Origin of the sequence: Pseudokineococcus sp. 1T1Z-3 (assembly GCF_037482365.1) — a bacterium.
In the GTDB taxonomy this organism is placed as follows: domain Bacteria; phylum Actinomycetota; class Actinomycetes; order Actinomycetales; family Quadrisphaeraceae; genus Pseudokineococcus.
Genome location: NZ_JBBHZF010000023.1, coordinates 82,925 through 190,032, shown reverse-complemented (window position 1 = coordinate 190,032; position 107,108 = coordinate 82,925). Strand labels below are relative to the sequence as shown.

At 75.3% G+C, this 107,108-nt stretch carries 102 protein-coding genes, 4 pseudogenes and 1 riboswitch; of the genes and pseudogenes, 59 read left to right on the top strand and 47 right to left on the bottom strand.

Annotation, left to right across the window (positions count from 1 at the left end):
- Nucleotides 1-235 precede the first annotated feature (235 nt).
- The 3 genes from WDV86_RS08335 (at nucleotide 236) to WDV86_RS08325 (ending at nucleotide 3,377) form a co-directional block, all read left to right on the top strand.
- Entirely contained in the window at nucleotides 236-1,285 is a 1,050-nt protein-coding gene (locus WDV86_RS08335; RefSeq protein ID WP_445262987.1) for an ATP-binding cassette domain-containing protein, read from the top strand.
- Nucleotides 1,282-2,121, top strand: a complete 840-nt coding sequence (locus WDV86_RS08330; protein ID WP_339567152.1) for an ABC transporter permease — start codon at nucleotides 1,282-1,284, stop codon at nucleotides 2,119-2,121. Before WDV86_RS08335 ends, WDV86_RS08330 begins: the two co-directional genes overlap by 4 nt.
- 422 nt (nucleotides 2,122-2,543) lie before the next feature.
- Nucleotides 2,544-3,377 (top strand): PhzF family phenazine biosynthesis protein, encoded by an 834-nt coding sequence (locus WDV86_RS08325; RefSeq protein WP_339567151.1) that lies wholly within the window; start codon nucleotides 2,544-2,546, stop codon nucleotides 3,375-3,377.
- Nucleotides 3,378-3,414: 37 nt separating this feature from the next.
- Here the strand turns inward: WDV86_RS08325 and WDV86_RS08320 are convergent, their stop codons facing one another.
- Nucleotides 3,415-3,981 carry a dihydrofolate reductase family protein gene (locus WDV86_RS08320; protein WP_339567150.1) on the bottom strand — a complete coding sequence of 189 codons (567 nt, stop codon included), beginning with the start codon at nucleotides 3,979-3,981 and terminating at the stop codon, nucleotides 3,415-3,417.
- Nucleotides 3,982-4,078: 97 nt separating this feature from the next.
- The gene (locus WDV86_RS08315) at nucleotides 4,079-5,128 is read right to left on the bottom strand and encodes a D-2-hydroxyacid dehydrogenase (protein ID WP_339567149.1); all 1,050 of its coding nucleotides are present in this window, start codon (nucleotides 5,126-5,128) and stop codon (nucleotides 4,079-4,081) included.
- A gap of 280 nt (nucleotides 5,129-5,408) precedes the next feature.
- On the opposite strand from WDV86_RS08315, the gene WDV86_RS08310 reads away from it, so the two are divergent.
- The 3 genes from WDV86_RS08310 (at nucleotide 5,409) to WDV86_RS08300 (ending at nucleotide 7,667) form a co-directional block, all read left to right on the top strand.
- Nucleotides 5,409-6,428 (top strand): NAD(P)-dependent alcohol dehydrogenase, encoded by a 1,020-nt coding sequence (locus WDV86_RS08310; RefSeq protein ID WP_445262996.1) that lies wholly within the window; start codon nucleotides 5,409-5,411, stop codon nucleotides 6,426-6,428.
- Entirely contained in the window at nucleotides 6,425-7,252 is an 828-nt protein-coding gene (locus WDV86_RS08305) for an SDR family NAD(P)-dependent oxidoreductase (RefSeq protein WP_339567147.1), read from the top strand. Before WDV86_RS08310 ends, WDV86_RS08305 begins: the two co-directional genes overlap by 4 nt.
- 154 nt (nucleotides 7,253-7,406) lie before the next feature.
- Nucleotides 7,407-7,667 (top strand): hypothetical protein, encoded by a 261-nt coding sequence (locus WDV86_RS08300; protein WP_339567146.1) that lies wholly within the window; start codon nucleotides 7,407-7,409, stop codon nucleotides 7,665-7,667.
- Between the two features lie 55 nt (nucleotides 7,668-7,722).
- Here the strand turns inward: WDV86_RS08300 and WDV86_RS08295 are convergent, their stop codons facing one another.
- Together WDV86_RS08295 and WDV86_RS08290 are read right to left on the bottom strand one after the other, a co-directional pair.
- Entirely contained in the window at nucleotides 7,723-8,475 is a 753-nt protein-coding gene (locus WDV86_RS08295) for a hypothetical protein (RefSeq protein ID WP_339567145.1), read from the bottom strand.
- Nucleotides 8,465-9,061: a sigma-70 family RNA polymerase sigma factor gene (locus WDV86_RS08290; RefSeq protein WP_339567144.1), complete on the bottom strand. Its 597-nt coding sequence runs from the start codon at nucleotides 9,059-9,061 to the stop codon at nucleotides 8,465-8,467. Before WDV86_RS08290 ends, WDV86_RS08295 begins: the two co-directional genes overlap by 11 nt.
- A gap of 356 nt (nucleotides 9,062-9,417) precedes the next feature.
- Between WDV86_RS08290 and WDV86_RS08285 the strand changes: the two genes are divergently transcribed.
- The gene (locus tag WDV86_RS08285; protein WP_339567143.1) at nucleotides 9,418-10,128 is read left to right on the top strand and encodes a CHRD domain-containing protein; all 711 of its coding nucleotides are present in this window, start codon (nucleotides 9,418-9,420) and stop codon (nucleotides 10,126-10,128) included.
- A gap of 130 nt (nucleotides 10,129-10,258) precedes the next feature.
- On the opposite strand, the gene WDV86_RS08280 is transcribed toward WDV86_RS08285, so the two are convergent.
- A complete protein-coding gene (locus WDV86_RS08280; RefSeq protein WP_339567142.1) occupies nucleotides 10,259-10,828 on the bottom strand; it encodes a CvpA family protein in 570 nt (189 codons plus the stop codon).
- 304 nt (nucleotides 10,829-11,132) lie between these two features.
- Between WDV86_RS08280 and WDV86_RS08275 the strand changes: the two genes are divergently transcribed.
- The 4 genes from WDV86_RS08275 (at nucleotide 11,133) to WDV86_RS08260 (ending at nucleotide 15,106) form a co-directional block, all read left to right on the top strand.
- Nucleotides 11,133-11,327, top strand: coding sequence for a hypothetical protein (locus WDV86_RS08275; RefSeq protein ID WP_339567141.1), 195 nt, complete (start codon nucleotides 11,133-11,135; stop codon nucleotides 11,325-11,327).
- Between the two features lie 95 nt (nucleotides 11,328-11,422).
- Complete coding sequence (locus WDV86_RS08270; protein ID WP_339567140.1) at nucleotides 11,423-12,100, top strand: response regulator transcription factor; 678 nt, start codon at nucleotides 11,423-11,425, stop codon at nucleotides 12,098-12,100.
- A 27-nt stretch (nucleotides 12,101-12,127) separates the two neighbouring features.
- Nucleotides 12,128-13,513 carry a sensor histidine kinase gene (locus WDV86_RS08265; protein WP_339567139.1) on the top strand — a complete coding sequence of 462 codons (1,386 nt, stop codon included), beginning with the start codon at nucleotides 12,128-12,130 and terminating at the stop codon, nucleotides 13,511-13,513.
- A 46-nt stretch (nucleotides 13,514-13,559) separates the two neighbouring features.
- A riboswitch (SAM riboswitch) is annotated at nucleotides 13,560-13,674 on the top strand.
- Between the two features lie 31 nt (nucleotides 13,675-13,705).
- Complete coding sequence (locus WDV86_RS08260; protein WP_339567138.1) at nucleotides 13,706-15,106, top strand: bifunctional o-acetylhomoserine/o-acetylserine sulfhydrylase; 1,401 nt, start codon at nucleotides 13,706-13,708, stop codon at nucleotides 15,104-15,106.
- Between the two features lie 584 nt (nucleotides 15,107-15,690).
- Here the strand turns inward: WDV86_RS08260 and WDV86_RS08255 are convergent.
- On the bottom strand, nucleotides 15,691-16,779 hold the full coding sequence (locus tag WDV86_RS08255) for a transglycosylase family protein (protein ID WP_339567137.1): 1,089 nt from the start codon (nucleotides 16,777-16,779) through the stop codon (nucleotides 15,691-15,693).
- Nucleotides 16,780-16,992: 213 nt separating this feature from the next.
- Between WDV86_RS08255 and WDV86_RS08250 the strand changes: the two genes are divergently transcribed.
- Nucleotides 16,993-17,955: a hypothetical protein gene (locus WDV86_RS08250; protein ID WP_339567136.1), complete on the top strand. Its 963-nt coding sequence runs from the start codon at nucleotides 16,993-16,995 to the stop codon at nucleotides 17,953-17,955.
- A 129-nt stretch (nucleotides 17,956-18,084) separates the two neighbouring features.
- The gene (locus WDV86_RS08245; RefSeq protein WP_339567135.1) at nucleotides 18,085-20,367 is read left to right on the top strand and encodes a putative bifunctional diguanylate cyclase/phosphodiesterase; all 2,283 of its coding nucleotides are present in this window, start codon (nucleotides 18,085-18,087) and stop codon (nucleotides 20,365-20,367) included.
- A gap of 39 nt (nucleotides 20,368-20,406) precedes the next feature.
- Here WDV86_RS08245 and WDV86_RS08240 read toward each other — a convergent pair whose 3' ends face one another.
- The 4 genes from WDV86_RS08240 to WDV86_RS08225 form a co-directional block, all read right to left on the bottom strand.
- A complete protein-coding gene (locus WDV86_RS08240) occupies nucleotides 20,407-21,306 on the bottom strand; it encodes an SDR family oxidoreductase (RefSeq protein WP_339567134.1) in 900 nt (299 codons plus the stop codon).
- Nucleotides 21,306-22,052: an SDR family oxidoreductase gene (locus WDV86_RS08235; protein WP_339567133.1), complete on the bottom strand. Its 747-nt coding sequence runs from the start codon at nucleotides 22,050-22,052 to the stop codon at nucleotides 21,306-21,308. The genes WDV86_RS08240 and WDV86_RS08235 overlap by 1 nt, the downstream gene beginning before the upstream one ends.
- 123 nt (nucleotides 22,053-22,175) lie before the next feature.
- Nucleotides 22,176-23,090, bottom strand: coding sequence for an AraC family transcriptional regulator (locus WDV86_RS08230; RefSeq protein WP_339567132.1), 915 nt, complete (start codon nucleotides 23,088-23,090; stop codon nucleotides 22,176-22,178).
- Between the two features lie 139 nt (nucleotides 23,091-23,229).
- Nucleotides 23,230-23,604, bottom strand: coding sequence for an ArsR/SmtB family transcription factor (locus WDV86_RS08225; RefSeq protein WP_339567131.1), 375 nt, complete (start codon nucleotides 23,602-23,604; stop codon nucleotides 23,230-23,232).
- A 175-nt stretch (nucleotides 23,605-23,779) separates the two neighbouring features.
- On the opposite strand from WDV86_RS08225, the gene WDV86_RS08220 reads away from it, so the two are divergent.
- From WDV86_RS08220 to WDV86_RS08185, 8 genes and pseudogenes are all read left to right on the top strand, one after another.
- Nucleotides 23,780-24,145, top strand: a complete 366-nt coding sequence (locus WDV86_RS08220; RefSeq protein ID WP_339567130.1) for an NADH-quinone oxidoreductase subunit A — start codon at nucleotides 23,780-23,782, stop codon at nucleotides 24,143-24,145.
- Nucleotides 24,136-25,434, top strand: coding sequence for a hypothetical protein (locus WDV86_RS08215; protein ID WP_339567129.1), 1,299 nt, complete (start codon nucleotides 24,136-24,138; stop codon nucleotides 25,432-25,434). Before WDV86_RS08220 ends, WDV86_RS08215 begins: the two co-directional genes overlap by 10 nt.
- The gene (locus WDV86_RS08210; RefSeq protein ID WP_445262995.1) at nucleotides 25,427-26,377 is read left to right on the top strand and encodes an NADH-quinone oxidoreductase subunit H; all 951 of its coding nucleotides are present in this window, start codon (nucleotides 25,427-25,429) and stop codon (nucleotides 26,375-26,377) included. The genes WDV86_RS08215 and WDV86_RS08210 overlap by 8 nt, the downstream gene beginning before the upstream one ends.
- A complete protein-coding gene (locus WDV86_RS08205) occupies nucleotides 26,374-26,997 on the top strand; it encodes an NADH-quinone oxidoreductase subunit J (RefSeq protein ID WP_339567127.1) in 624 nt (207 codons plus the stop codon). Before WDV86_RS08210 ends, WDV86_RS08205 begins: the two co-directional genes overlap by 4 nt.
- Entirely contained in the window at nucleotides 26,994-27,296 is a 303-nt protein-coding gene (locus WDV86_RS08200) for an NADH-quinone oxidoreductase subunit NuoK (RefSeq protein ID WP_339567126.1), read from the top strand. Before WDV86_RS08205 ends, WDV86_RS08200 begins: the two co-directional genes overlap by 4 nt.
- Nucleotides 27,293-29,281: a proton-conducting transporter transmembrane domain-containing protein gene (locus WDV86_RS08195; RefSeq protein WP_339567125.1), complete on the top strand. Its 1,989-nt coding sequence runs from the start codon at nucleotides 27,293-27,295 to the stop codon at nucleotides 29,279-29,281. The genes WDV86_RS08200 and WDV86_RS08195 overlap by 4 nt, the downstream gene beginning before the upstream one ends.
- A gap of 2 nt (nucleotides 29,282-29,283) precedes the next feature.
- Nucleotides 29,284-30,780, top strand: coding sequence for a complex I subunit 4 family protein (locus WDV86_RS08190; protein WP_339567124.1), 1,497 nt, complete (start codon nucleotides 29,284-29,286; stop codon nucleotides 30,778-30,780).
- Between the two features lie 16 nt (nucleotides 30,781-30,796).
- A pseudogene (locus tag WDV86_RS08185) lies at nucleotides 30,797-32,077 on the top strand (NADH-quinone oxidoreductase subunit N); the annotation flags it as partial.
- A 13-nt stretch (nucleotides 32,078-32,090) separates the two neighbouring features.
- Here the strand turns inward: WDV86_RS08185 and WDV86_RS08180 are convergent.
- The 4 genes and pseudogenes from WDV86_RS08180 to WDV86_RS08165 form a co-directional block, all read right to left on the bottom strand.
- Nucleotides 32,091-33,277, bottom strand: a pseudogene (locus WDV86_RS08180) (IS110 family transposase).
- A gap of 536 nt (nucleotides 33,278-33,813) precedes the next feature.
- On the bottom strand, nucleotides 33,814-36,588 hold the full coding sequence (locus tag WDV86_RS08175) for a hypothetical protein (protein WP_339567123.1): 2,775 nt from the start codon (nucleotides 36,586-36,588) through the stop codon (nucleotides 33,814-33,816).
- 129 nt (nucleotides 36,589-36,717) lie between these two features.
- Entirely contained in the window at nucleotides 36,718-37,206 is a 489-nt protein-coding gene (locus tag WDV86_RS08170; protein WP_339567122.1) for a Na+/H+ antiporter NhaC family protein, read from the bottom strand.
- Nucleotides 37,143-38,114, bottom strand: a complete 972-nt coding sequence (locus tag WDV86_RS08165) for a Na+/H+ antiporter NhaC family protein (protein ID WP_339567121.1) — start codon at nucleotides 38,112-38,114, stop codon at nucleotides 37,143-37,145. Before WDV86_RS08165 ends, WDV86_RS08170 begins: the two co-directional genes overlap by 64 nt.
- A 306-nt stretch (nucleotides 38,115-38,420) precedes the next feature.
- Here WDV86_RS08165 and WDV86_RS08160 point away from each other — a divergent pair, with 306 nt between their 5' ends.
- From WDV86_RS08160 to WDV86_RS08150, 3 genes are all read left to right on the top strand, one after another.
- A complete protein-coding gene (locus WDV86_RS08160) occupies nucleotides 38,421-38,801 on the top strand; it encodes a PIN domain-containing protein (RefSeq protein ID WP_339567120.1) in 381 nt (126 codons plus the stop codon).
- Nucleotides 38,802-38,962: 161 nt separating this feature from the next.
- Nucleotides 38,963-39,613: a VOC family protein gene (locus tag WDV86_RS08155; RefSeq protein WP_339567119.1), complete on the top strand. Its 651-nt coding sequence runs from the start codon at nucleotides 38,963-38,965 to the stop codon at nucleotides 39,611-39,613.
- Between the two features lie 106 nt (nucleotides 39,614-39,719).
- Nucleotides 39,720-40,076 (top strand): TfoX/Sxy family protein, encoded by a 357-nt coding sequence (locus tag WDV86_RS08150; RefSeq protein ID WP_339567118.1) that lies wholly within the window; start codon nucleotides 39,720-39,722, stop codon nucleotides 40,074-40,076.
- A gap of 160 nt (nucleotides 40,077-40,236) precedes the next feature.
- Here WDV86_RS08150 and WDV86_RS08145 read toward each other — a convergent pair whose 3' ends face one another.
- Nucleotides 40,237-40,662: a hypothetical protein gene (locus WDV86_RS08145; RefSeq protein ID WP_339567117.1), complete on the bottom strand. Its 426-nt coding sequence runs from the start codon at nucleotides 40,660-40,662 to the stop codon at nucleotides 40,237-40,239.
- Nucleotides 40,663-41,269: 607 nt separating this feature from the next.
- Between WDV86_RS08145 and WDV86_RS08140 the strand changes: the two genes are divergently transcribed.
- Both WDV86_RS08140 and WDV86_RS08135 read left to right on the top strand, forming a co-directional pair.
- The gene (locus tag WDV86_RS08140) at nucleotides 41,270-41,515 is read left to right on the top strand and encodes a hypothetical protein (RefSeq protein ID WP_339567116.1); all 246 of its coding nucleotides are present in this window, start codon (nucleotides 41,270-41,272) and stop codon (nucleotides 41,513-41,515) included.
- Between the two features lie 74 nt (nucleotides 41,516-41,589).
- Nucleotides 41,590-42,123, top strand: coding sequence for a hypothetical protein (locus WDV86_RS08135; RefSeq protein WP_339567115.1), 534 nt, complete (start codon nucleotides 41,590-41,592; stop codon nucleotides 42,121-42,123).
- Nucleotides 42,124-42,728: 605 nt separating this feature from the next.
- Here the strand turns inward: WDV86_RS08135 and WDV86_RS08130 are convergent.
- The 3 genes from WDV86_RS08130 to WDV86_RS08120 all read right to left on the bottom strand — a co-directional run bounded on the left by WDV86_RS08130 (nucleotide 42,729) and on the right by WDV86_RS08120 (nucleotide 44,493).
- Entirely contained in the window at nucleotides 42,729-43,139 is a 411-nt protein-coding gene (locus WDV86_RS08130; RefSeq protein WP_339567114.1) for a type II toxin-antitoxin system VapC family toxin, read from the bottom strand.
- Between the two features lie 19 nt (nucleotides 43,140-43,158).
- Nucleotides 43,159-43,389 (bottom strand): FitA-like ribbon-helix-helix domain-containing protein, encoded by a 231-nt coding sequence (locus WDV86_RS08125; RefSeq protein WP_339567113.1) that lies wholly within the window; start codon nucleotides 43,387-43,389, stop codon nucleotides 43,159-43,161.
- A gap of 225 nt (nucleotides 43,390-43,614) precedes the next feature.
- Nucleotides 43,615-44,493 (bottom strand): nuclease-related domain-containing protein, encoded by an 879-nt coding sequence (locus WDV86_RS08120; RefSeq protein WP_339567112.1) that lies wholly within the window; start codon nucleotides 44,491-44,493, stop codon nucleotides 43,615-43,617.
- A gap of 86 nt (nucleotides 44,494-44,579) precedes the next feature.
- On the opposite strand from WDV86_RS08120, the gene WDV86_RS08115 reads away from it, so the two are divergent.
- The gene (locus WDV86_RS08115) at nucleotides 44,580-44,765 is read left to right on the top strand and encodes a hypothetical protein (protein ID WP_339567111.1); all 186 of its coding nucleotides are present in this window, start codon (nucleotides 44,580-44,582) and stop codon (nucleotides 44,763-44,765) included.
- 120 nt (nucleotides 44,766-44,885) lie between these two features.
- Here WDV86_RS08115 and WDV86_RS08110 read toward each other — a convergent pair whose 3' ends face one another.
- The 3 genes from WDV86_RS08110 to WDV86_RS08100 form a co-directional block, all read right to left on the bottom strand.
- Nucleotides 44,886-45,008 (bottom strand): hypothetical protein, encoded by a 123-nt coding sequence (locus WDV86_RS08110; RefSeq protein ID WP_339567110.1) that lies wholly within the window; start codon nucleotides 45,006-45,008, stop codon nucleotides 44,886-44,888.
- A gap of 89 nt (nucleotides 45,009-45,097) precedes the next feature.
- Nucleotides 45,098-45,793 (bottom strand): response regulator transcription factor, encoded by a 696-nt coding sequence (locus tag WDV86_RS08105; RefSeq protein ID WP_339567109.1) that lies wholly within the window; start codon nucleotides 45,791-45,793, stop codon nucleotides 45,098-45,100.
- Nucleotides 45,790-47,001 (bottom strand): sensor histidine kinase, encoded by a 1,212-nt coding sequence (locus WDV86_RS08100; protein ID WP_339567108.1) that lies wholly within the window; start codon nucleotides 46,999-47,001, stop codon nucleotides 45,790-45,792. Before WDV86_RS08100 ends, WDV86_RS08105 begins: the two co-directional genes overlap by 4 nt.
- Before the next feature lie 153 nt (nucleotides 47,002-47,154).
- Here WDV86_RS08100 and WDV86_RS08095 point away from each other — a divergent pair, with 153 nt between their 5' ends.
- The 9 genes and pseudogenes from WDV86_RS08095 (at nucleotide 47,155) to WDV86_RS08060 (ending at nucleotide 55,231) form a co-directional block, all read left to right on the top strand.
- Nucleotides 47,155-47,964, top strand: coding sequence for an ABC transporter ATP-binding protein (locus WDV86_RS08095; protein WP_339567107.1), 810 nt, complete (start codon nucleotides 47,155-47,157; stop codon nucleotides 47,962-47,964).
- A complete protein-coding gene (locus WDV86_RS08090) occupies nucleotides 47,961-49,466 on the top strand; it encodes a hypothetical protein (RefSeq protein WP_339567106.1) in 1,506 nt (501 codons plus the stop codon). The genes WDV86_RS08095 and WDV86_RS08090 overlap by 4 nt, the downstream gene beginning before the upstream one ends.
- 265 nt (nucleotides 49,467-49,731) lie before the next feature.
- Nucleotides 49,732-50,220, top strand: a pseudogene (locus WDV86_RS08085) (integrase core domain-containing protein); the annotation flags it as partial.
- Between the two features lie 264 nt (nucleotides 50,221-50,484).
- A complete protein-coding gene (locus WDV86_RS08080; RefSeq protein WP_339567105.1) occupies nucleotides 50,485-51,471 on the top strand; it encodes a hypothetical protein in 987 nt (328 codons plus the stop codon).
- 235 nt (nucleotides 51,472-51,706) lie between these two features.
- A complete protein-coding gene (locus WDV86_RS08075; protein ID WP_339567104.1) occupies nucleotides 51,707-51,907 on the top strand; it encodes a hypothetical protein in 201 nt (66 codons plus the stop codon).
- 310 nt (nucleotides 51,908-52,217) lie between these two features.
- The gene (locus tag WDV86_RS08070) at nucleotides 52,218-52,904 is read left to right on the top strand and encodes a hypothetical protein (RefSeq protein WP_339567103.1); all 687 of its coding nucleotides are present in this window, start codon (nucleotides 52,218-52,220) and stop codon (nucleotides 52,902-52,904) included.
- A gap of 178 nt (nucleotides 52,905-53,082) precedes the next feature.
- Nucleotides 53,083-53,700 carry a helix-turn-helix domain-containing protein gene (locus WDV86_RS16255; RefSeq protein ID WP_445262986.1) on the top strand — a complete coding sequence of 206 codons (618 nt, stop codon included), beginning with the start codon at nucleotides 53,083-53,085 and terminating at the stop codon, nucleotides 53,698-53,700.
- An 87-nt stretch (nucleotides 53,701-53,787) separates the two neighbouring features.
- Complete coding sequence (locus tag WDV86_RS08065) at nucleotides 53,788-54,162, top strand: PH domain-containing protein (RefSeq protein ID WP_339567102.1); 375 nt, start codon at nucleotides 53,788-53,790, stop codon at nucleotides 54,160-54,162.
- 115 nt (nucleotides 54,163-54,277) lie between these two features.
- Nucleotides 54,278-55,231, top strand: a complete 954-nt coding sequence (locus WDV86_RS08060) for a nuclease-related domain-containing protein (protein WP_339567101.1) — start codon at nucleotides 54,278-54,280, stop codon at nucleotides 55,229-55,231.
- Nucleotides 55,232-55,955: 724 nt separating this feature from the next.
- Here WDV86_RS08060 and WDV86_RS08055 read toward each other — a convergent pair.
- The 6 genes from WDV86_RS08055 to WDV86_RS08030 all read right to left on the bottom strand — a co-directional run bounded on the left by WDV86_RS08055 (nucleotide 55,956) and on the right by WDV86_RS08030 (nucleotide 62,186).
- On the bottom strand, nucleotides 55,956-56,846 hold the full coding sequence (locus tag WDV86_RS08055) for an ABC transporter ATP-binding protein (RefSeq protein ID WP_339567100.1): 891 nt from the start codon (nucleotides 56,844-56,846) through the stop codon (nucleotides 55,956-55,958).
- Entirely contained in the window at nucleotides 56,843-57,946 is a 1,104-nt protein-coding gene (locus WDV86_RS08050; protein ID WP_339567099.1) for a FecCD family ABC transporter permease, read from the bottom strand. Before WDV86_RS08050 ends, WDV86_RS08055 begins: the two co-directional genes overlap by 4 nt.
- Nucleotides 57,943-59,046 carry a FecCD family ABC transporter permease gene (locus WDV86_RS08045; protein WP_339567098.1) on the bottom strand — a complete coding sequence of 368 codons (1,104 nt, stop codon included), beginning with the start codon at nucleotides 59,044-59,046 and terminating at the stop codon, nucleotides 57,943-57,945. Before WDV86_RS08045 ends, WDV86_RS08050 begins: the two co-directional genes overlap by 4 nt.
- The gene (locus WDV86_RS08040; RefSeq protein WP_339567097.1) at nucleotides 59,039-60,019 is read right to left on the bottom strand and encodes an ABC transporter substrate-binding protein; all 981 of its coding nucleotides are present in this window, start codon (nucleotides 60,017-60,019) and stop codon (nucleotides 59,039-59,041) included. The genes WDV86_RS08045 and WDV86_RS08040 overlap by 8 nt, the downstream gene beginning before the upstream one ends.
- A 1,193-nt stretch (nucleotides 60,020-61,212) precedes the next feature.
- On the bottom strand, nucleotides 61,213-61,836 hold the full coding sequence (locus WDV86_RS08035) for a hypothetical protein (protein WP_339567096.1): 624 nt from the start codon (nucleotides 61,834-61,836) through the stop codon (nucleotides 61,213-61,215).
- A 77-nt stretch (nucleotides 61,837-61,913) separates the two neighbouring features.
- The gene (locus tag WDV86_RS08030) at nucleotides 61,914-62,186 is read right to left on the bottom strand and encodes a hypothetical protein (RefSeq protein ID WP_339567095.1); all 273 of its coding nucleotides are present in this window, start codon (nucleotides 62,184-62,186) and stop codon (nucleotides 61,914-61,916) included.
- 326 nt (nucleotides 62,187-62,512) lie between these two features.
- Between WDV86_RS08030 and WDV86_RS08025 the strand changes: the two genes are divergently transcribed.
- Nucleotides 62,513-63,361 carry an Fpg/Nei family DNA glycosylase gene (locus tag WDV86_RS08025; protein WP_339567094.1) on the top strand — a complete coding sequence of 283 codons (849 nt, stop codon included), beginning with the start codon at nucleotides 62,513-62,515 and terminating at the stop codon, nucleotides 63,359-63,361.
- Between the two features lie 118 nt (nucleotides 63,362-63,479).
- Here WDV86_RS08025 and WDV86_RS08020 read toward each other — a convergent pair whose 3' ends face one another.
- From WDV86_RS08020 to WDV86_RS07950, 15 genes are all read right to left on the bottom strand, one after another.
- Nucleotides 63,480-63,830, bottom strand: a complete 351-nt coding sequence (locus tag WDV86_RS08020; RefSeq protein ID WP_339567093.1) for a cupin domain-containing protein — start codon at nucleotides 63,828-63,830, stop codon at nucleotides 63,480-63,482.
- Between the two features lie 77 nt (nucleotides 63,831-63,907).
- Complete coding sequence (locus tag WDV86_RS08015; protein WP_339567092.1) at nucleotides 63,908-64,825, bottom strand: NAD-dependent epimerase/dehydratase family protein; 918 nt, start codon at nucleotides 64,823-64,825, stop codon at nucleotides 63,908-63,910.
- Between the two features lie 167 nt (nucleotides 64,826-64,992).
- Entirely contained in the window at nucleotides 64,993-65,319 is a 327-nt protein-coding gene (locus tag WDV86_RS08010) for a ferredoxin (RefSeq protein ID WP_339567091.1), read from the bottom strand.
- Nucleotides 65,316-66,551, bottom strand: a complete 1,236-nt coding sequence (locus WDV86_RS08005; RefSeq protein WP_339567090.1) for an NADH-ubiquinone oxidoreductase-F iron-sulfur binding region domain-containing protein — start codon at nucleotides 66,549-66,551, stop codon at nucleotides 65,316-65,318. The genes WDV86_RS08010 and WDV86_RS08005 overlap by 4 nt, the downstream gene beginning before the upstream one ends.
- Nucleotides 66,548-67,153 carry a ferric reductase-like transmembrane domain-containing protein gene (locus tag WDV86_RS08000; RefSeq protein WP_339567089.1) on the bottom strand — a complete coding sequence of 202 codons (606 nt, stop codon included), beginning with the start codon at nucleotides 67,151-67,153 and terminating at the stop codon, nucleotides 66,548-66,550. Before WDV86_RS08000 ends, WDV86_RS08005 begins: the two co-directional genes overlap by 4 nt.
- Nucleotides 67,144-68,313 carry an FAD:protein FMN transferase gene (locus WDV86_RS07995; protein ID WP_339567088.1) on the bottom strand — a complete coding sequence of 390 codons (1,170 nt, stop codon included), beginning with the start codon at nucleotides 68,311-68,313 and terminating at the stop codon, nucleotides 67,144-67,146. Before WDV86_RS07995 ends, WDV86_RS08000 begins: the two co-directional genes overlap by 10 nt.
- On the bottom strand, nucleotides 68,232-68,615 hold the full coding sequence (locus tag WDV86_RS07990) for a hypothetical protein (RefSeq protein ID WP_339567087.1): 384 nt from the start codon (nucleotides 68,613-68,615) through the stop codon (nucleotides 68,232-68,234). Before WDV86_RS07990 ends, WDV86_RS07995 begins: the two co-directional genes overlap by 82 nt.
- A 141-nt stretch (nucleotides 68,616-68,756) precedes the next feature.
- Nucleotides 68,757-69,524 (bottom strand): type I methionyl aminopeptidase, encoded by a 768-nt coding sequence (gene map / locus WDV86_RS07985; RefSeq protein WP_339567086.1) that lies wholly within the window; start codon nucleotides 69,522-69,524, stop codon nucleotides 68,757-68,759.
- Nucleotides 69,525-69,564: 40 nt separating this feature from the next.
- Nucleotides 69,565-69,978 (bottom strand): cupin domain-containing protein, encoded by a 414-nt coding sequence (locus WDV86_RS07980; protein WP_339567085.1) that lies wholly within the window; start codon nucleotides 69,976-69,978, stop codon nucleotides 69,565-69,567.
- Nucleotides 69,979-70,077: 99 nt separating this feature from the next.
- A complete protein-coding gene (locus tag WDV86_RS07975; RefSeq protein WP_339567084.1) occupies nucleotides 70,078-71,523 on the bottom strand; it encodes a HupE/UreJ family protein in 1,446 nt (481 codons plus the stop codon).
- Between the two features lies 1 nt (nucleotide 71,524).
- A complete protein-coding gene (locus WDV86_RS07970; protein WP_339567083.1) occupies nucleotides 71,525-72,682 on the bottom strand; it encodes a DUF3500 domain-containing protein in 1,158 nt (385 codons plus the stop codon).
- A gap of 226 nt (nucleotides 72,683-72,908) precedes the next feature.
- Nucleotides 72,909-75,014 carry an iron ABC transporter permease gene (locus WDV86_RS07965; RefSeq protein ID WP_339567082.1) on the bottom strand — a complete coding sequence of 702 codons (2,106 nt, stop codon included), beginning with the start codon at nucleotides 75,012-75,014 and terminating at the stop codon, nucleotides 72,909-72,911.
- Nucleotides 75,015-75,056: 42 nt separating this feature from the next.
- Entirely contained in the window at nucleotides 75,057-76,088 is a 1,032-nt protein-coding gene (locus tag WDV86_RS07960; RefSeq protein WP_339567081.1) for an iron-siderophore ABC transporter substrate-binding protein, read from the bottom strand.
- A 74-nt stretch (nucleotides 76,089-76,162) separates the two neighbouring features.
- Nucleotides 76,163-76,987: an ABC transporter ATP-binding protein gene (locus WDV86_RS07955; protein WP_339567080.1), complete on the bottom strand. Its 825-nt coding sequence runs from the start codon at nucleotides 76,985-76,987 to the stop codon at nucleotides 76,163-76,165.
- 53 nt (nucleotides 76,988-77,040) lie between these two features.
- Nucleotides 77,041-77,922, bottom strand: a complete 882-nt coding sequence (locus tag WDV86_RS07950; RefSeq protein ID WP_339567079.1) for a DNA/RNA non-specific endonuclease — start codon at nucleotides 77,920-77,922, stop codon at nucleotides 77,041-77,043.
- Between the two features lie 121 nt (nucleotides 77,923-78,043).
- On the opposite strand from WDV86_RS07950, the gene WDV86_RS07945 reads away from it, so the two are divergent.
- The 5 genes from WDV86_RS07945 to WDV86_RS07925 all read left to right on the top strand — a co-directional run bounded on the left by WDV86_RS07945 (nucleotide 78,044) and on the right by WDV86_RS07925 (nucleotide 81,844).
- Nucleotides 78,044-78,631: a hypothetical protein gene (locus WDV86_RS07945; protein ID WP_339567078.1), complete on the top strand. Its 588-nt coding sequence runs from the start codon at nucleotides 78,044-78,046 to the stop codon at nucleotides 78,629-78,631.
- 60 nt (nucleotides 78,632-78,691) lie between these two features.
- The gene (locus tag WDV86_RS07940; protein ID WP_339567077.1) at nucleotides 78,692-79,795 is read left to right on the top strand and encodes a hypothetical protein; all 1,104 of its coding nucleotides are present in this window, start codon (nucleotides 78,692-78,694) and stop codon (nucleotides 79,793-79,795) included.
- Between the two features lie 78 nt (nucleotides 79,796-79,873).
- Nucleotides 79,874-80,002: a hypothetical protein gene (locus tag WDV86_RS07935; RefSeq protein WP_339567076.1), complete on the top strand. Its 129-nt coding sequence runs from the start codon at nucleotides 79,874-79,876 to the stop codon at nucleotides 80,000-80,002.
- Nucleotides 80,003-80,045: 43 nt separating this feature from the next.
- Nucleotides 80,046-80,387: a DUF3140 domain-containing protein gene (locus WDV86_RS07930; RefSeq protein ID WP_339567075.1), complete on the top strand. Its 342-nt coding sequence runs from the start codon at nucleotides 80,046-80,048 to the stop codon at nucleotides 80,385-80,387.
- Nucleotides 80,388-80,590: 203 nt separating this feature from the next.
- Nucleotides 80,591-81,844, top strand: coding sequence for a hypothetical protein (locus WDV86_RS07925; RefSeq protein WP_339567074.1), 1,254 nt, complete (start codon nucleotides 80,591-80,593; stop codon nucleotides 81,842-81,844).
- 42 nt (nucleotides 81,845-81,886) lie between these two features.
- Here the strand turns inward: WDV86_RS07925 and WDV86_RS07920 are convergent, their stop codons facing one another.
- Nucleotides 81,887-82,669, bottom strand: a complete 783-nt coding sequence (locus WDV86_RS07920) for a helix-turn-helix domain-containing protein (RefSeq protein WP_339567073.1) — start codon at nucleotides 82,667-82,669, stop codon at nucleotides 81,887-81,889.
- A gap of 52 nt (nucleotides 82,670-82,721) precedes the next feature.
- Between WDV86_RS07920 and WDV86_RS07915 the strand changes: the two genes are divergently transcribed.
- From WDV86_RS07915 to WDV86_RS07905, 3 genes are all read left to right on the top strand, one after another.
- Nucleotides 82,722-86,345, top strand: coding sequence for a bifunctional proline dehydrogenase/L-glutamate gamma-semialdehyde dehydrogenase (locus WDV86_RS07915; protein ID WP_339567072.1), 3,624 nt, complete (start codon nucleotides 82,722-82,724; stop codon nucleotides 86,343-86,345).
- A gap of 67 nt (nucleotides 86,346-86,412) precedes the next feature.
- Entirely contained in the window at nucleotides 86,413-86,862 is a 450-nt protein-coding gene (locus tag WDV86_RS07910) for a hypothetical protein (protein WP_339567071.1), read from the top strand.
- Between the two features lie 160 nt (nucleotides 86,863-87,022).
- On the top strand, nucleotides 87,023-87,229 hold the full coding sequence (locus WDV86_RS07905) for a PspC domain-containing protein (protein ID WP_339567070.1): 207 nt from the start codon (nucleotides 87,023-87,025) through the stop codon (nucleotides 87,227-87,229).
- A gap of 6 nt (nucleotides 87,230-87,235) precedes the next feature.
- Here WDV86_RS07905 and cls read toward each other — a convergent pair whose 3' ends face one another.
- Entirely contained in the window at nucleotides 87,236-88,732 is a 1,497-nt protein-coding gene (gene cls, locus WDV86_RS07900) for a cardiolipin synthase (RefSeq protein WP_339567069.1), read from the bottom strand.
- Between the two features lie 280 nt (nucleotides 88,733-89,012).
- On the opposite strand from cls, the gene WDV86_RS07895 reads away from it, so the two are divergent.
- Nucleotides 89,013-89,348, top strand: a complete 336-nt coding sequence (locus WDV86_RS07895) for an STAS domain-containing protein (RefSeq protein WP_339567068.1) — start codon at nucleotides 89,013-89,015, stop codon at nucleotides 89,346-89,348.
- A 73-nt stretch (nucleotides 89,349-89,421) separates the two neighbouring features.
- Here the strand turns inward: WDV86_RS07895 and WDV86_RS07890 are convergent, their stop codons facing one another.
- Nucleotides 89,422-91,434 carry an EAL domain-containing protein gene (locus WDV86_RS07890; RefSeq protein WP_339567067.1) on the bottom strand — a complete coding sequence of 671 codons (2,013 nt, stop codon included), beginning with the start codon at nucleotides 91,432-91,434 and terminating at the stop codon, nucleotides 89,422-89,424.
- A gap of 244 nt (nucleotides 91,435-91,678) precedes the next feature.
- Here WDV86_RS07890 and WDV86_RS07885 point away from each other — a divergent pair, with 244 nt between their 5' ends.
- The 9 genes from WDV86_RS07885 (at nucleotide 91,679) to WDV86_RS07845 (ending at nucleotide 101,347) form a co-directional block, all read left to right on the top strand.
- Complete coding sequence (locus WDV86_RS07885; protein ID WP_339567066.1) at nucleotides 91,679-92,893, top strand: YihY/virulence factor BrkB family protein; 1,215 nt, start codon at nucleotides 91,679-91,681, stop codon at nucleotides 92,891-92,893.
- 40 nt (nucleotides 92,894-92,933) lie between these two features.
- The gene (locus tag WDV86_RS07880) at nucleotides 92,934-94,283 is read left to right on the top strand and encodes a DUF2254 domain-containing protein (protein ID WP_339567065.1); all 1,350 of its coding nucleotides are present in this window, start codon (nucleotides 92,934-92,936) and stop codon (nucleotides 94,281-94,283) included.
- A 279-nt stretch (nucleotides 94,284-94,562) separates the two neighbouring features.
- Nucleotides 94,563-94,997 (top strand): ATP-binding protein, encoded by a 435-nt coding sequence (locus tag WDV86_RS07875; protein ID WP_339567064.1) that lies wholly within the window; start codon nucleotides 94,563-94,565, stop codon nucleotides 94,995-94,997.
- Nucleotides 94,998-95,092: 95 nt separating this feature from the next.
- Nucleotides 95,093-97,297 (top strand): S9 family peptidase, encoded by a 2,205-nt coding sequence (locus WDV86_RS07870; RefSeq protein WP_339567063.1) that lies wholly within the window; start codon nucleotides 95,093-95,095, stop codon nucleotides 97,295-97,297.
- Between the two features lie 62 nt (nucleotides 97,298-97,359).
- Nucleotides 97,360-97,770: an ArsR/SmtB family transcription factor gene (locus WDV86_RS07865; protein ID WP_339567062.1), complete on the top strand. Its 411-nt coding sequence runs from the start codon at nucleotides 97,360-97,362 to the stop codon at nucleotides 97,768-97,770.
- On the top strand, nucleotides 97,770-98,711 hold the full coding sequence (locus WDV86_RS07860; protein ID WP_339567061.1) for a cation diffusion facilitator family transporter: 942 nt from the start codon (nucleotides 97,770-97,772) through the stop codon (nucleotides 98,709-98,711). The genes WDV86_RS07865 and WDV86_RS07860 overlap by 1 nt, the downstream gene beginning before the upstream one ends.
- Nucleotides 98,712-98,848: 137 nt before the next feature.
- Nucleotides 98,849-99,607: a MerR family transcriptional regulator gene (locus tag WDV86_RS07855; protein WP_339567060.1), complete on the top strand. Its 759-nt coding sequence runs from the start codon at nucleotides 98,849-98,851 to the stop codon at nucleotides 99,605-99,607.
- A gap of 155 nt (nucleotides 99,608-99,762) precedes the next feature.
- Entirely contained in the window at nucleotides 99,763-100,185 is a 423-nt protein-coding gene (locus tag WDV86_RS07850; protein ID WP_339567059.1) for a DoxX family protein, read from the top strand.
- 61 nt (nucleotides 100,186-100,246) lie between these two features.
- Nucleotides 100,247-101,347, top strand: a complete 1,101-nt coding sequence (locus WDV86_RS07845) for a spore photoproduct lyase family protein (protein WP_339567058.1) — start codon at nucleotides 100,247-100,249, stop codon at nucleotides 101,345-101,347.
- A gap of 119 nt (nucleotides 101,348-101,466) precedes the next feature.
- Here the strand turns inward: WDV86_RS07845 and WDV86_RS07840 are convergent, their stop codons facing one another.
- Nucleotides 101,467-102,018, bottom strand: a complete 552-nt coding sequence (locus WDV86_RS07840; RefSeq protein ID WP_339567057.1) for a TetR/AcrR family transcriptional regulator — start codon at nucleotides 102,016-102,018, stop codon at nucleotides 101,467-101,469.
- Between the two features lie 102 nt (nucleotides 102,019-102,120).
- On the opposite strand from WDV86_RS07840, the gene WDV86_RS07835 reads away from it, so the two are divergent.
- The 3 genes from WDV86_RS07835 (at nucleotide 102,121) to purB (ending at nucleotide 105,987) form a co-directional block, all read left to right on the top strand.
- A complete protein-coding gene (locus WDV86_RS07835) occupies nucleotides 102,121-103,668 on the top strand; it encodes an MFS transporter (protein ID WP_339567056.1) in 1,548 nt (515 codons plus the stop codon).
- Between the two features lie 183 nt (nucleotides 103,669-103,851).
- Nucleotides 103,852-104,508: a vitamin K epoxide reductase family protein gene (locus tag WDV86_RS07830; RefSeq protein WP_339567055.1), complete on the top strand. Its 657-nt coding sequence runs from the start codon at nucleotides 103,852-103,854 to the stop codon at nucleotides 104,506-104,508.
- Nucleotides 104,509-104,556: 48 nt separating this feature from the next.
- Nucleotides 104,557-105,987, top strand: coding sequence for an adenylosuccinate lyase (gene purB / locus WDV86_RS07825; protein WP_445262985.1), 1,431 nt, complete (start codon nucleotides 104,557-104,559; stop codon nucleotides 105,985-105,987).
- Between the two features lie 165 nt (nucleotides 105,988-106,152).
- On the opposite strand, the gene WDV86_RS07820 is transcribed toward purB, so the two are convergent.
- Nucleotides 106,153-106,860 (bottom strand): hypothetical protein, encoded by a 708-nt coding sequence (locus tag WDV86_RS07820; RefSeq protein ID WP_339567053.1) that lies wholly within the window; start codon nucleotides 106,858-106,860, stop codon nucleotides 106,153-106,155.
- Nucleotides 106,861-106,901: 41 nt separating this feature from the next.
- Here WDV86_RS07820 and WDV86_RS07815 point away from each other — a divergent pair.
- Nucleotides 106,902-107,108: pseudogene (locus WDV86_RS07815) on the top strand (hypothetical protein); the annotation flags it as partial.

Sequence of the window (107,108 nt, the reverse complement as noted above, 5' to 3'; positions counted from 1 at the left end):
CCGGCCAGTACTCCATCGCCGGCGGCCCCTACCTGCCGATCCCCGGACAGGCCCACGTCGACAGCGACCCCCATCCCGTCGTCACCTATCAAGGCCCCAACACCCCCGTCGCCGACCTCCACGAGTAGTCCCGCCCCCCGCGACACCGACGAAGGTGGCCGGTGTCGAACCGCCACCTCGGCGAAGCGTCAGACCCGGTCCCCGGACGACGACCGAGGGTCCCGCACGGGGGAAGATGCCGGTCGTGACTTCCGCCCCTCCTGCTGTCCGGCAGGGCACCGAGTCCTCGCGCCGCGGCGACACCGCCCCTGCCGTCGAGGTCGTCGACCTCGTCAAGCGCTACCCCAAGGCGAAGGTCAACGCCGTCGACGGCGTCAGCTTCACCGTCGCGCGTGGGGAGGTCTTCGGCCTGCTCGGGCCCAACGGCGCCGGCAAGACGACGACGATGGGCATCCTCACGACCCGGGTACGGGCGACGAGCGGGACGGCGCGCGTCGGCGGCATCGACATCGGTGCGAACCCCTCGGCGGCACGGGCGCTGCTCGCCGTCGTGCCGCAGCGCATCAACCTCGACCGGTCGCTGACGGCGCGCCAGAACCTGCTCTTCCACGCGGCGTACCACGGGGTCGGGCGGGCCGAGCGCAACCGGCGGGCCGACGAGCTGCTCGACCGCTTCGGCCTCGGCGACCGCGGCAAGGACAAGGTCGACAACTACTCGGGCGGCCAGGCGCAACGGCTCATGGTCGCGCGAGCGCTCATGCACGAGCCGCAGGTGCTCTTCCTCGACGAGCCGAGCACCGGGCTGGACCCGCAGGCGCGCCTCTTCGTCTGGGAGCGGGTGCGTGAGCTGAGTGATCGCGGCACGACCGTCGTCCTCACGACGCACGACATGGACGAGGCCGAGGAGGTCTCCGACCGCGTCGGCATCGTCGACCACGGCAAGGTGCTGGCCCTCGACACGCCCGCGGCGCTCGTCGCCGAGCACGGTGGCGCCGGGAGCATCGACGTCGTCCTCGAACCGGCCGACGGCGAGTCCGCCTCCGACGCCGCCGTCGCCGAGGCGCTCTCGCGGGTGCCGGGGGTACGCGGCGCCGAGCCGCCGGGCGGCGTGCCACCGCAGGGCGAGCGGCGGCTGCGCGTCGACGTCGACGGCGAGCCCGCGGAGCTGCTGGCGCGCGTCGCCGAGGCCGTGACGGGGGCGGGCGCCGTCATCACCGACGTCCGGCTCGGCCGCGCCGACCTGGAGGACGTCTTCATCAGCCTGACCGGGCGGGAGCTGCGATGACCACGACGAGCGAGCCGACGGCCGAGACGACGACCGGTGGCGCAGGCCGCACCGTCAACGGCCGCCCCAGCCAGCTGCGACCGGTGCTGGCCATCCTCGGGCGGGACCTCTTCGTCACCTGGCGCGAGCTGCCCGGCTTCCTCGCCCAGGTGCTGCTGCAGCCCGTCTTCGTGCTCTTCATCTTCGGGCAGGTGCTGGGGTCGCTGGACTTCCTCCAGGGCGACTACGCGCAGCTGCTGTTCCCCGGCGTCGTCGCCCTCACGGCATTCTTGACGGCGCTGCAGAACACCGCGCTGCCGCTCGTCATCGACTTCTCCTTCTCCAAGGAGATCGAGGACAGGCTGCTCGCGCCGACGTCGACCGTCATGGTCGCGCTCGAGAAGATCGCGTTCGCGAGCTTGCGGGCGCTCGTCGCCTCCGCTGCCATGTTCCCGCTCGGCATCTGGATCCTCGGCGAGATCCCCTGGCGCACCGAGGCCTTCCCGCTCGTCGTGCTCTTCGTCGTCCTCGGGGCCGTCACCGGCGGCGCAGCCGGGCTGACGCTCGGGACCCTCGTGCCTGCGCGCAAGATCAACACCGTCTTCGCGCTCGTCCTCACGCCCCTGCTCTTCACCGGTGCGGCGCAGTACCCGTGGGCCTCGCTCGAGGTGCTCCGCTGGTTCCAGGTGCTGACGGCGCTCAACCCGCTGACCTACGTCTCCGAGGGCCTGCGCGGCGCGCTGCTGCCGGACGCCCCGCACATCCCCGTCTGGGTGTGCCTGCTCGTCCTCACCGGCTTCCTCGCCCTCTTCACCGCCACCGGCACCCGCGGCTTCCTCCGGCGGGCGCTCGACTGACGGCGTCGTCCGACGCTCTGCGCACGTCGCGGGGGTGGTGGGGCGCGACGAGGCCACACGTCGGGAGAGGGAGGCGTGGCGAGGTCTTCAGCCTGCGCAGGGCCTCGAAGCTCGACGGGGGCCCCGGCAGGATGGACGACGGGCAGCTGCTGCGCGAGGCGCACCGCCTCGCCGGCCTCCCCGGCGTCATGTCCACGGCCGCCACGACGTCAGCGGCCCGCTCGACGTCGCGTGGCAGCTGGCCAAGGCCTGGCCGGACGGCGAGCTGGTCGTCGTCGACTCCGCGCACTCGGGCGCCGACCTCACGGGCGCCGTCGTCGCCGCCCTCGACCGGTTCGCCCGGTAGTGGTGCGCAGATATGACCGTGCACGGTCATATCTGCGCAGCACTGACCGGTCCGGCCCGGCTGGCACAGTGGCCGCGTGCGCCGCTTCTCCCAGGTCGACGTGTTCACCGACGACGCCGAGGCCGGGTGGGGCAACCCGGTCGCCGTCGTGCACGACGCCGAGGGGCTCGACGACGCCGCGATGGCGCGCTTCGCCGCCTGGACCAACCTCTCCGAGACCACCTTCGTGCTGCCGCCCACCGTCGACGGCGCCGACTACCGGTTGCGGATCTTCACCCCGCAGACGGAGCTGCCCTTCGCCGGGCATCCGACGCTCGGCTCCGCGAGCGCGTGGCTCGCGGCGGGTGGTGTGCCCGCGGGGCAGCACGTCGTGCAGGAGTGCGGCGCCGGGCTCGTCCGGGTGCGCCGGGAGGAGGGCCGGCTCGCCTTCGCCGCCCCGCCGCTGCTGCGCAGCGGACCGGTCGACGCCGACCTGCAGGCGCGGCTGCGGCGCGGGCTCGGGCTGGTCGAGGACGACGTCGTCGACGCCGCGTGGACCGACAACGGGCCCGGCTGGGTCTCGCTGCTGCTGCGGGACGCCGCCACGGTGCTGGCCGCCCGCCCCGACCGGGGCGTCCTGGAGGGGCTGTTCGTCGGTCTCGCCGGGCCCCACCCCGCCGGCTCGGAGGTCGCCCTCGAGGTCCGTGGTCTCGCCCTCGGCGCGGGCGTCGACGAGGACCCCGTCACCGGCAGCCTCAACGCCGCGCTCGCGCAGTGGCTCCAGCCGCTCGGCCACCTGCCGGGGACCTACGTCGCCGCCCAGGGCACGGCGCTCGGGCGGCGCGGGCGCGTCCACGTGCGCCGCGAGGGCGACGACGTCTGGGTCGCCGGGGGCACGCTCGTCGCCGTCCGCGGGACCGTCGACCTCTAGGTGTCCTGCGGGGCGGCGGGGGGCAGGACCGGCGTCCTCAGCGATCGGTTGGCGGCGTGACGTCGTACGTCGTCTGCACCATGCCGCCGCCGAGCACCTCGGTGCGGCGGTGGACCAGGTCGACGTCGGCGGGGAGCGGCCCGAAGAGCGGGGCGCCGGCGCCGATGAGCACGGGCACCCGTGAGAGCACCAGCTCGGTGACGAGGCCGGCGGCGAGACAGCTCTGCACGGCGCGCGGCCCGTCGACGTAGACCCGTCGGGCGCCCGCGCCCGCGAGCGCCGCGACGGCGTCGTCGAGGTCGCCGTGCACGGTGACGCGGGCGTCCTCGCGCTCGCTCATCGCGGAGCTGAGCACGTGCACCGGCTTGTCCTGGTAGGGCCAGGAGTCGTACGGGGCGATGACCTCGTAGGTCCCCCGGCCCATGAGGACGGCGTCCACGCTGCCGACGAAGTCGCGGAAGCCTGCCTCGCCCGCGGCCTCGCCGCGCTCGGTGAGCCAGTCCAGGTCGCCGTCCAGCCGTGCGACGAAGCCGTCGACCGACAGCCCGATGTAGACGCAGCCCTGGATGCCCTCGGGCTCAGCGCCCGACGCGGGGGAGCTCATGGCCCCAGCCTGCCCCGCGACCGGCGCCTCGGCCAGGGCGACGCGCAGGTCGAGGCAGACCCGTCGACGACGAGCCGGCGTCGGCGGGCCCCGCGGGTCAGTAGAACTCGACCGTGTCCACCCGGTTGCGCAGCTCGCGCCCGTCGAGGAGGCGGGAGGCGTTGTCGGCGAACAGGTCCGCGATGCGCTCCATGATCGTCGGGTCGCCCGCGGCGGTGTGGGGGCTGATGAGGACGTCAGGCCGGTCCCACAGCGGGCTGGCCTCGTCGAGCGGCTCGCGGGCGACGACGTCGAGGGCCGCGTAGCCGACCGTGCCGTCGTCCAGGGCCCGCACGAGGGCCTCCTCGTCGACGACGGTGCCGCGGCCGACGTTGACGAAGGTGGCGCCCGGTCGCAGCGCGGCGAAGAAGTCGGCGTCGAGCAGGCCCTTGGTCGCCGGCGTCCCCGGCAGGGTGACCACGACGCCGTCGACGCGCGCGGCCGCGTCGGCCAGCGAGCCCGGGTCGACGATCTCGTCGACGCCCTCGACCGGTCGCCCGTGGCGGCTGGAGCCGATGACCGTCGTCCCGAGCGCTGACAGCACCCGCGCGACCTCTGAGCCGATGCCGCCCAGGCCGACGACGAGGACGGTCTGCGCGGACAGCTGCCCCATGAAGTACGGCGATGGCCAGGTCCGGGCCGCGGAGTCGGCCTGCAGCCGCGGCACCCCCTTGGCGCCGGCCAGCAGGCCCAGCAGCGCGAACTCGGCGAGCGGGGTCCCGTGGATGCCGGCGGACGTCGTGAAGGCGACCCGCTGCAGCTCCTCCTCGGACAGGCGCGCGGCCCGCACCGCCTGCCCGCCGCCGGCCGCGATGGTGTGGACCCAGCGCAGGCCGGGGTTGGCGCGGACCGCCCGTGCGAGCGCGGCGGGGCTCGCGTCGGGGACGCCGAAGAGCGCGTCGGCGCCGTCGAGCAGCTCCTCGAACTCCTCCTGCCGCGCCGGTTCCCGCGACCACGCCGGGTCCCCGCCCTGGTCCCCGGCGTGGCGGACGGGCGGCAGCAGGTCGGGGCCGACGACGAGGTCGACGCGTGGCTCGCGCTCGGTGACGACCGCTCGGCTGCGCTCGTCCAGGGGTGTGGCCACGGCTACGCGCAGGCGCTCGGGCACGTCGTCTCCTCGGTCGGGGGGTGCGGCGGGCGGCCGCGTCGCAGGATGCCGCGGTTCTACCAGGCGCGCCGGCGCCAAGCGGCCGGCGCAGGGCGAGCCCGGGACCTCGGGGCCACGCCCGCCCGCCGGGCCGCTCGTGCCGCTCGGGCTCCGGACGCGGCATCATCGTGCCTGCGGCGTGATGGCGCGCCGCTCGGCGAGCAGGAGGCGACGACGCGTGAGCACCACCGCGGACAGCGACACGGGCACCCGTCAGGACGTCGGCGAGGTCCCGTCCACCATGCGCGCCAGCGTCATGACCGGCGTGCGGCAGGTCGAGGTGCAGGAGCGGCCCGTCCCGACCCCGGGGGACGACGAGGTGCTCGTGCGGGTCGGCTCGGTCGGGGTGTGCGGCAGCGACGTGCACTACTTCACCGCGGGACGCATCGGCGACATGGTCGTGACGGGGCCGCTGGTGCTCGGGCACGAGGTCGGCGGCACGGTCGTCGGCGTGGGCCGGGACGTGCCCGAGAGCCGCCTCGGCCAGCGGGTGGCGGTGGAGCCGCAGAAGCCGTGCCGGCGCTGCCGGCAGTGCCACGCGGGGCGGATGAACCTCTGCCCCCACATGGTCTTCTACGCGACGCCGCCGGTCGACGGCGCCTTCTGCGAGTACGTCACGGCGCCCGCCGACTTCGCCCACCCCGTGCCGGACAGCCTCTCCGACGCGGCGGTCGGTCTGCTGGAGCCGCTCTCGGTCGGCATCTGGGCCATGCACAAGGCTGCGGTGGGCCTCGGGGACCGGGTGCTCGTCGCCGGCGCCGGCCCGATCGGCGCGATGGTCGCCATGGCCGCACGGGCGCGGGGGGCGACCGAGGTGGTCGTCACCGACCTCGTGCAGTCCCGCCGTGAGCGCATCCTCTCCTTCGGTGCGACGCGCGCCCTCGACCCGCGGGAGTCAGCGGCCGAGATCGCGTCGATGGAGGCCGACGCCTTCGTCGACTGCACGGGCGCGACGCCGGCCGTGCTGTCCGGCATCGGGGCGGTGCGCGGGGGCGGCGCCGTCGTCCTCGTCGGGCTCGGGGCCGAGACGATGGACATCCCGGTGCAGCTCGTCGCCACGAGGGAGCTCACGCTCACCGGGGTCTTCCGGTACGTCGACACGTGGCCGCGCGCCATCGAGCTGGCCCGCACGGGCGCCGTCGACCTCGACGGCATGGTCACGGCGCGCTACGACCTCGACTCCGTCGACGAGGCGCTGCTGGCCGACTCCGACCCCCTCAGCATGAAGGCCGTCGTCGACGTCGCGGGCGGGCCGCGGTGAGCGCCTCGCCGACGACCAGCCAGGCGCCGGGGACGACGCCGGGCGGGGTGCTGGAGCGGTTCTCGCTGGCCGGTCGGGTCGCGCTCGTGACCGGTGGCTACCGCGGCCTGGGCCGTGCCTTCGCGCAGGCGCTCGCCGAGGCCGGCGCGGACGTCGCGGTGGCGGCGCGCGACGAGGCCCGCAGCGTCGAGGCCGCCGCGGAGATCGCCGCCTCCACGGGACGCCGGACGCTCGGGCTGCGGATGGACGTGACGTCGCGGCCGGAGGTCGAGGCGGGCCTCGCGCGGGTCGCCGAGGAGCTCGGCGGGCTCCAGGTGCTCGTCAACAACGCGGGCACGTGCATCCACGAGCCGGCCCTGGAGGTCAGCGACGACCACTTCCAGGACGTGCTGCAGACCAACGTCCGCGGGGTCTGGCTGCCCAGCCAGGTCGCCGCGCCGTACCTGGCCCAGCAGGGCGACGGCGGCGTGCGCGGGTGCGTCGTCAACATCGGCTCGATCAGCGCGCACGTCGTCAACCGCCCGCAGATGCAGCCCATCTACAACGCGAGCAAGGCTGCGGTGCACCAGCTCACGAAGTCGCTGGCGGCGGAGTGGGCGCCGCTGGGCATCCGCGTCAACGCCCTGGCGCCCGGCTACGTGAAGACGGAGATGGCCCCGGTGGACGAGCCCCGCTTCCGCCGGATGTGGATCGAGGACGCACCGATGCAGCGCTACGCGACGCCGGAGGAGGTCGCCGCGAGCGTCGTCTACCTCGCCAGCGACGCGTCGTCCTTCTGCACCGGGACGGTGCTCGTGGCCGACGGCGGGTACACCCTGTACTGAGCCGCTCCGCGGCCCCGGGTGCGCGGTCCCGCGTTCGACGACGTCGTCGCACCCGCCGACGGACGGCGTCGCCGCGTCGACGACGAGCGCGGGCCGCCGGACCCACCTCAAGGCGGGCCCTCAGGTGCCGACAGAAGACGTCAGGAGGTGGCCCATGGTGAGCCTGATGATGGTCTTGGGCATCGGCACGGCGGTCTGGCTGGGTCTGGACGCGACGCGCCTGCAGGTGCGTCCTGGCGTGCTGGGCAGCCGGCTCGCGGACCTAGGGGTGGCCGGGTGGGTGGTGTGCTGCCTGCTCCTGTGGGTGGTGACCCTGCCCGTGTACCTCGTCATGCGTCCGCGGTACGTGCGGCTCCACCTCGTCCACGAGCTGATGGAGGGCGTCCCCGCAGGTCCCTGGCCCGAGCAGGCCTAGCCCGCGCCCGGTGGCCGCTCGGGCGACGGCCGCGGGCCCGCTCGGGCACGCAGGCTCAGACCGCCGGCAGGTCGGCGGCCATGACCAGGTCGCCGTCCTCGTCGAGCACCTCGAGCCGGGTCGCGTCCTCACGCAGCACCGGCGCGTTGAGGCGGCACTCGACGATGTCGGCGGCGCCGACGAAGCCTCCTGAGGCGACCGGTTCGCCGGCGGCGTCGAGGACGACGAGCAGGTAGTCCTCGCCGTCGTCGAGCCCGTCGACGTCGACGACCGTCTCCGTGCCCCACGTGTGCGCGACGACGGAGGCGTCGACCGTGACCCCGGGCGGCTCCCCGACGACGTCGACCTGCTCCACCGCGCCCAGCGTCCCCGGCCCGCCCTCCGGCGGTCGGTCGGCCAGGCCGCTGACACCGAGCGCACCGACCGCACCGACGAGGACGCCGGCGGCCGCGGCGGCCAGCGCGGCCTGCGCGGCGGTGCGACGCCGTCGCGGCGCCAGCTCGGTCACCTCGGCGACGCGCTCGGGCCCCACGTCGGTGCGGTCGCCCCCTGGATGCGCCGCGCCGCCCGACGCGCCGATCGTCGCCGCCATGACCCGCTCCCGCAGGGCGGCTGACGGGCGCGCGGACTCCCATCCCTCGCCGCGCGGCGGCAGGGCGGCGAGGACGGCGCGGAACTCCTCCAGCTCGCGCGCGGCCTCGGGGTCGGCGGCCACGAGCGCGTCGACCTCGGCCTGCTCGTGCGGCTCGAGCCCGCCGACGGCCGCACCGGCGACGAGCTCGCCGCGGCGCTGCTCCTCACCGCTCACGGTGGACCTCCTGCGCGTTCCTCCGGCCGGTCGGCCGGCCCTCCATCGTCCCTGCTGCCGGGCCGGTGTGACCACCGAGCTCCAGCTCTCGGCGCAACGCCTTCAGCGCGTAGTGCATCCGGCTGCGCAGCGTCGCGACGGGGACGCCGGTCCGCGCGGAGACCTCCGCGTACCCGGCGCCCGCGAGGTAGACCTCCAGCACGACGGCGCGGTGCTCCTGCGAGAGCGTGCCCAGGGCGTCCAGGACGGCGAGCCGGTCCACCGCCTGCGCGGCGGGGTCGTCACCGCCGGGGCGTTCGCGGCGGTCGTCGTCCTCGGCCGCCAGGACGGGGCGGCGCGTGCGGGCGCGGTGGACGTCGACCACGACGTTGCGGGCGATCGCGAAGAGCCACGTGCGCACCGACCCGCGCCCGGGGCCGTAGCCGTCCCGGGCGCGCCAGGCCCGCACGAAGACCTCCTGGACGGCGTCCTCGCCCGCGCCGCGGTCGCCGATTGCTGCCGTGGCGAAGCCGAGCAGCTCACCGGCGTGGGCGTCGAAGGCGTGCTCGACGTCGAAGCCCTGCTCGACGTCGGCTGCCCGGTCCACGTCGGCTGCCCTGCCGGCGCCCGTCGGCTCGGTCCCGCGGGGGCCGGGGACGTCGCGCGAGCCGGACGCAGCCACCGCACCTCCGCCCCCCAGCACCAGCACCTCCGCCGCGTCGCCTGCCGGCGCCCCGGCCACCGGGTGGTGGGCTCCGGGGCGGGCACCCGCCGTCGACGTGCGCGGGCACCGTACGCACCGCAGGGGGCTACGTCGGCGTCGGGGACACCGTTCACCGCCTGCCGTGTGACGAGCGTCACACGCGTTGGGCCGCTCCGTCGTTGAACGGCGGCAGAGGTGGCGACGTACCCCCTCGTGACCGGCGGTCGTCACGGCCGCGCCCTGCCCGAGGAAGGTCCTCCATGAGTCGTCTGACCGCCCGCACCGGCGCCGGCATCGGCGCCCTCGCCCTGGCCGCAGCGTTCACGGCCACCGCCGCCGCTCCGGCGTCGGCCACCCAGGTCTCCGAGCCCGACAGCTTCACCAGCGCCTTCACGGCGGACCTGTCGCCCGACATGGTCGTGAACGCCGACGGCGAGCCGGCTCCCGGCCCCGAGGGCAGCTCGGGGACGATGGAGCTGCGGATCAACAGCGACGAGGAGGTCGTCTGCTACGACATCACGACCCGCGGCGTCGAGCCGCCGTACGAGAGCCCGGCCAAGACGGCGACCCACGTCCACGAGGCCCCGTCGGGCCAGCCCGGCCCCCCGCGGCTGGCCTTCCCGAACCCCGCGGGTGACGGCGACGTCCGCACCAGCTCGGGCTGCCTGCAGGGGCCGTTCACCACGGGGGTCGAGGGCGACGACGGCCAGGACACGGCGGCCGGCTTCTCGCTCTCGGCGATCGAGGCCGACCCCGCGGCCTACTTCGGGGACACGCACACCTCGCAGTTCGTGCCCGGCGCCGTCCGCGGCCAGCTGAGGCAGGTCCCGGTCGGCGGCGCCGGCACGGGTCTCGGGAGCACCGCCGCCGGAGTGCCCACGACGGCGCTGGTCGCCGGTGGTCTCGGTGTCGCCGCAGCGGGCGCGGCCGGCGTCGTCCTCCTGCGTCGTCGTCAGACCCAGGAGAGCTGACGCAGGTCGCCGTCCCCGGCCCCTTCTCCCCGGCCTTCTCCCCGATGTGTGACCTTGACGTGCGCCTTCCCGGCGACGGGCTGCACGTCAAGGTCACACGTCGGGTGGGTCGGGGTCTGGCGCGTCAAGGTCACATGTCGGGGACGGGGGGCGCGGGGAGGTCGGTGCGGCGGGGCACCTCGTCCAGGAGGGCCGACGGGCTGAGCTCGGAGGCGGCGGACGCGACGACGCCGCCCGCGACGTGGTCGGCGACCGTCGGGCCGCCCCACGCCGCGGCCGCCGACACGACCCCGACGCAGACGAGCGCCGCGACGGCGCCGGCGGCGACGGCACCGAGGGCCCTGTCCAGCACGCCGACGTGCAGGCGGGCCAGCAGGCCCGAGACCGCGCCGCCGAGGAGACCGCCGACCGCCAGGCCGAGGAGCACGGCGAGCACCAGGCAGATGACGGGCACGAGCCACCCGGGCTGGACCGCGGGCAGCAGCGCCGGGACGGCGGCCGCGGCCCACAGCCCGCCGACGAGCCCGGCGCCACCGCCCACGAGCCGGCCGAGCACGGTCCCGCCGCCCGAGCGCCAGCCGCCGAGGGCAGCGAGGACGACGACGGCGAGGGCGACGACGTCCACGAGCGTCGCCTGGGACGCCAGCTCCTGCAGCGACGTCACGAGAAGCCCTGCCCCTCGCCGCGTCGGGCTGGGCATGCCGGCACTCCCGGCGTCCTCGGGCGTGTCGGTGTCGTCGTCATCGGTGCTCCTTCGTCGGGGCGTGGCGTCCGTGGCCCCCACCCGGGGGGCGCCCGTGGGACGCAGGACGTCGTGCCCGACCACCGTCGCCCGGCTTCCTCAAGACCTCCTCAAGGACGAGGCCCCCGGGACGGGCATGAGGTGACCTTCAGGTGACCCGCCGCCGGCTCGCCGGCTCGCCGCCCTGGCGCGACAATTCCGGTCCGTCGGGCGCCGCCCGACGGCGTCCAGCCCCACCCGCGCCGCAGCCCTGGAGGCCGACGTGCCCGTCGTCATCACCCTGATCCGCCGGTACCTCGTCGCCCGTCTCGCCCTGCCGCTGGCCGGTCGGGCCATGGGTGCGGCCGGGCGCCGGCTCGAGGCCTCCCGCGGACCGGGCGCCGTCTCCTCGGGGCTGCAGAAGGGCAGCCGCCTGCTCTCCCGGCGCGCCCGTCGGGCCGACGACGAGCGCGGCTGAGCCGTCGACGCCCGCGGGGGCTCGAGGCCCTCAGAAGGCGTGAGCCCACGGGGCCGTCATGGCTCTCGCCCAGGCCCTCCCGTCAGACTGCCGGCATGGCCGCCCCCGCACCCGCGCGCGTCCTGCTCGTCGAGGACGACGAGGCCATCCGCGAGGCGGTCCTCGGCGCGCTCGCCGACGAGGGGCTCGTCGCGCGCGGCCTCGTCGACGGCGAGGACCTCGAGGCCGAGCTCGACGGCTTCCGCCCCGACCTCGTCGTCCTCGACTGGATGCTCCCGGGGCGCCCCGGTCGCGCGCTGGTCCGCGTGGTGCGGGGTCGCACCGACGCCGGCGTCGTCATGCTCACCGCCCTGGACGACCTCGCCGACCGGGTGAGCGCCTTCGGTGCCGGGGTCGACGACTACGTCGTCAAGCCCTTCGCCATGGCCGAGCTGGTGCTGCGGCTGCAGGCGCTGCTGCGCCGGCTGGGCCGGCTGCCGAGCACCGTCGAGGTCGGCGACCTCGTGCTCGACGAGGGCGCCGGCGTCGTCACCCGCGGCGGCCATGCCCTGGACCTCACCGCGACCGAGCGCCGCCTGCTGGCCTTCCTCGTCGCCTCCCGCGGGCGGGCCGTGTCGACGACGCAGATCCTCACGCAGGTGTGGGGGTACGACGACTACGCCGACAACCTCGTCCAGGTGCACGTCAGCGCCCTGCGCCGCAAGACCGAGGCCCATGGCCCGCGGCTCATCCACACCGTCCGCGGTGTCGGCTACGTGCTGCGGGCCGGCTGAGATGGGCTCGGCACGAGCAGGTCTGGCGTGAGGAGCCGCCGCGTCGAGCGGCTGCGCACCGGCTCGCTGCGCCGGCGCGTCGTCGTCACGGTGCTGGCCCTGCTGACGGCGCTGCTGCTCGTGCTCGGCGTCGTCGTCGACCAGGCGCTGCGGGCGCGGCTGGAGGGCGAGATCGAGCAGCGCCTGCTCGACCGTGCGGCGGTCGCGGTCGCGCTCCAGGGGGAGGTCGACGCCGACGACCTCGTCGACCAGCTGGCGGGACAAGGTGTCTCGGTCCGGTACTCCGGTGACGACGGCGTCCTCACCGCGGGTCCGGCGCCGTCGGCCGGCACCGGCGGGCGCGGCGACCGCGTCCGCGACGGCGTCCGCCAGCGCGGGGACCTGCTGAGCACGACCACCGAGCTCGACGACGGCACGCTCGTGCTCTCGGCCGACGCCTCGCAGGTGCGGACGACGGTGGCGCAGGTGCGGGCCGTGCTCGCGGTGGCGAGCGTCGTCGTCCTCGTGCTGGCGGCCCTGGCGCTGCTCGCCGTCGTCGGACAGGTGCTGGCGCCGCTGGACCGCATCACCGCGACGGCGCGCTCCATCGCCGCCGGCGACCGGGGTCGCCGGCTGCGGCCCGACCGGCCCGGCACCGAGCTGGGCCGTACCGCGGCGGCGTTCGACGACATGCTCGACGCCGTCGAGGGCGCCGAGGCGCGGGCCCGCGCCTCGGAGGAGCGGATGCGTGCGCTGCTCTCCGAGGCGGCGCACGAGCTGCGGACGCCGCTGGCCGGCGTCCACGCGGCGGCCGACCTGCTCGTGCGCGCCGAGCGCCCCCGCGCCGAGACCGAGCGGCTCGCCGCCGCGGTCGCCCGGGAGTCCCGGCGTGCGTCGCGGCTCGTCGACGACCTCCTGACGATGGCCCGCATCGACCGCGGGCTGGAGCTGCAGCTCGCCGACGTCGACCTGCGCGACCTGGCGCGGACGGCCGTCGAGGACCGGCGCCTGCGGCCGTCGGCCGCCCTGCACCTGGCGTCAGGACCGCCGCTGCGCGTGCGTGCCGACGCCGACCGCCTCGCGCAGGTGCTCGCGAACCTGCTCGACAACGCCGTCCGCGCCGCTGGTCCGGACGGCTCCGTCGAGGTGCGGACGGGCCGGGAGGGCGACGACGCGGTCGTCACGGTCCTCGACGACGGCCCGGGGGTGCCGCAGGCGGACCGCGAGCGCGTCTTCGAGCGGCTCGTGCGCCTGGACGAGGCGCGCTCCCGCGACGCCGGCGGCGCAGGCCTGGGGCTGCCCATCGCCCGCGGCATCGCCCGTTCGCACGGGGGCGACGTGGTCCTGGCGCCACGCCCCGACGGGACCCGGGGGACGGCTGCGGTGCTCCGCCTGCCCGGGGCCGGCGTCACCCCTGTGCGTCCCGCTGGTTGAGACGCGGGTCCCGGGCGTCGCCGCCGGTGTCCTACCGTCCTCGCCAGGTCATGAGCGCCAGCGTCAAGCCCCGGCTCGCTGGCCGGCAACCCTCCTCCTGCGGCGGGGTGCCCCGGGTGATGACCGGGCCGTCGTCCGTCCGGGCGCGGCAAGCGCGGGCTCACGCGAGCCCTTGAGCACGGGAGCGCCCCCATGTCCGTCGAGCCCACCAGCACACCTGCCGCCGAGCCGCAGACGCCGGACGTCGCCGAGGCGGGCCCGCTGTCCGACGCGCCCGCGCCGGGCGGCTGGTCCTTCGAGACCCGACAAATCCACGCGGGCTCGGCGCCGGACCCGACGACGGGCTCGCGGGCCCTGCCGATCCACCAGACGACGTCGTTCTCCTTCGCGAGCACCGAGCAGGCCGCCGCCCGCTTCGCGCTCAGCGAGATCGGCAACATCTACACACGCATCACCAACCCGACGACGGAGGCGGTCGAGAACCGCATCGCCGACCTCGACGGCGGTGTCGGGGCGCTGCTCGTGGCCTCCGGCCAGTCGGCGGAGACCTTGGCGATCCTCAACGTCGCCGAGGCCGGCGACCACGTCGTCGCCAGCCCGAGCCTCTACGGCGGCACGGTGAACCTGCTGCGCTACACCCTGCCCAAGCTCGGCGTGACGACGACCTTCGTCGAGGACCCCGACGACCCGGAGTCGTGGCGCGCTGCGGCGCAGCCGAACACGAAGGTCTTCTACGGCGAGGCCATCCCCAACCCGCGGGGCGACGTCCTGGACGTCGAGGCCGTCGCGGCGGTCGCGCACGAGGTGGGGGTGCCGCTCGTCGTGGACGCGACGGTGGCCACGCCGTTCCTCTCGCGCCCGCTGGAGTGGGGCGCCGACGTCGTCGTGCACTCGGCGACGAAGTACCTCGGCGGTCACGGGACGGCGATCGGCGGGGTGATCGTCGACGGCGGCACCTTCGACTACGCCGCCCACCCCGAGCGCTTCCCCGGCTTCAACACCCCCGACGAGAGCTACCACGGTCTGGTCTACGCGCGGGACCTTGGTGTCGGCAGCGAGCTCGGGGCGAACCTCGCGTACATCCTCAAGGCGCGGGTGCAGCTGCTGCGCGACCTGGGGCCGGCGATCTCCCCGTTCAACGCCTTCCTGCTCGGTCAGGGCATCGAGACGTTGAGCCTGCGGCTGGAGCGGCACGTCGCCAACGCCCAGGCGGTCGCCGAGTGGCTGGAGGCGCGCGAGGACGTCGAGCGCGTCCAGTACGCGGGGCTGCCGTCCAGCCCGTGGCACGCCCGGCAGCAGAAGTACGCGCCGCGCGGCGCCGGCGGCGTGCTCTCGTTCGAGATCGTCGGCGGCCTGGAGGCGGGCCGGCGCTTCGTCGACGGCCTCTCGCTGCACAGCCACGTCGCCAACATCGGCGACGTGCGCAGCCTCGTCATCCACCCGGCGTCGACGACGCACAGCCAGCTCTCGCCCGAGGCGCAGGAGAAGGCCGGCGTCACACCAGGCCTCGTGCGGCTGTCGGTCGGGCTGGAGCACCTCGACGACATCCTCGCCGACCTGGAGCAGGGCTTCACCGCCGCCAAGGGGTCCTGAGGGTCGCCGTCCCGCGCGCGCGTGCTGGCGGGAGGGGCGCCGTCCGGTCTAGCCCGCAGGGTCCGCGGTGCGCGGACTTGTGGGGCTGGCGCGCCGTCTACTCGGGGTGGGCGCGGAGATCGCGGGTCGACGCGCCGTGGGCTGCCCCGCGAGGTCCGCGGTGGTGGGGACGAAGGCGGCGCAGCGGGGCCTGGCCCGGGAAGTCCGCGGTGCGCGGACTTGTGGGGTGGTGTGACGGAGGCCTGACCCGGGAAGTCCGCGGTGCGCGGACGTCGCGGGCAGGGCAGTGGTGGTTGGCCCGCGGGGTCCGCGGTTCGCGGACTTGTGGGGTCGGCGCGCCGTCGACTCGGGGTGGGCGCGGAGATCGCGGGTCGACGCGCCGTGGGCTGGCCCGCGAGGTCCGCGGTGGAGCGAGTGCTGACGGCGCAGGGCGACGCGCGGCGACGACGTCCCGCGTCCCCGCGACGGGCTGCGCCCCGACGACGGGCTGCGCCGTGACGACGGCCCCCGCGGCCGGGCCAGGTGGCCCGGCCAGGGGGCCGTCGCACGAGCCGGACCGCGGCAGCCGGGTCGGGCGAGCCGGGTCAGGGCAGCCGCAGCACCTGGCCGACGTAGATGCGGTTGGGGTTGGAGACCCGGTCGCGGTTGAGGTCGTAGATCGCCTGCCACGTCGTGCCGTTGCGCGCGGCGATGGCGCCGAGGGTGTCGCCGCTGCGCACCGTGTAGGTGCCGGACGGCGCGGGCGTCTCGCCACCACCACCGCCGCCGCCACCGCTGCCCGGCACCCGCAGCACCTGGCCGACGTAGATGCGCCCCGGGTTCGAGATCCGGTCGCGGTTGTCGGCGTACAGCTGCTGCCAGGTGGTGCCGTAGCGGGCGGCGATGGCGCCGAGGGTGTCGCCGCTGCGGACGGTGTACGTCGCACCCGACGGCGGCGCCGGGGCGGGGTCGGCCGGCGGCGCGGGCTGGGAGCTGCCGCCCCCGGGCGGGGTGGGCGTGCCGCGCTTCTCGGCCTCGCCGTAGCCGAGGCGGGCGGTGCACGCGGGCCAGGCGCCCCAGCCCTGCACGGCGAGGACCTTCTCGGCGACGGCGATCTGCTCCTCGCGCGTCGCGAGGTCAGCCCGGGCGGCGTACTGCTGGCCGCCGAACCCGTCCCACGTGGGCTGGTAGAACTGCAGGCCGCCGTAGTAGCCGTTGCCGGTGTTGATGTCCCACCGGCCGCTGCTCTCGCACTGGGCGAGTCGGTCCCAGACCGCGTCGGTCGCGGCCGACGCCGAGCCAGCGGTGGACAGCCCGACGAGCGGGCCGACGGCGAGGGCGGCGACGGCGCCGAGGCCGACCGGGCGGCCGAGGCGGGAGCGACGGGTCGTGCGTCGAGCGGGAGAGCTCGTCTGCGTGGTGATGGCGTTGGCCTCTCGCGCATGCGCCTCGCGGTGGACCGCGCCCCGCCCTGCGCTGTGGTGAGGGTGACGTCCGCCGGGCGGGGAGGCGCAGGCGGACGGGCTGTCGGGGCCCGCGCGAGGGGCGCGGGCGGACGTCGTCGGCACCAGCGGGCGCCGGCCGGGGGCTCGGCGCGTGCGCGCCGGCCCGAGGACGCGGCGACGGTAGGTGATGTCACGAGCAGGTGACAACCCGTCCGGGCGAATATGTGTCACCTGTGAGAGTGGCTGCACGGCAGGCCCATACGAATCACACACCTGTGGTTCGCCGATCATGGTGCCGTCGCGGCCGGCGTCGCCGCGATGACCGTCCGTGCGTGCCCCGTCACTCGTGCCTCACCGCCCCCATCTCCGGTTGCGTGCCGTGACGAGCGCGCTACGCCCCCTCGGCGCCGGCGACGACGCGCCGGGTTGCCGCCTCCAGGCCCCGCCGCGAGCGTGTCCGCCATGAGCGCACTCACGCGAGGGCTGACCGCCGGAGCCGTCGGCACCACCGTCCTGCAGGCCGTCACCTACGCCGACATGGCCCTGCGCGGCCGGCCCGCCAGCGAGGCGCCCGGGCAGACCGCCGACGCCCTCGCCGGCCGGCTCGGGCTCGGCGTCCCCGGCGACGGCGAGCGGCAGGGGCACCGCCGCACCGCCCTCGGCGCGCTCCTGGGCACCACGACGGGACTCGCCACCGGGGTCGTCGCCAGCCTCGCCCGCCGCCGCGGGTACGCCCTGCCGGGCGCGCTCGGCGGCGTCGCCACCGGGGCGCTGGCGATGGCGGCGAGCGACGGGACGTCCGCCGCGCTCGGCGTCAGCGACCCGCGCACGTGGACGGCGGGCGACTGGGCCGCCGACGTCGTCCCGCACCTGGCCTACGGGCTGGCGACGCACGCGACGCTCGAGGCGATGTCGCCGCAGCCCGGCGACGTCGTCCGCAGGCCCGCCTCGGGCGGCCTCGTGGCCCGCTCCTTCGTGCTCGGCGTCGCGACGGGCGGGCGCAGCTCCCTCGGGCTGGCGGCGCCGGTGCTCACCGACGCCCGCCCCGACGGGCCGGGCGCGCTGGCCCGCGTCGGCGCGGCCGCCGGCGTCGTCGGCGAGGTGGTCATGGACAAGAAGGCCTCGACGCCGCCGCGCACCGCGCCCGGCCCCCTCGGCGGGCGGCTGCTCGCGGGGGCCGGTGGAGCGGCGGCCCTCGCCGCCCGGGAGGACCGCACGCCCACGGCCCCGGCGGCGGCCGGTCTGCTCGGCGCCCTCGGCGGCTCCTACGCCGGGCTCGCCTGGCGCACCTGGGCGGCGAGCCGGCGCTCGCCCTTCGACGCCGACTGGCAGGCCGCGCTGGTCGAGGACGGCGTCGCGGCGGCGCTCGCGCTGGCTGCGTGCTGGCCCGGGCGCCGGGGCCAGCGCACCGCGGTCCTCGGGTAGGCGAGGCCCTCGGGGGAGGGCCCGAGGGGCGGCCCGACCGGGGCGTCTGCGCTGCGCCGTCCGCGTGGTGGTGGGCGGTGGGGTCGGCCCGGCGTGAGGGTGACGCCGCCGCCAGCCGATAGGGCAGCCATGAGCCGGTCGGCACCATCGCGACGCGTCGTCGCGCGATGGGTCCTCGGCCTGTCCCTGGCGCCGGGCCTCGCGCTCCTGCTCACCGCGGTGACCGGTACTGGCCTGGGGCCGACGACCTTCGTGGCTGCGGGCGTGAGCGTCCTCGTCGCCTGCGTCGTCCACCGACCGGCGCGTCTGCCCCTGTGGCTCGGCCTCGCCGTCGCGCAGCTGTGCGTCGGCGCAGGCGGGATGGTCAGGGCTCTCGCGCCCGACGGGGGAGGGGCGGCGCTGTCCGTCGGCCTGACCGCGACCGGGGCCGTGTGCGGCGTCGTCGTCGGCGTCGTCGTCACCCGGACGGTCGCCTCGCTGGGAGGACGGGTCGACGTCCTCGACGTCGCCACCCTCGCGGCGGTCCTGGGGCTGGGGCTCGCCCAGTACGTCGAGCTCGTGGGGATGGGCACGCCCGCGGCCAGAGGCGCTGCCGCCGCGACGGTCGACGTCGTCATCATCAGCCTCATCGCCCGGCTCGCCGTCATGCGGATCAAGGCGCCGTTCGGCGGGTCCCTGATCCTGCTCGCCAGCCTCGTCTTCGCGGTGAACGAGCTCGTGCGCACCGGCACCTTCGGCCCGGTCGCCGGCAGCCCGCTCCTCACGCTCCTCCCTCTCCTCGGCGCCGCCCTGCTGAGCGGCGGCGTGCTGCACCCGAGCACCCGGCACCTGCTGGACCGCACGTCGGTGCCGGCGGGCAGGCACCGCTCGGGCGAGGTGCTGGGGCTGCTCCCCCTCGCGCTCGTCCCGGCGAGCCTGTGGGTGGTCGACGCCTCCGCCGGCACCCACGCCATGCCGATGTGGGCCCACGTCAGCGTCGGGGCCGTGGGCACCGCCGTGGGCGTCCTGCGGGCGTCGTCGGCGCTGCGGCACTCCGAGCACCTGGCCGAGCACGACCCCCTGACCGACCTGCCCAACCGGCGGGGGCTGGACCGCGTCTTCGCCGACCGCGCCCCCGCAGCCGGCTGGTCCCTGCTGCTCGTGGACCTCGACGACTTCAAGGGCGTCAACGACGCCCACGGCCACGAGGTCGGGGACGCTCTGCTGCTGCACGTGCGCGACCGGCTGCGGGAGGCGGCCGGTGAGGACGGCGTCGTCGCGCGTTTCGGCGGCGACGAGTTCGTCGTGCTCGTGCCAGGCGGGAGCGAGGCCGCAGCAGCGGACCGGGTCGTGGCCGCCCTGCGGCCCACCGTGGAGCTGCGAGGCCTCGCCCTGCGCGCCACCGGCAGCGTCGGCGTGGCCCCGGCCGAGGCCGGGGCCACCTTCTCCCAGCACCTGGTCCACGCCGACGTGGCCCTCTACGCCGCCAAGGGCGCCGGGCGCGACACGGCGTGCGTCTACCACCCCGACCAGCGTGAGGAGGCCCTGCGCCGCTTCACCCTGACCAACCAGGTCCGCCAGCTGCTCTCGGGGCGCTCGTCGTCGGTCGGACGGCTCGAGGTGCACTACCAGCCGATCGTCGTGCTGGCCACGGGCGAGGCGGTCGGCGCCGAGGCGCTGGTCCGCTGGCAGCACCCGGACAACGGGCTGATGATGCCCGCTGCCTTCCTCGACCACGTGAGCACCTCCCAGCTGGACGCCGAGCTGGACAGCGCTGTGCTGGAGGAGGTCGTGGACCAGCTGGGCCGCTGGGCCCGGGAGCGCCGTCAGGTGCTGCCCGTCAGCGTCAACCTCACGAGGTCGAGCCTGGTCGACCCCGGCCTGCCGGGCCGGGTGGCGGAGCGGCTGCGGCGCGCGGGCGTCCCCGGCACCTTGCTGCACGTGGAGATCACCGAGCACGAGCCGCTCGAGGAGGACGCCACCTGCCTGGTCAACCTCCTGGCGCTGCAGGAGCTCGGCGTGGACGTGGACCTCGACGACTACGGCAGCGGGTACACCTCGCTGGAGTACCTGCGGCGCTTCCCGGTGCAGGTGATCAAGGTGGACCGGGCCGTCGTCATGCACGTCACGGGGAGCAGCGGGCAGCTGCTCGAGGGGCTCGGGGCGATGTCGCGCACCCTCGGGCTGGAGCTGCTCGCCGAGGGCGTCGAGACGCCGGAGCAGCAGGAGCGGCTCGTCGAGCTGGGCTTCAGCCTCGGGCAGGGGTGGCTGTTCAGCCGCGCCCTGCCGGCGGACCAGTTCGCCGACGAGGTCCTCGGCCCTCGACAGGTCCTGCCGCCGGTCGCGGTGCCGGCGCCGCGACCGGCGCGAGCGCGCGCGAGCGAGGTCCCCCAGCCCGGGGCGGTGCTGGACGCGACGGTGCCGAGGCGCTGACGTCCGGGCGGCCGGTGGTGCTGCCCGGGCCGGCCGGCCTCAGGTCCGCACGTGCAGGAGGTCCTCCAGCCCGATGCGCTCGTAGAAGTCTCGGCGCACCTCGTCGCCGACGGCGTTGACGCGCTCGGCGCCGTCGTCGGCCGGGTCGACGTGGGTGCGGAAGGGCCGCTCGCCCTTGGCGGCGCCGACGACGTCGACGACGCGGCGGGCGACCTCCTGCGGGTCGGCGTCGGGCGGCGACATCGCCTGCAGGCGCTCGCCGACCTGGCCCATGAGCCCGGCGTACTCGGCCTCGTAGGCCTGCGCCGTCGCCTCGTCGTCCGGGCTGCCGGCGTGGGCGAAGTGGTTGGTGCCGGTGGTGAAGGAGCCGGGCACGACGATCGTCGTCTCGACGCCGAAGCGGGCCAGCTCGGCGGCGGTGCTGACGGCGAGGGAGTCCTGCGCCGCCTTCGCGGCGAAGTACGGCGCGAGGTAGGGCGGCGTGCCGCCGCGGGTGCTGGTCGAGCCGACCCACACCAGCAGCCCGTCGCGGCGCTCCCGCAGGTGCGGCAGCACGGCGCGGTTGAGCCGCTGGCAGGAGACGACGTTGGTGTCGTAGACGGCGTGCAGCTGCTCGGGGGTGAAGGCCTCCAGCGGGCCGAGGACCATGTGCCCGGCGTTGTGGACGACCACGTCCAGGCCTGGGGTGGCCGCGAGGACGGTCGCGACCGCGGTGTCGACGGAGCCCTGGTCGGCGACGTCGAGCTCGACGACGCGCAGGTCGACGCTGTGCTCGCGGGCGTGCTGCTGCACCTCGGCGACCGCGGCGGCGTTGCGGCCCTCGGTGCCCCGCATGCCGGCCCAGACGGTGTGCCCGGCGTCGGCGAGCGCGCGGACGGTCATCGCCCCGAAGCCGCTGGAGGCGCCGGTGACGAGGACGGTGTGCGGGCTGCCGGTCATCAGGCCACGCCCCCGTTGACGAAGATCGTCTGGCCGTTCACCCAGCGCGCCGGCCCGGCGAGGAAGGCGACGGCCTCGGCGACGTCGTCGGGCTGGCCGAGGCGCTCGAGCGGGGCCATGTTCGCGAGGTTGTCGATGGCCTCCTGCGGCTTGCCCTCGAGGAACAGGGGCGTCGCGGTGGGACCGGGGGCGACGGCGTTGACGGTGACGTCCCTCCCGCGGACCTCCTTGGCGAGGATCGGCGTCATCGCCTCGACGGCGCCCTTGGTCGCGGCGTAGGCGCTGTAGGTCGGCAGCGACAGCCGGGTGACCGACGTCGAGACGTTGACGAGCGCGCCGCCGCCGCGCAGCCGGCGCACGGCCTGCTGGCTGACGACGAGCGTGCCGCGCAGGTTGGTGCGGACCATCCGGTCGACGTCGTCGAGGGAGGCCTCGGCCAACGGGGCGAGCAGCATGATGCCGGCGGTGTTGACGACGACGTCGACGCCGCCGTAGGTGCTCTCGGCGGTGTCGAAGAGGGCGGCGACCTCGGCCTCGTCGGCGACGTCGGCCTGCACCGAGATGGCCTGGCCGCCGGCGCCGGTGACGGCCTCGACGGCGTCCTTGGCCCGTCCGGCGCTGCCGGAGTAGTGGACGACGACGGCCGTCCCGTCGGCGGCGAGGCGCTCGACGACGGCCCGGCCGATGCCGCCGGACCCGCCGGTGACGATCGCGACGCGGGGTCCGGCTGCGGTGGTCTCGCTCATGCTTCCCCTCCCGAGGGCTCGCTGGTCGGGCACGAGCATCGGAAGCGGTCGCTGGGCTCGCCACCGCGGCGAGGGCGAGGACCCGTCCGTGCGCCCAGGCCACGCCCATCCGAGGGCCGGGCCTCAGCGCCGGCCGGCGCCGACGGCCCCGCCGCGGTAGGCCCCGGGCGTGCAGCCGTGGTGGCGGCGGAAGGCGTCGGCGAAGTGGGCGACGCTGGCGTAGCCGCAGGTCAGCGCGACGGTGCGGACGTCCGCCGGCGTCGTGCGCAGCAGGTGGGCGGCGTGCTCGACCCGCAGGCGGACGAGCTCGCGGTGCGGTGTGGTGCCGGTCGCGGCGCGGAATCGGCGCACGAAGTGGTACGGGCTGGAGTGAACGACGGCGGCCAGCTCGGCCAGGCGCACCGGCTCGGCGAGGTGGGCGCGCATGTGCTCCTCGACCCGCGCCAGGTCGGTCGCGCCCAGCGGGGTGACGGCGCGGCCGCCGGTGGCTCGCGGGCCGCCGGCCAGCGTGAGCACCTGGGCGGCGAGCGCCTGCGCGAGGGCGTCCCCGGCCAGCGGGTCCGCCGACCGGGCGAGCGCGACGCCGACCGCGCGGGCGGTCGCCCGGACGCCCGGGTCGTCGAGCACGAGCCCGTCGGGCAGCTGGCGCACTGCGGCGGGCCGTCCGAGCGTCTCGGCGGTGCGCTGCAGGAGGTCGGCGCCCAGGTGCAGGTGCAGCGTGCGCACGGGCACGGCGCCGGCGTCCTCGCCGGGGAGCAGCCGCAGCCGGGCGGAGGCCCCGGGCGCCGTCGCCCCCATCGAGCCCGGCGTGTAGCGCGCGCGCACCCACCGGCGGCCGCGACGGCTCTCGACCTCGCTGGTGCCGGCGAGCTGCACCACGAGGAGCAGGTCCGGGGTCGGCGCCGTCGTGAAGGTCTCGGCCTCCCGCGGCTCGAGGTAGGTGCGGGCCAGCACGTCCTGCCAGCCGAGGTGGTGGCTGGAGCGCTGCACCTGGCTCGGCAGGCGGCTGCCGGCGCGCAGGCTCGTCGGGTGCAGCACGTGCCCATCGTGGGCCGAGCCGGGCGTCCGCGGGGAGGTCGGGCGGTGCAGCCGTCGGGTCCGGCGGGTCGGGTGGGTCTGGCGGGTCGGGCGGGTCGGGTGTGTCTGCCGGGTCGGGCGGGTCGGGTGCCCGGTGGCCTCAGCGGCCGGGGCCGCCCCCGTCCCGCGCCAGGGCGGCGAGGGCTCGCAGGCAGTGCTCGGCCAGCGGCTCCGGGAAGTTGGCGGCGAGCCGGTAGAAGACGACCCGGCCGGCCTTGCGGTTGGTGACGAGGCCGGCGCCGCGCAGCACCCGCAGCGCGTAGCCGACGGCGTCCTCGCTGGCGCCGAGCGCGAGGGCAAGGTCGCCGACGCAGAGCTCCTCGACGGCGTCGAGCGCCTGCAGGACGCGCGCCCGGGTGGGGTCGGCGATCACGGTGAGCACCTCGGCCGTGGCGACGGCGTCCTCGCGCGACGGCACCCGGGCCCGGGCGCGGGCGACGCGGTCGGCGTCGACGGGGTGGGCGTGGTCGCTCACGTCTCCTCCGGTGCTCGGCGGCTCGTCACGCGCGGGGCCGCGACGACATCCGTGCGGTCGTCCGGGTGTAGCGTCCGGCCGCCCGGTGGCGATCGTCGCAGGAGGTGGGTCGTGCGGGATGCGGTGGTGACCTCCGGTCGCACGGGGGGCGCAGGAGGCCTGCGGAGGTGGGGTCGTGGCTGAACCGGCGACGTCGGGCTGGGCCGGGCTGCTCGCCGTCCTCGTGCTCGGGGGCGTCGGCGTCGCGGGTGCCTTCGCCGTCCACCGGCTCACCGCCGTCGCGCCGCGAGGGCTGACGGCGTGGCCGTGGCTGTCGGGCTGGCACCCGCCGGAGCACGCGCTCTCGCGGTACCACGCGCGCTGGTACCCGGTGACGGTCGTCTTCCTCGCCTTCGACGTCGAGATGCTCTTCATGTACCCGTGGGTGCTCGTCGTCGCGGACGTCGGGCTCTCGGCCGTCGTGGAGATGTTCGTCTTCCTGGGCGTGCTGCTGCTCGGGGTGCTGTGGGCGCACCGCGAGGGAGCCTTCTCGTGGCAGTGAGAGGTCTGCTGGCCCGGTGGGCGGTGCGCGGGACGGCGGTGCTGCTCGTGGAGGCGCCCGGGGGGTGGGCGGCGCGGGTCGCCGTCGAGCGGGCGCTGGCGGAGCGGGGGTGGCGCACGGCCTCGTCGCCCGCGGACGCCGACGCGCTGCTCGTCTGCGGCGCTCCGGGCCCCGGGTGGGAGGAGGTGCTGGAGCGCACCTGGGCGCAGCTGCCCGGGCCGCGGGCGCGGGCGTCGGTGGCCTCCGTCGCCGGAGCCGGGGTGGCCCTGGACGGGCTGGCGGCGTCGCTGCTCGACGACGACGCCCAGCGCGCGGACGCGGCGTCGCGCGACCTCGTCGCCGAGGGCGTCGCGCCGGGTGACGACATGCACCCCGCCGGCCTCGATCTCGCCGGCGGGCAGGACGACCTCCGCGACGGCCTGGAGATGGACGTCCTGCGCGTGCCCCTCGGGCCCGTGCTGACGGACTGGCCCGCCGGGCTCGTGCTGCGGACGGTGCTCTCGGGCGACGTCGTCGTCCGCGCGCGGGTGGAGGTGCTGCCGGGCGCCGCGGCGCGCCGGAGCCCGGCAGACGACGTCGCCCGTCGCCTCGACGCCGCCGCGCAGGTGCTGCGCCTCGCCGGCGCCGACGACCTCGCCGCCCGCGCCGTCCGCCTCCGCGACGCCGCCCTCGACCCCCGCACCTCGTCGTCACAACGCCCTGAGGACGCCCCTTCTCCGCGCACTTCGTCGACACGTCGCCCTCAGGAGGGCGCTTCTCCCCGCACTTCGTCGACTAATCGCCGTGGGGGAGGCGCAGGTGCGGCAGAAGGACGACGAAGTGCGGGGGAGGTGAGGGGGCTGCGGGGGCGGGTGGAGCGCTCGCGGGTGCTGGCCTGGGCGCTGCGGGAGGCGGACGTCGCGATGTCGCGTCCGACGTCCGGCGCCGAGTCCGACGCTGCGCACGTCTCAGCGGCAGGAGATCTGCGCGACGTCGGACTCGACGCGCAGCGGCGGACCCGCGACGACGTCCGGACGCTGCTGCTCGGCCTCCTCGACCCCGACGGGCCCGACGACGACCCAGGACGGCGCACCCGCGCGGCGCTGGACGCGCTGCCCGAGCGGCTCGTCGGCGTCGACGTCGTGGGCGCGCGGCTGCTCGTCGCGGCGCTCGACTTGCGGACCGACGCCCTCGACGCCGACGACCTCGCTGCCCTCGCCCCCCGCGAGGACGACGACAGCGGTGACGACGACGGCAGTGACGACGACGGCAGTGACGAGCACGCGCACCACGGGCACGCCCATGGGTGACGTCGTGCAGGTCGCCGCGCCGTGGGTGCTCCTCGCCGCGGTGCTGCTAGGGGTGGCGGCGCTCGGGGTCACCGCCCTCGACGGCGCCCTCGCCGCCCGGGCCGCCGGTCGCCCCGCGTCGGTCGGCGCGCAGCACCCCCTCGTCGAGACCGCGCGCCTCCTGCGCCAGCGCCGCCGGACGACGGTCGCCGCCGACACCCTGCTGCGGCACGTCGCGGTGGGCGGGTTCGCCGTCGCGCCGCTGCTCATGGTCGCCGTCGTGCCGCTGGGGGAGTGGGTGCTCGCGGACGCGAGCGTCGGCGTCGTCTGGTTCAACGCCGTCGACGTGCTCGTGTGGGTGCTGGTCTGGCTCGCGGGGTGGGGGCCCAACGCGGCGTGGTCGCTGACCGGCGGGTACCGCTTCCTCGCCCAGGCGATGGCGTACGAGCTGCCGCTGATGTTCAGCCTCACCGCGCCGGCGCTCGCGGCGGGGAGCCTGCGGGTCGGCGACGTCGCGGCCGCGCAGTCGGGCGCAGCCGGGGCGGGCCTGCCGTACGTCGTGTGGATGCCCGTCGCGTTCGTCGTCTACTGCACCGGCGTCCTCGCCTTCTCGGTGCGCGGGCCGCTGTCCCCGGCGGGCGGGCCGGCGACCAGCGGCGGCGTGCTCGCCGAGCTGTCCGGCGTCGACCGGCTGCTCGTGCTCGCCGGGCGCGCGGGCCTGCTCGTCGCGGGCGCGGCGTTCGCCGTCCCGCTGTTCCTCGGTGGCGGGTCCGGGCCGCTGCTGCCCGGCTGGCTGTGGGTGCTGGTGAAGACGGCGCTGCTCGCCGCGGCGCTCGTCGTCGTCCGGCGGAAGCTGCCCGACGTGCGCCCCGACCGCTTCCTCGCCCTCGGCTGGAGCGTGCTGCTGCCCGCGGCGCTGCTGCAGCTGCTCCTCGTCAGCGTCGTGGTGGTGGTGCGCTCATGACGCTGCAGTCGCTGCTCGAGACGCCGCTGCCCGACCTCAGCGTGCTGCCCTCTCTGTCTGTTCTGAGAGGCGTCGCGGTGACGGCGCTCGGCGTCGTCGCCGTCGTCACGGGCGCCCTGGTCTTCCGGGTCGACTCGATGGCGCGCGCGACGTACCTGCTCGCCGCGTCCTTCGTCGCCGTCGGGGCCGCCGTGGTGGCGCTGCACCTGGACTACGTCGGGGTCGTCGTCGTCCTCATGATGCTCATGGAGATGGCCGTCATGGGCGTCTTCATGGTCATGCTCATGGGGATGAACCCGGCGCTCATGCCGATGTCCATGGTCCACAGCAACCGGCGGGCGCTGGTCGCGGCGGGGGCGTCCTTCGTCGTCTTGACCGTGGGGATCCTGCTCGTCGAGTGGCCGACCCGCGCCACCGCTGCGCCCGACGGCTCTGCCGGATCAACTGAAGGCGGGGCGACGACGTACTCCCTCGGCGACGCCCTCATGGGCGACCACATGCTCGTGATGATGGTCGTGAGCCCGGTGATGCTCGCGACGATCGTCGCCGGCGTCGTCCTCGCCCAGGCCTCCGGCCGGTACGAGCGGCTCGGCGACGACCTCAAGGGGGCCCGCCGATGACCCTTGAGGTGGTCCTGGTCCTCGCCGCGGCCCTGTTCTCCGTGGGGCTGTACGGCGCGCTGTCCCAGCAGGTCGTCGTCATGGTGATGATGGGCCTGGAGCTCATGCTCAACGGCGTCGTCCTCGCCGCGGCGGGCTTCTGGTGGTTCACCGCGCCGGAGCCGAGCCTGCAGGTGCTGCTCGTCGTCGTGCTCGCGGCGATGACGGTGGAGATGGCCATGGGCTTCGCCGTCGCGCTGCTGCTGCACCGCACGTCCGGCGCGGACATGACCGACATGGCCGCGGAGCTGAAGCAGTGACGCCGCAGCTGGCCCTCGCGGCGCTCGTCCTCGGGCCCGCGGTCGTCGGCGTCGCGCTGGCGCTCGCCGGGACGACGGCCGGCCCCCGAGGCCGCGCCGTCGCCGACCGCGCTGCCTTCCCGCTCGCCGTCGCCACCGCGGCGGCCGCGCTCGGGCTGGCGGCGCTGGCAGCGGCTACCCGCGCGTCCGCGCAGGCGCCCTTCCTCGCCGGCGCGCCGCTGGGCCTGGGCGTCGACGGGCTCTCGGCCGTCGTCGTCCCCGCCGTCGCGGCGGTGGTGCTGCTCGTGCTCGTCTTCGCGTGGGCCGACGTCCGCGAGGGCCGGGCGCGCTTCGCCGGGCTGATGCTGCTCTTCGCCGCCGCCGTGTCCCTGACGGCGACGGCGACGACGCTGCCCGCGCTACTGCTCGCATGGGAGGTCATGGGCGCGGCGTCGTACGCGCTCGTGGGCTTCTGGTGGCGCGACGACGCGCGGGTCGGCGCCGGCACGACGGCGTTCGTCACCACCCGCGCGGGCGACCTCGGGCTCTACGTCGCGCTCGCGGGCGCCGTCGGTGGCGGGCTGCTCGGCGCCGGACCCACCGGCGGGCTGGCGCTCGGCGACCTCGCCGCCCTTCCGCCCGGCTGGCGCGACGTCGTCGCCGGCGGCCTGCTCGTCGCGGCGCTCGGCAAGGCGGCGCAGTTGCCGTTCTCGTGGTGGCTCTCGCGGGCGATGGAGGGCCCGAGCCCGGTGAGCGCGCTGCTGCACTCCGCGGCGATGGTCGCGATGGGCGGGTACCTGCTGCTGCGCGTCGAGCCGCTGCTCGCCGCGACGGGGTGGGCGGCGACGGCGGCCGCGTGGGTCGGCGCGCTGACGGCGGTGGCGCTCGGCGTCGTCGCCCTCGCGCAGCGCGACCTCAAGCAGCTGCTCGCCGCGTCAACGTCGGCGCAGCTCGGATTCGTCGTCCTCGCCGCCGGGGTGGGCGCGGTGACGGGCGGGACGGCGCAGCTCGTCGCCCACGCGGCGGTCAAGGCGCTGCTGTTCCTCGTCGCCGGGGCGTGGCTCACGGCGCTCGGCACCAAGCAGCTGGCCGGGCTGCGCGGGGCCGCGGGCATCTGGCCGGTGGTCGGCGGCGCCGCCGCGATGGGCGCCCTCGCGCTGGCCGGGGCGCCGCCGTTCGCGCTGTGGACGACGAAGGACGCCGTCATGGCCGTCGCCCTCGAGGCGTCACCGGCGCTCTACGCCGTCGGGCTGCTCGGGGCGGCGCTGTCGGCGGCGTACGCGGGCAAGGTGCTCGTGGTGGTGCTCGGGCGGCCACGGCGGGGCGAGGAGGCCCGCCGCACCTGGGACAGCGAGCAGCAGGGCACGCGCGCGGTGCCGCGGCTCGCGCAGGCGCCCCTCGTCGTCCTCGCGCTCGCGGCGCTGGGCCTGGCCGTGCTCGGCCTGCCGCCCGCGGTGGGCGCGTTGGCACCAACCCTCGGGCAGGACCCGGCCTCGGCCGGCGCCGGGGCGCTCGAGCTCGTCGTCTCGGGGGTGGTCGCGGTCGCGGCGCTCGTGGCCGTCGTCCTCCTCGTCCGCGCCGACCGGCTGCCCGAGCCGGCGTGGGCGCGCGCGTGGCTGGGTCTGGGGGCGGCGACGGACGCCGTCGTCCGCGCCACCCTGCGGGCCGCCGAGGCCGCGGCCCGCGCCGACGACGCACTCGCCCGCGGCGCCGCCGCCCTGGCTCGCGGCGTCGTCGGGACCGCCGGCGCGACGCGCTCCGCCGACGACCGCCTCGACGCCGGGGTGCGCGGCCTCGCCGGGCGGACCGACGGGCTCGCCGCTGTCGTCACGCGGGCCGACGACGGCGTCGACCGCGCCGTCCACGGCGTCGCCGCCGGCACCAAGCGCCTCGGCGGGCTCGCGCGTCGCGCGCAGACGGGGCAGCTGCACGACTACTACGCCCAGCTCGTCGTGGTGCTCGGTGCCGCGGCGGTCGGTCTCGTCCTCTACGTCTCCCTGAGGTGAGCGTGCTCAGCCTGGTGATCTTCCTGCCCCTCGTGGCCGCGGTGGTCCTCGCTGTGGCGCGGGGGCTGCCCGACGCCGCCGCCCGGTGGGCGTGGGTCGGCGTCACGCTCGTCGAGGTGCTGCTCGTCGGCGTCCTGTGGGCGCGGTACGAAACCCCCGCACCTGGAGCACTGGCCTTCGACCAGCAGGTCGAGTGGATCCCCGGCCTGGGGGCGAGCTACCACGTGGGCCTCGACGGGCTCTCCCTGCCGCTCATGGCGCTGACGGCCGTGGTGTTCGCGGCGTGCGCCGTCTATGCGCTGGCCGAGAGCACGCGTCCGCGCAGCCAGGCGGCGCTGTTCTGCTTCCTGCAGACGACGTGCCTCGGCCTGTTCGCGGCGGCCGACCTCGTCGTCTTCTTCCTCTTCTTCGACCTGTCGATCGTCGGCATGTACTTCGCGATCGCGGGGTGGGGTCACGGCAACGCCCCGGGATCAGCACAGCGGTCGGCGCTGCAGTTCTTCCTCTACACGTTCCTCGGGTCGCTGGCGCTGCTGCTGGGCTTCATCGGCCTGTACGTCGCGTCGGGGACCTTCGACATGGTCGCGCTCGCCGCCGACCCGCCGCTGGTGGGCGCCGGCATGACCGGCGGGCTCGTGCTGGCGGCGGTGCTCGTGGGCCTGGCCGTGAAGACGCCGACCGTCCCCTTCCACACCTGGCTGCCGCCGGCGCACACCGACGCGCCGGCCGTCGGGTCGGCGGTGCTCGCCGGGGTGCTGCTGAAGATGGGCACGTACGGGTTCGTGCGGATCGCGATGCCGATGCTCCCCGACGCGTGGCGGTCCTCCGCCTGGGTGCTCATCGCCGTCGGCGTCGTGTCGGTGGTGTGGGGCGCGCTCGTCGCACTGGCGCAGACCGACCTCAAGCGGATGGTCGCCTACACGTCGGTCAACCACATGGGCTACGTCGTCGTGGCGGTCGGCGCCGCGGGCGTCGTCGGGGGCAGCGCCGAGGAGGCGCGGGCGCTCGCGGTGACGGGCGCGGTGACGCAGATGGTCAGCCACGGCCTCATCACCGGCGCGCTGTTCCTCCTCGCCGGGGTGCTGCACCGCCGCGCCGGCACCTACGAGATTAGCCGCTTCGGCGGGCTCGCCGGCCGGGCGCCGCGGTACGCGGCGCTCTTCGCCGTCGCGGCGTTCGCCTCGCTGGGGCTGCCGGGCTTCTCCGGGTTCGTCGCGGAGGTGCAGGTCTTCGCCGGGTCCATCGCCGCGGTGCCGTGGACGGCGGTCGCGCTCGTCGGGATCCTGCTGACGGCGGCACTCTTCCTGCGGGCGCTGCAGCGGCTGCTGACGGGCGCACCCGGCGAGATGACGGCGTCGGTCGCCGACGTGCGCGCGTCCGAGCTCGTCGCCGTCGCGCCGCTGCTCGTGCTCGCGACGCTCATCGGGGTGCTGCCGCGGCCGCTGCTCGAGGTCGTGGAGCCGGCGGCGCAGACGGTCGTCGCGCTGGTGGGGCGCTGAGCCTGTGGCGATGAGCATGGGCGCGGACGTCGTCGCCGTCCTGCCCGAGGTGCTGCTGCTCGCCGGGGCGCTGGTGGCGCTGGTGGGTGGGTCGTTCACCCCGCGCGAGCAGCAACGGCGGGTGCGGCTGGTGGCCGTCGCGGCGCTGATGGCCTCGGCCGTCGCGGCCGGGTTCGGGCTGGCGTCGCCGGCCGGGCCGGTGTTCTCGGGGACGTACGACGTCGACACGGCGACCGGCGTGGTGCGGCTGGTCGTGGCGGCGTCGACGCTGCTGGTAATCGGGCTGGGCGTCGAGGAGGTGGCGGGGCACCGGCAGGAGAGCGAGACGTACGCGCTGCTGCTGCTGTCGGCGACGGGCGCGGTGGTGCTCGGCGGGGCGGCGGACCTGCTGGTGATGGTGGTGGCGTTTCTGCTGGGGAGCATCCCGTTGTACGCGTTGGTGGGGCAGGCGCGGACGGGCCCGGCCGCCGAGGGCGCGATGAAGACCTACCTGCTGGGAGCGCTGCTCGGCATCGTGCTGATGGCGGGGGTGACGGTGCTGCTGGGCGTCGGCGGCGGCGAGGCCGGGTACGCGGGCCTGACCGCCGCGTTGGCGGGGGCGCCGGCTGGGGCGGTGGCGGCGGGCGCGGTGGCGTTGCTGGTCGGGTTGATGTTCAAGGCCGGGGGTGTGCCGGGGCACTTCTGGGTGCCGGACGCGGCGCAGGGCGCGTCGGTGACGGCGGCGGCGTTCCTGACGACGGTGCCGAAGATCGGCGCGCTGGTTGCGGTCTTCCGGCTGGTGGAGGCGATGCCGGCGGCGTTGGACGTGCAGCTCGTCGTCGCGGTGCTGGCGGTGGCGAGCATGACGCTGGGCAACCTGGCGGCGCTGGGGCAGACGGCGGTGCGGCGGCTGCTGGGGTGGTCGACGGTCAGCCAGGTCGGGTACCTGCTGCTGCCGGTGGCCGTGGTGGGGCGCACGGACCTCGCCGAGCCGGCGCTGCTGTTCTACCTGGCGGCGTACGCGGTGACGAACCTGACGGCGTTCGCGGTGGTCGCGGCGCTGCCGGGGCGGGAGTCGCTGGAGGACTACCGCGGGCTGGCGCGCGCGCACCCGTGGCTGGCGGGGGCGCTGCTGGTGAGCCTGCTCGGGCTGCTGGGGACGCCGCCGACGTCGGTGTTCGTGGGCAAGCTGCTCGTCGCGACCGCGGCGTGGGACGGCGGGGCGGAGTGGATGGCGGTGGTGCTGGTGGTCAACACTGTGGCGAGCCTCGCCTACTACCTGCGCTGGCTCGCGCTCGCGTATAGGAGTGGGGGTGTCCCTATGACGTTGGTCAAGCGGCGCGTGCGGGGTGGGGCTCGTAGAGGGTGGCGTTGCGGAGCATGGCGCGGGGGGACGTCGACGCGGCGGCGGGCCAGGTAGATGAGGGCGGCGTTGTGCTTCTTGCCGGTGGCTCTCTTGCGGTCGTAGTAAGCCCTCGAGGTCGGGTCTTTCAGGGCGGCGAAGGCGGACAGGAAGAAAGCCGGCTTGAGCTGCTTGTTGCCGCCGCGGGGTGGGTGCTCGCCGTTGATGGAGGAGCCGGACCTACGGGTGACGGGTGCCAGGCCGGCGTAGGCGGCCAGGTGCCCGGCGGTCGGGAAGGCGGAGGCGTCACCGACCTCGAGCAGGATCCGGGCGGCGGCCGGCGACCCCGACGCCGGGCATCGAGGTCAGCACCCGGGCAAGAGGGTGAGCGTCCAGGACCTCCTCGACCTCGGCGGCGATGGCCTTGCGCTGGTCGAGGACCTCCCGCAGCGAGGCGGACAGGCGGGGCAGGACCTTCTCGGCCGCGGCGGTGCCGGTGACGGTCTGCTCCTCCAGGGCGGCGAGCAGGTCCTCGACGAGCCCGGCGCCGGCGCGGGGTGCGTGGGCGCGGGCGGTGGCCAGCAGCCGGCGGCGTCCGGCGGCCCGCAGGCCGGTCGGTCCGCCGTAGCGGGCCAGCAGCTCAAGGACCACGGTGGTGGTGACCTTGGGGCCCAGGACTCGCTCGGCGGCGGGGTGGACCTGGGTGAGCAGGCCGCGGATGCGGTTGCTCAGCCGGGTGGCTTCCTGGGCCTGGTCGTCGTCGTAGCCGACCAGCACCCCGAGGTCGGCCAGGGCGTCGGAGCCGGCGTCGACCCGCCGCAGGGCGTGCGGCAGGGTCCGGGCGGCGTCGGCGATGACGTAGGCGTCGCGGGCGTCGGTCTTGGCCGTGCCGGGGCGGGCGTCGGCGATGCGGCGCATCGCCAGACCGGGCAGGTAGGCCACCTGGGTGCCGGCGTCGCGGGCGACCGCGACGGGCAGCGCGCCGATCGTGGCGGGCTGGTCGACCACGACCAGCCCGCTGCCGTGCCCGGCGAGGTCGGTGAACAGGGCCCGCAGCCGGGTCTCGTCCTGGGGCAGCGGCCCGTCGTGCAGCCGCCGTCCGTCCGGGGCCAGGGCGACCGCGTGGTGGGTGCCCTTACCGACGTCCAGGCCGCAGAACACCCCGAAGCCCGTCACCTGTACTGGTCCTGGTCGGTGCTTGTCGCCCACTGCCGAGTCCTTCCCCGACGAGACCTTGTCCTGGCCAGTCGAGCACCGGATGCCGGCAGCCACGTCTGCGTTGAGACCTATCCCGCGAGGGGCGGCCATGTCCCTATCAGCGGTCCACCAGTGCCACCAGGACCGGCGACAACACCCCCCGGATCATCAACGACAGGGGCGATCAGTCATACCGGACCTGGCGACCAGGAACCCCCTCGACGAGGGAGCGCGAGGAAGGTAACGGGGGGCGGAACAACTTGAGCCGATGGCATGGGCGGTGCGCACATTGATAGTCGCAGGACTGGCCAGTGTTGTGCTCGCGCTCATTGCAGGGAGAGCAGGGTCCCTCGGCGCCGGCTAGACCCACTGGGAGCGAACTTGAGGCGTGTGTCCATCTTATTGTCATCGCCGATGAAAGGGGCTCGTCGCCAAGTGTGATCACTGAAGGGCGAGGTTGGCAAAAGAGGAGGAGGCGCACCGCCCCGTGTCCCTCCGCTTGACGAGCAGACCGACTAACTTAAGCCAATGGCAACCTGTATGGCCGCCGCCGCGACAGATGCGCCGATGGCATTGGCCCGGTCAAGTGCCCATTGACCCGCGTTACGAAGTTTAACCTCTGCTGTACTTTCGTCACCCTCCTCAATAGCGTCCCGCGCGTCCTGGAGTTGTTGCACTTCTGGTTGCCGGTCGCTTTCGTCAAGTCCAGCGACATGCTCGATCAGTCGTCCAAGTTCTGCGTGTAACGCTGCCGGAGACAGGCCGCTCGCCCACGAAACGTCGCGCCCACCTGTGGCATTCTTAACGCGGGCGCCCCGGCCAATCCCTATTCCGCTGCCGACGTGGTAGTTGTCACCCATGGTGTACTCCTGGCTTGAAGCGTTGTATATGTTGTTATTGATGGTAACGCCGCTATCGCGATTGTGGGATGGATCTCCGAGCTTGACGGTTGCATGTCCCTGACCGTCACGAGCGTCACGAGACTCCTGCGGCAAACGAAGAGCATTGAGGTCGTAAAGCATCTCAAGAGGCACGGACCTGTCGCTCACCGTCATGTCGTCCGCGAGTCCGGTCAATCCTGTGGGCAAGCGGGGGAAGTAGAAGGCGGGGAAAACGCTAATCCATCGCGGCGGCGGTTGGAACCAAAGTCGGACCCACTGCTCTGGGTCGGGTGCACCATCGCGCACTGGTTCGCTACCGACGATCCGAGATATAGCCTCCGCGTAGACAGCCGGCACTGCTTGACAAAGAGCAATCAGGGCGCGAAGCCACCAGGTTGCGTCGTTAGACACGAAACGTCCTCGCTCAAAGAGGGAAGCGGCCTCTTCGACCCGCCCCTCCACCAGCCAACAGAACGCCCCTTGCGCCACGATCCCAAAGTAGTCAACGTGCAACTCAGCCAATTGGGCCGCTCTCGAATACTCATGCTGGAGTTGAAGCAGGAGAATCTCGCAGAGAACGGGCTGGTGCTCATTAATTCCAGCGTCCGATATCATGTCACGAATCTGGCGAAGCTTCGGCCGGTCCTGACGTTGAAAGGCAAGAAAGGCCGCCTGTTCAAATAGGCGCCAACTCTTCGCTGTCTGTGGGCCCACATCCTCATAACCGGCAATGAGTAGGTCGATAGCTTCTCGGTGTCGACCGGACCTGGTAAGTAGGAACGCCAAAATCGAGTACAATTCTCGGCGACCAGTTGCATCGAGGGCGCCCAGGCCCTTTTCGGCCACCGAAATGGCGGTATCGGCGGACGGGCGACCCGCGAGCGCTTCTGCGGCCCGCTTGACTACAAGCAGGCCGTATCGATCATTCAAAACGGCGAGTCCTTGTGTGACAACGGCAAGTATGCCAGCGTCGCCCTCCATCTCACAGGCCAGTACCGTCCTGAGGATCCATGTGTGGGGACTCTTGGAGGATCGCGAGGCTAACGTGACTTCACGATAAGCATTCAGCCGGTCGCCTTGCCCGTTGCGGTCGACAAGCAATTGCGCGTAGACAGTTCTCAGTTGGCTGTAGGCTTCGTTCGTGTCCTTAAGGGCGGCCGAAAGCGTGGCAAGCAACTCGGCTGCCGAAGTGGGGTCGCTCGGGACCTCTGAGACGTCGCGATAGTTTTGGAGCAATACCCTTCGGTAATCGGCCGCAAGTTGATCGAAATCGGCGGCTCTCCCGGCCTGTAACAGGTGGAATCGCGCTTCGACGAAGTCCGCACCGGACTTGATGTGGGCTCGTTGGTTAGTAGAGAGTGACGGCGCGACGGCCCGTAGGCGTTTGGTGTACTGAAAGGCTGCCTGTCCGTGAATCGCTGACCTGCGTCGTGGAGTCTCCTCCAATGCGGCGAGACAGAGCTGCCGAGCGATGGGGTTGAGCGTATACCATTTGCGGTCTCGATTCACCAGGAAGCGGCTTGTGAGGCCATCCTTCAGGGCCTCGTGACTGCTGCCCTTAGGCGTCATGGCCTTGAAGGCTTCCACGGTGAAGGAGCGACGGAAGGTGGCCAGGGACTCAATCAGCAGGCGGGTGGGGGCGTCGAGTCGGCCGAGCGTCTTACTGAGAAACCTCGCCTCAAGACGCGCGACCATCTGCGGTGATGTTGCTGAGCCCCTAATCTCCCATGCGTCACGGTCAAGGTCGATGAGTTCGTCGAGGGGTGCATCCCGCAAGCAGGCGACGAAAGCTTCCATCGCTCGCGGATTATTGCCAAGCCACTCGGCGACGTCGGCGATACTGTCTTCCGGGACCTGCTCCTCTAGGTCGCGATCTCGCAACAGGCGGACGAGCATCTTCGTGGCGTCCTGAGCCGAGGGGGGCGATAGCGTCTTGGTGGCGGCATGCCTTAGCCATTCACCATCGCAAAGAGACTCTGTGGTGAGCAGGAGTAGGCGACCGCTTCCGCCTCCATTCCCAATCTCCCGGATCAACTCGACAACACCGTGGGCCGAAGGGAGCCGGGTCTCTGGGGCGAGCAACGCTTCAAAGTCGTCAAGGATTACAAGTGACTTCTCTCGAAGCAGGGCCAGGAGTCCGGCGCGAAAATTCCCGCCTTCATGGTCGGCGACAATTGAACAGCCGTCGGACTGCAACTTCGATGCGATCAAGAACAGAAGCGTCTCGAGGTCGTCCGTCGCTGTTGCTGATACGAGAACGGCCGGGCCGTCCCAAGCGCGGCGAGCCTTGTGCGCCAAGCTTGTCTTACCCAGCCCGCTGAAACCTTCGACGACGCAGATTGGGCTGACCGAATCTGGCCAGGTGCCGAGCAACCAATCGAGCAGGTCCACTTCAGTCATCTCGCGCACCGAACCTTCCTGTCCGCACCCTAGGTTGGACGCTAGCAGTCGTCGTGCGGCACGTCAGCGAGTTCGTGACCACCATCTAGGGTGTCGCGTCCCTTGGGGCCGCCCGGGCCCGGGTCCGCGCGCCTGACGTCACGAGTCCCGGGTGGTGCCTGCGGGACCAGCCGTACTGTCGAAGGCGTCAGGTGCAGAGGGCGCCCACCGTGCGATGGTCGGGCGTCTCGACGTCGTTGGGCCGTCGGATGCCAAAGCCCCCCCCGTGACCGGCGCGAGCACGGCGATGAGCGCTTGGAAGAGGACCCCGGCCCAGTCGGTGACCGCCCAGAGCAGGAACTCGAAGTTGCCGACGCCGAGGGTGGTGGCGATGAAGACGTCCGAGACGGTCCAGGGCATGAGGACCTCGGTGAGCGTCGCGGAGTCCTCCATGCTGCGGGAGAGGTTGACCGGGTGCAGGCGGCGGCGGGCGAAGGCGCCGCCGAAGAGGTCGCCCGCGAGGAAGCACTTGATGAGGGCGGTCGACGTCGCGCTGACGATGGCGAAGCCGGAGACGAGCGTCGTCACGACGACGCCGCCGGTGGAGCGCAGGCGGCTGACGACGGGCTCGAGCAGGATGCGCAGCACCTTCGAGGCCTCGAGGCCGGAGGCGAAAAAAACGCGGCGAAGACGAAGAACGTGGCGGTGTACTTCGAGTAGAGGCCGCCGCGCTCGACGAGCGTCGTGAGCGCGTCGCTGGTCTCGCCGCCGGTGGGGAGCATGTCGGTGGTGATGCCGAGAGGTCGTCGCGGCAGCACGGTGCCCAGCGAGGAGCCCTGCACGACGAGCGCAAGGACGACGGCGACCGTCGAGGACGCGAAGAGCACGACGAGCGGGGGCTTGCGCAGGATCGACCCGGCGAGCACCACCAGCGGCGGCAGCAGCAGCCACGGGGTGAGCACGAAGGAGGTGTCGAACTCGGTGAGGATCGCCTCGACGTCGCCGAATTTGGCGTCCGAGCCGCCGAGCGAGCGGCCGACGATCAGGTAGACGACCACGGCGAGGACCGAGGCGGGGGTGGTCGTGTAGAGCATGTGCCGGATGCGCTCGTAGAGGTTGGCCCCGGCGGCGACGGCGCTCACATTCGTGGTGTCCGACAGCGGCGACATCTTGTCGCCGAAGTACGCGCCGGAGACGACGGCGCCGGCGGTGACGGCGACGGAGACGTCCATCGCGGCGGCCACGCCCGTGAGGGCGACGCCGATGGTGCCGGCCGAGCCCCACGAGGTCCCCGTGAAGGTGGAGACGACGGCCGTCGTCGCCAAGGCCAGGACGTAGAGGAACGACGGGTCGGTGAGCCGCAGGCCGTAGGAGACGAGCAGCGGGATGGTCCGGGCCGCCATCCACGAGCCGATGATCACGCCGATCATGAAGAGGATGAGGATGGCGGGCAGGGCCTGCTTGATCTTCTCGCCCATGCCGGTGGTGACCTGCTCGAAGCGGGCGCCGCGGGCGACGGCGAGGCCGGCGAAGAGGACGCCGGCCAGGACGAGCATGAGCTCGGCCGGGTAGCCGAGGACGCCGATGCCGCCGACGAAGATGACGAGTGCGATGAGCGCGGGGACGGCGGCGACCTTCGCGCTGGGGCGGCGGGCGTCGCTGCGCGCCTCCTCTGGCCGGGCGGTTCGTCGCCGCGGTCGTAGGTGGTGTCGAGTGTCTGCGCCATGAGGGCTCCTACTGTGAGGGGGAGTGGGGGTCAGCGGGCGAGGGAGTCGAGGGCCTGGGTGAGGGCCGGCGGACCCCGACTGACAGGCAGACCGGACCCTCGTGGAAGACGAGCTCGTCGATCCCTGGACCCACCGGTGAGGGCACTGCTTGGCACGAGCGTCGTCATCGCCGACGACGTACCGCCATTGACGGGCGAGTTGGCCGTCAGCGCGGTCACGGTCGCGGAGCTCCACTACGGCGTCCTCGTCGCCTCGCAGCCGCAGGTCCGCGCCGAGCGCCTGCGCCGTCTCGGCCACCTGCAGCGCCGGTGCGACCCGCTGCCCGTCGACGACGCCGTGGCCGCCAGCTACGGACGGCTGACCGCGGCCGTGGTCGCTGCCGGTCGGCGTCCTCGAGCGCGATCGGTTGATCTCCTCATCGCGGCCACCGCGCTGACCCATGGTGCGCGGCTGTGCGCGAGGAACGCCGCCGACCTCGTCGGCGCGGACGAGCTCGTCGAGGTCGTCTCCGTCTGACCGGCGGCGGTCGCGGTGGCTCTCGCGCGAGGTCTGGGGCCAGTGAGGATTCCGGGGAGCCGGCTCGGTACCCCAGGCATGCGTCCACCGGCGGCTCGGACTCGACGTCCCGATCATCTCGGGACTGTCGCGGCCGGCTCGGCCGGTGGATGCTGAGGTCCATGGCGCAGGTGACGGTGGAGGACGTCGAGGCCGCCGGTCTCGCGGACTGGCGGCTGCTGGGCTCGGGCCTGCACGCGCGGTTCGCCGCGGACGGGATGACGGCGGGCGCGGCGTTCGTGGGCGCCGTCGTCGCCGCGGCCGAGGAGGCCGACCACCACCCGGAGGTGACGCTGCGGATGACGTCGGTTGACCTGTCGCTGGTCAGCCATGACGTGCGGCGCGTGACGGGCCGGGACCTGCGCCTGGCGCGAACGGTCAGCGACCTCGCCGCCGAGCACGGGTTGACGGCGCAGCCGCAACTGCTCGCCGAGGTGGAGCTGGGTCTGGACACCGCCGACCTCCCCGCCCAGGGGCCGGTGTGGGCAGCGCTGCTGACCGGGGAAGCTGCGAATGTCGACGGCGACGACGTCCGCGACCCGCGCGGGCGCTCCCCGCTGCTGTGGTTCCAGCACACCGACGCCCACGAGACGCCGCGGCAGCGCTTCCACCTGGACGTGTGGGTGCCGCACGACCTCGCCGAGCAGCGGATCGCCGCCGCCGTCGCGGCTGGCGCAAGCGTCGTGGACACGGGTGCGGCGCCGTCGTTCACGGTGCTCGCTGACCCCGAGGGCAACCGCGTCTGCGTGTGCACGGCGCTGGGACGGGGCTGAGGAGCCGGCGGGTCCGAGGGTCCGTGCACCGGTGACCGTGCGCGGTCACGCACGCGCAGACCTCTCCTCCCGCCCCGCTGGGCGGTCGGGGGGGAGGACTCCCGGCGTGGCCTACGACGAGGAGCTGGCGGAGCGGGTCCGTGACGCGCTCGCGGATCGGCCGGTTCGCGAGCAGAAGATGTTCGGCGGGCTCGCCTTCATGGTGGACGACCGGATGGTCGTCTGCGTCGGCGCCGGAGGAGGCGCCCTCCTGGTGCGGGTCTCGCCCGACGACGATGCCGAGCTCGTGCAGCGGCAGGGGGCGGCGCGCGGGCAGATGGGCGCGGGGCGGTCGATGGGGACGGGGTGGATCGCCGTCGACGAGCAGGCCGTGGCGAGCGAGGAGGACCTCGACGTGTGGATGGCGGCAGCGCTGGCTTTCCACGCCGACCAGGCTGGGCGGGAGAAGCCGAAGAGGCGCTGACCAGCCGGTTCGTGGAGGCGCCGACGCCGGCAGAGGTGCCGCGGGGCACCCGTCAGGGAGCGGCGACGTCGACCGTGGTGCGCCAGCCCGACGTCGTCGTCCGGGTCGAGCGTCAGCAGGCGGAGGTCGCGCGCCAGGGCCGTGGCGGCGATGAAGAGGTTCATGCGCCGCGCCGCGGGTGAGGGTCCCGCCCGACGGTGCGCATGGCCTGGTCGATCTGCAGGTAGGCCAGGGGGACGGGCCGGTCCACCGGCGACGCCAGGGCGGTGCGCCAGCTCGCGTACCGGTGGTCGCGCACCACCGCCTCCAGCTGCGCGCGGTCGAGCACGAGTAGGTCGAAGCCGGGGAAGGACTGCGGGTGGGCGTCCGCGATCCTCACGACTGGGTAGCCGGGCGCCGTGGGTCCTGGGAGGCGCGACGTGCGCGGCGACCTCCAGCCGACGACGAGCCGATCCTTCAGGTCGGCCAGGTGCTCGGGCTCGACCAGGTCGAAGGTGCGCCAGACGCCGTCGTCCGCGACCTCGCCGCGATTCCCGAGCACCGACCACAGGCGGGCCCGGTCGCCGTCCTCGCGGAGGAAGACCACCCAGAAGCGCGGTGGGACGGCCGGGTAGGGGAGGACGTGGTGGCCCAGGGCGGGCGTCGTTCCGCTGGTGGGGGAACCGCTACGACGTCGGTCAGGTGCTGGTCGAGTGGAGTGCCTCCCGCGCGGCGGCTGCACGGTCGTCGCCGTTGACGGAGGAGAAGCGTTGCCCCTGTCGTGGTCGCTGGTGTCGAGCGTCTGGCCATCCCGAAGCCGTCCGCATGTGGTCGTCGGTGCGCAGCAACGTCGACCACACCACGCTCACAGCGCCCGTGCACCGATCCAAGGACCGGGTGGCCTCGCCGCGCTCGGCCGGCGCTCGGGTGACCTCGGCCACCATGGGTCGTTGCCGCCTCTGTCGACGAAGTGCGGTGCGCGGAGGCTCCTCTGCCAGAGAGGCGCCCCCGAGGGAGATGTCGACGGATGCGTCGCAGGTGACGTCGCCGTCCATCACGACGGTCTGCGCGGTGGCATGCCCGTTGGCGGCGGGCCGGTCGAGAAGCAGCCGCCACCCAGGCGCGTGGTCGGTTCAACCCGGCCGGGTGCCCTCTGCCGCGAAGGCCTCTGCGCGGGTGCCCGCGGATCTACTGTCCTGTGACGAGGGGGGCCAATGGGCGACGGGACGCTGCACGTGGAGCACGACGTGCTGGCTCGGGTCGACGACCAGTTCGACGAGCTCGCCGCGGCTGACACGCTGCCTGCGTACCGGACCTTGCTCGAGGAGGACCACGACGTCGTCCGGGCCTTGCTGCAGCAGGACGTCGGCGAGCGCGTCGAGCAGATGCGGACCCTGCCCCACCGGCTCGACGACATCGCCGCACAGCTGGCCGACTGGCACGTCGAGGTCGAGCAGTGACCTCCGCCCGGGCGCGCCGTCGCGGCGTCACCTTGACCCTCACCCTCACCCTCGCCCTCACCGGAGCGTGCACCGTGACCACGTCCTCCCCCGACGACGAGCGCGGCGGGACGGGGAGCCGCCAGGCGGAGCGAGCGGCCGTCGCGGAGGTCCTGGCCGACGGGACGCTGCGCATCGACCTGACGGACCCGCCCTCGCGCGAGGACCTCGCCCTGCCGCCCGGCCGCACCTCGATCCCGTTGGAGGCGGACGAGGGCACCGTGGAAGTCGTCGTGACCACCGCCAACGACCCCGTCCTCGCGGTTCCAGCCGACACCGTCTTCGTGAGTGCTCCTGACGGGAGCTCCCCGCCGGAGGAGGTCGTCGTCCTGCGGCGAGGGCTCACCGACGAGGAGCTGCGCGACGTCGTCGACACCGCCGTGCTCGAGCTCGGCGTGGACCCGGTCGCGGGTGACCTCGCGCTGCGTGACATCAGCGGGGACCTGGCGTCCGACACCTCGCGGGTGCTCGACACCCAGGTCGCGTCGCCGGCGACCATCCAGGTCGAGGTCGGCCGCACCGCCCTGGAGGGCCGCGGGTCGGTCTACTACCACCTCAGCTGGTCGTAGCTGGCTGAGTCAGGTCAGCGCGGACGGCGGAGGAGAGGAAGAGGTGCGGCAGCGCCGACCGCCGCTCCGAGCAGGACGTCCCGCGTCGCCGGGGCAGAAGACATGTCCTTCGCCAGGGCTGTCGCAGAGACCCTCTGCCGGGACCTGCCCGTCGGCGGCGCGGCGCGCCTGGTGCCGCGCACACAGCTCGCCGGTTGCCGCATCAGCACGGTCGAGGTGGTCCGGGACCTGCCCGTCCTGGTGCTCCACGGCGCCGCGCTGACTCAGGTGGGTGCGCCGCTCGAGCTGACGAAGAGCAACGCGGGGGAGTACCTGACGACCCGGGCGTGGGCGCGGTCGCTGCGCGGCTGGCTGCCCGACGTCGCCGGCTTCCGCTACCGGCGCCGGCACGACGAGGACCTGCTCGCGCACGTGCTCTTCGACGACGGCTCGCACGCGGCGTCGCGACGGGCCCGCGGGGCCCTTCGTGCGGTGCGGGGGGGGGGGGGGCACGCTGTCGCTGGAGACCGTCGCGGGGCTCGCGCTCGTGATGGCGGTGCTGCGGGAGCACAACGCGACGCTGGCGTGAGGGGCGCACCCTCGAGCTGCCTTGTCGGTCGAGCTCCCTACGGGGTCCTCGGTCGGGAGAGCGCCTGCACCTCGCAGGTGTCTGCTGCGGCCGAGGCGAGCCGGGCATCTGCGGTGACGAGCCGGCATCCCAGCGCCTCCGCGAGCGCGACGTAGCACCCGTCGTACGCCGTGAGGTTCCGCCGCGGGTCGAGGGCTCGCGGGACCAGGCGCAGGGCGGGGACGCGCTGGAGCTGCAGCTGCTCGAGGTGGCTGACCGCGGTCTCGAGGCGGGCGTCGTCGAGATGGCCGCGCAGCCACCGCTCCCGTAGCACGGACGCGGTCTCCACGTCGATGAGGTCGGGGGCCGCCAGCCCACCGGAGGAGCGCAGCGCGGCCCGGGTCAGGGCGCCGTCCTCGTCGTCGTCGGCGAGGGCGTTGGCCACGACAGACGCGTCGACGACGATCACCGCGCGGTGCTCGTCGAGGTCATCCCCCGCGGCGCTCGTCGTCGAGGTCAGCGACGGCGGTCGCGGGGCCTACGTGCCCGCCACGCTGCGCCTCGACCTCGTCGAGCAGCTCGGCGACGGACCGCCGCCGGGCGACCTCGCGCAGCTCCTCGAGGAGGAGCTGTTGCATCGACTGGTGACGCCGCGTCGCCGTCCGCTGCAGGGCCGCGTGGACGTCGTCGGGGACGTCGCGCACGAGGATGTTGACCATGCTTGCAGTCTGCTTTCATCGGGCCGCTGCACGCAGGCCCTCGCTGCGGACCCGCCACTGCAGCCGTGGGAGCGCGACCCGCGGTCTCTTCTCCGAGCAGCTGCGCCTGAGTCGCACTCAGTCACTTTCGTCTCACGCCCGTGCCGGCGGGTGACCAGCGTCGGGCGTCACGGGTCGTGGGCGGTGGTCGAGACCTTCCGCCGCCACGGTGGCCGGTGCCGTCGGTCACCCCGTGCCGGGCGACGCCGTAGATGCAGGCGGGGCGAGGCTGGTGGCCGGCGCGGGCGCAGGTGGGGTGGCCAGGTCGTCGAGGTAGCCGGTGAGGACACCCATGGCCATCTGCAGGGCCAGCCACACGCCGACCACGATGGCCAGCGTCGCGGCGAGCCGGGCGCCGAGCCCTCGCCGTCGGCGGCGGACGGGCGCGCGCCGTGGGCTGCGGGGCACGGCGCGCTGGGTCGAGCGCCGCGGACGCGTCGGTGCGGACGCCCGTCGCTCGAGCTGGTCGTGCAGGTGACGCCCGAGGTCGGCGACCTCGTAGGGGCTCAGTCGTGGAGGCAGTGCGGCGAGGTGCTCGGCCAGGTGGGCCTTGCCGACGACAACGACTCCGCTGCTGGTGGTCGTGGCGGGCATGTCCTGACCGGCCAGGCACAGCACGGCGCGCACCGCGGTGCGGTGCGTGGGGTTCAGCAGGACCGTCACCGCCGCGGCCGCGGCCAGGACGGACTCGACCTCTCGGGTGCGGTCGTGCCCGTTCTGCCGCAACGTCCCGTCGCGGACGCCGACCTGCCCGGTCCAGTTCTTGGCGTCGACGACGACCACTCCGCCGGGTCCCAGGGCGACGTGGTCGAGATTGGCGCGGGGCCGACCGGGCCAGCGCACGTCGTGCAGTGCTGTCCACCCGAAGCGATCGAGGTCGCGCAGGGCCTGCGCCACCTCGACCTCGCCCTGCGCGCCCGCCGCCCAGCACTGGGCCGCGCGCTGGGCGCGCTCGAGTGCGGCGCGGGCCTCGTCGGTGGTCTCGAGGGACTGCTGGGCAGCCAGTCGTTCGGCACGGGCGGCGTGCCGCCGTGCCTGGTCTGCCGCTCCTGCGCCTGGCTCCACCTGACCGCCCTTCCCCGGAGTCGTGGCATCGGCAGCCGGCACGCACGCCTCCACGGGCGTCACCCGTCTGCGGCTCCCGCGATGCCATGAGAGCTGGCGCGCTCCGGCACGAGGCGCGCCGCACGGCGAGGCTGCTCGACGCGGCGGGCGCCGCGCCGGCGGAGGAGACCGGCGGCGTCGTCGTCGTGGGTGCCCGCGACGGCCTCACCAGCCAGCCAGCCAGCCAGCCGGGCGTCGTCGTCGCCACCAGCCGGCGTGTGCTGGTCCGGTGACTCGCTGCCCGGCCGCTGCGGCTGAGCGACGACGACGTGGCGCGCGTGTGGGCGCGGCCGTAACGCGCCTGGCTGCCCGACGTCGTGGGCTTCCGCTACCGCTGCCGGCGCGACGCGGACCTACTCGTGCACGTGCTCGTCGACGACGGCCCGGACGCGGCGTCGCCACGAGTCCGCGGGCTCTCGTGGGGCGCCGGGGATCACGCTGTCGCCGGAGACCGTCGCGGGGCTCGCGCTCGTCATGGCGGTGCTGACGGAGCACGACGCGACGCTGGTGTGAAGGGTGGTTCCTCTGGGCCCGGGTGGGGTGCAGCACAGAAGACCGCAGCCTCCTAGGGGGCCAGCCCGACCCGGTGCGCGAGGACGACGAGGCCCACCCGGTCCCGGCACGCCAGCTTGGCCAGCAGGCTGCTGACGTGCGTCTTCACCGTCGTCTCCGCGACGCACAGGGAGTGGGCGATCTCCGTGTTGCTCTGGCCGCAGCCGACCAGCCGCAGCACGTCGCGCTCACGGGAGGTGGTGCGGCGCAGCAGCTTCTCGGCGAGAGCCCGCTGCTCCCCACCGCCGTCGACGTCGGCGTCGGCGTCGGGGAGAGCCGCCTGCGCCGACCGCACGGCCGCCAGCACGTGCGTCGTCGCCGCGTCGGCGAAGACGCTCTGCCCGCGGTGCACCGCGCGGATGGCGCCGAGGAAGTCCTCGGTGCCGGCGTCCTTGAGCAGGAAGCCGCGCGCGCCGGCGAGGACGGCGTCCCGCACGTAGTCGTCGCGGTCGAACGTCGTCAGGACGACGACCTTCGGCGGCGCCGGCAGCTCGCCCAGCAGCCGGGTCGCCGCGACGCCGTCCAGCACGGGCATCCGGACGTCCATGAGGACGACGTCGACGGCGGTGGCGCGGCACAGCGCGACGGCCTCGCGCCCGTCCGCCGCCGTCCCGACGACGACCATGTCCTCCGCGCTCGAGACCAGGGACGCGAAGGCGGAGACGAGCAGCGCCTGGTCGTCGACGACGGCGACCCGGATCGCCGTCACCGCTCGCCGCCCGGGGCGCCCGGCGACGTCGGCAGGACGGCCTCGACGCGGAACCCCGTCTCCGTCGGGCCCGCGCAGAACGTGCCGCCGAGCAGCCGCACCCGCTCCTCCAGCCCGAGGAGCCCGTGGCCGGACCCCACCGCGTCGGCCCGCCGGTCGCTCGTGCTGCTCAGGGCCACCACGACCCCGCCGGCGCCCCGGGAGACCCGCACGCCCAGCCACTGGCCGGGCCCCGCGTGACGCACCGCGTTCGTCGTCCCCTCCTGCACGCAGCGGGCGAGCGCCCGCAGCGTCGCGGGCGCGAGCTCGGACTGCCACCGCGTTAGCACCTCCCGCGGCGGGAGATCGGCCTCGACCCGCAGGCCCGCCGCCTCGGCGTGCGCGAGCGTCTGGTGCAGCGACGTCGTGACGTCCAGCTCCGCGTGCGCGTCCTCGCCCTCCTCGCCCCGCAGCACCGTCACGAGCGAGCGGATGTCGGCGAGCGAGGTCTTCGCGACCGAGCGGACGGCGAGCAGCGCCGCACGCTCGCGCCGGCCGTCGTCGTGCGCCAGCGCCGCGTTCGCCTGGGCGTGGATGACGGTGAGGCTGTGCCCGAGCACGTCGTGCAGCTCGGCGGAGATCCGCACCCGCTCCTGCGCGCGGGCGAGCGCCACGCGCGCCTCGACCTCCCGTCGGTGCCCGGCCCGCACGGCCCGGCGCCGGCTGGCCCACACGTAGGCCAGCAGGAGGACGGCGACGTGGGCGCCGTACGCCCACCACCGCGCCTGCGACTGCAGCACGACGGGGCTGACGGCGCTACCCGCCACCCCCACGGCCAGCGCGACGACGCCCGCCCACCGCGGGCGCGCCCCCTCTGTGACGGCGGCGACCGACAGCGGGGCGCAGAGCAGGACCGGGTTGGCGCCGAGCGCCACGGGGGCCAGCAGCGCCAGCACAGCCATGGCGGCGAGCAGCAGGGTCGTGGCGACAGCGGCGGCCACGACGGCGGTGCGCCGGACGACGAGCAGCGCCGCCAGCGCCGTCGTGAGGAGAGCCTGGGCCAGGCTCGTCCACGACGGCTCTTGCGCCGCGACGACCCAGTAGAGGGCGGTCATGACCAGGCCGAGGGCGGACAGCACGAGGTCGCCGCGCGGGGCCCGGCGCACGAGGTCCCGGCGCCGTCGCTGCGCCGAGCAGGCGAGCTGCTCGGCGCGCGCGGACCCGTCCATGGGCACGGAGCGTGGCGTCTCGAGCACCCTCTGTCCTCCCTCCCCGGGACGAGCCGACGTCGCGCGGGCTCCTCCCCGCGGAGGAGCCCTCGCGGCTGAAGTCTGGACCGCAGGAGGGTCCGCGCGCGGGCGCTCGTGACGACGCTGGCCGCCATGGACACCACCAGGGCCGGCGCCGGGCGCGACCACGACGACCGGACCACCGCCGGGGGCGCCGAGGGGACCACGGGCGCCACCACCCGGGCCGGCGCCGTGACGGGCCCGGCGGACGTCGCGCTCGAGCACGTGGCCTGCCGCCTCGGCGGCGTCGAGGTGCTGAGGGACGTGAGCCTGCACGCCGCACCCGGCCGGGTCTACGGCCTCCTCGGGCCCAACGGGGCGGGCAAGAGCACGACGCTGGCCGTCGCGCTCGGCCTCGTCCGGCCCACCGCCGGGACGGTCCGGCTCCTCGGGCGGCCGTGGTCGCGTGAGCTGCTGGCGCACGTGGGGGCGTCCGTCGGCGGGCCGAGCGTCTACGGCCACCTCACCGGCCGGCAGAACCTCGACGTGCACGCGCGCCTGGTCAGCGTCGACCGCGAGGCCGTCCGGCAAGCCCTCGCGCGGACGGGCCTGGAGGAGGTGGCCGACCGCCGCGCCCGGAGGTACTCGACCGGCATGCGCAGCCGCCTCGCCACCGCCATCGCCCTGCTGGGGGAGCCGCAGGTCGTCGTCCTCGACGAGCCGCAGGACGGCCTCGACCCGGTGGGCGTCCGGCAGGTGCGCGACCTGGTCCGCGGGCTCGCCGACGCCGGCCGCACGGTCGTCCTCAGCAGCCACGTGCTGCCGGAGGTGGCCGCGCTCGCGGACGACGTCGGCTGCGTCGTCGCGGGGGCCAGCCGGTTCGAGGGGCGGCTCGCGGACCTCGCCCCGGACGGCGACGTCGAGCGCGCCTACCTCGACCTCGTCGCGGGGACGCCGGCGTGAGCGCCGGCGTGCTGCGGCGCACCGGTCTCGGGCGCCCGGGGCCTCGGCTGCGGGCCGTCGTGGCGAGCGAGGTCCGGGTGTGGTCCTCCTCCCCGCTGCGGCGGTCGCTCGTCGCCGCCGGCGGCGTCGGGGTGCTCACCTCGCTGCTGCTCCTCAGCACCGGGCAGGCCGGCTGGAGCTCCTTCCTGGCCTACCAGAACCTGTGGGTCGTGGCCGTCGGGCCGGCCTTCACGGCCGTCCTCGCGGGCTGGGTCGCCGGCGTCGGCGCCTCCTGCGGTCGCGGCGGGACCCTGGCCCGCGGCGTGGCGCCGTGGCGACGGCGGCTCGCCCTCGTCACCGTGGTCTGGACGTGGTCGGTCCTTGGCCACGCCGCCGTCCTCGGAGCGACCCTGGTCTTCTTCGCCCTCGCCGGGACGGGCGAGACCTCGCTCGCCTCAGCAGGTCTCGACGCCGCTCGGCTGGTCGCCGTCCTGGCGGTCTCCTCCGTCGGGTACGTCGCCGTGCTCGTCGTCGTCGGCGAGGTGGCCGGGCTGCTGGGCTGCTGCGCGGTCGGTGTGGTCTCCAGCGTGACCGGCGTCCTGACCGCCGAGTCGGCGCACTGGTGGGCCAGCCCTCCCGCGTGGCAGGTCCGCCCCGCCCTGCCCCTGATCGGCACGCACGCCAACGGCGTCGCCCTGGGTGGGCAGGCGCTGCCCGGCGCCGGCGCGGCGGTGGCCCTGTCCGCCGGGCTGGCCGTCACCGCCCTCGTCGTGGTCCGGGTCGCGGAGGCGTGCACCGTCGAGGCGTGGCGGCCCGGCGCGGCGGCCACCTACCGGTCCGCTCGCCGCGGCGCGCGTCCTCCGGCCGCACCCGGAGGAGCTCTTCGGGGCGGTGACGGCGGGGCCGTCGTCATGGTCGTCCGCCGCTCGGCCGTTCCTCCGCTCGCCATCCTCGCCGTCCTGGGCACCTTGGCGCTGCTGCGGTGGCGGGAGCCCGGTGAGGTGGCGTCCTTCTGGGCCCTGCTCGTGATGCCGCTGGGCGCCGCCCTGGTTCCCGTGCTCTGGGTGCCCCGCCTGCGCGAGGGCCTGCGGGCCGTCGCGACCCGGCGACCCGCCCCGGTGCGGTGGGGGCGGCGGCTCCTCGGCCTGATGGTGGCGGTGGTGTCCGGGTGCTCTGTCGTGGTCGTCGGCGGCTTGGCCGTCGCCGGCATGGGGCCCGTGACCGCGCTCGGCTTCGGCGCCATGCTGTGCCTCGTCGGGTGCCTCCTCGTATGCCTCTCGACCTGGCTGGTCACGGTGGTGGGGGTGCTCGGGTGCCTGCTGGCCACCAGCTGCGGGGTCGTGCTGGGGCTGCTCGTCTTCAGCAGCCAGGCGCTGGGCGCCGTCGGCTTCCTGGTGCCGTGGTCCTGGGCCGCCTTCCTCGACGACGAGCACCTCGCCGTCACCGTGCCGGCGGCCCTCGTCGGCACGGTCTTGCTGGGGACGCTGGCCGCGTGGGGGGTCGTCAGGACCGGTCGTGCGTGACGAGCAGGTGTCGGGGGCGACAGCGGCTGGGCCGGAACCTGGTCGCCGACCGAGGCGGTGAGGCGGCGAGGGAGGTGACGAGGTCACGCCATCGGTGTCCCGAGGGCCGGTCCCCGGTCTGCGCCGGCGAGGCTGACCGCTCCGCCGACGATGCCTGACGAATTTACCGCCAGTCCCTTTGATGACTGATCTATCAGGCGTCAAGTGGCACCGTGGCTCCCAAGACGACGCCCGCGCGCGTCCGCCGCGCCGGGTTCGGGTGGGCGTGCCCGCCCGGGAGTCCGGGCCCCAGGCCGAGGCGATGATGCGTGAGGTCTTTGGCGTCCACGGCATCCCGCACGTCGTGCACGCCGACCGCGCGACCTCGATGACCTCCAAGAGCGTCGCCCAGCTGCTCGAAGACCTCGGGGTGGAGCGCTCCCACCCCCGCCCCCGGGTCTCGAACGACAACCCCTTCCGCGAGGCGTTGTTCACGACCGTGAAGTACGCGCCGACCTTTCCCGAACGGTTCCCCGACCTCGCGCAGGCGCGGTCCTGGATGGCGGAGTTCGCCGCTTGGTACAACTACGACCACCACCACGCCGGCATCGGGCTGCACACCCCCGCCGACGTTCACCACCACCGCACCGATGGCGTGGATGAGGCCCGCCGCGAGGCCCTGGCCGCCGCCCACGCAGGCCACCCCGAACGGTTCACCCCCCGTACCGGCCTGCCCGCGGTGTTACGCCTGCCGCCCGCGGCAGGGATCAACTAACCCACCACGACCACCGACGAGCCCAAGTCGTCCGAGCTCACCACCGCGGCCTGACACCCGCTGGCCCCACCCGCCTTGACGCGGACCGCGCCAGTCGCTACTTTCCGCCAGCCGCCACTGGCAAAGTAGTTGTCTCCGGTCTTCGCCGATGACAACCGTCAACCAGCGCGTGGCGCCCAGCACTGTCTTAGCCGACGGCGCTGGCGTCCTGCTCCGATCAGTTGGATCGCGCCGACGTCGCGGTCGTCACAGATGGGCGAGCCCATGCCTCGTACCCGCATCGACCAGGCAACGGCCCGCTTCGGGCGCCTGCGCCCCCTCAATGGGGCCATGCTTATTCTCGGCTTACTGGCCCCCGCCTTGCTGACCGGCGCTGGGCTCCCGGAAGGGGGAGCCCGAGACATCACCGCCACCAAGGCCGGCCAAGCGATGCTTCAGCGCATGCAGGTGAGCACCGCAGCATTTGCAGCACCAAGCCAGGTCAACGCACCGGGGGAGACTCTGTCGAGCGTGGCCAGCCTTAAGACGCCCGAGTATCTGGTGTTCACGGGCGTGGAGGGTGACGAGGCGGCAACGTGGGTAGTGCCCGCGGGGCAGCCCTTGCCTGAGGTCAAGACCTCTGCTACCTCGACCGAGGTTTCGAAGGTCTCGGTGCAGACAGTCGCCGTACCGACGCCTGTGGCCGACACCTCTACGGTGCGCAGGCCCGTGGCCGACGCATCAGCCACGCGGGTCGCGGCGGCGGGGGGCTCCATCAAGTGGCAGAGTCCCTATTGCTACGCCCGCTACACCGAGACGGGCGGCTGGTTCGACCACTGCCGTCAGTTCGGCTCAATCGCCTATGACGGTGACAGCAGCCGTGACCACTGGGTTCTTAAGCAGTACGGCACCTGCAAGAGCACCAGCGGATGGCAAGTCGGGATGTGCAAACTGAGCAGCACGAAGAAGAGCGGGTCCACAACTCAGTACTGGGAGGACTGGGCTCCGAGAGCTGACAGCAACGGCAAGTGCCGCAGCATCAGCCTTGCCGTCACTGCGGGCGTCGTCAACGTCGGCGGCAGCTACGACGCCTGCGAGACCAACGACATCACCAAGGGATCCGCTGCTGGGTCCTTCACGTCGGCTTGGACCTCCATCGCGAAGGCGTCTACCGAGCGAGGTGTCCAATCCCAAATCGCAGTGGGTGTCCCTAATGGCAAGGTCCCGGCCTTCAGTCTCGGATGGGATCTCACTGCCTATGTTCGGATCTGACCGCGACATGAGACACCTCAGCGCGCAGAGGAGAGTCGCACACTTCGCCATCGTCTGCGCAGGAACAGTCGCCTTGGCCGGCACGCTTCTCACGGTCCGCCCGCCATCACTCGGACCCATAACTACCAGCGAGGCGTCGGGACTTCTCGACTCTGCGGCCCAACACTCAGGAGAGCCAGATCTCTGCGACCAGTACGCCAGCGATCAGTCAATGTGCCGGCTTTCCCTCGATGCAATGGAAGGCATCTATTCCACCTCCTATACGGAGGTCGGCCAGCAGGAACTAGCCGATGGCTCACGAGTGGTCTTCGTGCAGGGCGAGTTGAGCGACGGCAGCAGCTACCGCAGCTTCCTGCAGATTGTCCGCACAGACAACGGCTCAGTTCGTGCCGTCGACCCGGTATTCTGGTTCGCGCGAGAATTCGACTCCGCTTGACCGGCTCATCGCGAACGAGGGGCTGCTAATCGTAGAAGTTGCTGGCTGCATGACGACATCGAGCTGACGGGCGTGCCCTATCGAGCTTGTACGCGCGCCAAGGTGATCGACGGAGCAATAGGTGCGGCCTGGCGTCATCGTCGACATGACGGCCGTCTGGCGCACGGTGTGCCCAGGTCTACGTGTCGCGAGGACCGGTGCCTTCAACGTCTCGGAGTGTTGCGTCGAGGCCGATAACCGAGGCGATTGATGCGGCGGCCCTCCCTGGCGGACTGCACCTGGATGCACCGAGGCATCTTCCTGAGGCGTCGTGCCCGGTCGCCGCCTGGGCGATCACCGACTGCCCCCGGTGCATGCTGCGGATCGCCCCGAGCAGCTTTTCGGTGTCGACGTCGTCGAGCAGGAAGGCCCGCGCTCCGGCGAGCAGGGCGTCGGCGACGCCGTGACGCTGCTAGAGGTCGTCAGGAGGTCGGCGGCCGGCGGGTCCGCCAGCGCGGTGAGCTGGCGGGTGGCCTCGACGCCGTTCAACACGGACATCCGGACACTCATGAGCACGACGTCGACGGCGGTAGAGCGGCAGGGCGCGACCGCGTCCCGGCCGGTGGCTGCCGTCTCGACAACGGCCATGTCTCTCGCGCTGAAAACCAATCACGAAGGCGCACCCGAGCAGCGGCTGGCCGTCGTCGACGCGGCGGTGGAGGACGCGCTCGAGCAGGTGCGCGGGCGTGGCCGTCCGTCGCTGTCGGCCGCGGGTGAGTCGCCGTTGCTGAGGGGCGCGTGCCGCGTGAATTGGACGAGGCGATACGAGCTGCCGCCGAGCGTGCGGGTCCTTCACGCTCAGCGTGGGTGCGACGCGCCCTCCACGAGGCGGTGCGTCGCGCCGGCTGAGGAGGGCGTCGGTGAGCGGTTCCAAGGGCTGCCGTTCAGCCGTTGCGGCTGGCCGAGGACGAGGTGGCGCGCGTCCACGACGTCGCCCGGCGCTCGAGCATCTGGGTGAGGCGGCTAGGCCGGCACCTGGTCGCCCGACCGTGGCGGTGAGGCGGCGAGGGAGGTGACGAGGTCACGCCGTCGGTGTCCCACGGGCCGGTCCTGGTCTGCGCCGGCGAGGCGTCGATGCCTGACAACTCCGCCACCAGTCCCTTTGATGACTGATCGGTTGGGCGTCAAGTGGCACCGTGGCTGCCAAGACGACGCCCGCGCGCGTCCGCCGCGCCGGCCAAGACATCGGCAGCCAGCTCGCCGCATGGCGCAAGCTGCAGGACCTCACGGCGCAGCAGGTCGCCGAGCGCGCGGGCATCTCGCGGGACACGCTGCGGCGCCTGGAGCAACGGCGAGGTCGGCGTCAGCCTGGAGACCGTCCTCGGCGTCGCCCGGGCGCTCGGTCGCTGAAACCGGCTCGTCGACTCGCTCGACCCGTGGCAGACCGACCTCGGCCGCGCCCGCGCCGCCGCGTCGGTGAGCACGCCGATCACCGAGCTGGGCGTGCACGTCGACCTCGACAGGGCACCCACCCGCGCCGGCACGGCCTCCCTCACGCACGGCCGGCGCGGGGTGACGACGTCCTTCGTCGACGACGCGACCTACCTCGCCGACCCCGCGCGGCGTGGACCTCGAGCCGGCGCTGCCGCGCCGCTCAGCAGTACGTCGACGGCCCGCCCGGCTGCTTCGGGAACTCGGCGCTGGACCGGTGGGACGAGAGGCCGTTGATCGCCACGGCAGCGGGCCCGGGCCGCCGCGGCTTCACCGACGTGCCAGACGTGCGGGGGTCGGGGTTGTCGCGCCTCGCCGGGTGAGCGCCACTCACACCTGCTGTCGCCGAGAGGGCGCGAAGGCGCCGTTCTCCCTGACTGACCGGGGTCGCGTTGCCTACGGTGCCGACCATGATCGACTTCACGAACGGCACCTTCCTCAAGCTCGCTCCCGTCAACCCAGCCGAGGTCGGTGATGGTGTCGCCGACCTCCTCGTCCCCGGCGAGCGGGTGCTGCAGGCCTTCAAGGCGATCCGGGACTACGTCGTGTTCACCGACAAGCGGCTCATCGCCGTCAACGTCCAGGGGATGACGGGCAAGAAGAAGGACTTCACGAGCCTGCCCTACGCCAAGGTCCAGGCCTTCAGCGTGGAGACGGCCGGCACGCTGGACCTCGACGCCGAGCTCGACCTGTGGTTCAGCGGGCTCGGCAAGGTGCGGCTAGAGTTCAAGGGCCGGGCCGACGTCCGCCAGCTCGGCCAGCTGATCGCCCAGCACGTCCTCTGACCGGCGACCTGCCGCCGCGGGCCACTGGCCCGTCAGGGGTCAGGCGCCGGGACCGACCGGGTGACAGCGCCGTGATGGCGTCTCCCGGTGGCCGAGGGAGGCCGAGTCTCGGGGGATGGGCGACCTCGAGGTGCAGCGCTGGCGGCGGTACGGCCACCACCGGCTCTACGTGCAGCGCTCGGACGGCCAGCAGCTCGGCTACTGGGACTGCACGACCGCCACGGCCGTCCTCACCCCAGAGTGCGACGCCGCGGGCCGGGCCGCCTTCGACGCCGCGCTCGCCGGGCACCCGGACGTCGTGGTGCCGGTCGGCACCGCCGGCATCCCGGACGCCGACCATGAGCAGGTGGCGGCCGTGCCGGTGCCGCGGGTCCCCGCGCCGGCGGAGGCGGCGGCGACCTCCGAGCCGGCCTCGTCGGGACCCGAGACCTTCGGACGTGCGTGGACCGACCTGGCGTCCAACCGCGCCGGTGCAGCGGCGCGCGCCAAGGCCCTCGAGCTGCGTCGGGCGGCGCCCGTCCGAACCTTCGTCGCCCGGCTGCTCGGGAGGCACACCGAGGAACGGGCGTGGCGGATCGGCGCGGACGGGGAGGAGGCCGTCGCGGCGCAGCTGGCCAGGCTCGATAGACGGTGGCGGGTGCTGCACGCCGTGCTTGTCGGTGAGCGGGACAGCGACATCGACCACGTCGTGGTCGGCCCGGGCGGAGTCTTCACGATCAACACCAAGAACCACCCGCGGGCCCGGGTGTGGGTCGGCGGCAGCACGGTCCTGGTGAACGGTCAGCGCACGCGGTACGTGCGCAACAGCCGGCACGAGGCGCGCCGCGCGGCCAGGCTGCTCGCCGCCGCAGGCGCCGGGCCGGTAGAGGTGGCCGGCGTCGTCGCCCTCGTGGGCGTCCGCGGCGGCCTGACGATCCGCAGCCAGCCGGGCGACGTCACCGTCACCAGCCGGCGGGAGCTGGCCGGCTGGCTCATCGCTCAGCCGCAGCGGCTGACGGATGACGAGGTGGCGCGGGTCTACGACGTCGCCCGGCGCTCCAGCACCTGGGTGCGGCCGCGCGTCGGGTGAGGGGAGCCGTCGCTCCGAGCAGCGGCCGCGGTCCTGACCGGGCGAGTAGCTGCGCCGCGACCTGCACTCGACGCACCGCTCCGGTGTGTCCGCCGTCAGGTCATCGGTGCTGGTGTTGTCGCCACAGGAGGCCGGGTAGACCCGCTCACAGGACGAAGCCTCTGCGGGCCGCCACGCTCGCACGACGTCGTACCCGGTGAGCCCGGCGGCCTGCGCCGCCGCCTCGCCCATGGCGACCTCGTCGAGGGGCCGGGAGAAGGCCGGGTGCGCGGGCAGCGCGGTCGTGGCGTCCGCCTGAGGGCCGACGACGAGGCACGCGCAGTCGCCACCGTCCATCGCCGACCGGCGCCAGAAGCCGTCGACGACGGGGAAGGCGTGGTCCTCCCGCTACGCACGTGTGGCCACATCGTGCGCTGATGTGGGGTGGCGTGCGGATGAGGCGGGCAGCTCGGTCGACGCCGAGCGCCGCCGCATGTTCAACGCCGTCGCCCCGGTGCAGCCGCCACGCCTTCGGGGAAGAGGTGCTGCGACCACCCCGTGAGCCCGAGAGTCGGTGCACCGATCCCTCGTCGGACATGGGCGGTGTCGCGCGCCGAAGGCGCGGGGGGCATGACCACCCAGCCATCGAGGCCACAGGACCCCCGGTGTCACGCCACCCGCAGGGTGTCCGCGTCCGCCGTGAGGGGCCCAGGACGCGGAACGGGCGCCCGTGGTGGCGCACAGCTCACGACGTGGCGCGCCGCGTCCCTGTCGCTGTGACGTCGTCCTGGGCTCCGCCGCCGCGCCGGCCGTCTGGCCCCGTGCTCGCCCGGCCCACGGGCATGACGTGCGGGCGGCCCGTGGTGGGGTCGGCGACGACGTGGGCCTCGAGGTCGAAGACGGCGCGCAGGGTCTCCGGCGTCACGACCTCGGCGGGAGTGCCGTGCGCGACGACCCGCCCGTCGCGCAGGGCGACGACGCGGTCGGCGAAGCGGGCGGCCATCGACAGGTCGTGCAGCACCATGAGGACGGTCGTGCCGGCCTCCTCGTGCAGGCGCCGCACGAGCTCCAGGACGTCGAGCTGGTGGGCGACGTCGAGGTAGGTCGTCGGCTCGTCGAGCAGCAGGACGGGCGTCTGCTGGGCGAGGGCCATCGCGATCCAGGCCCGCTGGCGCTGGCCCCCGGAGAGGTCGTCGACGGCGGCGTGGGCGAGGTCGAGCATCCCGGTGCGGGCCAGGACGTCGAGGACGACGGCCTCGTCGGCGCGTGACCACTGGTCGTACCAGCGGCGGTGCGGGTCGCGGCCGCGGGAGACGAGGTCGACGACCGTGAGGCCCTCCGGCGCGACCGGCCCCTGGGGCAGCACGCCGAGCCGCTGCGCCAGCTGCTTGCTGCGCAGCCGGGCGACGTCCGCGCCGTCGAGGACCACCGTGCCCGCCGTCGGCGCGACCAGGCGCCCCAGGGCGCGCAGCAGCGTCGACTTGCCCGAGCCGTTGGGGCCCACGACGGCCGTGACGGCACCCCGGGTGACCTCCAGGTCCACGGCGTCGACCGCCAGGGCCCGGCCCAGCTGCACCGACAGCCCCCGAGCGCCCAGCGCGGCGCCCGCGCCGTCGACCTCGCCGGGCCCGCTCACGTCGTCCTCCGGCGGCGCACGACGAGCAGCCAGGCCAGGAAGGGCCCGCCGACGACGGCGACGACGGCGCCGGCCGGCAGCTGCAGGGGCGCCAGGAGCATCCGGGCGACGAGGTCGCTCGCGGCGAGGAACAGCGCACCGCAGCAGGCCGAGGCGAGCAGCGGCGGCCGCGAGGAGCCGCTGGCCAGGCGCGCCGCGTGCGGGGCGACGAGCGCGACGAACCCCATCGGCCCCACCGAGGCGGCCGCGACGGCCGTGAGGACGACGGCGACCAGGCTCGTGGCGGCGGCCGTGCCCCGCACCCCTGCGCCGGTGGCCCGCGCGAGGTCGGGGCCCAGCTGCAGCGCGCCCAGCCGGGAGGCCAGCGGCGCCAGCACGACGACGGCGGCGGCCAGGCACACGACGAGCGGCCACAGCTCGGGCCAGGAGCGCTGGTTGAGGGAGCCGGTGAGCCACACGTTGGCGCGCGAGGCGTCGTTGAGCGGGGCGGCGATGAGCAGCCAGCTGACGACGGCGGCGAAGAAGGCGGAGACGCCGACGCCGACGAGCAGGGGCTTGGTGCCCGCGAAGCCCGACCGCCGCACGATGAGCAGCACGATCGCGCTCGCGAGGGCCGCGCCGGCGAGGGCGGCCGCGGGGACCCCGACGTCGCGCAGCGGCCCGGCCGTGGAGGCCCGTCCGCCGAGGGTGATGACGGCGACCGCCCCGGCGCTCGCGCCGGCGGTGATGCCCAGCAGGTCCGGCGTCGCCAGGGCGTTGCGGGCGGTGGTCTGCAGCAGCGCCCCCGCCACGGCGAGCGCCGCGCCGGCGGCCAGCCCGGTGAGGACCCGCGGCAGGCGCACGGTCTGGACGACGAGCAGGTCCTGCGGGCTGCCCTGGCCGGCGAGCGCCGCGACCACCTGCCCGGGCGTGAGCGTGTAGTCGCCGACGCCCAGGGCGAGCACCGCGACGGCCAGCGCCGCCCCGAGGAAGCCCGCCGTCACGGCCAGCACCCGCGGCCGCCGCACGAGGCTCGCCGGACCCACGCGCACGGCCGGCAGCAGGGGCTCGCGCGGGGGCACGGGCGGCGCGGCGACCCGGCGCTCGACCACCGCGCTCACGCCGTCCGCCGGGTGGCGCGCAGGACGACGGCGACGAAGGCGGGGGCGCCGACGACGCCGAGCACCACCCCGACGGGCACCTCGGCGGGCGCCAGGGCGACGCGGCCGACGAGGTCGGCCAGCAGCACCAGCAGGGCGCCGACGAGCGCGCTGGCCGGCACGAGCCGGCGGTGGCCGGGGCCGGTGACCAGGCGGACGAGGTGGGGCGCGACGAGGCCGACGAAGCCGAGCGAGCCGACGCACGCCACCGCCCCGGCGGCCAGCAGCGTGACGGCGCCGAGGCCGACGAGCCGCGAGCGGCCCAGGTCGCGCCCGAGGGAGGAGGCCGCGTCGTCGCCGAGCACCAGGGCGTCCATCGTCGAGCTGTGCGCGAGCGCGAGGAGCAGTCCCGCGCCGACGGCGACGAAGGCCGGCGCGAGGCCCGCGAGGTCCTGCACGCCGCTCAGCGACCCGACGCTCCAGTAGCGGAAGACGTCGAACGTCGTCGGGCTGACGACGAGCACGATGCCCGAGACGGCGCTGAGCACCGCCCCGAGGGCCGCGCCGGCCAGCACGAGCGTCGCGGGCGAGGCGTCGCGGCGGCTGCCGGCGAGCAGGCCGAGGGCGGTGACCGCCGTCGCGGCGGCGGCGGCCCCGAGCATCGCGGCCCACAGGTGCCCGGTGGCGCTGGTCACGCCGAGGAGCGCGATGGCGAGCACGACGGCCAGCGCCGCGCCGGCGGTGACGCCCAGCAGGCCCGGGTCGGCCAGGGGGTTGCGGGTGTGCGCCTGCATCACCGCCCCGGCGACGGCGAGCGCGGCGCCGGCGACGAGGGCGATGAGGGTCCGCGGCACCCGCTGGTCGAGCAGGACCGCCGTCGCCTCGACGCTGCCGTCGCCGCGCAGGACGGCCCACAGCTCACCCATCCCCAGGGAGCGCGAGCCGACGGCGCCGCCCGCGAGCACGGCCAGCGCGAGGAGGAGCCCCAGCAGCAGCAGCCAGCGCAGCCGGGCGCCGGTCGTGCGCGCGAGCCCGGTGCCGGTGACGTCGCCCGGGCCGGGTCGCAGGCCGGGCCGGGGCGGGCGCCGGACCCGGTCGGGGTGCAGGGCCGGCTCAGACACTCGCGTACAGCTGCTCGACCTGGTCGAGGACGTGCAGGGCGGTCAGCGGCCCGCCGTCGTGGGTCAGCCTGTCCCCGCGCACGACCTGGCCCTGCTCGACCGCCGGCAGGGAGGTCCACAGGGCGTCCTGGCCCATCGACGCCCACATCTGCGCGGAGGTGACGAAGACGAGGATCGCGTCGGCGTCGTCGTAGGCGGTGCGGGTCTGCTCGAAGCTGAACTCGACGGTCTCGCCGCTGTCGAGCGCCTGGGCGAAGGCCTCGGACGGCAGGGCGCCGACGTCCTGCAGCACCATCGACTCCAGCCGGCCGCCGCCGACGTCGGTGCCCTCGTCGTCGTACTCGAAGGGCACGACGGACGTCGTGGCGATCTGCTCGGCGTAGCGGGTGCGGATCTCCTGGACCCGGGCGTCGTACTCGGCGATGAGCGCCTCGGCCTCGGCCGTGCGCCCGGTGGCCGCGCCGACCGTCAGCAGGTCGGCCTGCCAGGTGGTCTCGTCCTGGTTGCCGATGGGCACGACGGGGGCGATGGCCTGCAGCTCGGCCATGATCGGCTCCAGCTCGGTGGAGCGGGACACGATGAGGTCCGGCGCGACCTGCGCGATGGCCTCGAGGTTGATCTCGTCGACGAGGAAGAGCGGCTGCGCGCCCTGGGCGTCGGCGGCCTCGAGCCCGTCGGCGAGCGGGCCGCGCAGCTCGTAGCCGTCGGCCGGGTCCCGGCTGGGGTAGCCGACGAGCGGCAGGTCCAGGGCCAGCACGACGTCGGTGTCGCGGCGACCCTCGAGGACGACGACGGAGTCGATGTCCTCCGGCTCGGGCACCGCGACCTCCCCCATGACGGTGTCGACGGTCCTCGTCGGGGCGGCGTCGCCTGAGTCGGTGCCCGGGCCGGCGCACGCCGGGGCGAGCAGGAGCGCAGCGCCGACCAGGCCCAGGGCGGCGCTGCGGCGTCGAGCGGGGGTGGTGGTCAGCACGAGGCTCCTCGGTCGTGAGGGAAGGTAAGCAATGCCTAACCGTACTGGGCGGTGGGGTCGGTGGAGGCCCCACCCCGTGCGGTCGGGGCGAGGTGCTCGCCGCCGGGCCGATCTGCAGGCGGGCCACGCCGCAGCGACAGCCTCCTGACAGGTGCGGCGCCGAGCGTCTTCCTCGGGCGGACAGACCGCCCGTCGCAGAGGAGGACGACGATGCGCAGAACGATCACGACGGTCGTGGTGGCCAGCGCGGTGGCCCTCGGTGGTGCCGCGGTCGGCGCGGCGGCCCTGGCCGGGCCGGCGCTGGCGGCCGCCGCTGAGGAGGGGGCGGACCAGGGCGTCGCGCAGGCCCTCGCCGAGCGGGTGGACCGCATCACCGAGGCCCTGGCCGGGCTGGTGGACGACGGGACCATCACCCAGGAGCAGGCCGAGACGGTCGCCTCGACGCTGGTCGAGAAGATGCCCGGCGGGCCCGGCGGGCCGGGTGGTCGCGGAGGCCCCGGCGGCGTGGGCGGCCCGGGTGGGCTCGAGGCGGCGGCCGAGGCCCTCTCCCTGACGGGCGAGGAGCTGCGGGAGGCCCTCTCGGCCGACGGCGCCACCCTCGCCTCGGTCGCGCAGGCGCAGGGCGTGGAGGAGTCGACCCTCGTCGACGCCCTCGTCGCGGCGCAGACCGAGCGGGTCCAGGAGCGCGTCGAGGCCGGTGACCTCACCCAGGAGGAGGCCGACGCCCGGCTCGCCGAGGTCCGCGAGCGGGTGGAGGAGGCGGTGACGTCGACCGCGCCGGCCGGCGGCCGTGGCGGCCACGGCNCCCGGTGGTGGGCCCGGTGGTGGGCCCGGTGGTGGGCCCGGCGGTGAGGACGGCGGTGCCTCGCAGGGCGGGTCCGACTCGTCGACGGAGCCGGACGCGGCGGAGGCCACGCCGAGCTCCTGACCCGCGGCTCCACCGCCTGGTCGGTGGACCCGCTGGAGGGCTGACGCCGCGGCGCGCGAGCGCGTCGCGGCGTCGCAGGAGGGGCGCTGCTGGTGCGGGTCTCGCCCGCCGACGACCTCGACGGCGTGCCGCGGTCAGAGGTCACCGGCGTGGCGCCGTCGGACGTCGAGTCCGACGCCAGGCAGGTCTGCCGGCGCGGTGACCTGCGCGCCGTCGGACTCGGACGCCGGGTCAGCTCGGCGACGACCCCAGAAGCTCCCGGTCCTCAGTCGCACATGTCGCACTGCCCGCTGCGGGGCAGCTGCATGTGGCAGGAGGGGCACGTCGCCGGGGGCGGCGGCGGTGGGGCGGCCGGCGCGGCGACCGTGCGTCGCCGGGGCGGGACGCCCGCCCCGCGGCTCCGGCTGGAGGTGGACCTGGCGGTGAGGGTCGGCTGCCCGCCGTCGGCAGGGAGGTCGCGGGCCAGCGCCTGGTAGCACTGCAGGCGGGCATGCGCGGCGTGACGGTCGACGTCGGCGGGCCGCGTGCCGGTGTGGCGCTCGACGGCGTCGCCGTAGCCCGCGCCGACGCTGCCGTCGGCCTCGCGGACCACCAGGGCGTCCAGCGGCGGGTGGTCGGTGCCAGGGTCGGCGCAGGCGTCGGAGACGCGGGCGAGGACGTCGCCGATCCAGTTCTGCAGCAGGGACCGGGTGGCGACGCCCGAGCGGGCGAACAGGGCGCGGGCGAGGTCGCCGTAGCCGATGGTCGCGTTGTAGGTGCGGGCGCGGGCGGTGAGGACGGCGAGGGCCGCCCGGGCCCAGGCGTCGACCGCGTCGGGGAACGCGACGGCGGAGCCGTCGGCGATCCGGTAGGTGCCGGGCGTCGTCGTCGTCGCGGTGGCGTCAGGCACGGGACGTCCTGGGCTCGAGCACGTCCTGACGATAGGCGTTGCCGGGACCCTGCTGGGGCCCGGTCGGGCTGCGGGGGTCAGGAGACCGGCGCAGGGCAGCCGAGCGGTCCCTCGAAGAGCACGCTCCAGGGCGCCGCCGGGCTGGCCTCGCGGGGCAGCCCGAGGACGGTCCAGCTCAGGTCCACGAAGCGGTCCGTGCCCACGCTCCCGCCCTCGTCGACCGGCTTTGCGTCGCTGCCGCAGGCGGTCCCGGTGCGGCCGACCATCCGCAGGGGCATCGACGTGCCGGGCTCGACGACGACGCCCTCACCCAGCGGCCGCCACGCGGCCTGCGACACGTCGACCGGCACCGTGAGGTCGACGTCGCCGAGGACGCGGACGGGCTCCTGCGTCGCGAGCCTCGGGACGGCGTCCGTCAGCCGGACGGGCAGCGGCCCCTCGTTGCGCCCGCCACGGCGACACGTCGGGGCCAGCGCCGCGGCATGGGGGGAGAGCCCTCCTCCGTCGTCGCCTCGGTCGTCCTCATCAGGCCTCCGCTCGTCCCTCCGCCCGGCACGGTATCCGGCGCGGTCAGTGGGGCGGGAGGTGCTGCCCCGAGGAGCGGTGTCTGCCCCCGGTCGGCTCGTCGAGCCCGACTCCGACGGGTCGTGCCGCCGACTCCGCCTAGCCTGCCCTCGTGCCCGAGCTGCCGGAGGTCGAGCTGGCCCGCTCCACCATCGAGCGGGCGGCGCTGGGCCGGACGATCGTCGACGTCGACGACGCCGACGAGTGGGTCTGCCGCCCGCACGCACCGGGGCAGGTCCGCGCCGCGCTGCTGGGCCGGCAGCTGACCGCCGCGCACCGCCGCGGCAAGACGATGTGGTGCGACACCAGCGCTCTCGACGGGGACGGCGACAGCAGCGGCGAGGCGGGAGGACCGCAGCTGGGCGTCCACCTCGGCATGAGCGGTCGCATCATCGTGCGGACCGCCGACGAGGAGACCGTGCACGGGGGCGACCCGGTGCGCGGCGCCGACGGCACCGACGCCTCGGTGGCCAAGCCCGAGTGGTACCGCTTCACCCTCACCTTCGACGACGGCGGCAGCCTGCGGCTGTTCGACAAGCGGCGGCTCGGCCGGGTGCGCCTCGACCCTTCCCTCGAGGACCTCGGGCCGGACGCGGCGGAGATCGGCGTCGCGGACTTCCGGGCCCGGGTCGGGCGCGGGACGGCGCCGCTCAAGGCCCGCCTGCTCGACCAGTCGGTGCTCGCCGGCGTCGGCAACCTGCTTGCCGACGAGACCCTCTGGCAGGCACGCCAGGACCCCCGTCGCCCCGCCGGCGACCTGTCGGCCGACGAGCTGACCGACCTGCACCGGGTGCTGCGCGCGGCGACCCGGGCCGCCGTCCGCCACGGCGGCGTGCACACCGGCGAGGTGATCGGCTCACGGAAGAAGGGCCGGCGGTGCCCTCGCTGCGGCGCCGCCATGGCCACCGGCCAGGTCGGCGGTCGGACGACGTGGTGGTGCACGGCGGAGCAGCAGGGCTGACCCTGACGGCGCGTCGCGTCGCGCGAGCTGCCTGCTACGGCGACGTCGTCGCCCTCCGGGCTGACGGACGATCCAGGGTCTCGTCGTCGGCGAGACGGCGCGCCGCGCCAGACACGGGTCAGCCGGCGGCCGGCTCGTCGCGGTCGTGGACCTGCGCCGGCGGGTGCGTGGCCTCGACGGCGGTGAAGGGCTCGAGGATCACGTAGGAGTGCGCGGCCCCCCGCGGGACGACCCACGAGTCGCCGGCGGTGAGGACGACGACCTGGCCCTCGGTGCGCAGCTCGGCGCGCCCGGCGATGACGTACCCCACCGTCTCGTAGTCGCGGGCCACCTCGGGCTGCGGGTCGCCGGGTGGCTGCTCCTGCCACATCCGCATGCTCGTGCTCGCCCCGCTGGCGAGGTGGACCTGGCCCATCGCCCCCCGCGGGGAGTGCGCGCTGTCGACCTTGACGACCGTCGTGTCACCCATGCCGACGACGCTACGGCGGGAGGTGGCCGCGGGCCCGTCGAGCAGGCTCAGACCTGCGGGCCACCCCCTCCCGACGCTCAGGACCCTGCGCGCGGGTCGGCCAGCACGTCTCGCCAGGAGTGCTGCGGCTCGTAGCCGAGCATCCGGCGGGCCTTCTCGACCGAGTAGAAGGTCTCGTCGCGGCCCATCTCTCGGCGGACGTGGACGCCGTCGTAGAACCGCTCGATGATCTCCGACGTCGTCGCGGCCACCGACATGTCGGCATTGGCCACGTTGAACATCTCGAAGCCGAGCCCGTCGGTCTCCAGGCACTTCAGCACCATCTGGCCCAGGTCGCGGGTGTCGATGTAGGCGAACAGGTTGCGCCGCCGCAGCGACGGGTTCTCGAGGAAGGCCGGGAAGAGCTCCTCGTACTCGTGCGGCTCGATGACGTTGTTGATGCGCAGCCCGTAGACGTCGGCGCCCGTGCGGGCGTGGAAGGACCGGGCGACGACCTCGCCGGCGACCTTCGACATCGCGTAGGAGTCCTCCGGCACGACCGGGTGCTCCTCGTCGACGGGCACGTACAGCGGCTTGCGGTCGCCCTGGCCGAAGCAGATGCCGTACGTCGTCTCCGAGGAGGCGAAGACGACCTTGCGGACGCCGAGCCGGGTCGCGGCCTCCAGCACGTGGTAGTGCGCCAGGATGTTGGTCTCGAAGGTCACGGAGTCGGCCGCCAGCAGCGGGGCGGGGACCGCGGCGAGGTGGACGACGGCGTCGTAGGCGGAGCCGTGCGTCAGGTCCAGGCCGGCGTCGTCGAAGTCGGCGTGGGTGGGCACGCCGGCCAGCGCCGAGTACGTCTGGCCTGCGTCGGTCAGGTCCACCCGCAGGTCGACGACGTCGGGGTGGCGCAGCGGCGTCAGGTCCGCGTTGACGACCTGGTGGCCCTGCGAGGCGAGGTAGGGGGCGACGTGGTGACCGGCCTTGCCGCTGCCGCCGGTGAGGAAGATGCGCATGGACTCCAGCCAACCCGCGCGCCGTCGTCGTCGCACGTCCGAGACCGCGGCACGGCGGACGAGCGCCGACCGCCGGACCGCGGGGGCGAGCTCGCGGCGCCCCGAGTCCGACGTACGGACGCTTCCGGCCGCGCCGGACCCGCCTTTCGTCAGACTCGACCACTTCCTCAGGCTCGGCGGTCCCCGCCGGCCCCCTCCAGCCGCAGCGCCAGGCGCGGGCACATGCGGACGGCGCGGCGGGCGTCGGGCAGCGCGGCGGCGGGCACCGCGACGCCCTCGCGCCGAGGCCAGGGCGCCGGGCCGACGCCGGGCGCGCCGCCGACGCCAGGCTCGCCGCCGGACTCCGGGTGAGGGCCAGCGGCCACGGGGTAGCCCCACGGGTCGGCCGCCAGCACCTCGGGCAGCAGCTCGGCGCACAGGCCGCGGCCGTCGCACGCCGTCCAGTCCACGTGCAGGGACGCCGCGGGGCTCGCGGCGTCGGGACGCGCGCTCATGCCGCCACCTGCTCGCAGCGGCCGGCGAGGTGGGCGGCGACGTCGCCCGGCACGGCCGCCAGGGCGCTCGCGACGGTCCCGGCGGCACCGTCGGGGTGCGCGCACGCGCCCCGGCCGACGACCAGGCCGACGGCCTCTTGCAGCCGTGCCAGCCCCTGCGCGTCGGCGGTGCCGGCGGCGAGAGCCTCCACCAGGGCCGCCAGGTGCGGCAGCCCACGCCAGCACGGCCCGCACTGGCGCGCGGAGGAGTCCGCCAGGTAGCGCGCGACCACGGCCGTCGTCCTCAGCACGCACGTGCCCGTGGTCGCCGCCAGCAGCACGCCCGCCCCGGGGGTGGCGCCGACGGGCGCCAGCCCCTCCGGCGTCAGCGCACGCCCGCGGCAGGCCGCCAGGGGGAGCCAGGTGCCGGCGTAGCCGCCCACGAGGACGGCGTGGGTGCGCGCAGGCAGCGTCGGGTGCGCGGCGGCCAGCGCGTCGACGACCCGGGCGCCCGGGGGCAGCTCCAGCGCACGGGCCTCGAGGTCCGGCGCGCTGACGCTCACCAGCGGGCCGGGGGTGGGCAGGCCGCGCGCGGCGAGGGCCAGCCGGGCCAGGGTCTCGGCGTTGAGCACGAGCGCCGGGGCGCCCGCCACCTCCACCGGCCCCCCGCTGCGGGGCCGCGGCCGGGGCAGCGCCGGCCCGCCCTCGGCGGCCCGGGCGACCGCGCTCTCCTGGCCGGCGACGTAGGCCCGCTCGACGACGACGAGCCGCACGGGCACCGGGTCGAGGTCGGCGCGCTCGCTGGCCGCGGCGGCCAGGGCGTCGAGCCCCAGGCCGGGGTGGGCGTGCACGAGCGCCTCGCGCGCGCCGACCGCCCGGGCCGCCAGCTGCAGCCCGTCGAGCACGAGGTGGGGCCGGGCGGTCGCCAGCGCGGCGTCCTTGCGGCTCAGGGGCTCGCCCTCGGCGGCGTTGGCGGCGACGAGGGGCGCGCGGCCGGTGCGCCGTGCGCGCTCGCGGACGGCGTCCATCTTCACCGCGGTCGGCCGCCAGGCGCCGCCGCGGCCGCGCAGACCCGCGGCGCGGACGAGGTCCAGGACGTCGTCCGCGGTCGCCGCCGGCACGGGCCCGAGGAGACCGAGGCGGTCGGCCAGCCGGGGCGCCGGCGCGCCGAGCAGCAGCGGGCGCACGGCACGTCCGGGCGCAGCCGGCGGGGGTGCGGCACCAGCGACCGGGAGGGGGGTGAGCAGGCTCATCGGGGGGCTCCTGCGGGGGTGAGGGAGCGGCGGGGGGCGGTGCGGTCGGCCTCGGCACGACGGGCGGAGCGGGTGGTGGCGCGGACGGCGAGGGCGGCCACGAGGAGCAGCGCGCAGGCCGCGGTGACGGCGAGCATCCAGGCGCTCGTGCCGTCGGTGCCGACGCCGACGCCGACGCCGTGCGCGACGGCGAGCGGCCAGCAGGCGTAGGCGGCCAGGTGCACCGCCCGCCAGGTGCGCAGGCGCAGGTGCGCCCGCAGCAGCGAGGTGACGACCACCGCGACCATGACGTCCACCGCCAGCGCGCCCAGCCCCACCCACAGCGGCGCGTAGGCGGAGACGAAGGGCACGACCGCGGCCAGCGGGCTGACGTCGACGTAGCCGTCGGCGACGACGCTCACCACGTGCACGACGAGCAGCACCAGCGCCAGCAGGGCGGCGTCGCGGTGCAGCAGCTGGACGGCGAACCGTGGCACCCCGGCCAGGCGCAGGCCGGCGCTGGTGGCGATGCCGGAGGCCAGCACGAGGGTGAGCAGCACGAGCAGGACGACGCCCGTGGCGCGGGCCAGGACCCACAGCGGCGAGGTGGCGATCAGCTCCACGGCGTCCCTCCTGCGGATGCGGCCGGGCCCGGTCTCGTGGTCGCCGGCCCGGTGGTCGCCAGGTCGGCGGTCGCAGGCCCGGTGGTCGCCGGCCGGGAGAGGGCGGGGTCGTCGTCGTGCTCGGCCGGCCAGGTGCCGACCAGCTCGACGCGCCCGCCGTCGGTGACGAGCCGCGCGGGCAGGCCCAGCGCGGCGAGCCAGGCGGCGCCGGCGTGCCCGCGGACGAGCGCCGCGGTGCTGGCGGTGCCCGCCTCGACGCAGCTCGCGGCGGCGACGGACGCCGTCGCCCACACGGCCTGCACCGGCAGCCCGCTGCGCGGGTCCAGCAGGTGGTGGGCGCGACGGGTACCGGTCGTCCACGTGCGCGAGCGCGTGGAGGAGGTGGCCAGCGCGCCACCCGCGGCCAGCCGGACGGTCGTGGCCGGCCCGGGGCCCTCCGGCCCGTCGTCCTGCACCCGGACCTTCCAGCCGCCGTGCGGCGCCGGGCCCGCGGTGGCGATGTCGCCGCCGAGGGCCACCAGGACGCCGACGCCGAGGCGCTCGGCCACGTCGGCGGCCGCGAGGTCGGCGGCGCGCTCCTTCGCGGTGGCGCCCAGGTCCAGGCGCAGCCCCGCCGGCACCCTCAGCACACGGCCGTCCAGCTCGACGTCGCCCCAGCCGCTGGCCGGGCGTGGCCGAGGGCGTGGGACGCGCACGGGGACGCCGGCGCTCGTGCCGAGCTCGGCCCAGTCCCGGTCGTAGCCGAGGGCGTCCAGGGCCGCGGCGAGGGTCGGGTCGACGTCGCCGTCCGTGCGGGCGGCCGCCGTCAGCGCGGTGGCGACGAGGTCGGCCAGCAGCGGGGTGACCTCCACCGCGCCGCCGGCCTCCTCGGCGCGGGCCAGCTCGCTGTCGGGGCGGAAGCGGCTGCAGGCCGCGTCGACGGCCGCGAGCCGGTCGGCGACGAGCCGGGCGGCCCGGTCGGGTGCGGCGGGGTCGTCGCGGGCGTCCTCCTCGCGCAGCACCACGCGGGCGGTGGTCGACCACGCCGACCACTGCCGCACGGCCGCCGTGACGGGCAGCCGCTCCACCAGCGGGGCCATCACGAGCCGCCCGAGCTGGCGCCGGCGCCGCCGGTGCTGCCGCTGCTGCCCGAGGAGACCGACGTGCTGCCCGGCGTCCACGTCGACCCCGAGCTGCTGCCCGAGGAGGTGCTGCTGCTCGTCTGGTCTGACGACGTCCCGGTGCTCGTGCTGCTCCCGGTGTCTGTGCTGGTCGACCCCGTGCTGGTCGACCCGGTGGTGCTCGCCTCGGTGCTGCTGGTGCTGCTGGTCGCGGCGACGACGGCGACACCGGCGGTGCCGACCACCATCGCCGCGGCGAGCCCGCCGGCCGCCCTGCGCGCCCACCGCCGTCCGCGGGCGCGCAGGGCGGTGCCTGCTGCGCCCGCCGCTCGTCCCCGTGATCGTCCGGGTGCTGCTCCCATGACGTCCGTCCCTCCTGCCGGCGGGACTGCCTCGCCGGTGGGACGAGCGTGGGCCGGCACGCACAGCGGCGGCCCTGCGGACGCTGTGGCGACCCTGTGCGTCGTCGCCCGGGGGCGGGGTGCGGGGTGGGCGGCTCCCGCCTACCGCAGCGTCAGCACCTCGACGCCGTCGTCGGTGATGGCGATGGTGTGCTCGCTGTGGGCGGTGCGGCAGCCGGTGACGCTGCGCAGGGTCCAGCCGTCGGCGTCGGTGACGAGCTCGTCGGTGTCGGCCATGACCCAGGGCTCCAGGCACAGCAGCAGGCCCGGGCGCAGCCGGTAGCCGCGGCCGGCGCGGCCGGCGTTGGCGACGTGGGGGTCCTGGTGCATCGTCGAGCCGATGCCGTGGCCGCCGAACTGGGTGTTGACGCGGTAGCCGGCGCCGGTCAGGACGGTGCCGATGGCGGCGGAGAGGTCGCCGAGGCGCGCGTCCGGCCCGGCAGCGGCGATGCCGGCCTCGAGCGCCCGCTCGGTGACCTCGACGAGCTCCGCGCTGCCGGCGGGCCGCGCGTCACCGACGACGAAGCTCACCGCCGAGTCGGCGGCGATGCCGTCGAGGGTCACGGCGAGGTCGAGCGTCAGCAGGTCCCCGTCGGCCAGCCGGTAGTCGTGCGGGAGCCCGTGCAGCACGGCGTCGTTGACCGAGGTGCAGATGTAGTGGCCGAACGGGCCCCGGCCGAAGGAGGGGGCGTAGTCGACGTAGCAGGAGACCGCCCCGGCGTCGAGGATCATCTCCTTCGTCCAGCGGTCGACCTCCAGGAGGTTGGTGCCGACCTGCACCCGCTCACGGACGGTGCGCAGGATGCGGGCGACCAGGGCGCCGCTGGCGCGGGCCCGGTCCAGCTCGGTGGGGCTGAGGATCTCGATCACGTGCCCTCCAGGCCCGCCGACGGTGAGACGGGCGCCGACGCTACCGGCCGCTGGGGTCGGCTGGCCCGGTGGCTGGCCCGGTGGCTGGCCCGGGGGTGCCGGGGGCGTCCGAGGGGTAGGAGTAGCGCGTGCGCTCGTCGTCGGCGGAGTCGGCGGCGTAGACGTACGCGACGGTGAGCGTCTCCTCACCGGTGCTGCGCAGGCCGTGCAGACAGCCCGAGGGCAGGTAGACCATGCTCCCGGCCCGGACCGGGACCTCCTGGCCGTCGAGGTGGACGACGCCCTCGCCGCCGGTGACGACGTAGACCTCGGTCGCCTCGTGGCGGTGCCGGCCGAGCCACCCCCGGGCGGGACCCGCACGAGCCCCGCCGTCAGCGTGTCCGAGGGCGTGCCGTCCCCGACGGGCGAGGTGTAGGACAGGACGCCGCGGCGCTCGTCGTCCCAGCCGTACCACTGGCCGTCGTCGACGTGGGCGACGAAGGGGCTGCTCATGCCCAGATCCTCGGGTCTCCCGCGACCTCAGGCCTCCCGCGACCTCAGGCCTCCCGCGACCTCAGGGGACGGGCGCGTCCCGACGGTCCAGGGCCTCGTGCCGGTCGGCCGCCGTCGGGGCGGCGCCGCGCCGGCGGTGCCGCTGGGCCAGCACGAGCAGCGCGGCGACCCAGAGCGCGCCGGCGAGCCACGGGGTCGCCGGGCCGAGGGCGTCTGCCGCGCCGCCGAGCGGTGTGTCGTACCCGACGCGCTGCAGCAGCCAGCCGGTGGCGGCCAGCGCCGTGAGCACCGCCGCGGCGTCCCGCAGCGGCCGGTAGGCGCGCGTGCGCGCCAGCACCATGAGCGGCGGCAGCACGAGCAGCACGACGGCCAGCTGCATGATCTCGATGCCCACGTTGAAGCCGAGCAGGGCCAGCACGAGCTGGCCGCCCCGCAGGTCCATCTCGGTGAGGGTGCTGGAGAAGGCGAGGCCGTGCACGAGGCCGAACAGGCCCGCGACGAGGGGCTCGCGGCCGGGGAACAGCGGCCGGGCCGCGTGCGCGGCGGCGACGAGGATGCTGACGGCGATGGCCGCCTCGACCGGCTGCTGCGGCACCGGCAGGCCCAGCGCCCCGGCGGCCAGGGTCACCGAGTGGCCGAGCGTGAAGGCCAGGGTGACGGCGGTGATGCGCCGGACCGCGGCAGGGGTGCCCACGACGCCGTCCCAGCGGCGTCGTCCGGTGACCGAGATGACCAGGAGCGGGGCCGGCAGCAGCAGCGTCAGCAGGAAGAGCTGGTGGTCGGTGCCCTCGGCGATGTGGGAGACGCCGAGCTGCACCATCCCGGAGAAGCCGGCCCACCCCGTGCCCGCGCCGGTGAGGTCCACCGGGAGCGGGGCGACCTCGCCCGTGACGGTGTCGACGGCGATGGTGCCCAGGGCGGACGCCGACCCTTCGCCGGTGGCCGTGTCGGTGTCGGTGTCGGCGGCGAGCAGGACGAAGATGTCCGCGGTCACGACCTGGTGGATCACCGCGTCGTAGTCCAGGACGAAGGTCCGCAGGTCGCCCGGGTCGTCGGGGGTCAGGGTCAGCGTGGCCGTCACCGCGGCGAACTCGCCGGTGCCCCACTGCTCGACCTGCGTCGTCGCCACGTCGGAGGCGGCGACGTCCCACGCGTCCTCGCCCGTGGTCACTGCCACGTGGCCCTCGAGGTAGTCCGCCACCTCCGCGGCGGCCGGCGCCGAGAGCGGGCTGCCGTCGGTCGGCACGTCGACGCCGCTCGCCGTCACGAGGTCAGCCGCCGGCAGGACGACGTCGGCGACCACCTGCGCCGGCTCCTCCTGCACGTGCAGCGTGAGGGTGGTGGACGGGACGACGTGGGCCGAGGCCGGGGCGGCGGCCAGCAGGACCACCGCCCCGGCCAGGAGCGCGCCGGCCGCCCCGGCGAGCCGACGACCTCGAAGGAGCGGGCCGAGCCGTCGGGGCCGGGTCGTCGCGCGGGTCGTGGGGGCGGCCGGGGCGGCGGTCACGTCAGGAGGTGGTGCCGGCGTAGTCGGTCACCTTGTCCCGCCAGACGGCGTGCGGGTGGGCGCCGTCGAGGACGACGCCGTTCTGCTGGGAGAACTCGATCCACACCTGCGGGCCGTCGACGCGGACGTAGTCGCCGATCTCGGTCATCGCCGTCGAGCCGGCCCAGGAGACGTAGGTGTCGTCCAGCTGGCTCTCGTAGGTGGCGAGGACGGCCGCGGCGTTCTCGTCGTCGATGTCGCCGACGTAGGTCTGGACCGCCGCCAGCAGCAGGTCGCGCTGCTCGTCGGTGAGCTCGGAGCCGGGGATGCCCTCGGCCGTCTCCGGGAAGGCCCAGTCCTCGCCCGGGCCCAGCAGCAGGTCGTTGTAGGAGGAGCTGAGCTCGGCCGTGGCCAGCTGGTCGTCGTCGAGGGACTCCAGCAGGGCGTTGAAGGCCGCGGCCTCCTGCTGCTCGGGCTGGACGGTGGTGCCGTCCACCTCGACCGTCTCGAAGGGCTCGATGCCCCGGAAGGACGGCGTGGCCCCGGCGAGCTGGCCGTCGACGTAGGTGTTGGCGATGGCCAGGTGGTGGCCGCCGAACTGCAGCCCCCAGGTGCCCGAGTCCGACGGCGTCCCGAGGAAGGCGACGAAGAATTGGCCCCGGCCGTAGGCGTCGCCGCCGCCGTTGTCGGCGAGGTAGTCGTCGGCGGCCAGGTGCTGCACGACCTCGTCGTAGCCCTCGTCCGGGGCGGACCCCGTGACCCCGTCCAGCAGCGCGTCCAGGGCCGCCCACTGCTCGTCGGTCAGCGAGTCGGTCTGCAGGCCCACGCGCCCGCTGCTCGTGCTCCCGCCGCCCCCGCCCGGGCCCCCGCCGCCGCCCAGCAGGGAGTTCGGGAGGTTGGACCAGTTGGCGGCGTTCTCGAAGGTGTACTCCTGCTCCAGGGCCTCCTGCTGGTCCTCGTCCAGGGTGGCCGAGAAGGCCTCGGCCAGCGCGACGACGTCACCGCTGCCGGCCGTGGCGGTGGAGGAGGAGCCGGAGGTCGAGGTCGAGGTGGAGGTGGAGCCGGCGTCGTCGTCGCTCGTGCTCCCGCTGCACCCGGCGAGGGCGAGCGCCAGGGCGAGGCCGGCGGCGGAGGCGGTGGGCCAGAGGTGCCGGCGCGCGCCGGCCGTCCGTGCGGTCATGGTGCGGAGCGAACCGCCGCCGGCTGGGAACTGCCTGCATGTCTGCTGGGCGGTCCAGGTCGAAGACCGTCCCGCCTTCGGTGCTGCGGCTCGTCTACGGCCCCGGGGAGATCTCCGGCGAGCGCTCCTACGACGACGTCGCCCGGTCCGGCGACGGCCCTGCGGCCGGCTGACGCCCCGCGCCAGGACCCCGCGCCAGGACGCCCCCGCGCCAGGACCCCCCGCGCTAGGACTCCACGCGCATCCGCCGCAGCAGCCAGAGGAAGTACGGCGTGCCGAGCAGCGCGACGACGAGGCCGGCGGGCAGCTGGGCCGGGGCGAGGGCCACCCGCCCCACGAGGTCGCCGAGGCCCACGAGGACGGCACCGAGCAGCACCGCCAGGGGCGCGAGGACGGCGTGCCGCTTGCCCGCGAGCAGGCGGGCGGCGTGCGGCGCGACGAGCCCGACGAAGCCGACGACGCCGATGCCCGCCGTCGCGACGGTGGTGAGGACGACGGCGGTGCCGACGTGCAGCAGCCGGGCCCTCGGCACGTCGACGCCGAGGACGCGCGGGGTGACGTCGTCGAGCTGCAGCAGGTCGAGGTCGCGGTGCGTGCGCGCCCAGACCACGAGGGCGACGAGGAGGACCACGACCATCGGGAGGAGCCGGCCGAGCGTCGTGCCGTAGGTCGAGCCGCCCAGCCAGGTCAGCGCCGTCACCTGGTTCCAGGGGTCGGTGCGCAGGACGAGCAAGGTCGTCACCGCCGCCGCCCCGGCGCCCAGCCCGATGCCCACGAGGACGGTGCGCAGCTGCCCGCCGCGGCCCGCGACCGTGAGCACGACCGCCGCGACCGCGGCACCCACGCCCGCGGCGGCGAGCACCAGCAGGTCGCTGCGCGCGGGCGCGGTCGTGATGACGAGCACCGCCCCGAGCCCTGCGCTCGCGGAGACGCCGAGGATGCCCGGGTCCGCGAGCGGGTTGCGCGTGACCGCCTGCACGAGGGCGCCCGCCAGCGCGAGGCAGGCCCCGGCCAGCAGGGCGGCACCGACGCGCGGGACGCGCGAGCCGAGGATGACCTCGACGCGCGGCGCGGCCACCCCGCGCAGCCAGTGGGCGACGTCGCCCAGCAGGACGAGGCTGTCGCCGAGCAGGACTCCCGCCACGGCGACGGCGACGGCGAGGCCGGTGACGACGACGAGCAGCAGCCCGGGGTGCCGGCGTCCCCAGGACGTGCCGGCGCGCAGGCCGGCCAGGCTCTCGCCGTCGCCGCTGCCCGGCAGGCGCTGGGCCAGCAGCACGAGGAAGGCGGCGCCGACGACGCTCGTGAGGACGCCGGTCGGGACCGTGACGCCGGAGACGGGGCCGAAGAGCATGCGCAGCAGCACGTCGGCGCTGAGGACGAGGGCGACGCCGGCGCCGGCGCTCGCGGTGAGCAGGACGCGCTGGTGGCGCAGCGCCCGCACCCGCCGCGACAGCAGTCGCAGCAGCGCGGGTGCGCAGAGGCCGACGAAGCCGACGGGCCCGGCGACGGTGACCGAGCAGGCCGCCAGCACGACGGCGAGCGCGACGACGAGCCGGCGGGTGCTGGCCACCGGCACCCCGAGGGCGCTGGCCTGGTCCTCCCCGAGCTGCAGCAGGTCGAGCCGCCGACCGAGCACGAGCACCGCCGCGCCGGCGGCCACGAGGACCGGGGCGACGGCGGTCGTCGCGCCGAGGCCGTTCTGCGACAGCGAGCCTGCGCCCCAGGCGTACAGGCCCTGGGTCTCCCACGGGAAGAGCAGGAGCACGGCCGAGGTGACCGAGGCCAGCCCGAGGGTGAGCACCGAGCCGGCGAGCACGAGCCGGACGGGCGAGAGCGTCCCGCCCGAGAGCCCGATGACGAGCGCGGCCGCGGCCAGGCCGCCGGCCGAGGCGAGCGCCAGGTCGAGGTACGGCCCGCCGGCCACCCCGGACGCCGCGGCGAGGGTGAGGGCCAGGTAGGCGCCGGCGCCCACCCCCGTCGTGTCCGGGGAGGCGAGCGGGTTGCGCGAGACCGACTGCATCGCCGCGCCCGACGTCCCGAGCGCCGCACCGACGACCAGCGCCGCGACGACGCGCGGCAGGCGCGACTCCAGCAGCACGGCGCCGGCCTGGGGCAGGTCCGCGCCCGCCGCCGCCGCCCACAGGTCGGCGACCGACAGGTCGGCGGTGCCCTGGGTGAGGTGGACGGCGACCGCGCCCAGCAGCCAGGCGCCCACCGCGACGCCGACGAGGACCGTGCCGCCGGTCGGGCGCCCGCGGGCAGGTGGGGCGGACGACGGCGCCCCCGCCGCCGTCGTCCCGCGCCGCTCCTGCGCCTCGACCCCGCGCACCCGGCTCCTCCCCGACCTCTCCACCTGCCCGTCCCGCCCGGCTCAGCCGGCCTGGGTCGTGAGGACCTGCGTCACGTCGTCGCTGAAGTCCGCCAGGGACGCCGGCCCGCCGTAGACCCAGATGCCCTCGGCCGCGGCGGAGACCCGCCCGTCCTGGACGAAGGGCAGGCTCGTCCACACCGCGTTGTCGCCCAGGTAGGACTGCACCGGGTCCTCGCTGTCGCCGTTGGCCCACCAGAGGAAGAAGGTGTCGTCGGGCAGGGCGGTGAGGCCCTCGACGTCGATGCTGGACAGGCCGTAGCCCGCGTCTCCCTCCTCGGTCCACGCGGGTTCGAGGCCCATCGCCGTCATGACCGCCTGCGGCGCCGACCCCGGGCCGTGCATGCGGACGGTGACGTTGGCGCCGTCGGCGAAGGGGGACGTGAAGACCACCGGCGTGCCCTCCAGGCCGGCCTCGGCGACCGTCTGGGCGTTCTCGGCGAGGCGCTCCTCCATGCCCGCCACCAGCGCGTCGGCCTCCTCCTGCGCGCCGACGGCGGTCGCGATGGTCTGCACCTGCTCGGTCACCGCGCCGAGGGGGTCTGAGGCGTCGGCGTCACCCACGAGCAGCACGGGGGCGATCTGCTCCAGCTGACCGAGGACGCCGTCGGGCACCGAGCGCTCCACCCCGACGACGAGGTCGGGCTGCAGGTCGGCGATCTGCTCGACGCTCGGCTCGGTCCGCAGGCCGACGTCGGTGGGTTCGGTGCGCAGCGGGGCGGACTCCCCGACCCAGCTGGTGTAGCCCTCGACGTCGGAGAGCCCGACGACGTCGACCCCGAGGCTCGTGAGGATCTCGGCCTGGCCCCACTCCAGCGCGACGACCTCGGTCGCCGGGCCGTCGGGCAGGACGACGTCCGCCCCCGCGGCGTCCTGGACGACCACGGCCTGCCCGCCGGAGGACGCCGAGGCGCCCTCCTCGGCGGGCTCGACCGGGTCGCTCGTCGTGCCGCACCCGGCGGCGAGGGCCAGGAGGGCGACCGGGACGAGGGCGCCCGCGCGCAGGAGGCGGCGGGCGGGAGGGCGCGTGCGCATGGGGGTGCTCTTCCTGACGTGGTGCGAGGTGGTGCCTCGCAGGTGGTGGTGGGCGGGGCCGGTCGGGACCGGCGTCAGGCGACGCCGAGGTCGCGGGTGCGGCCGAGGAGCGGACGGGCCCGCACCCGCAGGGCGCCGTCCTCGGGGTCGGTGGTGACGCGGACGGGGATCTCGTAGACCTCCGAGAGCACCTCGCCCGTGAGGGCCTGCGCCGGAGGGCCGTCCGCGACGACGCGGCCGCGGGAGAGGACGACGACGCGGTCGGCGACCTCGGCGGCGTGGTCGAGGTCGTGCAGCACGACGCCGACGGCGACGTGGTGGCGGTCGGCGAGGGAGCGCACGAGCTCGAGGACCTCGACCTGGTACCGCAGGTCGAGGTGGTTGATGGGCTCGTCGAGCAGCAGCACCTCGGTGTCCTGGGCCAGCGCGGCGGCGACCCACGCCCGCTGCAGCTGCCCGCCGGACAGCGTCTCCAGCAGCAGGTGCTGGCGGTCGGCGAGCCCGGTGAGCAGCAGGGCGCGGTCGACGGCCGCGGGGCCGCCGGGGTCGGTGCCGCGCCAGCCGCGGCGGTGCGGGTGCCGGCCGTAGCCGACGACGTCGCGCACGGTGATGCCGGCCGGCGTCGGCCGGTGCTGGGCGAGGAGGCCGACGCGCCGGGCGAGCTCACGGGTGCCGAGCGCGGTGACGTCGCGGACGTCGGGCAGGGACACCCGGCCCTCGGAGGGCACGACCAGACGCGACATCGCCCGCAGGAGCGTGGACTTGCCCGAGCCGTTGGGTCCGACGAGCGCCGTGACGGCACCCCGGACGAGGTGGACGTGCACGCCGTCGACAGCCGTGACGTCTCCGTGGCGCACGCGGAGGTCCTCGGTCCGCAGCGCCCACCCGTCCCCGGTCATGAGGTGAGGCTACCCATACTTGACGGGTGCTCGGTCCGGCGGTGCCGGTCGTCTCACCGGGCGGTGCGGACCTGCTCCAGGCGCTCGAGGCGGAGCCAGCCGGACGGCGTCCGGTCGCCCTCAGGAGGCGGCGGCGCCTGCGGCGGCCGGTCGACCGCGGCCAGCAGGTCGAGGTCGAGGCCCGTCATCGCCGCGACGTCGGGCACGGGCACCTGGAAGGTGCGGAAGGGCCCGAGCGCCGGCGGCGCCTCGTCCCCGGCCACGGGCTCGCCGGGCCCCGGCTCGGGGACGAGCACCTCCTCCAGCTGCGGGCTCTGGTCGAGCACGTACGCCGTCGCGGCGAGCCCGCCGGCGTCGCGGAAGGCGGCGACCTTGAAGAAGCGGCGGGGGACCGCGACGCCGCGGTAGAGCGGGTCGTCCTCGGCGAGGACGGGGCCGGTGAGGACGACGAGGCGCCGGTCGAAGGTCGCGGCGTTGGCGAGCAGGTGGTCCTCCAGGCCCAGCCAGAGGTCACGGCCCTGGTTGAAGTCGGACGCCTGCGGCGCGCAGTTGGGGAAGAAGAAGGTGTCGACGTTCGCCGTCGCCGCGTCCTCGCCCCACACCGCGGCGCGGCGCCGGACGAGGTGGCCGCGGTCGAGGTCGTTGCGCGCGTAGAGCGCGTCGTCCGTCTGCTCCTCGGGCGCGACGCGCGGGTCGCGCCGCCAGGAGATGCCGGCCCGGTCGAGGTCCCGCAACGACTCGCCGTCGATGCCGACGCCCGTGACGGCGGCGAGCCGCCGGTCGGGCCGCAGGAGCACCTCGAAGTGCGTGTAGCGCAGGAGCACGGTCGCGACGGCCGGGTCGCGCGGGCGCGGCAGCGGGACGCGGACGCCGAGGAAGTCGGGGTCGAGGCCCTGCCGGTCGGCGAGGTCGTCGTCGAGGGCGGGGAGCGTCACCGCCCCAGCCAAGCAGGCGCCCGCGCCCAGGTCAGCCACGTCGGGCTGACAGCGTCTCGACAGGCGCTCCGCGCAGCCTTCTCGCAGAGGGCGGAGGCGCCGCCCGGGCAGAGGAGGAGCCGTGGGCAGGAAGCTCATGACCATGACGGTCGCGGGGGCGCTGCTGCTGGGGGGCGGCGCCGCGGGTGCCGCGACCCTCGCCGGGCCGGCGGTCGCCGCGGCCGCGGACCAGGCGGGCGAGGCCTCGACGTCGCGCGCCGAGCGGATCGCCGCCGCCCTCTCCGGGCTCGTCGACGCCGGCACCATCACCCAGGCGCAGGCGGAGGAGGTGGCCGAGACCCTCGCCGAGCAGCTGCCCGGCCGTGGCCACGGCGGGCCCGGTGGTGAGATCCGTGGTCGCGGGCTGCCTGGTGGCCTGGTCATGGACCTCGACACCGCCGCGGAGGTCGTCGGGCTCTCGGAGGAGGAGCTGCGCGCCGCGCTGGCCGAGGACGGCGCCACGCTCGCCTCCGTGGCGCAGGGCCAGGGCGTCGCGACGGAGGACCTCGTCGACGCCCTCGTGGCCGCGGCCGAGCGGCACCTCGACGAGGAGGTCGCCGAGGGCGGGCTCACCCAGGAGGAGGCCGACGAGCGCGTCGACGGGCTGCGCGAGCGCGTCCAGGCCGCGGTGGAGCAGGAGCTGCCCGCCCGGGGGCGCCCGGAAGGGTGACGCGCACATGGGATGAGGGCGGCCCTCCAGGGGCCGACCGGGTGTGCCGAAGGACACGGCATGGTCACGACGCCGCGCGCCACCTTGATCTTGGCGCCCACCTCGGCCGGCGGCTCATGGTCGACCGGTCGCCGCAGGGCTCGGGGGCGCGCCACGACGCTGGCGCTCGCCGCCCTCCTCAGCTTGTCCGCGCTCGGCCCGGGGACCACGGCCTCCGCGGCGTCGACCATCCCGGCGTCGACCATCCCGGCGTCGACGGACCCGGCGTCGACGACGGACGAGCACGTCCACGACGACGGCTCAGCCCAGGACGTCCTGGACAGCCTCGCCGGGGCTGACGTCGCCGGCCCGGGAGCCACCGCTCCGAGGCCGAGCTCAGAGTTCCGCCTGCAGGCGGTGGTGCCCACGCCCCGCCCGGTGTCGACGTACAGCGGGGCGCCGGAGCCGGCCGCGCGCTACGTCGCCCAGGTGGCGTGCGACCCGGTGGACCGCGCCGGCATCGTGGCGCTGCGTGACCTGCTCGTCCGCACCTACGGCGGGCGGGCGAGCTTGTCCCGCCTCTGCCAGGCCTCTGAGAGCCAGCACTACGACGGCCGGGCCGTCGACTGGCCGAACCGGGCGGACGACCCCGCCCAGGCGCAGCGGGCCGCGACGCTGATCCAGTGGATGGTCGGCCCCGACGCGCAGGGCGTGAAGGCGGGCAACGCCCGCCGCCTCGGCGTCATGTACATCATCTGGGACCGCAAGATCTGGTTCGCCACCACGGGCACGTGGAAGGCCTACACCGGTCCGGTCCCGCACACCGACCACGTCCACTTCTCCCTCGGCTGGGACGGGGCCATGGGGCGGACGTCCTTCTGGACGGGGAAGACGCTGTCCGGCTACGACTACGGGCCCTGCCGGCTCTACGTCGGCGAGCCGGTGCCCCGCTACACGACTCGTAACACCTCGCCGTGCCCGGCACCGAGCCCAGCCCCAGCCCCAGCCCCAGCCCCAGCCCCGGCCCCGGCCCCGGCCCCGGCGCCGGCCCCGGCGCCGACGTGCCCCCCGAGCGTCAGCAGCGCGAGCGTGAGGACGACGAGCGAGTCCTCGGCGGGGTCTCGTCGCGGCGGGTACCGCGAGCTCGTGGCGGGCGAGGGCGGCGCCGAGGTGACCGGGGCCTGAGCCGGACCCGGCCTCGTCGGCCGTGGCGGGGCAGGGCCTTGGGCTGGGCCGCGTCCGAGCAGAGTCGAGGCTCGCCGCGTGACCGTGCTGCGTCCCGTGCCCCTCTTCGCCGCCCTCGACGGCTTCCGCCCGACCGGCCCCGACGTGCTCGGGGAGCTGCTTCGCGTCGTCGGCGTCACGGTGATCATGCACGCACCTGGGGGGTGAGGTGCGAGATGCCGTGACCCGCGGCCTGGCGCAGGGTGCTGCCATGACGAAGCAGCGGCCCGAGGGCCTGGACGACGTGTGGGACGACTGGCAGGACGCCGTGAACATGACCCCGAAGCAGCTGGAGGAGTGGCTGGAGACGGACGAGTCGAGGTCCGTCGGCGACACCGGTGGCAAGGGCGAGTCGACGGGGCACGAGAGCGGCCGGCGGATCGTGGAGATCCAGCGGACGAAGAAGGACGACCTCACCGACGACGACGTCGCGCACATGCACAAGGTCGTCGGGTACGTGCACCGGCACCAGGCGCAGAAGCCGAAGCACGACGTCGAGCACTCCAAGTGGCGCTACAGTCTCATGAACTGGGGCAACGACCCGCTCGCCTAGGAACGCCTCTCGCGCAGCACGTCCTGGGCCCCGTCACCAGGGCGTCGTCGTCCCACCGCCGTGCCGTCCCGCGCCTTTCACCGGGGCTCCACCCAGTGGCCGCGCTCCCGGGCGGCCCTGCTGCTCGACTTCTCGTGTGCAGCCAGCACACGGGGGCCGAGGCACCGCAGGACCCTCCCACCGCCCTGGACGGGAGCTCGTGGATGACGCAGGAGACGCACGGCGCACGGCAGCAGGACCAGCGGAAGGGCCAGGGGGAGGGTGCCCCCGAACGGCGGGACGGCGGTGACGGCGAGGTCTCGCGGTGGGGCCTCACGGGGCGCTCGCTCCACGTCGCCGAGGCCCTCGCGCTGCTCGCCCTGGTGTGGGTGCTCATCACCGCCGTCTCCGCCATCGGCGACGGCTTCGACGCGGCCGTCGGCGGCCAGGCGGAGGAGCTGTTCTCCTTCGCGACGAACCCCTTCGTCGGACTGGCCATCGGCATCCTGGCGACTGTCCTGACGCAGTCGTCCTCGACGACGACGTCCATCGTGGTGGGCCTGGTCGCCGGCGGTCTGCCGATCTCCGTCGCGGTCCCGGTCCTCATCGGCGCGAACGTCGGCACCACCATGACCAACACCATCGTGAGCTTCGGCGCCGCCCGGCGTGACGACGACTTCCGCCGGTCCTTCTCGGCAGCCAGCGTCCACGACGCCTTCAACCTGCTGGCGATCGCCGTGATCCTGCCGCTCGAGCTGCTCTTCGGCATCCTCCAGCGGGCCTCGGACGCGCTCTCGGAGGCGCTGTCGGGGACGGAGGGCGGCGTCCTGCCGGCCGTCTTCGGCGGCATCGGCGAGGTCGTGAGCGTCATCACCGAGCCCGGCAACGACCTGCTCACGGCCCTCACCTCGCCGCTGGGGTCGGTGGCGCAGGGCATCGTCCTGGTCGCCGTCGGCGTCGTGCTCATCCTCCTGTCGGTCACCTTCATCGCCCGCCTGCTCAAGACGGTGATGACCGGCCGCGCGGAGCGGCTCTTCGACCGCTCGGTGGGCCGGGGGCCCGTCGCCGGGCTCGCCGCGGGGGCGCTGCTGACCCTCATGGTCCAGTCGTCCTCGACCGCGACCAGCCTGGCCGTGCCCATGGCGGCGGCCGACAAGATGTCGCTGCGGCAGGTGTACCCGTACACGATCGGCGCGAACGTCGGCACGACCGCCACCGCCGTCATCGCCGCCTTCGCCTTCACGGGGGCGGAGGCCACGCTCGCGCTCCAGGCCGCGCTCGTGCACCTGCTCTACAACGTCCTCGCGCTGCTCCTCATCTTCGTCAACCCGCTGCTGCGGGAGGTGCCGCTCCGGCTCGCGAGCTGGCTCGGGGAGATGGCAGCGCGCTCCCGCGTCTTCGTCGTGGTCTGGGTGCTGAGCGTCTTCGTGCTCGTGCCGGGGGCGCTCGTGCTCGTCAGCGACGCCGTCGGCGGCTGACGGGACCCGCGGGCGAGGCCGTCGACGGCTCGCGGCCTCCCGTCACCGGCCGCGACGGCGGAACTGCCCCGGTGTCTCGCCGGCGAGGCGGGCGAACTGGCGGGTGAAGGACGGCTGGTCGTAGAAGCCGCAGGCGGCGGCGACCTCGGCCAGGGGCGTCGTGGTCGTCGTGAGCAGGTCGGCCGCCCGGTCGATCCGGGTGCGCAGGACCAGCTGGCGGGGCGAGAGGCCGAAGACCTTGCGGACGCGCCGCTCGAGCACGGCGGGGGAGCAGCCTGCCGCCGCGGCCATCTCGGCGGACCGTGGCGGGTCGGCCACCCGGGCCTGCACGAGCTCGACGACACGGGTCAGCCCGAGCAGCGTGGGGTCGCTGTCGTCCGTGCGCAGGTCCTGGCTGATGCTCACGAGCCCGAGCACCACGTCGTCACCACCACGCACCGGCAGCTTGGTCGTGAGGTACCAGCCGGGCGGTCCGACCTCGCGGCGGATGAGCTCCAGCTCGTGCCGCAACGCCCTCCCGGTGGCGAGCACCGCGGCGTCCTGCTCCTCGTACCGCTCGGCGAGCGGCCGGGCGAAGAGGTCTGCCGCGCGCAGCCCGACGACGTCACGGCGCGAGCGTCGGCCGGTCCGGCGCACGAAGGCGTCGTTGACGGCGACGTAGCGGCCTGCGGCGTCCTTCGCGCAGAACAAGACGTCGGCGGCCTCGTCGAGGAGGTCGAGCAGGGCGCTCGCCAGCGCGGGCGCGGGCCACCCACCGGGCGTCTCGGGGCCGACCGGGAGGCCGGTGCCGCTCCCGGCCCCCCGCTGGTCCGCAGGGGTCGTCATGGGAGTGGTGAAGGTACAAGACGGATCGCGGGGCAGCCGCGATCCTGGGTCCATGACGCTCACCGAGCCCTCCGCCACGACGGCCCGGGCGGCGGCGACCGCCCCGCCGCCCCGCGCGGCCGCCCGCCGCGACCTGCGCCAGCAGCAGGAGGCGTGGCAGGCCGCGCTGGCCTCGGTGCCCACCGCGCCGGCCGACGACGTGCTCGAGCGGTGCGTCGAGGCCGCGCTGGCCCGCGCCGACCGCTGGGTCGCCGCGACCAAGGGCCCGCAGGCGGCGGCGGAGAAGAAGGCCACCGAGCGGCTCGCCTCGCTCGTCCACGACCCGGCCGGGGTCGACATGACGATGCGCTTCGTCGACAAGGTCGCCCGCCCCGAGGACGACGCCGTCGCGGCGCGCGAGCTGAACGCCATGGTCGACGCCGCAGCAGACGGTGGCCTGCCCGACTTCCTCTCCGTCCCCGACCGCCTCATGATGGCCGCGGGCGCGCGCGTGGCCCCCCTGCTGCCGCGGGTGGCGATGCCGCTGGCGCGGGCCAGGCTGCGCCAGCTCGTGGGCCACCTGGTCGCCGACGCCGGCGACCGGCCGCTCGGCCGGCACCTCGCGAGGGCGCGCAAGGACGGCGTCCAGCTCAACCTCAACCTCCTCGGCGAGGCCGTGCTCGGGCACGAGGAGGCCGACCGGCGCCTGGCCGCGACGCGGGCCATCGTCGAGCGCGAGGACGTCGACTACGTCTCGGTCAAGGCCTCCTCGGTCGCCGCGCAGCTGGTGCCCTGGGACGTCGAGAGCAGCCGTGACCGGCTCGTGGAGCGGCTGCTGCCGCTGTACCGCCTGGCCGCGCAGCGATCCCCGCACGTCTTCCTCAACCTCGACATGGAGGAGTACAAGGACCTCCACCTGACGATCGACGTCTTCGAGCAGCTGATCTCCACGCCGGGGCTGGAGCAGCTGGAGGCCGGCGTCGTGCTGCAGGCCTACCTGCCCGACGCGCTGCCGGCGCTGGAGCGCGTCACGGCCTTCGCCCGGGCCCGGGTCGAGGCCGGCGGGGCGCCCGTCAAGGTGCGCCTGGTCAAGGGGGCCAACCTCGCGATGGAGCACGTCGACGCGCAGCTGCACGACTGGCCGCAGACGCCGTACACGTCCAAGGAGGACGTCGACGCCAGCTACGTGCGGCTCCTCGACGTCGCGCTGACCCCCGAGTGCACGCGGTGGGTGCGGGTCGGCGTCGCGAGCCACAACCTGCCCGACGTCGCGCTCGCGGTCGAGGTCGCGCGGGCCCGCGGCGCGCAGGACGGGCTCGACGTCGAGATGCTCCAGGGCATGGCGCCGGCGCAGGCACGCGCGGTCAAGGCCGACGCCGGGCGCCTGGTGCTGTACACGCCGGTGGTCCACCCCGAGGACTTCGACGTCGCCGTCAGCTACCTCGTGCGCCGGCTGGAGGAGAACGCCGCGCCGCAGAACTACCTGTACGCCCTCTTCGCGCCCGAGTCCGCCGGCGGCGCGCCGCTGGCCGACCAGGTGCAGCGCTTCCGCGACTCGGTGCGCCGCCGCTTCGAGGTCGGCGCCGGCCCGCGCCGCACGCAGGACCGGCTCGCCGAGGAGGCCGGCGGGGGCCGGACCACCGGCTCCGCGCCCGACCAGGTCGCGGCGTTCACCGGCGAGCCGGACACCGACCCCTCGCTGCCGGCCAACCGGGTGTGGGCGCAGCAGGTGCTCGCCCGCGACCCCGGGCCGGTGCGCTCGCCGCTCGTCACCGACGTCGCCGCGGTGGACGCGGCCGTCGAGCAGGCCCGGTCCGCGGCGCAGACCTGGTCGCGCACGCCGGCGGCCGAGCGCGCCGCCGTCCTGCAGCGGGCGGGGGACCTGCTGGCGGCCCGGCGCGGCGACCTCGTGGCCGTCATGGCGCACGAGGCGGGCAAGACGGTCGCCGAGGCCGACCCCGAGGTCTCCGAGGCCGCCGACTTCGCCCGCTACTACGCCGCGAGCGCCCACGACCTCGAGCGTGTGGAGGGGGCGGTGTTCACGCCGGCCCGCGTCGTCGTCGTCACGCCGCCGTGGAACTTCCCCGTCGCGATCCCGATGGGTGGGGTGCTGGCCGCGCTCGCCGCGGGGGCCGCCGCGGTCATCAAGCCGGCGCCGCAGGTGGTCCGGTGCGCCGAGGTGGGGCTGGAGCCGATCTGGGCGGCGCTCGCCGAGGCCGGGGCGCCCGAGAAGCTCGTGCAGCTGCTGCGCACCGACGAGGCCGACGCCGGGCGGCGCCTGGTCACCCACCCGGTGGTCGACGCCGTCGTGCTGACGGGCGCGTCGCAGACCGCGCGGCTGTTCCGCTCGTGGCGACCGGACCTGCGGCTGCTCGCGGAGACGAGCGGCAAGAACGCGCTCGTCGTCACGCCGTCGGCGGACGTGGACCTGGCCGTGGCCGACCTCGTGCGCTCGGCCTTCGGGCACGCCGGCCAGAAGTGCTCCGCCGCCAGCCTCGTGCTGGCCGTGGGGTCCGTGGCCCGCTCGCAACGCTTCCGCCGCCAGCTCGCCGACGCCGTCCGCTCGCTGCCCGTCGGCTGGGGCACGGACCTCTCGACCGTCATGGGCCCGGTCGTCGAGCCGCCGACCGGCGACCTGCTGCGGGCGCTGACGACGCTGGAGCCGGGCGAGAGCTGGCTCGTGGAGCCGCGGCAGCTCGACGAGAGCGGGCGGTTGTGGTCGCCCGGTGTCCGTGAGGGCGTGCGGCGCGGGTCGTGGTTCGCGACGACGGAGTGCTTCGGGCCCGTGCTCGGCGTCGTGGCCGTGGAGTCGCTCGAGGAGGCCGCGCAGGTCGCCCGCGAGACCGGCTACGGGCTCACCGGCGGCATCCACTCCCTCGACGACGCCGAGGTCGAGCGGTGGCTGGAGCTGGCGCCTGTCGGCAACGCCTACGTCAACCGCCACATCACCGGCGCGATCGTGCAGCGGCAGTCCTTCGGCGGGTGGGACGGCTCGGCCGTCGGCCCGGGCGCCAAGGCGGGTGGCCCGAACTACGTCGCCCAGCTGGGCACGTGGGCCGGTACCGGGGCGGCGCCGGCGACGGGCGGGCAGGCGCTCTCGCCCGCGGTGACCGCCGTGCTGGCCGCGACGACCGACCGGCTGCCCGGCAAGGACGCCGCCTGGCTGCGCGCGGCGGCCGCCTCGGACGCCCTGGCGTGGGCGCAGGAGGTCGGCGTCGAGCACGACCACACCGGGCTGGAGGTGGAGGACAACGTCTTCCGCTACCGGCCGCTGCCCTTGCTGCGGGTGCGGTGCGGCCCGGGGGCGACGCCGCGCGACGTCGCCCGCGTGCGCCTCGTGGCCGCCCGGGCGGGCACGCCGCTGGAGCTCAGCGTCGCGCCGGGCGCCGAGGAGCTGCGGGCGCTCGCCGCCGCCGGGGCCGACCCGGCGCCGCGCGTGCGCGTCGTCGTCGAGGACGCGACGGCGCTCGGGGCCCGGCTCGGGGCCGGGGAGCGGCTGCGGGTGCTCGGCGGGCTCGAGGACGACGTCGCCGTCGCGGCCGCGCAGGCCGGCACGAGCCTCGTGCCGGGCCCGGCGCTCGCCGCGGGCCGCCGCGAGCTGCTCACCGTCGTCCGCGAGCAGGCCGTCAGCCGCACCCGCCACCGCTTCGGCCACGTCCAGCGCCCGTCGCCCGCCCAGGACGCCGCCCAGGCCTGACCTCTCCGCCCGCCCCCGTGTCGAACGTGCGTTCGACACGGGGCTCGCGACGGGGCACCATGGCGGCGTGGCAGGGGGCATGACGGCGGGGCGCGGGTCCGGGCGCGGGCAGCCGGTGGCGCGCACCGCAGCCGGCGGCGCGCTGCTCGGGCGCCCGGGCACCCACGTCCCCGCGGGGACGCGGGTGCCCTCGGGTCCCTCGGCGCCGCCGCCGCAGGAGGTGCCGGCCCCGCCCGACGAGGAGGCCCCGCCGCCCGCGCCGGCGGCGCGGGGTCGCCCGGCCGACCCGCGGGAGGACCCCCCGGGGGGCCCCGCCGAGCTGCGCCGGACCCACCGGCACTGCTGGGTGCTGCCCGAGGAGGGCGACGACGCCGAGGAGCCGCTCGCCGGTGTCGTCGCCCAGTGGCGGCCGACGTCGGCCGGGTGGCTCGCCCGCGTCGTCTACGCCCTGGGGGACGAGGAGACCGCCACCGTCGTGGAGTCCTGGCTCTCCGCCGACCAGCTGCGCCCCGCGTGACCGACCTGGCCTGACCGACCCCGCCTGACCGACCTGGCCTGACCGACCTGGCCTGGCCGGTGGCCGGGCCTCCACCGTGCGGCGCGCCGGCGGCGCTGGGAGGCTGCATGACCACCCGGGCGCCCCGACGGGCGTCCACCCAGCCCCCCAGGAGGTCCGCGTGCTCGTCCGCCCCCGCTCCGGCCGGATCGTCGCCGGCGTCTGCGCCGGCCTCGCCGACCGCTTCGGCGTCAGCCGCACCCTCATGAGGCTGGTCTTCGCCGTGCTCGTGCTCGCCGTCGGGATGTCGCTGCTCGTCTACCCCGTGCTCTGGATCATCATGCCGGCCGAGGGGTCGCCCCGGGACGTGCGCCCCACGACGAGGTAGCCGCCGTCACTGCACCGCGGAGGTCAGCCGCGCCAGGTCGTCGACCGCCCGGCGCCAGAAGCCCCGCTGCGACCACGCCTCCAGCGTCAGCTCCGTGCACTGGGCGCGGTAGCCGTCCTCGACGTCACGCAGCTCGCGCGCGAAGCTGCGGCCCAGCACGAGCAGCGTGAGCTCCAGGTCGAGCTCGAAGGAGCGGATGTCGAGGTTGCTCGACCCGACGACGGCGATCTCCTCGTCCACGCTCAGGTGCTTGGCGTGGAGGATGTACGGCGCCGGGTACAGCCAGATCCGCACGCCCGCGCGCAGCAGCCGCTCGTAGTAGGAGCGCTGGGCGTGGAAGACGAGCACCTGGTCGCCGATCTCGCCGACGAAGAGCTCGACCTCCACGCCCCGCTCGGCCGCCGTCGTCACCGCGACGAGCAGCGACTCGTCGGGGACGAAGTAGGGGCTCGTGATGGACAGGCGCCGCTGGGCGCCGTAGACCAGCGCGTTGAAGAACTTGAGGTTGTTCTCCCCCTCGAAGCCCGGCCCGCTCGGCACGACCTGGCAGTCCAGGTCGCCCTCGTCGAGGTCGCCGGCCGCCGTGGCGGGGTCCTCCCGCAGCACCTCGTCCGTCTCGCTGTACCAGTCGGTGACGAAGAGGGCGTCGACCTCGAGGACCACCATGCCGCGCAGCTGCACGAGCAGGTCCTCCCACAGCAGCCCGCGCTTGACCGCCGCCCGCTTGTTGTAGGTGCGGTCGATGAGGTTGAGCGACCCGACGAAGGCCTCCACGCCGTCGACGACGACGAGCTTGCGGTGGTTGCGCAGGTCGGGGCGCTGGTAGCGGCCCTTCAACGGCTGCACCGGCAGCATGAGGCGCCAGTCGACGCCGATGCGGTCCAGCTCGGCCAGGGTCTGCCTGTACCCGGGGTAGCGCAGCGTCCCGACGTGGTCGAAGAGTACGCGGACGACGACGCCGCGCGCCACCGCCTTCTCCATCGCCGTGAAGAAGGGCCTCGTCGCGTCGTCGCAGGAGAAGATGTAGAACTCGACGTGCACGTAGCGCTGCGCGCGGTCGACCGCCGCCGCGAGCGCCGGCACCTGGTCCTCGTAGCGCGCGACGATGTGCGCGTCGTTGCCCGGCAGGAGGGGCAGGGCCCCGAGCCGGTGGTTGAGCGCGGCGACCCCCTCCACCCACGAGGGCCACGAGCGGGGGCTGCGCTCGGCCATCTCGGGCGACGCGACGGCCTCCTCGATGAGCCGGTTCATGTCCTGCTGCTTCTCGCGGCGGTGGCGCGGCAGCTTCGGGCTGCCGATGAGCAGGAAGGCGATGACGCCGAGCGAGGGCACGAAGAAGATCAGCAGCAGCCACGCCATGGCCGACGAGGGGCGCCGGTCGCGCGGCACGACGACGAGCGCCACGACGCGGATCACGACGTCGACGACCGCCACCACGGCGGTGGCGACGATCGAGACCTCCGACAGGTTGAACGGCACGGTCGACCCGGCACTCGGAGGCACCCGTGCTTGGTACCACGCGGGAGGTCGCGCGGGGCCGGCGCCCGGCCGGGCCACCCGAGGGTCTCGGCCGTCTGGATGACCTTGGCCCCACGTCACCGAGCACCGCCGTCGGGCCATTACGCTTCTCCTCGTCGACCCCGGTCGAGCCGTCCCCCCCGTCGGCTCCCGGGGTCGACCTGCGTCCGCGGACGGCGTCGGCCTGCGTCCGGCGACCGCCCCGGGGTCGTCCCGGGGCCGTCCCGCCGTGCGCTCCCGGGGGGCGAGCCGCGACCATGGACGTGTGAGCACCTCAGAGGGCACCGAGCCGACGCCCGGGGCCGCCTCCGCGGTCGTCGTGGAGCGGGAGGACTGCTCGGTCCTGAGGCTGCGGGGCGAGGTCGACCTGCGCGCCGTCGAGGGCGCCGGCCCCGACCTGGAGGAGGCGCTGCGCCACGTCGAGGTCGTCGAGGCCGCCGAGGTGACCTTCATCGACTCCATGGGCCTGCAGTGCCTCATCACCGCGGCCGTGGCGGCCCGGACCCGAGGCACCAGGGTGGTCCTGCGGGGCCCGTCACGCCCGGTGCGGCAGATGCTCGACATCACCGCCATGACGGACTTCTTCGACGTCGAGGACTGAGCTCGACGATCAGGCCAGAGGTCCACGGTCCTGGGCAGGGCCGACCGGCTCGGGCCGCAGGTCAGGGCGGCTGTCAGCCCTCGTCGGGCCGCCGGGGGGAGGGCAGGCCCGGGCGCCTGGCCGGGGCCAGGAGCTGGCCGCCGCGGGAGCCGAGGACGAGCGCGGCGATGCCGTCGGCCGTCGTCTCGACGCCGACGTGCGCGCCCTGGACGGCGTCGCACCCCAGGGCGGTGGCGGCCCGGTGGGTCTGCTCCTGGTCGACGCCCGCGGCGACGACCCGCAGCCCCAGCCCGTGCCCGAGGCCCACGACGGCGCGCACGAGCCGGGTCTGCTCGGTGTCGCCCGTGGCGAGGGCGCCGACCAGCGCGGCGTCGACGACGACCTCGTCCGTCGGCAGGGCACCGAGCGCTGCGACCGAGGAGCGGCTGGCGCCGACGTCGGTCACCGAGACCGCGACCCCGAGCGCCGCCAGCCGCGTGACGGCCGTGGCCGCCGAGCCGGGGTCGGCGACGACGTCGGCGTCGGCCACGAGCAGGCGCAGGTCGGCGGGGTCGGCGCCCGCCTCGGCGAGCGCGGCGTCGACGAGGTCGACGAGGCCGGGGCGCCCGAGGGCCTCCGCGGGCACGGCGACGGCGGCCTGCACGCGGACGCCCGTCGAGCGCCACGCGACGGTGGCCTCGAGGGCCCGCACCAGGAGCACGGTCATCGCCTCGGGCGCGAGCGTCGTCCCGGCGGCCAGGTCGAGCGGGGAGGGGCGGCGTCGCCCCGAGGCGTCGGGCGCGGCGTCGTCCTCCCACGCCAGCCGCGCGACCGCGCTCGTCCACCGGCCGGCGCGGACGTCGAAGCGGGGCGCCCACCGCAGCGCCAACCCGCCCGCGGCTCCTGCGGGCACGGCCGGCACGGTGGCCTCGAGCGCCCCGCGCAGCTGGTCGCGCAGGACCGCCAGGTCTGCCAGGCGGGCTCCCTCGCGCTCGTCCGGGTCGACGACGGCGACGCCGGTGCCGGTGTCGCGCGCCACCTCCAGGGCGGCGTCGACCTGCGCCAGCAGCCGGTCGGCCGTGGCGAGGGCGTGCACGTCGCCGGTTCGACGCGACAGCGCCCGGCGGCGCCCGCCCGCGCCGTCGGGTGCGCCGCCGGCGCCCACCGAGGCGTCGACGTCGAGGAGGGCGCCGGCGACGACGACGCCGTCGACGAGGGCGTCCCGCACCCGCTCGCCGACGAGGCGCGCGCTGGCGGCGCTGCCGCCGGGCAGCAGCACCGCCAGGTGGCCGTCGGGCAGGCGCACGAGGACGTCGCCGTCGCGCACCGCGCCCGCGGCGCGGGTGGTCACGGCGTGGAGGAGGTCGTCGGCCTCGGCGCCCGCGCCGTCGCGCCCCTCGGCGGCCACCAGGCCGACGAGGAGGAGGGCCAGCGGCTCCCCGGAGCGCTCGCGCAGGTGCTCGACGAGCAGGGCCCGCAGGCCGTCCCGGTCGGTGCTGCGCACGAGAGGTCCCGAGGTCGTGGCGGCGCGGACCTCCGAGCGCCAGGACACGAGCGCGACGCTGCCGGCCGCCGCGAGGGCCACGACCTCCGCCGCCGTCTCCGCGGCGCCGGGTGCGGGCAGGACGAGCGCCAGCGCCGTCAACCTGCCTCCGAGCGCGGTGAGCAGGACGGCGACCACCGGTACCGGGCTGCGGTGCAGCGAGACCAGCACGACCACCAGGAGCAGGTGGGCGGTCGTCAGCGTCGACGGCAGGTGGGCGGCGGCGGCGCCCAGGGCGAGCGCCGAGGCGGCGAGCCCCGCGCCGACGGCCGCGGCGGCGACGGTCCGGGGCACGCGCAGGCCGGGCGCGAGCAGCGGCGCGGCGGCCACGGCCAGGAGGACCATGACGACCGCCGCGACGGCGACGAGCACCGGGTCCGCGACGTCGCCGACCAGGGCCGACGCACCGTCCAGCAGCGCCGCGTGCACCGCCAGCACCAGGGCGAGCACCGCCTGGCGACGTCGCCAGCGGGCCGCCGGGACGACCCGTCGCACGCCGAGGGCCCCGCGCGCGCGACGGGACACCGCCGCCAGGGCGGTCGCGGGGCGCAGCGGCAGGTCCACGGCTGCCCATCGGCACGCAGGGGCGCGACCTTGAGGCAGGGCCTTGAGGGGCAGGACCTTGAGGGGTAGGGCCTCGAGGGGCAGGCGCGTCGCTCCCCGGGTCGAGGCCGCGGGACCCCCGGTCGGAGGCTCCGCGCGCGGGGGCCGGTGCCGGGGTCCAGGCTGTGCCCAGCACGGGCGGCGCGCACGCGCAGCACCACCGGGGCCGGCACGTCGGGCCACGTCGAGGGGAGGAGGGGCCGTCATGGCGAGGTCCAGCACGCGGGGCTCCGACGCGGGGTCGTCCAGCAGGGCGTCGTCCGGCGGCGGGCAGCCGGCCAGCAGCCACGAGGCGGCGTACGCGCGGACGACGGCGAAGGACGACGACGCCCCGGACGCGCGCGACGACCGGAAGCCCGACGACCCGGGGGACCTCACCAAGCCGACGGCCGGGTACATCCTCAAGCGGACCGTCCGGGAGTTCGGCCGCGACGAGGTCACCGAGCTGGCGGCCGGGCTGGTCTTCCGCACGGTGCTCGCTCTCTTCCCCGCGATCATCGCGCTGGTGTCCCTGCTCGGCATCGTCGGGCAGAGCGACGCCGTCATCACGGCGATCGAGGAGGTCACCTCGCAGGTGGGCACCCCCGAGCAGGCCTCGGGCCTCGTGGACACCGTCGAGGGCTTCGTCGAGAACCAGAGCAGCGCCGGCCTCGGCCTCGGCCTGGTCATCGGCCTGCTCGGCGCGCTGTGGACGGCGTCGGGCTACGTCATGGCGTTCTCGAAGGCCGTCAACAAGGTCTACGACGTCGCCGAGGGCCGGCCGACGTGGAAGCTGCGTCCGCTGATGCTGGCCTGGACGCTGGTGCTGCTGGTGCTGCTCGCGCTCGGCGTCGTGATCATCGGCGTGACCGGACCCGTCGCGCAGGCCGTCGGCGACGTCATCGGCCTCGGTGGCGTGGCCGTGACGGTCTGGTCGATCGCCAAGTGGCCCGTCCTGCTGGTCGTCGTGGTCGTCACGGTGGCGCTGCTGTACACCGCGACGCCGAACCTGCAGCAGCCGAAGTTCCGCTGGGTGAGCCCCGGCGCGGTCGTCGCCATCGTCGTGTGGTTCCTGGGCTCGGCGGCCTTCGGCGTCTACCTCGCCTTCGCGGGCAGCTACGACGAGACCTACGGCGCCCTGGCGGGCGTCATCATCGCGCTGCTGTGGCTGTGGATCACCAACATCGCGCTGCTCTTCGGCGCCGAGCTCGACGCCGAGCTGGAGCGCGGGCGCGAGCTGCAGGCCGGCATCCGCGCCGAGGAGAGCATCCAGCTGCCGCCCCGCGACACCACCCTGAGCGAGAAGCGGCTGGCGCAGGTGCAGGAGGACATCGACGCCGGCTACCGGCTGCGCCTGCGCAACGGCGGCGAGAGCCGCGCCGACCAGGCCGAGCGCGAGGCCGCGGAGGCGGCCGCGAGCGGGCGGGCCGGCCGTAGCTGATGAGCCGCGCAGCAGGTCGCGGCGTCCCGGCCAGGACGGCGTGAGCGCCTCCCGCCCCGATGTGGGGGGTCTGCTCGCGACGCTGGCCGACGCCGTCCGCACCCGGCTGTGGCCGGTGCCCGTCGGCTTCGTCGTCCTCGCGCTGGCCCTCGGCACCTTCCTGCCGCTCGTCGACGAGGCCGTCGCCGACGACCTGCCCTCGGTCGTCGACACCGCGGTCTTCGGCGGCGGCGCGGCGGCCGCTCGCGACGTGCTGGCGGCGGTCGCCGGCGCCTTCATCACGGTGACGTCGCTGACCTTCTCGCTCACCCTCGTGACGCTGCAGCTGGCCAGCAGCCAGTACTCCCCCCGGCTGCTGCGCACCTTCGCCGGCGACCGGTCGGTGCAGGTGACCCTCGGGCTCTTCCTCGCGATCTTCGTGTACTCCCTCGTCGTCCTGCGGTCGGTCCGCGAGCCGCTGGACGACGGCGGAGGCTTCGTGCCGAGGCTGTCGGTGAGCCTGTCCGTGCTGCTCGCCGTCGTCGGCGTCGTCGCGCTCGTGCTCTTCCTCGCCCACCTCGTGCGGCGCATCCGCATCGAGCCGGTGCTCGTCGACGTCCGCGAGGAGGCGCACGACTCGCTCGGGCGCACCGAGGAGTCCGAGGAGGTCCCCGCCGCGCTCCAGGGGCGCACCGACGGGCTCCTGGTCCGCGCAGGCTCGACCGGCTTCGTCACCTCCCTCGACCGGGACGCCCTCGTCGAGCTGGCGCGCGAGCGGGACGCCGTCCTGGACCTCACGGCGACACCGGGCCGGCTGCTCGTCCGGGGGGAGCCCCTCGGCCGTCTCCTGCCCGGCGTCCCCGCCGGCGCCCAGGTGCGGGAGGCCGACGAGGAGCTGTCCCGGGCCGTCCGCGAGGCCGTCACCGTGGGCGAGGAACGGACGTCGGCGGAGGACCCCACCTACGGCCTGCGCCAGCTCGTCGACGTCGCGGTCCGGGCCGTCTCCCCGTCGCTCAACGACCCGACCACCGCGGTGCACGCCCTCGCCCACCTCGCCGACGTCACGGCGGCGGCGCTGGAGCACGGCCTCGGTGACGCGCTGCTGCGTGACGAGGACGACGTCGTCCGCGTCGTGCTGCGCCGCCAGGGCGTGCCCGAGGTCCTCGACGTCGCCGTCGGGCAGCCGCTGCTCTACGCGAGCGGCGACCCCGTCGTCCTCGCCGCGATGCTGCGCGTCCTCACCTGCTGCGCCCGGGTGGTCGGCTCCGACGCCGGGTCGATGGACCTCGTGCGGGCGTCGCGCGACCGGGTCTCGGCGGCCGCCGAGGGCTTCCGGGAGGACGAGCGCTGGCGCCTGCTCCTCGACGAGGCCGTCGCGGCGGTCGACGAGGCCGCGGCCGGGCGCCCCTGAGCTGCCGGCGGCTGCCAGGCACGCAGGGGGCGGGCGCCTCGCGAGCGCCCCGGGGCGAGGTGCCGGCCACGAGCGGGTGACGGGCGGATGACGGGCGGACGACGCCCCGGTGGGCGCAGGCCACCGCGTCCAGAGCGCTGCGGCCCCCTCGGGTGGGCCCGTCGGGTGGGCGGGGTCGGGCCGGTCGCCCTACGCTCGGGAGGAGATGGCGCAGGAGGTGCGCCCGGCGGCGCTCGCTGCCGCAGACGAGGACGGCGACACGTCAGGAGAGGTGGGACGGTGCCCAGGTCCCGCGTCTGGCCGCTCGCCGAGCCTGACTTCGAGGGGCAGGTCCTGGCCCACTGGGTCGTCACCACGGCGAGCGAGCTCACCTCCGCCCGTCGCGAACTCGCGCAGCGGGCGTCGGTGCTGCACGGCGACGGGCGCGGCGGCAGCATCACGGTCGCGGACGCGCTCACCCTGCTCATGAGCGAGCTGGTCACGAACGTCCTGCGGCACGCCTCGCCGCCCGCGGAGGTCACCGTGCTGCGCAACGGCGGTGGCTGCCTGCTCGACGTGGCCGACCGCGCGCCCGACTCGCCGCCGAGCCCCGAGCACGACCGCTCGCCGGGCCTCGGCGGCCACGGGCTGCCTCTCGTGGCGATGCTCGCCGAGGACCGCGGGTGGTACGTCCACGAGGGCCGCAAGCACGTCTGGGCCTGCCTGCGGACCTGAGGCCGGAGAGCCCCGGCCGACCTCGGCCGGCGGCGAGGTGGGCACCCGGGCAGGCGGCTGCTGCTGTGGTCGGTGGCGGCGCCTACGGTCGGGGCATGCCCGAGCAGACCGTCGACCAGCCCGAGACCGGACCGGCGCCGCAGGCCACGGCGGAGCCACCCGTCGCACCGCGCCGTCCCACCCGCCGTGAGCACCACGGCGACGTCGTCGAGGACCCGTACGAGTGGCTGCGCGCCAAGGAGGACGCCGACGTCCTCGCGCACCTGGAGGCCGAGAACGCGTACACGCGCTCGGCGACGGCGCACCTGGAGGGCCTGCGCGGCGCCGTCTTCGGCGAGATCAAGGCCCGCACGCAGGAGACCGACCTCTCGGTGCCCGCTCGCGAGGGCGACTGGTGGTACTACGGCCGCACGGTCGAGGGGCAGCAGTACGGGTTGGCCTGCCGCGCACCGGCGGTCGGCGACAGCTGGGAGCCGCCGGCGGCGGGCGAGGACGGCTCTCTGCCCGGTGAGCAGGTGCTGCTCGACGCCAACGTCGAGGCGCAGGGGCACGAGTTCTTCTCCCTGGGCGCCTCCGCCGTGAGCCCCGACGGACGCCGGCTGGCGTGGTCGAGCGACACGACCGGTGACGAGCGCTTCACGCTGCGTGTCCGCGACCTGGAGACCGGCGAGGACCTGGCCGACGAGGTGCCCGGCGTCTTCTACGGGGCCACGTGGTCGGTGGACTCCGAGGTGGTGCACTACACCGTTGTCGACGCGGCCTGGCGCCCGCACGAGGTGCGCCGCCACCGGGTCGGCACGGCAGCGGACGACGACGACGTCCTCTACCGCGAGGACGACGAGCGGTTCTGGCTGGGCGTGGGGCGCACGCGCAGCCGCCGCTTCCTCGTCGTCGAGAGCGCGGCCAAGACGACGTCGGAGGTGCGGGTCCTCGACACCACCGACCCCAGCGCGGGGCTGCGGGTCGTCGCGCCGCGGCGCGAGGGGGTCGAGTACGAGGTCGAGCACGTCGTCCTGCCGCAGGCGGACGGGTCCGTGCGTGACCGCTTCCTCGTGCTGCACAACGACGGCGCCGAGGACTTCGAGCTGGCCGTCGTCGACGTCGACGACCCCTCGCCGTCGCGGTGGGAGACCGTGCTGGCCCACGAGCCGGGGCGCCGGCTGGAGGGCGTGGCGCCGTTCGCGGGCTTCGTGGCCGTGGCCTACCGGCGGGACGCGCTGCCGCGCCTGGCGCTCGCGCCGCTGAGCGCCGAGGCGATCGGGGCGCCCTCGGAGGTGGAGGTCGACGAGGAGCTGTTCAGCGTGGGCCTGGGCGGCAACCGGGCCTTCGACCAGCCCCTCGTGCGGTTCGTGCGCACGTCCTTCGTCACGCCGCCGCGGGTGCTCGACCTCGACGTCGCGACGGGCGAGCAGACGCTGCGCCGCGAGACGCCCGTGCTCGGTGGGTACGCCTCGCAGGACTACGTGCAGCGGCGGGCGTGGGCGAGCGCGCCGGACGGCGTGCAGGTGCCCGTGTCGGTGGTCGCGCGGCGGGACGTGGCCGAGGCCCACGAGCGGGGTGAGCGGGCGCCGCTGGTGCTCTACGGGTACGGCTCCTACGAGGCGAGCATGGACCCGTCCTTCTCGGTCTCCCGGCTCTCGCTGCTGGACCGCGGCGTCGTCTTCGCGCTCGCGCACGTGCGCGGCGGCGGGGAGATGGGCCGGCACTGGTACGACGACGGCAAGCAGCTGCGCAAGCGCAACACCTTCACCGACTTCGTCGCGGCGGCGGAGGCGATGGTCGAGCAGGGCTGGACGACGCCGGCCCGCACGGTGGCGATGGGCGGCTCGGCGGGCGGGCTGCTCATGGGCGCGGCGCTCAACCTCGCGCCGGAGGCCTTCGCCGGGGTGCTGGCGCAGGTGCCCTTCGTCGACCCGCTCACCTCGATCCTCGACCCGTCGCTGCCGCTGACGGTCACCGAGTGGGACGAGTGGGGCAACCCGCTGGCCGACCCCGAGGTGTACGCCTACATGAAGGGGTACTCGCCCTACGAGAACGTCGCGGCGGTCGACCACCCGGCGGTGCTGGCGATGACCAGCCTGCACGACACCCGGGTGCTGTACGTCGAGCCGGCCAAGTGGGTCGCGCGGCTGCGCGAGCTCGGCACGGGGGACCGGCCGGTGCTGCTGCGCACCGAGATGGACGGCGGCCACGGCGGCGCCTCCGGGCGGTACAAGGGCTGGGAGGAGCGGGCCTTCGAGTACGCCTGGGTGCTCGACGTGCTCGGCGCGCCGGCGGAGCCGCTGCCGCCGGTCGGGTGAGCGGCCGGGCGCCCCGGCCGTCGCGCGACCTCGGTATCGCCTCCAGGCGTTAGCATCGACGCATGACGATGACGGCGGCCCCCGAGGCCACGGTCGACGCCGCGGCGACGGGGGTGTACGCGGCGCTGTTCTCCGCGCTGTCCGACCCGGCGCGGCTGACGATCCTGCAGCACCTCGCGCTCGGGCCCCACCGGGTCAGGGACCTCGTCGAGCACCTGAGGCTCGCGCAGTCGACGACGAGCAAGCACCTCGCGTGCCTGCGCGAGTGCGGGCTCGTCGACGTCCGGGCCCAGGGGCGGGCGTCGTGGTACTCCCTCGCCGACGCCGCGGCGCTCGCGCGCCTCGTCGACGCCGCCGAGCTGCTGCTCGTGGGCACGGGCGCGCAGGTGGCCCTCTGCTCGCACCTGACGGCCGGGACGCACCCGACCGCGGGCCCCCGTGACGCCGCGCCGGCGCCCGGCGGGGTGGCGTGATGGGGCACGGGCACCGCCACGGTGGTGGGCACGGGGGCGCCGGGGAGGCGCTGGGGCAGCGGCGGCGGGTGCTGGTCGCGCTGCTGCTGGTCCTCGGCATCGTCGTCGCCCAGGCGGTCGGTGCGGCGGTGACAGGCAGCCTCGCGCTGCTCGTCGACGTCGTGCACTCCCTCACCGACTCGATCGGCCTCGTCGTGGCCCTCGTCGCCGCCACGCTCGTGCTGCGGCCGGCCGACGGCCGCCGTACCTGGGGCTTCCGGCGGATCGAGGTGCTCGCGGCGCTCGCGCAGGGCGTGCTGCTCGTCGCGGTGGCGGTCTACGCCGTCGTCGAGGCGGTGGGCCGTATCGCCGAGCCGCCGGAGGTGGCCTCGCGGGAGCTCCTGCTCTTCGGCGTCGTGGCGCTCGCGCTCAACCTCGCCGCGGTGGGGGCCCTCATGGGTGGCCGGACGGCCAACCTCAACCTGCGGGCGGCCTTCCTGGAGGTGCTGCTCGACGCCCTCGGCACGCTGGCCGTCATCGCCTCCGCTGTCGTCATGATGACGACGGGCTTCGCGCGGGCCGACACGCTCGCGGCGCTCGCCATCGCGGCGCTGGTCGTCCCACGCGCGTGGCTGCTGCTGCGCGACACCCTCGGCGTGCTCATGGAGTTCACGCCCCGCGGGCTCGACCTCGACGACGTGCGCGCGCACCTGCTCGGCCTGGAGCACGTGCGCGACGTCCACGACCTGCACGCCTCGACCGTCGCGACGGGCCTGCCGATCATCACCGGGCACGTCGTCCTCGACGACGAGTGCTTCCGTGACGGGCACGCCCCGGACGTCCTCGAGGACGTGCGCCGCTGCGTCGCCGAGCACTTCGACATCGCGCTGGAGCACGCGACCTTCCAGCTGGAGACCCGCGCGCACCGGGAGCGGGAGTCGCACGCCGCGAGCCACCACTGAGCGACGCCGCCGGAGACGTCCGTCCGCGGAGGGCTTGCGGTTGACGCAGCGTCAGCTCCTAGCGTCCGGAGGCGTCGGCGGGAACGACCCGCCGGCGCCGCGGTGGGCGGCGGTACGGACGTGGGAGGGAGTCGGCGGTGGCGTGGACGACGGCCGAGGTGGCGCGGATGTCGGGGACGACGGCGCGCACGCTGCGGCACTACGACGCCGTCGGGCTGCTCGTGCCGGCCGGCACCGGGGCGGGCGGCGTCCGGCTCTACGAGCGCGAGCACCTGCTGCGGCTGCAGCGGGTCCTCCTGCTCCGCGAGCTGGGGGTGCCGCTCGCCGTCGTGGGCGAGGTCCTCGACGGCGAGCGGGACGAGGCCGCCGCGCTGCGCGAGCACGCCGACGCCCTGGACGCCGAGGGCGGGCGGCTGGTCCGCCTGGCCGAGACCGCCCGGCGCACCGCGGACCACCTGGAGGGAGAGGGCGAGATGACCGAGCAGCAGTTCTTCGAGGGGCTCGCGCGCGACCGCGCGCGGTGGGAGGCCGAGCTCGTCGACCGGTACGGCGAGGGGGTGCGGGCGAGCTTCCGCGAGGCGGAGGAGCGCACCGCCGGCTGGAGCCGGTCGGACCTCGAGCGGGGCGAGCGCGAGCACGCGGACCTGGCCGAGCGGCTCGCGGCGGTGCAGCGGTCGGGGGCGGCGCCGTCGGACCCGGCGGCGCAGGCGCTCGTCACCGAGCACCACGCCGGCGTCGCGGCGCACTGGACGCCGGACGCCTCGAGCTACCGCGGGCTGGCCGACACCTACGTCGAGGACGAGCGCTTCCGCGCCTTCTACGACGACGTCGAGCCCGGGCTCGACGCCTGGCTGCGCGAGGCGATGCACGTCTGGGCGGGCGAGCACCTGGCCTGATCCGGGCGCCGTCGTCGCGGCGGACCGACCGTCGTGACCGAGGAGCGTGGACCGAGGACGCCGTCAGCCGCGTCCTCGATCCACCCCTCTAGGCTCGGACCCTCGTGGGGGTGCAGCCGTCCCTCCCTCCCGCTCTTCACGACCCCGGAGGTCCCGTGCCCGCGCCCGTCCGCGACATCGCCCTGCTGCTCGGCCGGGTCCTGCTCGGCGTCGTCCTCGTCGCGCACGGGTGGGACAAGCTCGTCGACCAGGGCGTGCCCGCGACGGCCGACTTCTTCGCCTCGCTCGGCATCCCGGCGCCGGAGGTCGCGGCCGTCGTGGCCGGCGTCGTCGAGCTCGGCGGCGGCGCGCTGCTCGTGCTCGGGGCGGCGACGAGCGTCGTGAGCGTCCTCGTCGTCGTGCAGATGGCGGTCGCCTTCTGGCTCGTGCACCTCGGCAACGGCGTCTTCGTCGCGGACGGTGGCTGGGAGCTCGTCGGCGTCATCGCGGCGGGCGCGCTCGTCCTGCTCGGCGCCGGCCCGGGCCGCGCGAGCCTGGACCACCTCGTCGCCGGTCGCCGGTCTCGGCCCCGCCGCTGACCCCCGCCGCCTGCCCGCGGCTGGGGGTGGACTTCGTAGCCTTTCTCCGTGGGGGACGACGGTGACGGCGACGGGGCGTGCGCCGGTCCGGGGGACGCGCGCGCCCGAGCAGCTGCTCGACGTCCGGACCATCTACGCCGAGCCTGCGGCGCTGGCGCTGGATCGCGGGCAGCAGGTCGTGGCGCGGTGGCCGGGGGCCGACGTCGTCGAGGTCACGTCCGCCCAGCGCGTCCCGGGCGTGCACGACGACGCCGCGTCCGTCGACCGCTGGGTGCGCACCAAGACCGAGGTGCTGGCGCTCGGCGTCCGCAAGACCTTGACGGCGCGGCGCAACGAGCGGTCGGCCAACTGGATCGCGCCGTCGACGGCCAACGGCTGCGCCATGGCGTGCAGCTACTGCTACGTGCCGCGGCACAAGGGGTACGCCAACCCGATCACGGTCTACGCGAACATCGACCAGGTCGTCGGGTACCTGCAGCGGCACGTCGCCCGGCAGGGGCCCAAGCCGGCGCCGGACCAGTGCGACCCGCACGCCTGGGTCTACGACATCGGCGAGAACAGCGACGCCTCGGTGGACGCCGTCGTCAGCGACAACGTGCGCGACCTCGTCACCGCCTTCCGCGACCTGCCCACCGCCAAGGCGTCATTCGCCACCAAGCAGGTCAACCGCGGGCTGCTCGACTACGACCCGAGAGGGCGCACGCGCGTGCGCTTCTCGGTGATGCCGCACCGGATGGCGCGGCTGCTCGACGTGCGGACGTCGCCGGTCGCGCAGCGGATCGCCGCGGTGGAGGACTTCGTCGCGGCCGGCTACGAGGTGCACCTGAACCTCTCGCCCGTCGTCGTCCACGAGGGGTGGCTGCAGGAGTGGGCCGAGCTGCTGGCCGAGCTCGACGACGTCCTCTCGCCAGCCGCGAAGGCCCAGGCCGCCGCCGAGGTCATCTTCCTCACGCACAACGCGGGGCTGCACGAGGTGAACCTCGGCTGGCACCCCAAGGGCGAGGAGGCGATCTGGCGTCCGGACGTGCAGGAGACCAAGCGCTCGCAGAACGGCATGGAGAACGTCCGCTACCGCCTGCGCTGGAAGCAGGTCTGGCTGCAGCGCCTGCTCGACCTCATGGCCGAGCGCACCCCCTGGCTCACCGTCCGCTACGCCTTCTGACGCTGCCGCCGGCGTCGTGTCGCGCGTCGGAGAAGGGCTACGAAGTCCTCCCACAGAGGCCTTCGAGGCGGAGGAGGGCTACGAAGTCCGCCTGAGGGGCGGGCGAGGGCGGAGAAGGGCTACGAAGTCCGGGGTGACGGGCCGTCGAGGAGCGGGCCGAGGGCGGCGAGGAGGTCCTCGACGGGGACGGGGCCGGCGTCCTCGGCACCGCTGAGCGCCGCGAGGTACAGGCCGTCGCCGACGAGCTGCACCAGGCGGGCGCGGGCGGCGTCGCCCAGCTGCTCGCGCAGGGCGGTGAACCAGCCGTCGTCGATCTCGGCGAAGACGGCGGGCGCGTGCTCGGCGGCGTCCTCGCTGCCCGCCACGCGCAGCGCCGCGACGTACGTGCGCGAGAGCCCGCTGTCGTCGTGCAGCGGGGGTGAGGACGTGCGCAGCCAGGCGGCGGTGGCGCCCTCGGGTGCGGTGCGGATGCGCTCGGCGTCCTCGAGCCCGCGGTGGCGCAGCCGCTCCAGCAGGCCCCTGACCAGCGCCTCCTTGCTGGGGAAGTGGTAGAGCAGCCCGCCCTTGGAGACCCCGGCGGTGGCGGAGACGGCGTCGAGCGTCGCCGCGGCCGGTCCGGCGTCCACGAGCAGCCTCTCGTAGGCGTCGAGGACACGGTCGCGGGCGGTCACGCGGTCAGGGTATCGACCACGGTCGACGCTAAACCGTCCAGACGGTACAGTCGCCGCGGTGGCGCCATCGAGGCGCTCACGCACCCGCTCCAGGAGGACCTCATGACCGCCGTCACGCCCGCCCCCGCCACGCGCGAGCGCCCGCCGGCGCTGCCGCGCGTCGCGGCGCGGCAGTGGGCGGCGCTCGCGGCGCTCGTGCTTCCCACGGTCCTGGTCGCCGCCGACACGACGATCCTGTCCTTCGCCCTGCCGACCATCAGCACCTCGCTGGCGCCGACCGCGACGCAGCTGCTGTGGGTCGTCGACGTCTACCCGCTCGTGCTCGCGGGGCTGCTCGTGGCGATGGGCTCCCTCGGCGACCGCTTCGGCCGGCGCCGGATGCTGCTGGTCGGCGCGAGCGGCTTCGGCGTCCTGTCCGTCGTCGCGGCGTACGCGCCGACGGCAGGGGCGCTCGTCGCCGCGCGGGCCGGGCTGGGCTTCTTCGGCGCCATGCTCATGCCCTCGACGCTGGCGCTGCTGCGCACGGTCTTCCCACAGGCGCGGCAGCGGCGGCTCGCCGTCGCGATCTGGGCGACGGGCTTCTCCGCCGGTGCCGCCCTCGGGCCGGTGCTCGGCGGCGCGCTGCTCGAGCACTTCTGGTGGGGCTCGGTGTTCCTCTCGGCCGTGCCCGCCGTCGCGCTGCTCGTGCTCGTCGGTCCGCGGCTCCTGCCGGAGTCGCGGGCTGACGCGCCGGGGCCCGTGGACGTCGTCTCGGTGGTGCTCTCGCTGCTCGCCATGGTGCCGCTCGTCTACGCCGTCAAGGCCGCCGTCGGGTCGGCGTCGTGGCCGGTCGCCCTCGCCGCCGCCGTGCTGGGGGCGGGCAGCCTCGTGCTCTTCGTCCGCCGGCAGCTGCGCCGCGCCGACCCGCTGCTGGACCTCTCCCTCTTCCGCCTGCCGGTCTTCAGCGCGTCGGTCTCAGCCAACCTCATGAGCATCTTCGCCTTCGCCGGCCTGCTCTTCTTCACCTCGCAGCACCTCCAGCTCGTCGTCGGCCTCTCGCCGATGACCGCTGCGCTGCACCTGCTGCCGAGCATGGTCGCGACGATCGCGAGTGGTCTGCTGGCCGTCCGGCTCGCGCGCCGGTGGTCGCTGCGGGTGCTCGTGCCGGCGGGCCTCGTGACGGCGGCGCTGGGCTACGGGCTGGCGACCCAGCTCGGCGGCGGCCCGGAGGTGGCGCTGCTCGTCGCGGCGACGGTGTGCGTCGGCGGCGGCGTCGGGCTGGCCGAGACGCTCACGAACGACGCCATCCTGTCCGCCGCCCCGGCGGGACGGACGGGTGCGGCGTCCGCCGTCTCCGAGACGGCGTACGAGCTGGGCGCCGTCCTCGGCACGGCCGTGCTGGGCAGCGTGCTCGGCGCCGTCTACCGCTCGGGCCTCGTCGTGCCGGCCGGGGCCTCGCCCGAGGGGGCCGACGCCGCGACGCAGACCCTCGGCGGGGCCGTCGAGGTGGCCGGCCAGCTCGGCGAGGCCGAGGGGGCCGCGCTGCTGGCCTCGGCGCGGGAGTCCTTCGCGGCCGGCGTCGACGCCGCGGCGGCGCTGGGCGGGGTCGTCGTCCTCGCGGCGGCGGTCATGGTCGCGCTCGCGCTGCGGCCGCGGTCCCGGGCGCGCTGAGGCGGGAGCTGACGAGGACGACGTCGTCGAGCGGGCAGCGTCGCTGACCTACGACGTCGCCGGCCGCCCGCTCGGTCCTGCCGGCCGGCCGGCCGGCCCGCCCTGCCCGCGGCGCTGGGCCGGGCGGGTGACGGGCGCCCCGCTCCCAGCCCACTCCCAGGGCGACCGCCCTACCCTCGTGGTATGGCGGTGACCGACCAGCGCGCGCGGGACGAGCACGACGTCGACGACTCGGGCGAGGAGCCCACGCCCGTCCTCGGCGACCGTGGTTTCGGCGTCCGCCTCGCGCTGGGCGGGCTCGTCGGCTTCGTCGCGGCCTTCATCCTCACGGTCGAGCGCTTCGAGCTGGCCGCGGACAGCGACTACGTGCCCTCGTGCAGCCTGAACCCCGTCCTGTCGTGCGGCGGGGTCATGGAGTCGTGGCAGGCGGCGCTCCTCGGCTTCCCCAACCCGCTCATCGGCGTCGCCTCCTTCGCGGTGCTCACGACGCTCGGCGTCCTGCTCGCGGCCGGGACGGTGCTGCCGCGGTGGGTCGGCGCCGGCCTGCTCGCCGGGGTGGGCGCGGGGACGGCCTTCGTCGTCTGGCTCATCAGCCAGAGCCTGTACGACATCGGCGCGCTCTGCCTGTACTGCATGGTCGTGTGGGCCGTGATGATCCCGACGTTCTGGACGACGCTCGCGCGCTCGCTGGAGCAGCGGGTCCTGCCGGCGCCCCGCGCGGTGGCCGACGCCGTCGTGGACCTGCGGGTGCCGCTCGTCCTGGTCTCCTACGCCGTGGTCGTGACCCTCGTCGGCGTCCGCTTCTGGGACTACTGGCAGACGCTGCTGCCCTTCGCCTGAGCCGGCACGGTCCCCTCGTGGACCGGCGTGCGGGCCGGCTCTGGGACGATGCCGGCCGTGACCTCCGCACCCGCCGCCGCCCGCCCGACCAGCACCCCGCTCGCCGACGCCGGCATCCCCCTCGGCGCGCTGGACGGGCGCTACCGCGGCGTCGTCGCCCCGCTCGTGGAGCACCTCTCCGAGGCCGCGCTCAACCGCGAGCGCGTGCACGTGGAGGTCGAGTGGCTGCTGCACCTCACGCGCGTCGTCCCGGGCGCGCCGCAGCCGACCGAGCAGGACGTCGCGACGCTGCGTGACCTCGTCGAGGGCTTCGACGCCGACTCCGTCGCCGAGCTCGCGGCCACCGAGCGGGAGACGGCGCACGACGTCAAGGCGGTCGAGTACTACGTCGCCCGGCACCTGGAGGGCACCTCGCTGGAGGGCGCCGAGGCGCTGGTCCACTTCTGCTGCACGAGCGAGGACGTCAACAACCTCGCCTACGCGCTGATGGTCCGCGGGGCGGTCACGCAGGTGTGGCTGCCGGCGGCGACGGCGCTCGTGGACGCCCTCGCCGACCTGGCCCGCGCGAGCGCGGAGGTGCCCATGCTGGCCCGCACGCACGGGCAGCCGGCGACGCCGACGACGCTCGGCAAGGAGCTCGCCGTCCTCGCGCACCGGCTGCGCCGGCAGCTGCGCCGGGTGCAGGGCGCCGAGTACCTCGGCAAGATCAACGGCGCCACGGGGACCTTCGGTGCGCACGTCGTCGCGCTGCCGGACGTCGACTGGCCGGCCGTGGGCCGCACCTTCGTCGAGCACCTCGGGCTCACGTGGAACCCGCTGACGACGCAGATCGAGTCCCACGACTGGCAGGCCGAGCTGTACGCCGACCTCGCCCGCTTCAACCGGGTGCTGCACAACCTCTGCACCGACGTCTGGAGCTACGTCTCCGTCGGCTACTTCCGCCAGCAGCTCGGCGCCCACGGCTCGACGGGCTCCTCGACGATGCCGCACAAGGTCAACCCCATCCGCTTCGAGAACGCCGAGGCCAACCTCGAGGTGAGCAACGCGCTGCTCGACGTCCTCGCCTCGACGCTGACGACGTCCCGGCTGCAGCGCGACCTCACCGACTCCTCGATGCAGCGCAACATCGGTACCGCGGTGGGGCACTCGCTGCTGGCCGTCGACAACGTGCGGCGGGGGCTCGCCGGGCTCGACGTCGCCGAGGACGTCATGGCGCGCGACCTCGACGCCACCTGGGAGGTGCTCGGCGAGGCGGTGCAGTCGGTGATGCGCGCGCAGGCGGTCGCCGGCGTCCCCGGCATGGACGAGCCCTACGAGCGGGTCAAGGAGCTGACGCGCGGACGCCGCGTCGACGGACCGGCGATGCACGAGTTCGTCGCCGGTCTGGGCCTGCCCGACGACGTCGCCGCGCGCCTCGCGGCGCTCACGCCCGCGACGTACACCGGTCTCGCGAGCCGGCTGGTCGACGAGCTGGGGTGAGCCCCGCGGCCTCGCCGCCCCCTCCGCCCCCTGCGCACCCTGACGTGCAACCTCGTGGCGCGGGACGTCAGCCCTCCTTCTCCCGCGACGTGTGACCTCGTCGCGGGGGAGGGCGGCGCGACGAGGTCACACGTCGCGGGGGAGGGCGGGGTGGAGCTCCGCCGGTCAGGCGGCGGGCTCGAGGAGCTGGCGGGCCAGGGCGGGCGCCAGGAGGTCGACGAGCGCGCCGAGGCGCCACAGCTCGGCGCGGTGCAGGCCGAGGCCGTGCTCTCGCACGAGCAGCACGCCGACGGGGTGACGCCCGGCGGGCAGCAGCGCGGCACCGGCGCACGGGCCGGAGCCGTCGGGCAGGGGCAGCGGCAGCGGCGTCACGCGCGCCGGGGACGTCGGCAGGACGAGCCGGCCGCCGGGGCCCGGCTCGGTGACGGCCTCCACCTCGACGCCGACGCCGTGCCGGTCGAGGCGGACGACGGCGGCCCAGTCGACGTCGAGCGCGGCGGGGGCGCCGTCGACCAGCGTGCGCGCCGCGTGGCCCGGTCGGGCGGTCACCTGGGCCGCGAGACCCAGCTCGGCGTGGCCGTCGGCCGGGCGCGCAGGGGCGCGGACGCCCTCGACCTCGGTGCCGACCGTCGCGGCCAGCCGCTGCTCCAGGCGCGCGAGGTGGGCGGCGTCGCGGACCTCGACGAGGAGGTCGTCGGTCGCCCGCCCGGCCTCGGCGCCGAGCACGCGGAGCCCGACGACGTCGGCCCTCAGGGCGCCGACGGCGGAGGCGAGGACGCCGAGGGACCCGGTCCGGTCAGGGACGACGACGCGCAGGCGTGCGAGCACAGGGGCCTCCCGGCGGTGGGTGTGGGTGGCGCCGAGGGGCGTCACCAGATCGTGACACCTCGTCGCCCTCCGTGCCAGGGCAGGTCATGGCTTTCCTCCCCCTCGCGGACGGGGCTGAGGCGGCCGCCGCAGGCGAGATCGAGCAGCCGCCCGACGTGCGCGTGGTCGGGCTCGGTGCCACGGTCGCGGGCATGCCGACCGTCAGGACGCCGTCGTCCACGTCCCCCTTGTGCACGCCCGTGCCTGTGCCCGCCGCCGGGCCCGCCGCCGGTCCTCTCGTCCTCGTGCCCGGG

Bases quoted from the DNA above. Each gene is read 5' to 3' on its own strand.
- WDV86_RS08280 (WP_339567142.1), bottom strand. From the start codon at position 10,828: ATGCCCAGCCCGACGCGGCGAGGGGCAGGGCTTCTCGTGACGTCGCTG.
- purB (WP_445262985.1), top strand. From the start codon at position 104,557: ATGCCGGCCGTGACCTCCGCACCCGCCGCCGCCCGCCCGACCAGCACC.
- WDV86_RS07870 (WP_339567063.1), top strand. From the start codon at position 95,093: ATGCCCGAGCAGACCGTCGACCAGCCCGAGACCGGACCGGCGCCGCAG.
- WDV86_RS08260 (WP_339567138.1), top strand. From the start codon at position 13,706: ATGTCCGTCGAGCCCACCAGCACACCTGCCGCCGAGCCGCAGACGCCG.
- WDV86_RS07970 (WP_339567083.1), bottom strand. From the start codon at position 72,682: ATGACCGCACGGACGGCCGGCGCGCGCCGGCACCTCTGGCCCACCGCC.
- WDV86_RS07860 (WP_339567061.1), top strand. From the start codon at position 97,770: ATGGGGCACGGGCACCGCCACGGTGGTGGGCACGGGGGCGCCGGGGAG.
- WDV86_RS07940 (WP_339567077.1), top strand. From the start codon at position 78,692: ATGGTCACGACGCCGCGCGCCACCTTGATCTTGGCGCCCACCTCGGCC.
- WDV86_RS07920 (WP_339567073.1), bottom strand. From the start codon at position 82,669: ATGACGACCCCTGCGGACCAGCGGGGGGCCGGGAGCGGCACCGGCCTC.
- WDV86_RS08100 (WP_339567108.1), bottom strand. From the start codon at position 47,001: ATGGACGGGTCCGCGCGCGCCGAGCAGCTCGCCTGCTCGGCGCAGCGA.
- WDV86_RS07830 (WP_339567055.1), top strand. From the start codon at position 103,852: ATGGCGGTGACCGACCAGCGCGCGCGGGACGAGCACGACGTCGACGAC.
- WDV86_RS08240 (WP_339567134.1), bottom strand. From the start codon at position 21,306: ATGACCGGCAGCCCGCACACCGTCCTCGTCACCGGCGCCTCCAGCGGC.
- WDV86_RS08320 (WP_339567150.1), bottom strand. From the start codon at position 3,981: ATGAGCTCCCCCGCGTCGGGCGCTGAGCCCGAGGGCATCCAGGGCTGC.
- WDV86_RS08245 (WP_339567135.1), top strand. From the start codon at position 18,085: ATGAGCCGGTCGGCACCATCGCGACGCGTCGTCGCGCGATGGGTCCTC.
- WDV86_RS08110 (WP_339567110.1), bottom strand. From the start codon at position 45,008: ATGACGAGCGCGAGCCCCGCGACGGTCTCCGGCGACAGCGTGATCCCC.
- WDV86_RS08205 (WP_339567127.1), top strand. From the start codon at position 26,374: ATGACGCTGCAGTCGCTGCTCGAGACGCCGCTGCCCGACCTCAGCGTG.
- WDV86_RS08300 (WP_339567146.1), top strand. From the start codon at position 7,407: ATGGTGAGCCTGATGATGGTCTTGGGCATCGGCACGGCGGTCTGGCTG.
- WDV86_RS08125 (WP_339567113.1), bottom strand. From the start codon at position 43,389: ATGGTCAACATCCTCGTGCGCGACGTCCCCGACGACGTCCACGCGGCC.
- WDV86_RS08115 (WP_339567111.1), top strand. From the start codon at position 44,580: ATGAGAGCTGGCGCGCTCCGGCACGAGGCGCGCCGCACGGCGAGGCTG.
- WDV86_RS08200 (WP_339567126.1), top strand. From the start codon at position 26,994: ATGACCCTTGAGGTGGTCCTGGTCCTCGCCGCGGCCCTGTTCTCCGTG.
- WDV86_RS08330 (WP_339567152.1), top strand. From the start codon at position 1,282: ATGACCACGACGAGCGAGCCGACGGCCGAGACGACGACCGGTGGCGCA.
- WDV86_RS07960 (WP_339567081.1), bottom strand. From the start codon at position 76,088: ATGCGCACGCGCCCTCCCGCCCGCCGCCTCCTGCGCGCGGGCGCCCTC.
- WDV86_RS08015 (WP_339567092.1), bottom strand. From the start codon at position 64,825: ATGCGCATCTTCCTCACCGGCGGCAGCGGCAAGGCCGGTCACCACGTC.
- WDV86_RS08250 (WP_339567136.1), top strand. From the start codon at position 16,993: ATGAGCGCACTCACGCGAGGGCTGACCGCCGGAGCCGTCGGCACCACC.
- WDV86_RS08140 (WP_339567116.1), top strand. From the start codon at position 41,270: ATGGGCGACGGGACGCTGCACGTGGAGCACGACGTGCTGGCTCGGGTC.
- WDV86_RS08065 (WP_339567102.1), top strand. From the start codon at position 53,788: ATGATCGACTTCACGAACGGCACCTTCCTCAAGCTCGCTCCCGTCAAC.
- WDV86_RS08285 (WP_339567143.1), top strand. From the start codon at position 9,418: ATGAGTCGTCTGACCGCCCGCACCGGCGCCGGCATCGGCGCCCTCGCC.
- WDV86_RS08005 (WP_339567090.1), bottom strand. From the start codon at position 66,551: ATGAGCCTGCTCACCCCCCTCCCGGTCGCTGGTGCCGCACCCCCGCCG.
- WDV86_RS07885 (WP_339567066.1), top strand. From the start codon at position 91,679: ATGGCGAGGTCCAGCACGCGGGGCTCCGACGCGGGGTCGTCCAGCAGG.
- WDV86_RS08095 (WP_339567107.1), top strand. From the start codon at position 47,155: ATGGACACCACCAGGGCCGGCGCCGGGCGCGACCACGACGACCGGACC.
- WDV86_RS08075 (WP_339567104.1), top strand. From the start codon at position 51,707: ATGGAAGGCATCTATTCCACCTCCTATACGGAGGTCGGCCAGCAGGAA.
- WDV86_RS07835 (WP_339567056.1), top strand. From the start codon at position 102,121: ATGACCGCCGTCACGCCCGCCCCCGCCACGCGCGAGCGCCCGCCGGCG.
- WDV86_RS07955 (WP_339567080.1), bottom strand. From the start codon at position 76,987: ATGACCGGGGACGGGTGGGCGCTGCGGACCGAGGACCTCCGCGTGCGC.
- WDV86_RS07925 (WP_339567074.1), top strand. From the start codon at position 80,591: ATGACGCAGGAGACGCACGGCGCACGGCAGCAGGACCAGCGGAAGGGC.
- WDV86_RS08235 (WP_339567133.1), bottom strand. From the start codon at position 22,052: ATGAGCGAGACCACCGCAGCCGGACCCCGCGTCGCGATCGTCACCGGC.
- WDV86_RS07915 (WP_339567072.1), top strand. From the start codon at position 82,722: ATGACGCTCACCGAGCCCTCCGCCACGACGGCCCGGGCGGCGGCGACC.
- WDV86_RS07865 (WP_339567062.1), top strand. From the start codon at position 97,360: ATGACGATGACGGCGGCCCCCGAGGCCACGGTCGACGCCGCGGCGACG.
- WDV86_RS08080 (WP_339567105.1), top strand. From the start codon at position 50,485: ATGCCTCGTACCCGCATCGACCAGGCAACGGCCCGCTTCGGGCGCCTG.
- WDV86_RS08335 (WP_445262987.1), top strand. From the start codon at position 236: ATGCCGGTCGTGACTTCCGCCCCTCCTGCTGTCCGGCAGGGCACCGAG.
- WDV86_RS08310 (WP_445262996.1), top strand. From the start codon at position 5,409: ATGCGCGCCAGCGTCATGACCGGCGTGCGGCAGGTCGAGGTGCAGGAG.
- WDV86_RS08270 (WP_339567140.1), top strand. From the start codon at position 11,423: ATGGCCGCCCCCGCACCCGCGCGCGTCCTGCTCGTCGAGGACGACGAG.
- WDV86_RS08210 (WP_445262995.1), top strand. From the start codon at position 25,427: ATGGGTGACGTCGTGCAGGTCGCCGCGCCGTGGGTGCTCCTCGCCGCG.
- WDV86_RS07990 (WP_339567087.1), bottom strand. From the start codon at position 68,615: ATGGGAGCAGCACCCGGACGATCACGGGGACGAGCGGCGGGCGCAGCA.
- WDV86_RS08165 (WP_339567121.1), bottom strand. From the start codon at position 38,114: ATGCTCGTCCTGGCCGGCGTCCTCTTCGCCGGCCTCGCCGTCGCCCGC.
- WDV86_RS08060 (WP_339567101.1), top strand. From the start codon at position 54,278: ATGGGCGACCTCGAGGTGCAGCGCTGGCGGCGGTACGGCCACCACCGG.
- WDV86_RS08155 (WP_339567119.1), top strand. From the start codon at position 38,963: ATGGCGCAGGTGACGGTGGAGGACGTCGAGGCCGCCGGTCTCGCGGAC.
- WDV86_RS08020 (WP_339567093.1), bottom strand. From the start codon at position 63,830: ATGGGTGACACGACGGTCGTCAAGGTCGACAGCGCGCACTCCCCGCGG.
- WDV86_RS08010 (WP_339567091.1), bottom strand. From the start codon at position 65,319: ATGAGCGCGCGTCCCGACGCCGCGAGCCCCGCGGCGTCCCTGCACGTG.
- WDV86_RS07930 (WP_339567075.1), top strand. From the start codon at position 80,046: ATGACGAAGCAGCGGCCCGAGGGCCTGGACGACGTGTGGGACGACTGG.